The organism is Faecalibacterium sp. BIOML-A4 (genome assembly GCF_009679665.1).
In the GTDB taxonomy this organism is placed as follows: Bacteria; Bacillota; Clostridia; order Oscillospirales; family Ruminococcaceae; genus Faecalibacterium; species Faecalibacterium taiwanense.
The window spans coordinates 115,344-205,295 of the sequence record NZ_WKZG01000003.1; the positions used below are offsets into that span (position 1 = coordinate 115,344).

Consider the following 89,952-nt stretch of genomic DNA (forward strand, 5'->3'; position numbering starts at 1 on the left):
TTATGTCTCGCATTTTTAGTATAGCACCCCTATTTTCTGCATACAATCTTCACCTGTACTGAAATTTTCCTTGTAATTTCTTCTAATTTTTGTTACCTTTGTTCGAAATTTTACGAAACTTCTCCCGGTAGTACCGCCCCCCCCCCGGCATTCCATTTTTTGCGTATTTGTGTTATACTATAGTGTATTTGCAATCCACCCTGAAATGAGGTTTTTTTATGAAAGCACATATCGCACGCAACCAGAACGCCGGTGTCCCGCTGGTTCTGGGCTGGAATCTTTCCTCCGCCGACCGCGGCAAGCTGGAAGGCATGGCTCCTGCTTTTGGCATGAAGCTGCTGCTCGTCTCCCCTGCCGATGCGGGCAAGACCGTGGCCCAGCTGCTGGGCGAGGTGGAGACCAAGGCCGCACGCACGCTGGTGCTGGAACCGGGTGCCTACCCGCCGGCAGTGGTTCTGGCAAACTTCAAGGAGAAGGATGTGGACACCCTGCTGGATCTGATGAAGCAGGCACAGATCACCATTCCGCTCAAGGCCGTTGTGACTCCCTCCAACCGCAATTGGGTGTTCGGCGATCTGCTGGCCCACCTGCAGGAGGAGCACGCCGCCTTTACCGCCGCAAAGGAGAACCACACCGTATGAAGACCCGCGCAAAACGTTTCGTCAGCGCCCTGCTGGCCGGGGTGCTCTGCCTGAGCCTGCTGGCAGGCTGTGCCTCCAAAAAGAAAGAGCTTACCCGCTATTCCACCGTTTTTTATGATGTGTTCGATACCGTAACGCAGGTGATCGCCTACTGCGAGAGCGAGGAAGAATTCAACACCCAGATGGATGCCCTGCACGCAGACCTTATTACCTATAACCAGCTGTATGATATCTACAACGATTACCCCGGCGTGACCAACGTCAAGACCATCAACGACAATGCCGGCAGCGCTCCGGTGGAGGTGGACGACCGCATCCTCTCCATGCTGGAGCTGGCCGACCAGATGTACCAGACCACCAACGGCAAGCTGAACATTGCCATGGGCAGCGTGCTGAATATCTGGCACAATTACCGCGAAGCTGCCGAAGCCGCCGAGACGGATGCCGACAACAAGCTGCCCACCATGGAAGAGCTGGAAGCAGCCGCCCAGCACTGTGATATCAACAACGTGATCATCGACGCGGATGCCAAGACCGTTTATCTGGCCGACCCGGAAATGTCGCTGGATGTGGGCAGCGTGGGCAAGGGCTACGCCGTGGAAATGGTGTGTCAGGCTGCCGAGGCCCGCGGCCTGACCAGCGCTCTGGTGAGCGTGGGCGGCAACCTGCGCGCCATTGGTGTAAAACCGGACGGCAGCCAGTGGACCGGCGGCGTGGAAAACCCGTGGAGCTCTTCGGATGTATACACTTCGGATTCCATGCTGGACGGTGCCATCAACATGAGCGATATGGCCCTTGTGACCAGCGGCGACTACCAGCGCTACTACGTGGTGGACGGCAAGCGCTACCACCACCTGATCGACCCGGACACCCTGTTCCCCGCCGCCTACTTTAACGGCGTGACCGTGCTGTGCAGCGACTCCGGCCTTGCCGACTGCCTAACCACCGGCCTGTTCTGCCAGCCGCTGGAGGACGGGATGAAGATCGTGGAAAGTCTGGACGGCGTGGAAGCCATGTGGTGCACACCGGATCAGCAGGTCATCACCTCTTCCGGCTGGGATTCCCATTTGAAAAAGTAACCATTAAAACGGCAAAAGGCCGACGCAGTGCTGCATCGGCCTTTTGCCGTTTTATCAGATGGTGAACTGCACCACACAGAATGCCGCGTAGATGCACAGCAGCGCAATGCCCTGCGGGCGGCTCAGCTTGCCCTTGAAGAGGGCGGGCAGGGTGAGCAGCAGCATCACGGCGAACATGACCGGGAACTCCAGCACCAGCGATGCATTGTGGCCGAAGAGCATGGAGTTCTGCGGAATGCTAAAGGGTGCCACCGCGGCGGAAACACCGCTCACCAGCACCAGATTGAACACGTTTGCACCAATGACATTGCCCAGCGAAAGTGCACCGTGGCCCTTTGCCAGCGAGGTGATGGCCGTTACCAGCTCCGGCAGCGAGGTGCCCAGTGCCACAAAGGTGAGCGCGATCACCGACTCCGGCACGCCCAGTGCCTGTGCGATCAGGGTACCGTTGTCCACCAGCAGGTTGGCACCCACGGCAATGAGCACAGCGCCCACGGCCAGCAGGCCCAGCTCCTTGGCAAGGGATGCATTTTCTTCCGGTTCTTCCTCTTCTTCCGGGGCGGGGGCGTTCTTCATGGCCATCACGTTGCAGATGATATACGCTACGAACATGGCCAGAAGGATCAGGCCCACCGGGCGGGAGAAGTAGCCGGTGGTGTAGGCCACACCGGCATAGAAGGCCGCTGCCACAAAGAAGAACAGCACCGGCGTGCGCAGGCTCTTGGGGTCTACCTTGCCCGGCTTCACCGCAATGGTGAGGGCCGCAATGAGCGATGCATTGCAGATGATCGAACCGATGGCGTTGCCATAGGCGATCTCGCCGTGGCCGGTAAAGGCCGAGGTGGTGGAGACCATCACCTCCGGCAGGGTGGTGCCGATGGACACCACGGTGGCGCCGATGAGCAGCTCCGGCACATGGAAGCGGCGGGCAATGCCCGTGGCACCATCCACGAACCAGTCACCGCCCTTGATGAGGCACAGCAGGCCCACGATGAACAGCAAAACAGGAATGAGCATAGTTTTCTCCTTTTGTTTTTGGCAGAGCAGCAATAAAAAAGAGGCCTTTATTACATCCTGCCCAAAAACGGGAAAGTGTAATAAAAGTCTCAAGCTTCCGGTGACACAGCGGGCATTTCTGCCGGGATGTCGCTGCGCCACAGCGCACCGTTTTTGCAAAACGAGCGCCCTTTACTCCCTTTTATCCGAAAAACATTATACCGGTTTTTGCACCAAAGTGCAAGAGGAGCGTTGAAATTTCATCCGGCCTTGGCTACTTTCTTCGCGTTGGGATAAATACGCTCCATGCGGGCATCGTCAAAATGCGCATCCAGCAGTATATCGATGCTGTTCTTGGGGCCTTCACCGCTGGTGCGGGCATCGTACCGGGCCAGCGCCAGCGCACTGGTGAGCATGTTCACCGCCATGAATACGGCCAGCAGGACGGTCATCCATGGGCGGACGCGGCTGCGCACCTTCTTCATGCCTCTGAGCACCAGCGGATAGCCGTAGCGCATCCATACCACCGCCGCAATGCCCCAGAAAAAGCAGTACAGCAGGTTGATGCGCCCGCCCAGATTGAACTTGAACTTGCTGTAGTCCCAGAACACGGTGCCGAACAGCAGCTCAGTGACGGCGCTGCACACGTATTCGTACACACCGCCCATGACGGTGCCGAAGGCGAACAGGTAGCGGTCGCTCCGGTCCTTTTCCTGACGCAGCAGCACCGTTGCCAGCACCAGCGCCAGACCCCACACCACGCTGAACGGCCCCCAGACCAGACTGGAGCGGCTCATCCAGACCCCGGCGGTCACGCGGCAGAACACCGTCTCCACCATGTCGCCCAGAAACGCGCCGATCACGAACAGCCACAGCAGGTCGGACACGCTGAGAAAGTTCTTTTCCCCCTTCCGGAGCGCAGTCTGCTCCTGCCGGGCCGCAGCCGGGTAAGCATACTGGATGCGTTTTTCAATGTAAAGCGCGATCCTGCGGCGCAGCGTATCCGACCGCTCCCCCAGTCTCTGGTTGAGCTGCTCCAGCATCGGGTGCCGGGCCGCATACTGCTGCACCAGCACCGCCGAACCGATCTGGTCCAGCACCGCCACCGTCAGCGAGACCCATACTGCCGGACGCAGCAGCCAGACCGGGATATGCGCACACAGCCGCAGCAGCACATTATTGCCCCACAGCACACTTGCCGTGCCCAGCGCACCCCACAGCAGCGAATACTGCAGGCACACATAGCCGTTCAGATTGAATTTTTTTCCGGAATAGTCCCACCACTTGCGGCGGTGCAGGCGTTCCAGCAGCTTGGCGGTGATCCATTCCATCACCGTTGCCGCCATCATACAGGCAAAGAACAGGTAGACCGGCTCGGTGCGCAGGTCGCCGAAACTCACGGCCAGCAGCACGCCGGTGGTACCGTAGATAAAGCAGAACGGGCCTGCCGCCGCACCGCGGTTGGCAAACCTTCCGCCCCGGATGGTCGCGACTACCGTCTCAGCCACCCAGCCCAGAAAGGAATATACTAGATAAATAACACCCAGAGTATAGAAGTTCAGCGTCATAAGGTTCCTTTCGCTTCTAGTTTTTTCTTACTGCATTGATTGTACCCGTTTTGGGCGCTGTGTACAAGAGCCGTGCAGAAATTTTGTCACTCTGCGACGCGGCAGGCTCTCCGGGCATCTCTGAAAAGACGAAGATCCAGCCTGTTGCTTTGTTTTCAGATACATCTTAGAAAAAGGCCCTGCCATCCCGAAGGACAGCAGGGTCCAAAATTACAGCTTGAATTTACAGAGCGGAATCACAGCTGGCTCTTATACAGCTCTACGATCTCTTCCACGCTGGTGTCGCGGGGATTGCCGGGACGGCAGGCATCCGCAAATGCGGACTCGGCGAGGAACTGGATATCCTCTTCCTTCAGGATGCCGTGCAGATTTGCGGGGATGCCCACGTCTGCGCTCAGCTGCTTGACGGCGGCGATGGTTGCGTCAGCGGCTTCCACATCGTTCATCTCATCGATGCCCACAACGCCCATGGCCTTGCCCACGGCGCGGTAGCGCTCACCGGCAACGGACTTGTTGTACTCCAGACCCACCGGCAGCAGGATGGCGCAGGCCACACCGTGCGGGGTGTCATACAGAGCGGACAGGCCGTGTGCCATGGAGTGGACGATGCCCAGACCCACATTGGAGAAGCCCATGCCGGCGATGTACTGGCCCAGAGCCATGCCCTCGCGGCCTTCCGGGGTGTTCTGCACTGCGCCGCGCAGGCTCTGGCTGATGAGCTTGATGGCTTCCAGATGGAACATATCGGAGATGACGCAGTGGCCCTTGGTGATGTAGCCCTCGATGGCGTGGGTCAGAGCGTCCATGCCGGTGGCGGCGGTCAGGCCCTTGGGCATGGAGGACATCATATCGGGATCGACCACGGCGATCTCGGGGATATCGTTGGTATCCACGCAGACGAACTTGCGCTTTTTCTCCACATCGGTGATGACGTAGTTGATGGTGACCTCGGCAGCAGTGCCGGCGGTGGTGGGAACAGCGATGGTGAACACAGCGTGCTTCTTGGTGGGAGCAACGCCTTCCAGAGAGCGGACATCCGCAAACTCGGGGTTATTGATGATGATGCCGATGGCCTTTGCGGTATCCATGGAGGAGCCGCCGCCGATGGTCACGATGCAGTCAGCCTCGGCAGCCTTGAAAGCGGCCACGCCGTCCTGCACGTTGGCGATGGTGGGGTTGGGCTTGATCTCACTGTAAACAGCATAGGCAAAGTTTGCAGCATCCAGCAGATCGGTGACCTTCTTGGTGACGCCGAACTTGATCAGGTCGGGATCGGAGCAGACGAATGCCTTCTTGTAGCCGCGGGCGGTCAGTTCGGGAACGATGTTCTCAATGGCACCGTGGCCATGGTAGGAGATGGTATTCAGAACGATGCGGTCAGCCATAGTTATTTTTCCTCCAAATCTCTTTTCCGCCGCTTTCCGGGCGGAGCTCTTTGTTTTTCAGCATAGCACATTGTCAAAAGCTTTGCAATGTGAAATTGTTTGAATTTATTGTAATTTTTTATCAATGTGCAGTGTTTTATGGGCACTTTTTCCAACTTCCCACAGTTTTATGGTGTTTTTTCTTTTTCCCCTTGACAAACAGAGCAAATCGTGTATTATTGTATCAAGCGCTTAATACAGCAAGACAAGGAGATGATACCATGGGCGAACAGTTTGATGCCAGCCGCCCGATCTATGCCCAGCTTGTGGAACGGCTCAAGGCCCGGATCCTGGCCGGCACCTACCCGCCGGGCGGGCATCTGGATTCGGTACGGGATCTGGCCGCAGCCGCCGGGGTGAACCCAAACACGATGCAGCGGGCCCTTGCCCAGCTGGAGACGGAAGGTCTGGTGCACACCGAACGCACCGCAGGCCGCTATGTTACGGAGGATACTGCATTGATCGAACAACTTCGTGCCGACACCGCCCGGACGCTGGCGTCGGATTTTCTGGAAAAGATGCGCGGCATCGGCTACAGTCCCGCACAGGCAGCCGCGCTTTTGGAACACTGGGACGCAAAGGAGGACCGCAATGAATGAACTTTTGAGCTGTGAAGCACTGACCAAGTGCTACCAGAAGGATAAGACCGCACTGGAAAATGTAGACCTGCACATCGGCTTTGGCCGCATCGTGGGTCTGCTTGGCCCCAACGGCAGCGGCAAGACCACCCTCATCAAGCTGGCGAACGGTCTGCTGCAGCCCAGTGCAGGCAGCATCCGGATCGCCGGCATGACCCCCGGGCCGGACACCAAAGCCATCGTGTCCTATCTGCCGGACGCCGACTGGCTGCCGGACTGGATGCGTGTGGAGCAGCTGGTGGAAATGTTCCGCGAATTTTATGCCGATTTTGACCCCGCCAAGGCGAACGAAATGCTGGCCCGGCTGGAACTGGAACCGAAGGCGCGGCTCAAGACCCTCTCCAAGGGCAGCAAGGAAAAGGTGCAGCTGATCCTGGCCATGAGCCGCGCCGCAAAGCTCTACCTGCTGGATGAGCCCATTGGCGGCGTGGACCCTGCCGCCCGGGACTACATCCTGAGCACCATCCTGAACAACTACAGCCGGGATGCGACCGTCATTCTATCCACCCACCTCATCGGCGATATCGAGCCCATTCTGGACGAAGCCGTCTTTTTGAAGGATGGCCGGGTGTTCGCCCACCGCAATGCCGAAGAGCTGCGCGAGACCGAGGGCATGAGCGTGGATGCATATTTCCGGGAGGTATTCAAATGCTGAAACAACTGTTAAAATATGAATTCAAGGCCACCGGCCGCACCTACGGCGGGCTGTATCTGGCCCTTGTTGCGCTGGCAGTGCTGAGCGGCTTTTCCCTGCGCAGCTCTTCCAAGGACAACTTTGCATCTCTGCTGCTGTTCGCCTACATGGTCGTAGCCGTTGCGGTGGCAGTGGTGTCCGTGATGACCATTGTGACCCGCTTCACCCGCAATCTGCTGGGCCGCGAAGGCTACCTGATGCACACCCTGCCGGTGACGGAAAGCCAGCTCATCCTTTCCAAGCTGATCTCCAGCGTGGTTTGGATGCTTTGCAGCAGCATCGTGGGTATTTTCTCCTTTGCGGTGATGCTGCTGGCTCTGTCTCTGAACAGCGCGGCCCTGCAGCAGCTGCCGGAGCTGTGGCAGAAAGTGGTAGAGATCTTCCGAGAGATCTTCCGCATGACCGGCAGCTCCGGGTGGCTCTGGCTGGCCTTTGAAACGCTAAACGGGCTGGTGGCACTGGTGTCCAGCATCCTGTGCATCTATGCCGCATGCATGATCGGCCACCAGTTCAAAAAGCACATGGTCCCGGCCGGTATTCTGGCATTTTTCCTGCTGTCCTTCCTGCAGAACTGGCTAAGCTCCGGTGTCAGCAGTGCCGACATGCTGCAGGCTGTTTCCGATCCCACCCTTGGCGGCGTGGACATCTCCATCGCTGCGCCCAGTGCGTTCACCACCCTGTTCGGGCTGGCGGTCAGCATCGCCTTTGCCGCAGGATACTTTCTGCTGACCCGCTGGCTGATGGAGCATAAGCTGGATCTGGAATGATCTTAATGTCCTCCGCTTTCGTTCTGGGCATTTTCAGCGAAACTACTTCTTAATTGCAATTTGTAAAAGGCCGAACCATAAACTTCATCTGATACAAAAAACATCTGCAAGCTGCCCCATTCCGGGCAAAGCTTGCAGATGTTTTTCTTGTTATAAAGTGTTCAGCACTCGTCGTACTGCTTTTTCAGGTAGTTCAGGCATTCCACCGCGTTTTCCGGGGTGGTGTTCTCCAGCGTTGCAAAGATATAGGGCTTTTCCTGCTTTGCAAAGCGCAGGATGGTGCGGTAGTCCTCCATGCCTCCCTGCCCTGCACCCGTAGCAGCCAGCTGGCCGCCCGCATCCTTGCGCAGGAAATCCTTGAAGTGGATCATGGCAATGTCCTTACCCAGAAGCTCGATGGCCTCGGCGAACACTTCCTCGCGGCGGTCCACATTTTCCATGTTCAGCAGGTTGACGGGGTCGAACAGGATCTGCAGGTTCGGGCTGCCGATCTCGTCCAGCACGGTGCGGGCGCGTCTGGCATCGTACACGATGTGCTTGACCACCGGTTCAATGGCAATGGTCACGCCGTACTGCTCGGCACAGCGCACCACCGGCTTGAAGTTCCGGATAAAAGTAGCAAGGGCTTCGTCGCTGCGGCACTCCGGACAAAATTTGTACTCCGCGTTGGGCGCACCGGTCTCGGTGCCCACCATTCCGCAGCCCAGCAGGCTTGCAAAACGGATATGGGCATAGTATTTTTCCTGAATGGCGTGCAGGGCATCCGCATCCGGGTGGGCAAGGTTCAGGTAGTTGCCCAGCACGGCAATGTCGATGCCGTTTTTCTCAAACAGATGCCGCAGGTACAGCGCATAGCCGGGAGTCAGGGCGCTGGGGGTGCAGGGCAGCTCCCTGAAGGATTTGCTCAGGGCCACATGGGCGCAGGTAAAGCCTTTCTGGCGCACCAGCGGCAGCACCTGTTCAACGGGCAGCTTTTCCGCGTCATGCAGACGCAAGCCGAATTGGATCATGGAAAACCTCCTCCTTTCCCGCACAACACGCGGGGTTGCATTGACCTTATTATACACGAAAGCTGCGTTCCATGGAACAGCCTGAAACAAAAAAAGAGCATCACTTTGCACCCTCAATGGATACAAATGATGCTCTTTTTTCAGATCTGGTCCTGGCAGATGCGGCTCATTCTCAGCGCCGGTACTTTGCAGCGGCCTGCAGGCGCTGCATCGCACGGTCGAGCGCGATCTTGCTCTGATAATATTCATGCATGCTCTGCTGATGCTGCAAACGCTCCTCGGCACGGATGCGGGCAGCCTCGGCACGGTTCTTGTCGATATCCTCCGGACGCTCGGCGCTGTCCACCAGCACCATCACATAGGCAGGCGTCACCTCGGCAATGCCGTCGCCTACCAGGATGTCCCGGCTTTCACCGTTCACCTCAAAGTGCAGGATGCCCATGTGGATGGCCACCAGCACCGGGCTGTGTCCGGCCTGTATGCCGTACACGCCATCGCTGATGGGCAGCACAAGGTCTTCGCAATCGCCCTGATAGTACTCACCGCTGGACGCAGTGATGTTCAGCATGAACTTGTTCATCAGACGGCACCGCCCTTTTCCTCAGCCAGCTTTTCCGCTGCCTTCTGGCGGGCATCTTCCAGCGTACCAACGTTGAAGAAAGCCCACTCCGGCAGATCATCGGCCTCGCCGTCCACAATGGCGGCAAAGCCGCGCACGGTATCCTGCAGCGGCACATACTTGCCCTTCAGGCCGGTAAAGTTCTCGGCCACAGCAAAGGGCTGGGACAGGAACTTCTGCAGCTTGCGGGCGCGGGCAACGGTGAGCTTGTCGTTCTCGTCCAGCTCGTCCATGCCCAGAATGGCGATGATGTCCTGCAGTTCCTGATAGCGCTGCAGAATGGACTGCACCTTGCGGGCCACGCGATAGTGCTCCTCGCCCACGATATCCGCTTCCAGAATGCGGGAGGTGGATGCCAGCGGGTCCACGGCCGGGTAAATGCCCTGCTCCACGATCTTACGGGACAGCACGGTAGTGGCATCCAGATGTGCAAAGGTGGTGGCGGGGGCCGGGTCGGTCAGGTCGTCGGCGGGGACGTAGACGGCCTGCACAGAGGTGATGGAGCCTTCCTTGGTGGAGGTGATGCGCTCCTGCAGAGCGCCCAGCTCGTTGGCCAGAGTGGGCTGGTAGCCCACAGCAGAAGGCATACGGCCCATCAGAGCGGACACCTCGGAGCCTGCCTGCACGAAACGGAAGATGTTATCAATGAACAGCAGCACGTCCTTGTGGGTCTCCTCACGGAAGTACTCTGCCATGGTCAGGCCGGTCTCGGCAACACGCATACGTGCTCCTGGGGGCTCGTTCATCTGACCAAAGACCAGTGCGGTCTTATTCAGAACACCGGACTCGTTCATCTCGCCCCAAAGGTCGCAGCCCTCGCGGGAGCGCTCGCCCACGCCGGTGAAGATGGAGTAGCCGCCGTGCTCGGTGGCCACGTTATGGATCAGTTCCTGGATCAGCACGGTCTTGCCGACGCCTGCACCGCCGAACAGACCGATCTTGCCGCCCTTTGCATAGGGGGCCAGCAGGTCGATGACCTTGATGCCGGTCTCCAGAATTTCGGTCGCGGGCTTCTGCTCCGCAAAGTTGGGGGCCTTGCGGTGGATGGGCCAATGCGGCACATCATCCACAGAGCCCTTGCCGTCGATGGGTCTGCCCAGCGGGTCGAACATGCGGCCCAGCGTGGCTTCGCCCACCGGTGCGGTCAGGCCGTGGCCGGTAGCGGTCACGGTCATGCCCTTGCCCAGACCCTCGCTGGCGGAAAGCATGATGCAGCGCACAGTGGTCTCGTTGACATGCTGTGTCACTTCCATCGTGCGCTCGGTGCCCTCAGCGGTCACGGTAAGCGCTTCCTGCAGGGCAGGCAGCTTGCCTGCGGTGAACTGCACGTCCACCACAGGGCCGGCTACGCGAATAATAGTTCCCTGTATCATACGATTGCCTCTATACTAATTTGTAAATACGTTTTATTCCGCCCGGTCCTGCACGGCAGCCGCACCGCCGATGATCTCGGTGATCTCCTGTGTAATGGAGCCCTGACGGGTGCGGTTGTATTCCAGCTGCAGCTCCCGGATCATATCGTTGGCGTTCTTGGTGGCGGAATCCATGGCGGTCATGCGGGCGCTCTGCTCTGCGCAGAAGCTCTCGGTCATGGCACCAAAGATCATGCCGTGCATATAAATGGGCGCGATTTGTTCAAACACCGTCCATGCAGACGGGAACATCTCCACATCGCCCTTCGGATCGCCCAGACCCTTGGGGGCAGGCTGCAGATGGGCGCGGTCCAGCGGAAGCAGACGCACCATGGTGGGCTCGCTGGTCAATGCATTCTCGATGCGGGTATAGATGAGATAGATCTCATCCAGCTTGCCGGTCTTGAAATCATCGATGGCGTCCATCGTGATATCGCGGGCACGCTGCAGCGTAGGCTCCGTGGCACCGTAGTGGAAATCCTCCACCAGCCGCGGATCCTTGTGGTACAGGGCGCGGTAGCCGGTCTGGCCGATCACATAGAACCGGTCATTCTCATCCGCATTTTCCTTGAGGAACTTGATGATGTTCTGGTTGTAAGCGCCTGCCATGCCCTTATCTGCCGTCAGCACGATGTAAGCGCGCTTGGGGTTTGCGGTGTTGCGTTCGTGGAAGAACGGATGCACCGGCTCTTCCGGCAGGTGGGGCACCACGCGGGAAATGGTATCGCGCATACGGTTGAAGTAGGGCGATACATTCTGGTAGTTCTTACGTGCCTTGCGCAGCTTGGACGAGGAGATCAGGTACATGGCGTTCGTGATCTTCATGGTGTCCTGAATGCTCTCGATGCGCTCCTTCAGCAGCTTACTGGACGGCATGGCTGTCGCCTCCCGCATAAGCTTTCCAGGCGTTCAGGATGGCATCGACCATTTCAGGTTCCAGCTTGCCGGTGGCGGTGATCTTATCCATCGTACCGGACACATCCGCGCGGAACTGACGCACAAATGCGGAAGTTTTGGCGCGCAGCTCGGCAGTGGGCAGTTCGTCCAGCACACCGTGGGAAGCCAGCACCAGCGTGACCACCTGCTCGGCGTCGGACTTGGGCTGATACAGCGGCTGCTTGAGCATTTCCATCAGAGCCTTGCCGTGATCCAGCTGGCGGCGGGTCTCCGCGTCCAGATCCGAGCTGAACTGTGCAAAGGACTCCATATCCTTGTACTGTGCCAGCTCGATACGCAGGTTGGCGTTGGCCTTCTTCATGGCCTTGGTCTGGGCAGCGCCGCCCACACGGGACACCGACAGACCCACATTGACGGCCGGGCGGTTGCCTGCATTGAACAGGGCGCTCTCGAGGAAGATCTGACCATCGGTGATGGAAATGACATTGGTGGGGATGTAGGCGGAAACGTCGCCTGCCTGCGTCTCTACGATAGGCAGTGCGGTGATGGAACCGCCGCCCAGATCGTCGCGCATCCGGCAGGAGCGCTCCAGCAGACGGGAGTGCAGATAGAACACATCGCCGGGGTAAGCCTCACGGCCCGGAGAGCGGCGCAGCAGCAGAGAAATGGCACGGTAAGCCACTGCATGCTTGGACAGATCGTCGTAAACGATCAGCACGCTCTTGCCCTGACTCATGAAGTACTCGGCCAGTGCGGTGCCGGCATAGGGTGCAATGTACTGCAGGGGAGCGGAATCCGAAGCAGTAGCCGCCACGATGGTGGTGTAGCTCATGGCACCGTGCTTCTGCAGATCGCCTGCCACGCGGGCAATGGAAGAAGCCTTCTGGCCGATGGCCACATAAATGCACAGCACACCGGTGTTTTTCTGGTTCAGGATGGCGTCCGTGGCGATGGAGGTCTTGCCGGTCTGGCGGTCGCCGATGATCAGTTCACGCTGGCCGCGGCCGATGGGGAACATGGAATCGATGGCGAGGATGCCGGTGTGGAGCGGGGTATCCACGCTCTGACGCTCCAGAATGCCGGGGGCCTGCTTTTCGATGGGGTTGTAGCCCACAGCTTCAATGGGGCCCTTGCCATCGATGGGCTCGCCCAGCGGGCTGATGACACGGCCCAGGAAGGCATCGCCCACCGGGATGCCGGCACGCTTGCCGCTGCGGGTCACCATGGTGCCCACGCCGACGGTCTCAGCTCCGTCGAACAGCATGATGCCCAGCTGTTCGGGGTCCACGCTCTCCACCATGCCCTTGGCACCGTTGTCGAAGGTGACGATCTCGCCGTACACAGCGCGGTTCATGCCTTCGACGTGCACGATGCCGTCGGCAGAGGAGATGACCACACCGCCCTCGGCAGAGGTCTCGGCGGGCTTGTAGTCCTCAATGCGGGTCTTGAGGGTAGCCAGCGAGGGCTTGCCCTCCATCATCTTGTCCAGCTGATGACGGCCGGAGTTATCGAACACGCGGTCGCCCACCTGCAGGACATAGCCGGACAGCAGGCTCTCGTCCACCGTCACGTTCAGGATGACCTCGGTGGCATCATACAGCTTGCGTACCTCGGCGCGGATCCGGTTCAGCTCCTCTTCCCGGGGCTTGCGGGCGCTGCGCAGCTCGGCCTTGACGATGCGGTTGTCCGCAAAAAATTCACGACTGAATTCAGTTGCCATTGCCTGCACCTGCTTTCTCCAGCAGATCGTCCAGCAGACGTGCGTCGTCCTGGGCGGTCAGATTGCGGGCCAGCAGCTTCTCGCACATCGCACGGGCCAGTGCCGTGGTCTGGGCATCGGCTTCCCGCAGCTTGCTCTGGCGTTCGGCCTCGGCGCTTGCCTTGCCGGCTGCCACGATGGCGTCTGCCTGCTTGCGGGCATCTGCCAGCAGCTGCTGCTTTTCGACCTCAGCCTGCTTTTCGTAGGCTTCGCGGCGGGCAGCGGCCTCATTGTCCACATTGCGCAGTTTTTCCTGTGCGGCGTTCATGGTCTCTGCGGCTTCCTTCTTGGAGGTCTCCGCATCGGCCAGGTTTGCGTCCACCATCTGCTGGCGCTTTGCGATCACGTCCTGAACAGGCTTGAACAGGAACTTGCGCAGCACCGCATACATGACGAGGACGTTCACGACGGTCCACAGCAGGTTAATATCCAACTTCAGCATTCGTCTGCGCCTCCGTTACTGACCCAGGAACAGGATGATCAGCAGTGCAACGACGAAGCCGAAAATTGCAGTACCTTCTGCCAGAGCAGCGCCCAGCAGCAGGTTGGTCTGGATCTTGCCGGATGCCTCGGGCTGACGGGAGATAGCCTCCGTTGCCTTACCCGTTGCGATGCCGATGCCGATACCGCCGCCAATGCCGGTCAGCGCTGCAATGCCAGCGCCCAGAGCAATCAAACCATTCATAGTAATAATCTCCTTTTAAATTCAGTAAATATCAATGGATCAGTCTTCTCCGCCCATGGTCTCTTTCATGAACAGCGAAGTCAGGAACACGAACACATAGGTCTGGATCAGACCGTCGAACAGGTCAAAATACAGGCTGAACACCGCCGGGACGAACACAGGCACCACGAGCTTGATCAGCTCCATGATGACGAATGCACCCAGCACGTTGCCGAACAGTCGCATGCAGAGGCTGGTCGGGCGAATGGCGATCTCGAGGATGTTCATAGGGGTCATGATCGGAGTGGGGGCAGACAGACTCTTGAGGAAGCCAATGCCGCCGCGTGCACGGATGCCGGCACCCTCGATCAGGACGATGCTCATCAGCGCCAGCGCTGCGGTCACGTCCAGATCCTTCGTGGGGGGCTTGACACCGAACACGCCGATCAGGTTGCTGAAGGCGATGTAGATGGCCACGGTCATCAGGTAAGGCACATAGCGCCTGCCCTTTTCGCCCAGCAGACCTTCAAAGAAATTAGTGCCTGCGAGGTAGGCCATTTCCAGCACGGCCTGACGCTTGCTGATATGGTCCACCTTCAGGTTTCTGGTAAGCAGGATCGAGCCGATGGTGACGATGGCCAGGATCACCCAGCTGATGACCACGGATTCCGGGATCTGCAGCGGGCCGACCTTGACGTATTCGACGGTCAGCTCTTCCATCAATGCTTTGGTCAGATTATTCAATTGTTTTTCCTCCTTCCTGAAGAATAGGGTTCCGGGGGTAAGACCGCCGCACCGCCCCGGCGGCGCAGCGTCCTTCTTATCGCTCGAAGAAAAGGCGCAGCTTTGTGAAAAAAGTAAGGAAGGTGTTCGGCTCTGTCCGGTCACACCCTCCCTCCTGCACGGGTCACTTCGTCTTTTTTCGTTGTGTATGATAGTACGATTGACGAAAATTGGCAAGTGGCTTTGTGCACATTCTACATTTTAGGTGGTTCTACTGCATTGATATATAAAAAAAGTTGTGCATCTTGTCTAACAAAATGCTCTTCACATGTACTTTTTCCACAAATTTCTTAGCCAATTCTTAGGTTTCAATGGCTTTTTCAGGGCATTCCGGGGAATATTTCCATCAAAAATGCCCCATTGTACATACTTTATATGCCCGATATATAAAATTCGTATAGGCGTCTCGTCCGGTATTACACCCGCTCCTATACATATTTATTATAACTGCATATCTAAAATCTGTCAGTCCGCCTGTTTTGCGCCGCGGCGGAACACCAGCCGGAAGATGGCACGGGCAAGCGGCCCGCAGTACAGCATCTGCCAGCACAGGGCCATGGGCATATTGCAGCCCCATGTATGCACCCAAGTGCCAAAGCCGGGTTCTTTAAACAGCACCGTTGCGATCAGGCTCATCACCGGGCACATGATGCACACGATCATCAGCGAGATGGCATAGGTGATGAACTGCGGACGATCTGTGGGCCGCATGAACATAAACGCCAATCCGGTGGCCAGTTTCTCCACCACGAAAAATTCCAGCACGCAGGCAATGGGAACCATGATCGGCATCTCGTGCAGAGCCATGACAAAGGTGGCATTGGTGACACCGCCTGTGTTCAGCGCCACATTGTAAACGATCATGCCATAGACCATAATGGCAGCCATGACAATGGTAAAGAAGATACGTTCCGGTAAAGTTTTAGGCATTTTGATTGTGTCTCCATTTCTTTTGTGTGTAAATTTTTGCCGCAAAAAAGCCGCCCCGCGAAACTTTCATCTCGCGGGGCGGCGGCGACTACCATTCATTGGCGCTATTTTAGCACAAATCGATCTGACGCATAATACCCTGTGGACACTTTCTCCCGTTTTGCGCAAAATCCTCCACAAACGGCCCGGAACTTCTGGGCAGCTTTGCTGTTGACTTCCTCGGCAGCCCTCCCTGCAGGGCACAGAGTTCCTCTCCAAAGGGCCCGATCGTCCGGACACACCGCGCAGAAAGCGGCATTTTGCACGTTCCATCTGCTGTTTTTCAAGAACTGCACAATTTTATATTTCTATCCTTGTGCACTCTGCGAATAGACAAATCAATCAGGAATATGTATAATAAAGCCAGAAACCAGAGAAGTACAGCAGAAGCTCAAGAGAGAGCTAATCCCGCTGACTTGAAGCAGAAAGGAGCGAGACCGATGGTCGATATGGAACCCGCACAGCAGGGACAGGCTGTCGGGATTCGCTGAGAAGCAAAATAGAGGCTCACCACAGACGGGATGTTTCCCCCGTATAAAAACACAACAAAAATGAGCCAGTCTTGAGCATCAAAAATGCGATTACACGACAACCTGTCGATAAACTTAACCCCCAGCGATTCAAATAGATCCGCCGGAGATGATTCCTATGAAGGTATCTTTTGTACGGAGAACATTATTTGAATAGCAAAAAAGGAGTTCTACCAATGTACTAAGTAGTTTGCCCCTGGCGAATCTAACTCGAAAGAATGTGGTAATATGAAATTCATCTTTAGAATCTCGGTGCCGCACTCCATCAGTTAAGAGAAGGGTCAATCCAATGTACTAAGTAATCAGTCCCCTTGAAATAGATTCTCAGTTTCCAGTAGTTTCTAAGGAGAGTCACCCTATGAAACGTTTACTCCGAAAATGAGGAACCCCAAGGAGAAGAGGCTTATGACTCCGAAGAAGTAAGTATCCAGCCGGACGAGGGCTTGCAACCGCCTCGTCCGGCTGGTTTTATTTTGTGCTGTTTTCACCAACAGTCAACGCCCGATTTGTGCAAATTTTACGCAGGAAGGTTGAATACCGTCCTTTGTTTTTGCACTTTTCTGTGGTATACTGTGGAAAAAGATGGGAGGTTCATTTCATGGAGTCGTTCGTTTCGGTTTCCACTCTGCTTAATCTTGTGCTGACCGTTATCTGGTTCATCTCCGGCATTCGGGATTTTCAAGGCAAAGACCCGTTCCTCGATCTGCCGTTCAACCAGTATCACCGCGACCCGGAGTACCGCGCCTTCTGGCAGAAAAAGAACGGCGTGTTTTACATGCTCAACAGCATCGCCTTTCTGATCTTAGCCTTCACACCTGTTACATCGCTGCTCTACCGTATCATCTTCGGCATCGCCATTGTGGGAGACCTTCTTTATCTTGTCGCTTACGAAAGCTGGAACCATAGTGCGGATTGACAGCCGGAAAGGGGCCACTATGAATTTGAATCTTTCGGACTGGGATTGGCTGAACGCCGCGCTGGGTGTGCTGTTTTTGTACCGCGGCATCCGGGATCTGTACAATGGCACCGGCACCGGTTGGAGCACCGAGGACGAAAAGAAGCATTTTCACAAATTTTACGGCATTGCTTCGATCCTTTGCGGTGCACTCTATCTGGTCAACATTTTTCTGCCAAAGGTCGAGCCGCTGAATTCCATTTTGATGGTGGCGGCGCTCGTGTTGTGCACTGCCCTGCTGATCTCGTATCTGTGCTATGCCCTGAGTAGGAGCGACAAAACCAAAAAGTGAGGGGTTGCTATGGAAGTCATCTGTGCGATCTTAACCGCACTTTTCGGCATCGGGTTCGGCATTTTTATGGCGCTGCAGCCGGAGGATGCCATTGCCCTGCATGACCGTGGACGGTATACACAGACCGAACCAACGGAAGCGTACATCAAATTGACCCGGCTGGAGGGCATCGGACTTTCGGTGCTCTGTGCCGTGCTTCTGGTGGTTCTGCTGTTCGCACCCCAATAATACTTTGCAGCTTTCCTCTTGCGGATTTTTTCTCACCCTGTTACAATGAGAAAAAAACGCAGGAGGTATTTTATTATGGTCAAGCATGTGATCCTGTGGCAGCTGAAGGACGAGCTGTCCGACGCCGAAAAAGCCGCCGTCAAGGCAGGCATCAAGGAAGGGCTGGAAGGTCTGGCAGGCAAGGTCCCGGGCCTTGTGGAAGTGCATGTCAACATCAACGGTCTCCCCTCTTCCACCGCCGACCTGATGCTGGACACCACCTTTGAAAGCGCCGAGGCCCTCAAGGGCTACTCCGTCCATCCCGCCCATGTGGCTGTGGCCGACGGCAAGGTGCGGCCCTACACCAAGGCACGGTTCTGTCTGGATTACGAGATTTAATGTTGACAAACCCACCGTTTTTGCGTATTATAGACATAACAATGTAAATTGGCTGTGAAGAGAAGAGTACGCACCGTCTGCGCCTGACAGAAAGCCCGAAGGATGGAACCGGGCAGGCCGCGCGATGCCGAAGATGGTCTCGGAGCTGCGCAGGTGAAAATTGAGCCTGCGACGGGTGCGCCCGTTACCGCGCTGCGCCGTGCTTTTTGGCCCGGCAAAAGGCTGCGCCCGCAAGGGTGCGGCGAAGCAAGGTGGTACCACGAAAGTTACAAGCTCTCGTCCTTGTCCGGCTCAGTCCGGCAGGATGAGGGCTTTTTTCGTCCCCCGCCAAATCAGGAAAGGAAGAGTATCAACCTATGAGTGAACACAAGACATTCTACATTACCACTCCCATCTACTACCCCAGCGACAAACTGCACATCGGCCACAGCTATACCACTGTCGCCTGCGACGCACTGGCACGCTTCAAGCGGATGCAGGGCTATGACGTCATGTTCCTGACCGGCACCGACGAGCACGGCCAGAAGATCCAGGACAAGGCCGCCGACGCCGGTGTGACCCCCAAGGAGTATGTGGACAAGATCGTAGCCACCGTCAAGGATCTGTGGAAACTGCTGGACGTCAGCTACGACCGCTTCATCCGCACCACCGACGACTACCACATGGAGTCCTGCCAGAAAATTTTCACCAAGCTGTATGAGCAGGGCGACATCTACAAGGGCGAGTACATCGGCCACTACTGCAAGCCCTGCGAGAGCTTCTGGACCGACAGCCAGCTGGTGGACGGCAAGTGCCCCGATTGCGGCCGCGAAGTGTACGACGCACACGAGGAAGCCTACTTCTTCAAGACCAGCAAGTATGCCGACCGCCTGCTGAAGCTCTACGAGGAGAACCCCCAGTTCATCCAGCCTGAGAGCCGCAAGAACGAGATGATCGCCTTCATCAAGCAGGGCCTGCAGGACACCTGCGTGTCCCGCACCTCCGTGAAGTGGGGCATCCCCGTGCCCTTTGACCCCAAGCACACCATGTATGTGTGGGTGGATGCCCTGAGCAACTATATCTCCGCGCTGGGCTACGGTAACGAAAAATATCACGACTACGACAAGTTCTGGCCTGCCGACCTTCACATGGTGGGCAAGGAGATCCTGCGTTTCCACACCATTCTGTGGCCTGCCATGCTGATGGCTCTGGATCTGCCCCTGCCCAAACGGGTGTTCGGCCACGGCTGGCTGCTGATGAACGGCGGCAAGATGTCCAAGTCCGTGGGCAATGTGGTGGACCCTGTGATCCTGTGCGACCGCTACGGCGTGGATGCCATCCGCTACTTCCTGCTGCGTGAGATTCCCTTCGGCAACGATGGCATGTTCACCAACGAAGCCCTGATCACCCGCATCAACAGCGATCTGGCGAACGATTTGGGCAACCTGCTCAGTCGCACCGTCGCCATGTGCGAGAAGTACTTCGGCGGCACCGTGCACAATGTGGCCGGTACCGAGGCCATTGACACCGAGCTGGAGACCATGGTCAACGAGCTGACCGCCAAGGTCACGGCCGACATGGACAGCCTGACCATCCCGCAGGCCCTGATGGAGATCTTTGCGGTCATCCAGCGCGCCAACAAGTACATCGACGAGACCGCTCCCTGGGCGCTGGCCAAGGACGAGGCCAACAAGGCCCGTCTGGAGAGCGTGCTGTACCACCTGTGCGAGGCACTGCGCGTGTGCGGCATCCTGCTGAACGCATACCTGCCCACCACCGCACCCAAGATGATGGAACAGCTGGGTCTGGACGCATCTGCTCTGGACCTGACCAAGACCACCTACGGCGCACAGGAGACCTACACCGTGCACAAGGGCGAGGCACTGTTCCCCCGCATCGATGTGGCAAAGGAAATTGCCCACCTGAAGGAAGAGGACGAGAAGCGCAAGGCCGCTGCCGAAGCTGCCAACAAGGCCAAGGCTGAAGCTGAGAAGAAGGCTGCCGCCCCCGCCGAGGAGAGCACCGTGGACTTTACCCACGAGGAAGAGATCGACTTTGACACCTTCTGCAAGGTGGAACTGCGCGTGGCCGAAGTGCGCGCCTGCGAGAACCTGAAGGAAAGCAAGAAGCTGCTGCACCTGACCGTGTTTGACGGCGAGCGGGAGCGCTGCATCCTTTCCGGCATTGCAAAGTGGTTCAAGCCGGAAGACCTGATCGGTAAGAAGATCGGCATTGTGTGCAATCTGGCACCTCGCCCCATGATGAAGGGCAAGTATGTCAGCGAGGGCATGATCTTTGCTGCTGATACCGCCGACGGCGGCTGCTCCATCGCTTTCTACGGCGACGACACCCCCGTAGGCAGCCGCATCCACTGAGCCGCCATGCAGGAAAACAAAACGCTTTCCCGCGCGGAATGGCTGGATAAGATCTTCGGCACGCCGGTGTTCGCCGTGCTGCTGGCCATCTTCTGCAATGTGCTGTGGGGCTCGGCCTTCCCGTTCATCAAGCTGGGCTACCGGCTGTTCTCCATTGAGACCAGCAGCACCGCCTCCATCTTCTGCTTTGCCGGTGTGCGGTTCATGCTGGGCAGCTTTCTGGTGCTTCTGGGCAGTGTTCTGCTGCAGAGCCGCCTGCCCAAGTTTCCCCGCGGCAAAGTGGCAGCGGAGTGCTGTGCTCTGGGCCTGTGGCAGACCACGACCCAGTACGCATTCTATTACATCGCTGTTGCCATGCTCACGGGTGCCTTTGGCGGCATCCTGAACAGCACCCAGAGCTTTCTAGGCGTGATCTTTGCCCATTTCATCTACGGCAACGCCGACCGCATGACCCCTGCCAAAACGCTGGGCTGTGTCATCGGCTTTGCGGGCGTGCTCATCGGCACGCTGGGCAACCACGGCAGCGGCAGCGGCTGGGGCGTGTTCTGCATGATGGCCGCTACCATCATCTTTACCCTGTCCGGCCCGTGGAACAAATCCGTGACCAAAAAAGCAGACAGCTTTGCCGTCTGCTTCATCAACCTGTTCGTGGGCGGTCTGGCACTGTTCGTGCTGGGCACTGTGCTGGGCGGCAGTCTCCATGTGCAGAGCGCACTGGCGGTGGCGGTCATGCTGTATCTGGCCTTCATCTGCGGGGCAGGCTATGTGCTGTGGGCCCTGCTGATGAAGAACAACCCGGTCAGCCGCATTGCCATCTTTGGCTTTGTGAACCCGGTGGTCAACGTACTGCTGAGCGCCGTGCTCAACGGCGAACCCCTGTTCCGCTGGCAGTATCTGGCGGCGCTGGTGTTCGTGTGTGTGGGCATCTGGCTGGTGAACAAGGCCCCCGCCAAAAAGGAGGGCAAATGACCGGCCCCATTTTTGACACCCACGCGCACTACAGCGCCCGCGCCTTTGACGCCGACCGCGATTTCCTGCTGGGCAGCCTGCCCGGCAAGGGCGTGGTGGGCGTGTGTGAACAGGCCACCCACTCCGGGGATGCACCCAAAGTGCTGGAGCTGGCGCACCGCTACCCGTGGGTGGTGGCAGCTGTTGGCATCCACCCGGAAAGCCTGCTGCCCGCCGCCGACTGCGGCGAGGAAGGCCCGGCTCCTACGGTCTCGGTGTACGGCGGGGACTGGGCCGCAGAGATGCGCGCTCTGGCCCCGTATTACGAGGACCCCAAGGTGGTAGCTGTGGGGGAGTGCGGGCTGGACTACCACTGGCCTGTGCCCAAGGACGCCCAGCTGGCCATGTTTGAAGCACACATCCGGCTGGCGCTGGAGCTGGACAAGCCCATCATCGTGCACGACCGCAATGCGCACGCCGATGCTTACGCCCTGCTCAAAAAATACCAGCCCAAGGGCATCGTCCACTGCTATTCCGGCAGTGCCGATGACGCGGTGTGGCTGGCAAAGCAGGGACTGTTCATCGGTTTTGGCGGGGCGTGTACCTTCAAGGGTGCCAAGCGGGCGGCAAAAGCCATCAGCGCCCTGCCGCTGGAAAGCATCGTGCTGGAGACCGACTGCCCCTACATGGCACCGGAGCCGGTGCGCGGCACCCGCTGTGACAGCTCCCTCATCCGCTATGTGGGCGAGTATATCGCCCAGCTGCGGGGCATCTCTGTGGAAGAGGTGTTCCGCACCACAGCCGAAAATGCCCGCCGGGTATACGGGCTGTGATCCGTTTTTCGCAAGTTGCACAGGTTTTTCTCTGTGCTTCTGTATAAATCAACAATCAAAATCCAAACTGTTATAAGGAGAACCTACCATGAAAGCACGTATTCCTAAGCACCGCGAGTTCATCATCAACTTCCCCGACAGCATCGACCAGAACAAGGCCAACGAGGGCTGGGCAAAGCTGCAGCAGATCGTTGAGGACTACAAGAAGGCCCACAATGGCGCTTCTGTCTACGCCCCCACCTTCATCGAGGACTGCGAGGCCGAGGTGAAGAAGCTGCAGGAAGAGTACGGCTTCGAGTACACGGTCGAATACGTTCAGTAATTTCTGATATTTAAAATCCCCTCTGTGCATCTGCGCAGGGGGGATTTGCAGTTTCAGGGGGAACCGCTTTTTCCCTGCGGTGTGCTCCTGCAAAAATACAGCCCCGGCAGACTGCATGGTCTGTCGGGGCTGTGCTTTCCTGTCCGGGTCACTTTTCCACTTTACTCAGCAGGATGCGGTCGTTGTCCAGATTCTTGCCTGCGTTCTCGCGGAACTTTTCAAGCAGGTCGTCCACGGTCATCCGGCTGCGTTCCTCGCCCTTCACGTCAAAGACGATGCGGCCGGAATCCATCATCAGGGTGCGGTTGCCCAGCTCCAATGCCTGATGCATATTGTGGGTGACCATCAGGCAGGTGATCTTCTTTTCGGCCACGATGCTCTTGGTCAGCTCCAGCACCTTTTCGGCGGTGGCGGGGTCCAGTGCGGCGGTGTGCTCGTCCAGCAGCAGCAGCTTGGGGGTGACCAGCGTTGCCATGAGCAGGGTCAGCGCCTGCCGCTGGCCGCCGGAAAGCAGTCCCACCGGCTGCTTCATGCGGTCCTCAAGGCCCATATCCAGCAGCGCCAGCTTTTCGCGGAACACTTCCTTGTCCTTGCGGGAGATGCGGGAGAAGATGGCGTGGGGCGCGGTGCCGGCACGCAGATAGGCCAGCGCAAGGTTTTCCTCAATGGTCATGTTGGGTGCCGTGCCCTTGAGCGGGTCCTGAAACAGGTGGCCGATGACCTTGCTGCGCTGGTGCTCCGGCGCAAAGGTGATATCCTGTCCGCCCAGCAGGATGCTGCCCTCGTCGGCGATGAAGCCGCCGGTGATGGCGTTGAACAGGGTGGATTTGCCCGCGCCGTTGGAGCCCACGATGGTGGCAAAGTCCCCGGCTTCCATGTGCAGGCTGACACCGTTCAGGGCCACTTTTTCATTGACCGTGCCGGGGTTGAAAGTCTTGTGCAGATCGTTCAGCTGAAGCATTTCCATCTTACTTTCCCTCCTTGCCGGTGGTTACGCGGCGGCGGCAGGCCCCATGCTTGCGCTGCTCAAAGGCGATTTTTTCCTTGATGGCCGGCATCGAAATGGCAATGGCCACGATGATGGCGGACACCAGCTTCATGGCGGCGGCAGGCACATTGAAGCGCAGCGCCACAGCCACGATAAAACGGTACAGGCAGCTGCCGAACACCACGCCGATGATCCGGCGCAGCATGGTGCGCTTACCAAGCAGAGTCTCGCCGATGATGAGGGAAGCCAGTGCGATGGTCACCATGCCGGTGCCCACATTGATATCGCAGCTCTTCTGATACTGTGCCAGCAGGCCGCCGGAGAGGGCGCACAATGCGCCGGAAATGCACAGGCCCACCGTAATGGTGAAAGCCGGGTTAATACTGGAAGCACGCACCATGGCAGCGTTGTCACCGGTGGCGCGGATGGACAGGCCCAGCCGGGTGCCCAGAAAGCCCAGCATCGCCGCACCGGCAAGCAGGATCATGGCCAGCGCGATGGCCAGCTTATACCAGCCGCCAAGGAAGCTCAGTGAGCCCTTTGCCAGCGAGAAAACAGTGTCGGTCTTGACCAGTGACATGGTGGAGGAAAAGCCCATCACGGCCAGATTGATGGTGTAAAGGCCGGTGTTGACGATGATGCCTGCCATGATGCTCTCCACCCCAAGGCGGGTCTGCAGAAAAGCCGTAACAAAGCCGGAGCACACACCTGCCGCCATGGCTGCGAACAGGGCCAGAATGGGGTGGCCGGTCAGTGCTACCTGACAGGCCACGGCGCAGCCCAGCGTGAAGCAGCCGTCAGTGGAAAGGTCTGCGATGTTCAGGATGGAATAGCTCAGGAACAGTGCCAGCGCCACAAGGGCATAGATACAGCCCAGTTCCAGCGCCGTCTGTAGGACGTTGAGCGAAAAGATACTCGCCAGCATGTGTGTGCTCCTTTTATGTTTCTTTTTGATTGGACGATTTAAAATGGCCTCCGCTTTTGCTCTGGCCATATTCAGCGGAATTGGGTTTTTATTCGGGATTCAGAAAAGCCTGCGGGCTTTTCTGAATCCCCTTTTCACGAGTAGGGTCGTGACGGAAAACGGCATTTGCAGCGCCGCTTTCTGCGAAAGCGCGGCGCTGTGGGCGGCGTCCTCGCCCTCTCAGGCGCTTACGCGCCAGCTCTCCCAAAGGGAGAGCCTCTGGCAAAGCTGCACACTTTGCAATTGAATCGAAAACTTTTCCTAAAGCCGCCAAAAGCTCCCCCTTCGGGGGAGCTGGCAAAACCGTCAGGTTTTGACTGAGAGGGTACTTTTTTAAGAGAAGTTCTCTGCGGTGGTCACTTTCACGATCTCGGTGCAGTAGGGCTTGAAGGCCTCCTTCACGGTGTCGAGGTCAAGGCCCAGCGCTTCGCATGTCTCGGTGTTGATGGTGACGATGCCGTTGTCAAAGGTCTGGTAGGGCAGGTCTGCAGTGGTCTTGCCCTCGCACAGCAGCTCTGCCACCATATCGGCAGTGGCTTCGCCCAGCTGGACGTAATCCACGCCGTAGCCCACGAACGCACCGTTCAGTGCAAAGCTGTCAGCACCGGTGTAGTGCTGCACGCCTGCCTCGGTAAAGGTCTCGTAGATGGACAGCTCTGCGGTCATCACGGTGTTGTCGGTGGGGGTGAACACGGCCTTGACGCCGGAAGCGATCAGGGCTTCGGCCGCCATCTGCACCTCGGCGGTGGTGGTGCCGTTCTTCTCAATGTACTTGATGCCGTTGGCATCGCAGAAAGCCTTGGCATCGGCAATGGCCTGGGTGGAGGCATCCTGACTCAGGTCGTACAGCAGGCCAATGGTGTCAATATCCGGGTTGACAGCGGTGATCAGCTTCATGATGGCCTCGGTGTTCAGTGCGTCGGAGGTGCCGGTGATGTTCTCCTCGCCGTCAAAGCCTGCAGCGGCGGGGTCGGTGACAGCAGAGTAGACAACGGGGATATCGGTATCCTCCACAGCGGCCAGCATGGTTGCGGCGGTGGGGGTAGCCACAGCCACGATCACATCCACGCCGTCCCCTACGAGGTCGGCACCGATCTGGTTCAGGTTGGACTGGTCAGCCTGTGCATTTGCGTAGTAGTCGGCGTAGTCGAAGGTAACGCCCTTCTCTGCCCCCAGCTCATCCAGACGGCTCTCCACAGATTCCACGATCTGGTTGAGGGAAGCATGATCCACATAGTTGACGATGCCCACCTTGAAGGTCTGGCCGCCCTCGGCTGCTGCGGAAGCGGCAGCGGAAGAAGCGGTGGAAGATGCAGCCACGGTGCTGGAAGCGGAGCCGCCGCAGCCGGTGAATGCCAGTGCAGAAACGGCGGAAGCAGCCATAGCGGCCTTGAGGAAGCTGCGGCGGGAGATCATGGTAACGTTTTTCATAACAGTAAACTCCTTTCCCGGAGCGGGCGGCAAAAGTAAAAGACCCGCTCCCCTTGCGGGACGGGTCTTACAAATAAAAACGACCCTGTCCCTGTGTGTTATCCACAAGGACAGGATCGGTAAAGTTCGATTCTGCGGTGCCACCTTGCTTGCCCTGCTTTGCAAAATGCAGAGCCTCTCACGGAGAGCCAACACTCCCCTGTCCTGTAACGGAGACTTCCGTCCAAAGCTACTAAGGCTTGCTGCCCATTTGCCCGGCCCTCGGCGGCCCACGAAGCTCTGCCCCGCTCTCGCCCGTTTTCACTGTCCGGGCTCACTGAAGATGCGCTGTGCAGGTTCTCTTCCGCCTCATCGGTTTGATTGCATTATACACTTTATTGGCATAAAGTCAAGGGGAAATTTCAAAAATTTCTTTTTTCTACAGCACAAAGTCATTCTTCCGTGCATCAGGCCCGCTTTGTGCGGCGCTTGCGCCAGACGAAGTACGCCGTGTACGCCAGCCATACCACAATGCCGCCCAAAGTCAGCGCACGGCTCAGCCGGATGCCGTCGGGCTGGTAGACAAAATCGATGCTGTTTTCACCTGCCGGGCACAGCACAGCCATCAATCCCTCGTCCACCTCCACAATGTCGGCCTCCTGCCCGTTGACATAGGCCGTAAAGCCGTCATCGTAAGGCACGGAGAAGAACACGAGGTTCTCTTTTTCCAGCGTGATCTCGGCGTGGAAGCCCGAATTGTTCATCTGGAACACACTGGCAGCCGTGGCACGGCGCTCGCGGCAGTCCTGCACGTAGGACTCATAGTACAGCTCCTCCCGTCTGCCTTCCGGCAGATGGGTGAGGTACTTGCCGTAGACTGCAGCATCCTCGTCGGTAAGCACCAGTGCACGCATCAGGAGGTTTGCGCGGGTGGCCTTGACTGTTTCTTCGTACTCGGTCTGGGTGAGGTAATAGTCATAGGCAAAGCCCATGGGCACGTAGTTCGTGTTGCGGTAGACCGCATAGCCGTCCTTTGCAAAGGCATATTCCCAGCCGTCGTCGGCTTCGTTTTCAAAGTCGGTCTGCTTTTCCGGCGTGGTGATAAGGTACTCCACACTCAAAAGGCCCCGCAGTGCATAATTGGAAAGCTCCGGCTCACTGCGCACATCCCGCTTGACCCCCAGCGCCGGGTAGAAGCTGAGGATGCTGGGGGCCGCCGTGCTGCCAAAATACTGCAGGCAGCTTTTATCCAGCCACATGCCGATGTTGTCGTGGATCTTGTACGTATCCACGCGGTAATCGCCTTCGGGCAGGTCGTTTTTCAACAGCAGGGCGTTGGTGTCCTGCTTCACAAGGTCGCTGTCGGTATACCACTGGCCGAACTTGCCAATGCCGATGTGCACCACGCTGAACAGGAAGGCAAACGCCAGCACTGCCGCCGTCAGGCGCTGGGCAAAGCGGCTGTCGCCCCGCCACTTCTGGCAGAGATAGCGGTACAACAGCAGGCCCAGCAGGCCAAAGCCCAGCACCGCACAGTACTGACCGGGGTTCTTGAGCACGCCGAACGACCAGCTGCCGGTGTCGCTGTCCTGCACCGGCACCACCGCAAAGGCCACCGTGGCGATCATCAGCCAGCTGATGCCGCGGGCCGGGCTGTCCAGATCGGTGTTGTGGTCTTCCAGCGCGTTCACGGTCATTGCGGCCAGCACCAGCACCGGCATATAGTACCAGCGCGCATAGTAGCTGGAATTGAGGGCGTAGAACGCACTGTTCAGGATGGGCACCAGTGCGAACACGGCGCAGGTGCCCACGATGCGCTTTTTACTGTCGCCGCACTTTGCTTTCCAGTAGGCCACGGCACCGGCCAGACTGCACAGCGGCAGATAGGCCGACATGCTGGTCCACTTGATCACGCCCTCCGACCAGATGGATGTGAGGTAAGGAGAATCCGGCGGCATGATCCAGCTGACGAGAATCGCAAGATACTGCTGCACCTTGCTGTAGGTCAGAAAGCCCCATCCGGAGGAAAGGTCGATGGTGCGCGGGTTCTGCAAAATGGAGAGCACCGCAGGCACCAGCAGGATGCTGCCCATGGCAGCGCCCAGAACGCTTTCAAAAGCCAGCAGCCCGAACTTTTTTGCAGTGAGACGGAAGTCCCTTGTGCTGAGCTTGCAGATGAAGTAGATGGCCAGAAATACCACCTGACCGATGAAGAAGAAGTAGTTGTTGACAAGGTTCACCGCCACCCAGAACGCAAACCAGCTGCGGCGGTCGTTGTAAAGGGCCTCGTCCAGCGACCACAGCAGATACGGGAACAGCGCCACCACATCTACAAAGTGGTTGAAGAACACATTGTATACCGTAAAGCCGGAGAAGGTATACAGACAGGCTCCCAGCACGGCGTAGTCGATATTTTTGACGTAGCGGCGCAGATACAGGTACGCACCGCCGCCCGCCACGGCAAACTTGAGCACCAGCAGCGGCACCATGAGGTAGGGCAGCCACCCCTGCGGGAAGAGCAGCGAGAACCAGAAGAACGGCGAGCCGTACAGGTAGAACGAATAGGCGTTCATCACGCCGCTGCCAAGGTCGGTGGCCCATGAGAAGGTATTGTGCACCGAGGTGAACGCACTGTCCGGGTAGCCTGCGCCCTTGATAAAGCCGTTCATATAGCGGTAAAAGCTGATCTGCTGGCTGTTGAAATCGCCTGCATAGTGGAAAAAGCCGCCGTCGATGATATAAAACGGCAGAAAGAACAGGGCCGCCGTGAGGGCACACAGGCCCACCGTCAGCCAGAATTTATCCTTTTTTTGTCCCAGCAGCTGCGGCTGCCGGGCAGTACCAGACCGCTCCATGGTTTCCTCTTTTCTCTGCCAAAGCGGCAGAAAGTTGGTTTGTTCTAGTATAGCACGAACACTGCGCAGAAAAAAGGGCTTGACAACGCTCTGCCGGACAGGTATGTTGGAGAAAAAAGGAGGAAGCTGCCATGCTGTACCCGTTCAGCGCCCTGCTGGCGCGCATGAAATACATTACCCGCTGGAGCCTGATGCACTCCACCCGGGCCGAATCTCTCAGCGAGCACACCTGCGATACCGCCCTGCTGGCCCACATGCTTTGCCTGATCGCACGGCGGTACACCGGCACGCCCTGCCGCCCCAAAACGGTAGCAGTGGCGGCGCTGTACCACGACGCGCCGGAGATCATTACCGGCGACATGCCCACACCGGTCAAGTACAGCAGCCCCACCCTGCGGGATGCCTACAAGGCGTTGGAAACCGAGAGCGTGCGCTGCATGACCGGCCTTCTGCCGGACGAGTTGAGCGAAGAGCTGTCCCCGTTCATCTCCGGGGAACTGCTCACCGCCGAGGAAAAGCGCCTGCTGAAGGCCGCCGACCGGCTGAGCGCCCTCATCAAATGCACGGAGGAGCAGCGCAGCGGCAACCACGAGTTTGACGCGGCGCTGGCCCAGCAGAAAGCGGCCCTGCAGGCCATGCACTGCCCGGAAGCCGACTGGTTCATAGAGCACTGTCTGCCCTGTTACACCCAGAATCTGGATGAGCTGACCCGGCAGCAGTAATATTCCCCTTACGGAAACGGCACCTCGCGCACGTCGTCCGGGTCGATGCCCGCTTTGCGCTGCTCTTCAAAAACAGCATCGATCAGCTCGTCCAGATCTTCCAGATGGGTCAGGGTGCAGCAGTAGCGGCGCAGATTGGCCGCACCTTTCAGTCCCTTCATATAGTGCATGGTCTGAGAGCGGGCCTGCGGCATGGCGACGAACTCGCCCTTCTGCTCCACCATCTCCTCCACCTGACGGCGCAGCGCATTCATGCGGGCCTGCAGGTTGGGTGCCTTGGGTGCGGGCAGGCCTTCAATGGCGGCGTTCACCCGCTCAAAGAGCCACGGGTCGCCCAGCGCGCCCCGGGCGATCATCACGCCGTCACAGCCGGTGGCCTGCATCATCTCCACCGCATCCTCTGCCGAGTGGATGTCGCCGTTGCCCAGCACCGGCACTCTGACGGCATCCTTCACCCGGGCAATGATCTCCGGGTCGATGCCGGGGGTGTACATCTGCTCCCGGGTACGGGCGTGCACCGCAATGAGGGCTGCGCCGGCCTGCTCACAGGCCTTGGCACACTCCACTGCAGTGATGTGGTCGGCATCCCAGCCCTTGCGCATTTTCACGGTGACAGGCCGTTTTGTATTTGCCACAACCTGCTCCACGATGCGCCCGCAGCGGTCTGGATCCAGCATCAGCTTGCTGCCTGCGCCGCCGGAAACGATCTTGGGGGCCGGGCAGCCCATGTTGATATCCACAAAATCGAACTCGTACTGTTCGATGGCGGCGGTGGCTTCGCCCATGATCTCGGGCACTTCGCCAAAGATCTGCACGCCATAGGGTGCACCGTTGGGTTCGGCCTTGAGCAGGCTCACCGTCTTGTGGTCGCCGTACACCAGCGCCCGGCTGGACACCATTTCGCTCACAGTAAAGCCTGCACCGTGCTGGGCCATCAGGCGGCGGCAGGGTGCATCCGTAAAGCCCGCCATCGGGCCGAACACCGCCCGGTGCGGCAGGATGATATTGCCGATTTTCAAAGGTTCCATTGGTTGTTCCTCGCTGTTATCGAAAAAAGCTCCCCCGCAGGGGAGCCAGATTTTTGGGGTACGAACCCTCTCAGTCACGGCTTGCGCCGTGCCAGCTCCCCCGAAAGGGGGAGCCTTTTCATCTGCCCGAAACAGGCTTCTTGCGGGTGAAGAAATCGTTTATCTTCATAGCGCATAAAGCTCGCCCTTCGGGAGAGCTGGCAAAACCGTAAGGTTTTGACTGAGAGGGTTTTTGCATGTTACATCTTCTCGGGCACGTTGATCTTGAACATGGTCAGCACGTTGAAGATGGCATTCTTCACGCCGATGCACAGGGCCAGACGTGCCTGCTGCACAGCGGGGTCTGCACCCTGAATGCGGCAGCTGCCGTAGAAGCGGTGGAAGGCGCTGGCCAGATCAATGACAAAGCGGTTGATGCGGCTGGGGTCGTACTTCTCGGCCGCCATGACGATCTCCTGCGGGAAGGCTGCCAGCATCCGGATCAGATCCATCTCGGAAGGCTCGGTGAGCAGGGTGGCATCCACCTTCTCGGCACCGGCAAACTGCACGCCCTCGCTCTCCATCTTTTTCAGGATGGAGCAGATGCGGGCATGGGCATACTGCACATAGTACACGGGGTTATCGTTGTCGGTCTTGACAGCCTGATCGAGGTCAAAATCGATGCCGCTGCCTGCGTCGTGCATATTGAACAGGAAGCGTGCGCTGTCGATGGGCACTTCTTCCAGCAGGTCGGTCAGGGTGATGGCATTGCCGGTGCGCTTGGACATCCGCACAGGCTGGCCGTCGCGCATCAGGTTGACCATCTGCATCAGCACAACGTCCAGATCTTCGCCGTTCAGGCCGATGGCATCCATGGCACCCTTCATGCGGGCCACATGGCCGTGATGGTCTGCACCCCAGACATCGATGGCCTTGGCAAAGCCGCGGGTAGCCAGCTTGTTGTAGTGGTAGGCGATATCGGCGGCAAAGTAGGTGGGGATGCCGTTGGCACGGACCAGCACTTCGTCCTTGGCTTCCTCCTCGGTGCCGTCCTCGGTCTTTTTCTTGTTCACCGTGCCGTACTTGGCAGCGTACTGGGCGCTGCGGTACATGATGGCACCGTCCTCCGCCTTATAGCATGCGCCCAGCTCCAGCAGCTTATCCACCACGGCCTTCACCGCGCCGGACTCGTGCAGGGTGCTCTCATGGAACCACACATCGTAGTCGATGCGGTACTTGCCCAGATCGCGCTTGAGGGCAGCAATGTTCTTGGGCAGAGCGTAGGTCACCAGTGCGTCCTTCAGGGCGGCAAAAGCCTCGCTCTTGAACAAAGTCTCCTCGTCCATCCCCTTGCAAGCGGCAACGTACTTGTCGCCGTTCAGCTCGGCAAACTCACCGGCCAGCACCTTGATGTCGCCGCCCTGATAGCACTCGGCGGGCAGCGGATAGGCTTCCTCGCCGCAGTACTTCTGCAGGTAGCGCACGGCAAGGCTCTTGCCGAACTTCTGGATCTGGTTGCCGGCATCGTTGATATAGAACTCACGGGTCACATCATAGCCGGACCAGTCCAGCACAGCGGACAGACAGTCGCCCAGAGCGCCGCCGCGGGCGTTGCCCATGTGCATGGGGCCGGTGGGGTTGGCGGAAACGAATTCCACATTGTACTTGGCGCCCTTGCCGTGATCGGTGCGGCCATACTCCTTGTTGGAGCAGGCACCCAGCACCACACTGGCCCAGAAGGACGGAGCCAAAAACAGGTTGATGAAGCCGGGGCCAGCCACTTCCACCTTGGCAAACACACTGTTCTCGATGGAGGGCAGATGTGCCAGCAGCGCATCCGCGATCATCTTGGGAGCCTTGCGCCAGCTGCGTGCACCGGCCATGGCGATGTTGGAGGCGATATCGCCGTTCTTGGTATCGGCGGGGATCTCCACGATGAAGGCGGGCAGCTCAGCTTCCGGCAGAGCACCATCGGCCATGGCGGCCTTGGCGGCAGCGGTCAGCAGAGCGCGTGCCTCGTCCAGCGCAGCTTGACGGGGGTTATAGTTCTGGTAGATCTTTTCAAATTCAGTCATTGGTCTGGTTCCTTTCACAGTCTGGGAAATATCTCAGTTTACGTGGGTCACGGTCACTTCAAGGCGGTTGCGGCTCACAAGCTCGGCGCTGTTGGCGTCCAGCAGGTAGCCGAACTTTGCGGTGCCGCCCTTCTCGGTCAGGCCGCACTCGATCTCGTCGGCGGTCACGCCCAGCGTCATGGAGCCGTAGCCTGTCTCGTAGTGGCAGAGGTTGCGCTTGCCTTTTTCGATCAGCAGCTGGGTTCCGGCCCCGCCGCCCTTGCCAAACCGCAACATCGCCACGCGGCTGCCGTCGGCGGCAATTTTCAGGGTGGTGGTGCAGCCCTCGTAGCCGGTGGTCTCGGTCTCTTTATAGGTAATGTAGTAGCTGCCGCCCTTCTGCACGAACTGGCCGCGGGTCATCAGCTCCACAAACTCTTCCTTTTCTTCCTGCTCCACAGGCTCTTTCACATGCTGCTCAATGCGGCTCTTGATGCGGATGATATAATCTTCCTTCAGCGGTTTGCTCACGTTTTTCTGTCCTTATCAATATTTATCAATGGCGATCTGATCCACCGGGCCGCCCTTGTACTCGCCCAGGAACAGGTCTGCCGTCTGCACAAAGCTGTCCGGCACATCGCTCACGTAGAAGTGCGCCTGACCCTCGTGCTCCTGTGCCGCTTTCAGGCCGCGCTCGGAGAGCATCTGTTCCAGATGGTGGGCGGCGGTCTTGGCCGGATCCACCAGCGTCACGCTCTGGCCCATGAACTCGCCGATCATGGTCTTGAGCAGAGGGTAGTGGGTGCAGCCCAAAATCAGGGTGTCCACACCGGCCTCACGCACCTCGGTCAGGTACTGAGCGATCACCAGCTTCGTCACCTGCTGTCGGCTCTCCTCGCTGTGGTCCACGTAACCGGCCTCCACCAGCGGCACGAACAGCGGGCAGGCCTGCGCGGTGATCTCCACCCCCGGCACCAGCTGACGCAGCAGCTTTTCGTAGCTGCGGGAGCGGATGGTGGCAGCGGTGCCGATCACGCCGATGCGGCGGTTGCGGGTAGCAAAGGCTGCTTCCCGGGCGGCAGCATCCACCACGCCCAGATATGGCACCGGCAGCTTTGCCGCTTCTGCAGCCGGGTAGGTGCTGGACACGGTGCCGCAGGCCGCCATGATGCACTTTACATTTTTAGAAAGCAGGAATGCCACGTCCTGACGGGCATACTGCAGGATGGTCTCCGGGCTGCGGCTGCCATAGGGCACGCGGCCGGTATCGCCAAAATAGATGATCTCCTCGTGGGGCAGGCGCTTGCGCAGCTCCCGCACACCGGTCAGGCCGCCAAGGCCGCTGTCGAATACGCCGATCGGGCGGTTATCCATGCTGCTTTTCCTTCCTTTCCAGCGCCAGCGCGATCAGCCGGTCGATGAGCTGCGGCACCGGCAGGCCCTCGTGCTCCATCAGCTTGGGGTACATGCTGATGGACGTGAAGCCCGGGAAGGTGTTGATCTCGTTGATCAGCACCCGGCCAGTACCCTTTTCCACAAAGAAATCGCAGCGGGCAAGGCCCTCGCAGTTCAGGGCAGTGTAGGCCATGGCGGCGTAGGTCTTCACCTCGTCCAGCTTTGCTTCCGGCAGGTGGGCCGGGATGACGGTCTGGCTCACGCCGTTCTTGTACTTGTCGTCGTAGGTATAGAACTCGGCACCGGCAAGGATCTCGCCCGGACGGGTAGCCACGGCGGGGTCGGAGCCGATCACGGCGCACTCCACTTCCTGACCGTCCACAAAGGCTTCAAACACCACCTTGCGGTCGTTTTCCAGTGCAAGGTCGATGGCCTTTTTCAGCTCGTCACGGCTGGACACCTTGGAGATGCCCACGCTGGAACCGGCGTTTGCGGGCTTGACGAACACGGGCCAGCCCAGCTTCTTTTCCACACCGTCGCACACGCCTTCCAGATCGGACTCGATTTCCCAGCGGTCGGCAGCCAGCCATCTGGTGTGGGGCACACCGTTGGCCTCGAACAGAGCATTGGCCACGGCTTTGTCCATGCACACCGCGCTTGCCAGCACGCCGCAGCCCACGTAGGGGATGCCGGCCAGCTCCAGCAGGCCCTGCACCGTGCCATCCTCGCCCCACAGGCCGTGCAGCACCGGGATGACCACATCCACATGCACTTTTTCCACATGGCCTTCCGGGGTGAACAGGATCATGCCGTGGTCGGCGCGGTCCGGACTGATGACGCAGGCCATGTTGCCTGCCAGATCTTCCCAGCTGCCATCGGCCATCTGGGCGGCCGTGGCCTCGGTGTACAGCCAACGGCCCTCCTTGGTGATGCCCACAGTGAGCACCTCATATTTTTCACGGTCAATGTTGTTGACGAAGTTGCCCACAGAAACGCGGCTGACCTCGTGCTCGCTGGACATACCGCCGAACAGCAGCACAACGCACATTTTTTCAGACTGCATGATAACTCTCTCCTATTTATAAAGCCCAAGACCTGGGTGGGATATAACCGGTAAAAATGCCGTTCTGGCTTATTATACAATATCTATGCGCGCGATGCAAGCAGAATGCCAAAAAGCTGCCGGTGGGTAAAAGAGATATTTTTCAAAAAAACTTTCCAAAAATCGAAGATTTCCGCTTGACGGATGGAAAAGTGCGTGGTACAATGATATCACCTCTTTTGCGGGGTTATTAAGTGCGCCTGTTTTACAGGTACCACCCGCAACCCGAGGGAGGTTCAAAACAACCGTTATAATGGAGGTGTCAACAAATGACCGTTAAAATCACTCTGGCCTGCACCGAGTGCAAGCAGCGCAACTACAACACCACGAAGAACAAGAAGAACAACCCCGATCGTCTCGAGATGAAGAAGTATTGCCGTTTCTGCAAGAAGCACACCGTTCATCGCGAAACCAAGTAAGAAAGGCGGACGCATCATGGCAGACAAAACCGAGAACAAGCCGGGCTTTGTGGCCAGAGCAAAGGCCGCTGTGAAGAACTTCTTTGGCAAGTGTGCCAAGTTCTTCCGCGACACCAAGAGCGAGCTGAAGAAGGTGGTGTGGCCGTCCAAAGAGGACGTTAAGACCAACACCGTCGTCGTGCTCGTGACCGTCGCCATCGCAGCGGTCGTGATGATCCTGCTGGATGCCATCTTCGGCGGCATCCTGGGCTTGATCATCGGCGCCTGAGAATCATCTTGAAACGGAGGGCAGACCAAAATGGAAGAACAATCCAATGAGGCACTTTGGTATGTAGTGCATACCTATTCCGGCTATGAGAACAAGGTCGCGAACGACCTGCAGACCATGGTGGAGAACCGTCATCTGCAGGATCTGATCTGCGATATCAAAGTTCCCGTCGAGATGGTTCCCGAAATTGACAAGAACGGCAAGCAGAAGATGGTGGAGCACAAGCTCTTCCCCGGCTACGTTCTGGTCAAAATGGTGATGAACGACGATACCTGGTACGTGGTGCGCAATACGCGCGGCTGCACCGGCTTCGTCGGCCCCGCATCCAAGCCCGTTCCCCTCTCTGCTGAAGAAGTAGAGAAGATGGGCGTGGAAAAGGCTGCACCTCTGGCAGTCGACTTCAACGTCGGCGACACCGTGCAGATCACCGCCGGTCCTCTGGAAGGCTTTATGGGCCTTGTGGAGGAGATCGATACCGAGAACTTCAAAGTGAAGCTCAAGGTCAACATGTTCGGCCGCGAGACCCCCGCAGAGGTGGAGATCGGTCAGGTCGAGCTGCCGTAACCAACCGGCACAAATCGTTTACCAAGGTAAGACCGCAGTGCGGTTCTTATAGAGCGTGTGCACTGTGCACATGCTCGTGGGAGGCACGGAGACACCGTGCCGCAACTCACCACAGATTTTTGGAGGTGCATTTATTATGGCACAGAAAGTTACTGGCTACATTAAGCTGCAGATCGAGGCCGGCAAGGCAACTCCGGCTCCCCCTGTTGGCCCTGCTCTGGGTCAGAAGGGTGTCAACATCATGGCATTCACCAAGGAGTTCAACGAGCGTACCAAGAACCAGATGGGTTATGTGATCCCCGTCGTCATCACTGTGTATGCTGACCGCTCCTTCAGCTTCATCACCAAGACTCCTCCGGCAGCCGTTCTGATCAAGAAGGCAGCTGGCATCAACACCGCTTCCGGCAAGCCCAACAAGGAAAAGGTTGCTTCTCTGACCGCCGCTCAGGTGGAAGAGATCGCCAAGACCAAGATGCCCGACCTGAACGCTGCTTCTCTGGAAGCTGCATGCAGCATGGTTCGCGGCACCTGCCGTTCCATGGGTGTCACCGTCGAGGGCTGAGACATAAACAGTGGGAGGGCATAAAACTGCCCGCATGACCACACAGGAGGATATACAATGAAACATGGCAAGCACTATGTCGACGCTGCAAAGCTGGTCGATTCTACTAAGGCATATGATGTGAACGAGGCTCTGGAGCTGGCTTGCAAGACCGCTTCTGCCAAGTTCGACGAGACCGTTGAGCTGCACGTCCGTCTGGGCGTTGACGGCCGTCACGCTGACCAGCAGGTCCGCGGCGCTGTCGTTCTGCCCAACGGCACCGGCAAGACCGTCCGCGTCTGCGCAATCGCCAAGGGTCCCGCAGCTGCCGCTGCTGAGGCTGCTGGCGCTGATATCGTCGGTGATGACGAGCTGATCGCAAAGATCGCCGGCGGCTTCATGGATTTCGACGTTGTCGTGACCACTCCCGATATGATGGGCCGCGTTGGCCGTCTCGGTAAGGTCCTGGGCCCCCGCGGCCTGATGCCGAACCCCAAGGCTGGTACCGTTGCTCCCGACCTGGGCAAGGCTGTTTCCGAGGCCAAGGCTGGTAAGATCGAGTACCGTCTGGACAAGCAGAACATCATCCATGTGCCCGTGGGCAAGGCTTCTTTCGGTGCAGAGAAGCTGTACGCCAACCTGGACACTGTGATGGAGGCTATTGCCAAGGCAAAGCCCGCTGCAGCAAAGGGTACCTACTTCAAGAGCGCTACCATCGCCACCACCATGGGCCCTGGCATCCGTCTGAACACCCTGAAGTACGGTGTCTGATTTGAAGTTCTGATCGTTTTTCTGCCGTTCGTATGGGCGGCAGAAAAATTTTGTCAGAAAATTTTAAAAAAAACTTGACAACTCCGCACGTTTGCGGTAAAATAATCATGCTGTTTTTGAGACAGCAGGTACTGGAGTCCAGTGTAAGGCTATGCCGCCTGCCGAGAAACGTGCGTAAAGTTGTTTTATGCCTCTTTCTCGGCCAAGTGCGGGAAAGAGGCTTTTTTCATACTTGCTCCGGTTTTCGATACAAGTTTTTGAAACGAGGTGAAACCGAATGCCCAGTGCAAAGATTCTTTCTGAAAAGCAGGCTTATGTCGCTGATCTGAAGGCAAAGTTTGAGAGTGCGGTTTCCGGCTGCGTCGTCGCTTACGGCGGCATTAACGTCGAGAACGACACCAAGCTCCGTAAGGAGCTGCGTGAGGCAGGCGTCGATTACATGGTCGTGAAGAACACCATGCTGCGTCTGGCTGTCAAGGGTACCTCTCTGGAGGGCCTGGCTGAGCAGTTCAAGGGCGATACCGCTATCGCTTTTGCTCACGAAGCAGATCCCATGTCCGCTGCCCGCATCCTGTGCAAGTATCAGGATGGCGATAAGTCCAAGAAGTTCGTCGTGAAGGCTGGCTTCATGGAAGGCAAGGTCATGGACGCTGCCGAGACCAACGCAATCGCAAAGCTGCCCAACCGCGAAGGCATGCTGTCCATGTTCGCAGGCGCCCTCACCAGCACTCTGTCTGGTCTGGCCGTTGCAATGCAGGCTTATGCCGACAAGCAGGAGGAGCCCGCTGCCTGATGGCCGCGTGACTGCTGCTTAAACAAAACAAGAAACTAACAAACAAAACCATTGATATTGGAGGGTTACTACTATGGCTTCTGAGAAGATTACTGCCATCATCGACTCCGTTAAGGAGCTGTCCGTTCTGGAGCTGAAGGAACTGATCGACGCTTACTGCGAAGAGTTCGGTGTTTCCGCTGTTGCTGCTGCTGCTCCCGCTGCTGCTGGCGCTGCTGCTGCCGCTGAGGAAGAGAAGACCGAGTTCGACGTCATCCTGGCTGAGGCTGGCGCTACCAAGATGCAGGTCATCAAGCTGGTGAAGGAGATCACCGGTCTGGGCCTGAAGGAAGCTAAGGCTATCGTCGATGGCGCTCCCAAGGCTGTCAAGGAGAAGGTCTCCAAGGCTGAGGCTGAGGACATCCAGAAGAAGCTGACCGAGGCTGGCGCTAAGGTCGAGATCAAGTAATTGAACCTCTTCTGAGAGTCGTTCATTCTTGAACAATGAGGTGCCCGTACCGAAAGGTGCGGGCATCTTTTTTTGTTGTGCAAAATTATTAGCAGCCTCGCCCTCTCCGTCATTGCTGACGCAATACCACCTCTCCCAAAGGGAGAGGCCTTGGCATGGCGGCAGAGTTTCCGGCTTAAGTGCAAAGTGTGCGGAAGAGCTGAAGGCTTCCCCCGGTCGGGGGAGTCTGTCAAAGAGAGATGTTTTAGCAGTCCGCGCAGACTTCATCTTTTTGCCAAGGGCTCTCCCTTTGGGAGAGCTGCCGAACAAAGTGAGGCTGAGAGGGCGAGCCCGTAATCCAAATGCAATTCGCCTTTTCTGCATTCAAAAACTATGTTATACTATCCTCAACAGGAGGAACGGCAGAGCCTTCACCCCCCTCTGCCGCAAAAAGAGAGTTTATGGAACACCGCAACTGGAACAAAAACAACATCCGCACTTCCCTTTTGGGTTACGGCTGTATGCGTTTTCCCACCAAAGCTGACGGCACCATTGACGAAGAGCGCGCCGAAGCGCTGCTGAACACCGCTAAGGCCGCCGGTGTCAACTACTTCGATACTGCCTATCCCTATCACAACGGCCAGAGTGAGCCGTTTGTGGGCCGCGTGATTGCCAAATGGGACCGCAGCAGCTTTTATCTTGCCACCAAAATGCCGCTGTGGAACTGCAAAAGTCTGGACGATGCCAAGCGTATTTTTGAAGAGCAGTTCCAGCGTCTTGGCGTGGACTACATCGATTTCTACCTGCTGCACTCCCTGCACAAGGCCCGGTACGAAACCGGAAAGGCTATGGGCCTTGTGGACTGGCTGTGGCAGCAGAAGGCCTCAGGGCGCATCCGGAACTTTGGGTTTTCCTGCCACGACAACGCCGCCGGGTTTGAGTACATTCTGCGCGACCAGCCATGGGATTTCTGCCAGCTGCAATACAACTACCTTGATCGGGACGACCGCGCCGAGGAGATCTCCGGCGATCACGGCTATCAGCTGACCGAGGAGTGCGGCGTGCCGCTTATCATCATGGAGCCCATCAAGGGCGGCACGCTGGCATCCCTGCCTGCAGACGCCGCCGCACCGCTGCACGCCCTGCGTCCGGATGCCACCGATGCCTCCTGGGCGCTGCGCTGGGTGGGCAGCCACAAAAATGTGCATGTGATCCTCTCCGGCATGAGTGCTGAGGATCAGCTGACCGACAACCTTGCCACCTTTGGCCATTTTGAACCGCTTTCCCCCGCCGAGAATGCCGCTGTGGAAAGCGTAGCCAACGAGCTGCACCGCCGCATCAAGATTGGCTGCACCGGCTGCCGGTACTGTATGCCCTGCCCCATGGGGGTGGACATCCCGGACAATTTCAGCATCTGGAACAAGCTGGGCATGTTCGGCCAGAAGGACGCCATCAAAGCCCAGTGGACCACCTGCTTCCCGGACAGCGAAAAGGCCCTGCACTGTGTGCGCTGCGGTAAGTGCGAAGCCGTCTGCCCGCAGAAGCTGCCCATCCGCGATTCTCTGGCACAACTGCAAAAGGAGCTGGACGCACTGTAACTCCTTCCGTCATCGCTGCGCGATGCCACCTCCCTCAAAGAGGGAGGCCTTAAGGCCCCATCTCTGAGGGGGCTGTCACCGCAGGCGACTGGGGGAGTTTCATAACAAAAAAGACCGTCACACGTTTTTCGTGCAACGGTCTTTTTTATGCAGTTCTTACCACAGCCGGATGACCTTGATCACACTTTCAGCCTTATCGCGGGCCAGCTCCAGATGGTGCTGCAGGGAATCTGCAGCACTGTCCCAGTTGTCGGCCAGAGCGGCATCCAGAATTTCCAGATGTTCGTCACAGGTCTGCTCCTGATTGATCATGCTCACCTTGCCGGTCATGATGCGGAAGCGGGTGTTCAGACCGGTGATGCGGTCATACGCCGAACGCAGGTACTTGTTGGGCAAAGTGCTCATGAGCAGTTCGTGGAACTCATCGTCCGACTCGCAGAAGTCGGTGATGCTGTCCGGGTGATGCATCAACTCGGCAAATGTCTCCAGCTGTTCCCGCGGGATGCCGCTGCCATAAGTACGCAGGGCGTAAGGCTCCACCAGCAGGCGCATCTCGAACATGCTGTGCACGTCCTCCTCGGTGATGCCGGAAACCATCAGGCCCTTCTTGGGCAGAATGGTGATCAGGCCTTCCTGCTCCAAGCGGCCAAGAGCATCCCGCATGGGGGTGCGGCTGATGTTGCCCATCTCGGCACAAAGCTTCTGCTCGTTCAAAAACTCGTTGGGCCGGTACTCGCAGTTCAGGATCTTGGTCTTAAGGTACTGGTATGCCTGCAGCTTCAGGCTCGTTTTGGTCTGCGACTCCATTTCTTTCATGTTCTGCACAACTCCTATTCCCTTTTCCCTTGCAAAGGAAAAGGTTCTTCTCCTATAATACTCTGGGGCGCATGCTTTCTAACTTCAAAGCATCTTGTATTCTTGCTGCAATCCAAGTAGTATTCCAGTTCTATTATTTCATAATAGGGCAATTATTACAATACTTTTTTGTGAACTTTAGCGCGTTTTATGTTTTATCTAATTTTTATGTCCCATTTTTGCCAAAATCAACAAGTTTTTTTGTGCTTGTAGCCAATGCCGCTTCTTTTGGCCCGGTTCTTTTGCATCCAATGCAAAAATATGCTACAATGTAAAAAATATTGAAAAGGGTGTGGATCTCTCTTATGGCACGAAGCGACGGCTACAATACCAAGACCCGTCAACTGATTTTAGATTATCTCATCAACAACCGGCAGCACGCGGTGAGTGCTTCCAACATTCTGGAGCATCTGGAAGAGCAGGGCGCAAGCCCCAACCCCACCACGGTGTACCGCTATCTGGACAAGCTGGCCGGGGAGCAGCGCATCATGAAATACGTTGCCGACAAGGGCGAAAAAGCCGTGTTCCAGTACGTGGACGAGGGCCGCCACTGCCGGGAGCATCTGCACCTCAAGTGCGTACAGTGCGGGCGCATCTATCATCTGGACTGCCACTTCATGGACGAGGTGCGCGCCCACCTGATGGCAGAGCATGGCTTTACCCTGCAGTGCGAGGGCAGCGTTCTGTATGGTTTGTGCCGCCACTGCGCCCAAAAAGAGGAACAGTCCGACTCTGATGGTCAAACCGCACAAAAATGCGCCTGCTGTGTTGACACGGACAAAAAGCCGTGATACAATGCATGCAAGAAAAAGCGTTGACCGGGAAAAGTAAGGTTTCAATGTCCTCTTTCAGAGAGTGCGGGTAGGTGGAAGCCGCGCAGAGAGCGAAACCCGAACGAACACCCGCAAGCTTCCCCCTGAACCTGTTTGTGCAGCAGTAGGGGCCGACGTGCGCCGCTCGTTATCGCGGCAGTGCTTTCAACGGGGAGAGCGCACAAAAGTGACTGGCATGGTTTTATGCCGGTAATTTAGGTGGCACCACGGATACGGCAGCATATTCGTCCTAGCGATTGGGATGAATGAGCTGCCGTATTTTTTATTTAAAAAGAGGGGTAAGAAATATGTGTTGTGTTATGGGCTATACCGGGCACGATCTGAGTGCCGCCAAATTCAAGGAATACCTGCTGCGCACGGTCATGCGCGGCCCGGACGACCAACGTGTGGTGGAAGGGCCTTTTGGTCTGATGGGTTTTGGCCGTCTAGCCATCATGGGCCTGACGCCGGAAGGCATGCAGCCCTTCTACCGCGGTGCCGACTGTGTGGTGTGCAACGGCGAACTGTACGGCTTCCGCTTTGAGAAAGAGATCCTCAAGCGCCGCGGCTACAAGTTCCAGTCCGACTGCGACTGTGAGATCCTGCTGCCGCTGTACTATGAGTACGGTCTGGATATGTTCCGCCACATGGACTCCGAGTTCGCGCTTATCATGTACGATTCCCGCAAGGACCGGCTCATCGCCGCCCGCGACCCCATCGGCATCCGTCCGCTGTTCTACGGCTACTCCAAGTCCAGCCACCAGATCGCATTCGCCTCCGAGATGCAGAACCTCATTGGCTGGTGCGACGACATCCGGCCCTTCCCCATTGGCAGCTACTACTGCGATGGCCGCTTCGTCCGCTATGAGGACATTGCCGATGTGCCCGCCCCCATGCAGGACGACATGGACACTGTGCTGCGGAACATCCGCGAAAAGCTGATCGCAGGCGTAGAGAAGCGTCTGGACGCAGATGCCCCTGTGGGCTTCCTGCTCTCCGGCGGTCTGGATTCCTCGCTGGTGTGCTCCATTGCCGCCAAGAAGCTTGGCAAGCCCATCCGCACCTTTGCCATTGGCATGGACACCGATGCCATTGATCTGAAATATGCGCGCCAGACCGCAGAATATCTGGGCAGCGAGCACCACGAGATCATCATCAACCGGGATATGGTCATCAACAGTCTGGAAGAGGTCATCCGCCTGCTGGGCACCTGGGACATCACCACCATCCGCGCCAGCATGGGCATGTACCTGCTGTGCAAGGCCATCCACGAGCAGACCGATGTCCGCGTGCTGCTGACCGGCGAGATTTCCGATGAGCTGTTCGGCTACAAGTACACCGACTACGCCCCCACCGCCGATGCCTTCCAGCAGGAGAGCCAGAAGCGCATCCGTGAGCTGTACATGTACGATGTGCTGCGCGCCGACCGCTGCATCTCCTCCAACAGCATCGAGGCCCGCGTGCCCTTTGGTGATCTGGATTTTGTGCGTTACGTCATGGCCATTGACCCGGAAAAGAAGCTGAACAGCTACGGCAAGGGCAAGTATCTGCTGCGCAAGGCCTTTGAGGGCGATTGGCTGCCGCCGGAGATTCTGTGGCGCGAAAAGGCCGCCTTCTCGGATGCTGTAGGCCACAGCATGGTGGACGATATCAAAGAGTATGCCGAAAGCCTTTACACCGACGAGGAGTTCCAGCTGCGCCGGGCAAACTATTCGGCCCACTGCATGCCGTTCACCAAGGAAAGCCTGTTCTACCGCGAAATTTTTGAGAAGTACTACCACGACCAGAGCCGCACCATCGTGGGCTTCTGGATGCCCAACAAGGCATGGCCGAACTGCAACGTCAACGACCCCTCTGCCCGTGTGCTGGCAAACTACGGTGCTTCCGGCGTGTAATGCCAGACCATTTTGAATGCGCTCCGCTTTGCTTTGCGCATGAATAGCGGAAAGAATATTCTATAATTTGTAGATCGGGAAAATCTGCGGATTTTCCCGATCTACTTTTTCACGAGAGGGAACCCTCTCCGTCACCTGCGGTGACACCTCTCCCAAAGGGAGAGGCTCTGGCGAAACTGGAAACCTTGCCGCCATGCCAAGGGCTCTCCCTTTGGGAGAGCTGCCGAGCGGAGCGAGGCTGAGAGGGCTAGCTCTTCCCCCGCTGCGCCGCCGCTTCCATAGGAAGCAGGCGCGGCATCCGCCCCTTGCCGTCCAAGCTCCATCTGTGAAAATGCAATGCCGGGCGGTCCGCAGACCGCCCGGCATTGCTCTATTAAAATTATTTTTCCGCTATTCATGCCCAAAGCGCACGCGGCGGGCATTCTAAATTGTTGTGTTACATCCTGATTTTTTGCGCCGCCCGGGCAATGGACGCCAGCAGCGCCACCAGCCGCTTTTCGTCCATCTGGCCGCAGTAGCTGGTGAAGGTGTAGTAGCAGCCCTGCACGCAGAAGGAAAGCACGATCTTACGCACCACATCGGCATCAAACGAGGGGTCGCTCTCCGAGATGCATTTGCTCATTGCAGCTTCCACGCGGTTGATGAACAGTCCCTGACGGGAGCCGGAAAACAGAATGCCGATCTCGGTCTGATTCCGAGTAAACGCCCGGAACATTTCCCGGGTCAGCCACTCGGTGCGCTCGCTTACATCACGGGCGGTCAGCTGTGGCAGGCTTTCCACCACCTCCTCCACCATTTCGTCCTCCATGGCGTTGGCCAGCGCATAGATATCCTGATAATGCGCATAAAAGGTGGACTTATTGATGCAGGCCAGATCGCACAGTTCCTTGACCTTGATCTTTTCCAGCGGTTTCTGCGCCCGCAGCTCCATGAATGCCTGCTTGATGGCACGCTCCGTTTTTTCAATGCGAATATCCAGAAAACCCACCTCTTTTGCTTTTTCGTTGATTATCCAACCATTTTCCTGTTTTGCGGATAGACAAGGCCCTCAGCCTTTTTTATACTGGGTCTGTCCCCATCCGCATCACTCCTTGCGGTACAGGATGCCTTTTTCTTCCAGCTCTTTTTTGATGCGCTCAAAGCTCCCGGCATCCGGGCAGTGCAGGGTGTGCAGATGCACGCCGCCGGTCATGCGGCTCAAAAGTGCTTCCGGCGTGTCCTTGGCCTGCTGGATGAAGTTGTCCACATCGTAGCGGCTGGCAAGGTTCAGGTTGCCGCGCAGCTCGCCATACAGGCTGTTCTCCACGGCCACATCCACCACGATGCCGCCCTGATCCACCACGGTGTACAGCTCGGTGCGCATCTCGTCCTCGGTGCTGTGCACGCAGGCCAGAATGGCGGTATAGCCTTTTTCCGCCGGGTGCAGCTGATAGCCCCGGGGCGTTGCATCGATCTGCGCACCGCCTGCCCGCAGCAGAGCCACATCCCCCACCACGATCTGGCGCGAGACCCCCAGCAAAGCCGCCAGTGCGCTGGCACTGACCGGTGCTTCGGCCCCGCTGAGCCGTTTCAGAATGGATTCTCTGCGCTGCGCTGCATTCATGGTCTTCAAAGCTTCCTTTCCGCTTTACGGTATTATGCTCTTATTGTAGCAAAAGACGGCGGATCATGCAAGAATGCGTTTACTTTTCCAGCTGCAGGATGGTAGCATAATTGGAGGGCAGCTGCACTTTCATGCGGCCCCACTCCATGCTGGTCAAAACGGGCTGTGCGCCCACCGTGTCGGCCAACAGGTCCTTTGCAGAGGATGCCTCCACCGGCAGCTGAAATTCCAGCTGTGCGGGACTGTCGCCGTTGTTCAGCACCACGACGCAGGCCTTTCCATCCAGCACCCGGGCAAAGGCATAGCACTGGGTGGTGAGCTGCAGCTCTTTCACCTCGCCGTCGGTCAGCTCCGGCAGCTCCGCCTTCAGTCTGCCCAGTGCGGCATACACGCTGGTGACAGGGTTGGTGGTCTCAGCGTCCCTGAAGTCGGAAAGTTCCAGGCAGGGGCGCAGCGGCCAATCGCTTCCCCACTCTTTTTTGCCTTCAATGCCAAATTCTGAGCCATAATAGATGGACGGAATGCCCCAAAGCGTATATACTAGAATTGCAATGTGGCGGATGTGCTCCCGGTTGCGCAGCTTGTTGGGCAGGCGCTCCACATCGTGGTTGTCCGAGAACAGATACAGCCGGGTATCGTGGCACAGGCCCTGCAGACGGCGCATGGTGTGGGCGATCTCGAAATAGTTGTGGTCGTTGTGGCCGCTCCACAGGCCCTTGTGCAGCTCGTAGTTGGTCACCGAGTGCAGCATCTCCGGGTTTGCCCAGCGGCTGTAATCGCCGTGGATCACCTCGCCCATGAGCCAGAACTCTGGCTTTACCTCGTTGGCAAGGCGGCGCAGACCGCGCATAAAGTCAAAGTCCAGCACATCGGCTGCGTCCAGACGGATGCCGTCAATGTCAAATTCATCCACCCAGAAGCGGATGGTATCGTAGTGGTAGTTCTGCACCTCCGGGTTGCGCTGGTTCAGCTTGACCAGCAGATTGAAGCCGCCCCAGTTTCCGTAGGAAAAGCCGTCGTTGTACTCGTTGTTGCCCCAGAAATTCACATCGCAGAACCAGTCCTTATAGCGGGCGTTCTCGCGGTTTGCCTTCAGGTCCTGAAACGCAAAGAAATCGCGGCCCACATGGTTGAACACGCCGTCCACGATCACCTTCTGGCCCCGGGCATGGCACCGGGCCACAAAGTCCTTGAACTCTGCGTTCGTGCCAAGGCGGCGGTCTACCAGCCGGTAATCGATGGTGTCGTAGCCATGGGAACCGCTCTCGAACAGCGGGCCGATATAAATGGCCGTGCAGCCGATGTCCGCTGCGTGCTCAGCCCATGCGTTCAGTTTATTAAACGCGCCGGGCACCGCCTGCCCATCGTTCTCGTGTGCGCAGCCGCACAGCCCCAGAGGATAGATGTGATAAAATACCGCGTTGTCATACCAAGCCATTGTTCATACCGCTCCCATACAAAAAAATCAGCCTCCGCCCACTGCGGCGGCAGGAATAGTATAGCACAGAATCTGTAAAACATGTTAATTTTTGCTGATTTTTGTCAAGAATCTACAAGAATATCAGCCACTATGCCCCATTTCGTCTTATTTTTATTGGATATATTGCCCAAACACCTGTGTCACATGCAGTGCCGCCGGGCGCTGCCTATCATAGAATGTAAGGAGATCTTTGCATGAATTACCCCGCCATTCCCCGTGAATTCTTCAATGGAGACTGCTTTGATGCCTATCGCATCCTTGGTGCGCATCCCTGCTCCGACAACGGCACCGAAGGGTGGCGCTTTGCGGTGTGGGCCCCCGGTGCCACGGCAGTGGAAGTCTGCGGCGGCTTCGACGGCTGGGAGGCAGGCGTGCCCATGGAAAAAGCCGATACCGGCGTGTGGAGCGCATTCGTCCCTGGCCTTGCAGAGGGCGACCTTTATAAATACCGGGTGCATGGTGCCGACGGCAGTGTGGTGATGCGCAGCGACCCCTACGCATTTTCCACCGAGCTGCGGCCGGGCACGGCCAGCCGTCTGGTAAAACTGGACTTTCATTTTGATGACAGTGCATGGATGGAGCGCCGCGACAAATGCCGCAACCGCCCGCTGAACATCTACGAGATGCATGTTGGCAGCTGGCGGCACAAGCCCGGCAGCAAGCAGGAGGACGGCTCAGACGGCTGGTACAACTATGAGGAGCTGGCCAAGGAGCTGATTCCATGGCTGCTGGACCATCACTTTACCCATGTGGAGCTGCTGCCGCTGGCCGAACATCCCTTCGATGGCAGCTGGGGCTACCAGACCACCGGCTACTTTTCCGTTACCAGCCGCTACGGCACTCCCGCCCAGTTTGCCGGCTTTGTGAACGCCTGCCACCGCATGGGCATCGGCGTCATCATGGACTTTGTGCCGGTGCACTTTGCCGCCAACGCCGACGCTCTGGCAAAGTTTGACGGCACCCACCTCTACGAGTACGACAGCGATGTGGGCCACAGCGAGTGGGGCACCTGCAACTTCAATTACTACCGCCGGGAGGTGTGCAGCTTTTTGAACAGTGCCGCTGCTCTGTGGATGGACGTGTACCACTGCGACGGCATCCGCATGGACGCCATTTCCCGCGCGCTGTACTGGCAGGGCGACCCGAACCGCGGCGTGAACGAGGGTGCCGTGAACTTTCTGCGCAGCCTGAACCACGGCCTGAACGAGCGCTGGCCCACCGGCATCTACACTGCCGAGGACTCCACCAACTTCCTCAAGGTGACAGCTCCCACCCGCTACGACGGCGTGGGCTTCGACTACAAGTGGGATATGGGCTGGATGCACGACACACTGGACTATTTTGCCACCCCCTTCGGTGAGCGGCCAAATGCCTACGGCAAGATCGTTTTCAGCATGCACTACTTCTACAACGAGCTGTATCTGCTGGCCTTGAGCCACGACGAGGTGGTGCACGGCAAAAAGACCATCATTGATAAGCTGTGGGGCACCTATGCGGAAAAATGCGCCCAGCTGCGCACCCTCTATTTTTATATGTATATGCACCCGGGCAAGAAGCTGAACTTCATGGGCAACGAAATGGGACACTTCCGGGAGTGGGACGAAAAACGGGAGCTGGACTGGGACCTGCTGAAATACCCCTTCCACGATGCGTTCCAGAAATACTTTGCCCACCTGTGCCGGGTGTATTCCACTGAGCCTGCACTCTACGATGGCGAGTACAACCCCGACTGCTTTGAGTGGGTGGCCTGCGAGAGCCGCAACGAGGGCGTGTACGCATGGCTGCGCAAGGGCCGGGGCGAAAACCTGCTGTGCATCATGAACACGCAGGACCACGCCCACAAAAAGTTCCCGCTGTATCTGCGCTTTCCCTGCAGTGCCGAGGAGGTGCTGAACACCGAATCCCCCGAGTGGGGCGGTGCACTGAAGGGCCGCCGCAAGACAAAGCTTCACACCACCGATGGCGGTGTGTTTGGTCGGGACTATACCCTTACAGTAGACCTGCCTGCCATGGGCAGCTGCCTGCTGCGCCTTGCGCCGGAGGCCCCGAACCCCGATGCGGCCCGCATCAGCGCCAACAAAGCCCTGAACGCAAAGCGCCGCGCTGCCCGCAGCACAAAGGCCGCAGCCAATTCCAATAAGTAATATTCGTTTTAAAATGTCCCGTCTGCGTTCAAAGCGGCGGGACATTTTGTTGTTTTCCGTGCACAGCGGCTGGACAGTGCAGATTTTGCTTGCTATACTGTAGCTGTGATATTCTGCAGCTGAGAGGTTTTTGGGATGAGTGGAATCGTTTCCCGTCTGTCTGTCCTTGGCAAGGTCTGGCTGGGCCTTGCTGCCGGGGCACTGGCGCTTATTGTATTCGGCCTTGCCGCACCGGGCAGCAGCCTGTTTTTTCCGCTGGTGAGCCTGTGGTGCAATGCAGCACTGTTTGCACTGGTGCTGCTGGTGCTGCGCCGGGCCGGTATGGAGCTGGACCTGTTCCACAAGGCGGTGCTGGTGGGCCTGTGGGCAGCGGCCGTGCTTTACTTTTACTGGACCCTCGGCAGCCGCACCTTCCTCTACCACTGGGACTACGTAAACTACATTCTAAAGCAGTATCATGCCGAAGCCGCCTTTGCCCAGAGCACAGGCGCAGGCTTCCGGTTTCTCCTCGATTCCATCACCGAGGACTATACGAATTTCATCACCCTGTTCACCGAGTTTCCGTTCTGCCTGAGCGGCAAGACCGGCGACGACTACGCATTCTGTCAGGTATTCAGCGTACTGCCCAGCCTGCTGGTGCTGCTGGCGGGCCTGACGGTCAAGGTGGGCCGGATGCTACGGGTAAAGAACCGGTTCTGGTATTTCCTCATCGGCTTTTCGTGGTGCGCTACCTTCCCGTTCGTGCGCATGTCGGCGGTGCTGGGCCAGCCGGACTGGTTCGGGCTGATTTTTGCCTTCATGCTTATGCTGCTCACACTGGACTACCGCTTTGACGGCATCGACCTGCCCCGCTATCTGCTCATCTTCGCCGCCACGGCGGGCATCATCCTCACCCGGCGCTGGTACTTATATTTTGTGGTGGGCTACTGCTTTGCCTATGTGCTGCTGCTGGCAGTTTCCAGCATCCGGCTGGCAAAAGATGGCCAATCCAGCCGCGCTGTGCACCGCATGGTACGGCTGGTGGTGTTCGGCCTGTGTGCGGCCGGGGCCATGGTGCTGCTGCTTCTGCCCATGGTGCGCAAAATTTTAAGCTTTGACTACGCCGGGCGCTACTCTTACTACAACTTCGGCGGCATCACGCTGGAGCTGGCCGCACAGACACTGCGCATCGGTTTGCTGAACTTCATCCTCATCGGAATGGGGCTGTGGTTTGCCGCAAAACGCCGTCTGCCTGCCCTGCCCTGTCTTGCAGGGGCAGAGCTGCTGGTGAGCCTTGTGCTGTTCACCCGGGTACAGAACACCGGCTCCCACCAGATGCTGCTGTTCGTGCCTGGGTGGCTGCTGCTGTTCCTCGTTGGTTCCGCCGCACTGGCCGACGGCCTGAAAAAGCACACCGCCGTCAAGCTCTTCTACTGGGGCTTTACCATGGTGTTTGCGGTGTCCGTGCGCTGCTCGCCGCTGACCACCGTTGCTCTGCCGGGCTTTGTGGTGGATCATTTTCCCCTCAAGGCCGTGTCGGAATTCGTCCGGCTGGACAAGCTCACCTACGACCGCACCGATGCCGCCCAGATCCAGCGCGTGGACGACTGGATCGATGCCCACTGCGATGCGGAAAAGGGCGAGTTCGCCTACATGATCCCCCACGATATGCTGTACAACTCGGACATATTCCAGTACGCCGCCCTGCCGGACATCCAGCTGCAGGGCAAGCTGGCCGCCGGCATCTCCATCCCGGGCACCCACGAGTTCCCGGTGCGGTTCTTTGAGGCGAAGTATGTGCTCACTGCAGAGCCGCTCCCCCAGACCTTTGTCAGCGGTGGCGAGCTTTCCGGCCGGTGGAATGCCCTCTTCTGCGCCGCGCGGGATGAGCACTTTACGCAGGCCGCCAGCTTTGACATGGGCAACGGCACCGTGTTCACCGTGTGGGAGCGCACCGAGCCTGCCGACCGGGCTGAGGTGGAATATTATCTGGATGCCTTCGCGCAGGAGGATGCCCTCTACCCCGAAATGTTCTCGCAGGTGGCGGAAGCCTGGCTTGCCGGACATGGACTTTGAATTGCAAACGCTTTGGATATAAAAGGAGTATTTCCCATGGAACAGAATGCAAACGCCCTGCCCAAGGTCACGCTGGGCCAATACAAGGGGCTGGAATTCACCCGCCGGGTGCGCCCGGTATCGGAAAAGGCCGTGGAGCTGGAGGCGGCGAACCTCACCCGCACCCGCGCCCCCTTTGCACCGGTGGAAAAGTCCGCCGCGCGCGGGATGCGCGTCACGCTGGATTTTGAGGGCTTCATGGACGGCGCGCCCATCCCGGAAAGCAAAATGGAAAATGTGACCGTGGTGCTGGGCACCGGTCAGCTGATGCCCGCCGCCGAGGATGCCGTGTACGGCCACAAAGCAGGCGAGAGCTTCCGATTCGATTTTACCTATCCCGCCGAGTTCCGGGTGCCGGAGCTTTCCGGCAAGACGGCGCAATTCGCCATCACCCTGCACACCGTGGAGCAAAAGCAGCCTGTACCGCTGGACGATGCCTTTGCCAAGACACTGGGCTTTGATACGGTGGATGCCCTGAAGGAGAGCATCCGCGAAAAGAAGCGCCGCTCCCACGAGGCCAACGCCGACCGAATTGCCGGAGCCGCCCTGCTGGGCATGGCCGGTGCCAACCTGACGGCGGAGCTGGATAACGCCATTCTGGACCAGAATGCCGACCATGACATGAACGCCCTGCGCGAACGGCTGCGCCGCAGCAAAATGACCATGGAGCTGTACTGCAAGGCAGGCCAGACCACACCGGACGAGGTGCGCGCCGCCTTCCGCCGGGATGCCGAGCGCAAGATGCGCAGCATCCTTGCGGTGCAGGCCATAGCCAAGGCCGAACAGATCACCGTGTCCAACGCAGAGGTGGATGCCGAGTACGTCCGCCTTTCCAAGCTGCACGATACCCCGGAAGCCGAGATCCGCAATGTGCTCAGCCGGGACGCTGTGGCCTCTGCCGTGATCACTCAGAAGGTGCAGCGTTTCCTGATCGACCACGCAAACATCACTTCGGTTGTGGAAAAGGAGTAAACTATGGGCTTTTTTACACGCACCGCGATGGATATGCTGATGAAAACTACCCATCCCGAGATCAACCGCCGCCAGTGCTGGAACCTGCATCCCCATCGCAAGCCCTGCACCGAGTGCAAGGATATCTGCCCCTATGGCGAACAGATCTTTACCCGCCCGAACCTTGTGAAGGACTGGGACCCCTGTACCGAGTGCGGCCTGTGCGTCTCTGCCTGCCGCAGCGGCTGCATCATCCCTTCGCCGGAGCAGGTGCAGCGGGACACCTCTGCCGCCGATACCGACAATGACACCATCTGGATCGGCTGCGAAAAGTCCACCCGCAAAAATTCCATGGTGCGCACCTGCATCTCTGCCCTCACATGGGAGACACTGGCCTACCTTGCCCTGAACAAAAAGATCGTGCTGGACCTGACCCCCTGCGGTGAATGTGAGAACGACCTGTGCGCCGCCCAGCTGCGCAAGGAGCTGACAAGGCTTGTGGATTTCTTTGGCCAGCCCATGTTCGAGGCACGGTTCACTCTGGCCTACGAGCCGGACGAAGCGCTCTACCACGTAAAGGAGCTGAGCCGCCGCGAAATGTTTGAGCAGGTGAGCCACGGCTCCAAAAGTGGCACCAAAAAGCTGCTGCAGATGCTGCCCGGCCTGCACAGCGAGGACGACGGCGGTGTGGATTTCCGCCTTTTGCTGCACCAGCGCACAAAGCAGCTGAAGGCATCCATGGAAACGCCGCTGAAGTACGGCTACTACCTGCCCAACTTTACCGATAAATGCTTTGGCTGCGGCAAGTGCGAAAAGGCCTGCCGCGCCGGTGCGCTGAAGCTGGAGGACCTGCCCGACGGCCAGACCCGCATCGTCATCACGCCGTGGAAGTGCAGCGAGTGCGAGGTGTGCGTGGCCTCCTGCTCCAACCATGGCATCAACGGCATGAAGCTGCGCCAGCTCACCACCCTTGGCCCGGTAAGTGTACACAAATGCACCAAGACCCTGTGCAAGGAATGCGGCAAGCCCATTGCTCCGGGCAGTGTGGATGGTGTGTGCACCGTGTGCCGCATCAAGGCCCGCACCAAAAAGCGGCAGGAAGAAGCCGCTGCCAAGGCAAAGCAGCTGCGTGAGGAGCGCGAAGCCAAAAAGGCTGCAGAGGAAGCCGCCAAGGCAGCAGCCGAAGCCGGTGCCGACGCTGCTGAGACAGCTGTACAGACGGCTGCCGCCCCCGCAGAAACCGCTGCGGCCGCTGCCGTGCCTGCTGCGGCCGGTTCCGTGATCACAGCACTGACCCCGGAAAAAGCAGCCCCCGCCGCGCTGGATGAAACCCCTGCTGCCGCACCGGAAAACACCGCAGAAAAGGATGTGCCCGACACACCGAAAAACGATTGACGGCGCACAGATTCAATGCTATACTGACCATAAGACCACGCACCGTGGCCACCGACTGTTACAAAGGGGTAACGGAGCTATTTCCGTTACCCCTTTCTTATCCCAAAGCACGAAGCAAGCTTTTGCCAAGATCTTACGAAAGAAGGATTTTACTATGGCTCATTCCATCTCCCGCCGCCAGTTCCTGCAAGGCAGCGGCGCAGCCGCCCTTTCTGTAGCAGCGGCCGGTCTGCTGAGCAGCTGCGGCGGCTCTTCCGCTTCCAATGGCGGCAGCACCGGCGCTGCCGGCAGCAGCTCCACCTACACCGTGCTGTATTCCCGTCAGCCCGCCACCCTGAACTATCTGGTCTGCTCAGCTGACCCGGACCTTTACCACGGCACTCAGTGCATCGACACGCTGGTGGAGTACGACAACCGCGGCAAGATCCGGGAGGGCCTTGCCACTGCTTGGGAGTGGGATGCCGACAGCCTGACATGGACGTTCCACCTGCGGGATGAGAACTGGGTGGACTGCAACGGCGAGGTGCTTGGCCCTGTGACCGCGCAGGACTTTGTGGATGCGCTGGCCTATGTGCTGAACCCGGACTACGCTTCCTCCACTGCAAGCCTTGTCACCCCCTATGTGGCCGGTGCGGACGACTACTATAACTACTGCGTTTACCGCAACAACGCCAATAACGGCACTGTGGCCGAGGACGGCACTACCTACGCCATTGATGCCAACGGCACCGTGACCGCCGCTGCCGCCGACGGCACCACCACCGAATACCCGGCTGTGGATTTTTCCACCGTGGGCGTGAAGGCTGTGGACGAGCACACCCTGACCTACACCCTGAACTTTGATTTCCCGGGCTTTCTCAGCCTGTTGAGCTACGCTCCCTACGAGCCCGCCTACGGCCCGCTGCTGGAGGAGTTTGCCGACCAGTTCTGCACCAGTGCCGAGACCGTCTGCAGCTGCGGCGCGTTCTATCTGGCCGAGTACACTCCGCTGGAAAACTGGGTGATGAAGAAGAACCCTGAAAACTACGATGCCGACAGCGTTTACATCGACACGGTGCGCTACATCTACAATCAGGAAGAGCTGATCAGCGGCCCGGAGATGGTCAAGCGCGGCGAGATTGATCAGGCTACCATCAGCTCCGACATTCTGGACAGCTGGCTGGCCGACGACACCACCAAGGACATGGTTTCCATGGAGCGCCCGGAAACCGGCAAGAGCTACTTCTACATCTTCAACTTCCTGCCCTACCGCCACGAGTTCTCAAACTGGACCGTGACCGGCGTGGATGCCCAGTACGAGCCGGACAATTGGGCCAAGGCCATCAACTCCACCAACTTCCGCAGGGCTTTCCTGTATGCCATCAATCCGTCTGTGACGCTGGCCGTCACCGCGCCGGAAGGCTACGATAACTACAAGCTGCACACCATCACCCCGCCGTCCTTCTGTGCCAACAGCAAAGGCGTGGATTATACTGAGTGCGGCGGCCTTGCAAACCTCTCCGACTTCTTTGACGAAGCCAAGGCCAAAGAGTACCGTGATGCCGCCGTGGAAGAGCTGACCGCCGCCGGTGTCACCTTCCCTATCAAGATCCAGTATCCGTACAACCCCGCTGTGGTGGACTGGGACAAGCAGTGTCAGGTGTTCAAGCAGCAGGTGGAAGCCGTGCTGAACGACGGCTTCGACTTCATCAGCATCATCATCACGCAGGGTCCGTCCGACAACTTCCTGAATGCGGTGCGCCGGGTGGGTGCCTACCAGCTGATGTCCTACTACTGGGGTGCCGATTACTCCGACCCCGAGACCGAGGTGTACCCCTTCTATCAGGAAGCCGGCGACCGCGGCACCTGCTACAGCTTCCTGCGCACCGGCGTGGAGGACGGCATCGTGACCGGCGAGACCGCCGACCTCGTGATGCAGTACATGTCCATGGTGGAGAACGCCAAGACCATCACCGAGGATCTGGATGCCCGGTACGAAGCCTTTGCGGATGCCGAAGCCTTCCTCATTGAGAACGCACTGGTCATCCCGCTGGGGATGCCGGTGCCGCCCTACATTGCCACCCGCCTGAACCTGTGGGAGGGCCAGTACGCTCCCACAGGCCTTTCCACCAACCGTCTGAAGGGCGTGCACATCCTCGACCATTACGTTTCCATGGATGAGTATAACGCCAACCGGGATGCGCGGTGAGTTTTTGATTTGAATATCCTCCGCTGACGCTCTGGATATTTTCAGCGGAAATTTATTTTTAGTTGTAAATCGGAAAAATCTGCGGATTTTTCCGATTTACTTTTTCACCGGAAGGGCCGCAGCAGAAAACGGCATTTCAACAACTTTCGATCAAAAAACGACAAATCACTTTCCAAACGTAAGATTTTGCGTTATTCTATACTTATCTGTATTAACAAAGAAAAGAGAGGTGCACAGCTATGGTGCAATATCTCGCAAAACGCATCGGGCGCTCCATTCTGACCCTGTTCGTCATTGTGACGCTGGTGTTCTGCCTGCTGCGGCTCATGCCGGTGGAAGGCTACTTTGCAAACTACGAAAAAATGACCGAGGCACAGATTCAGGCCGGGCTGCAGTCCATGGGCCTGCTGGACCCGCTGCCGGTGCAGATCGGCCATTTCTGGCGGGATGCGCTGCACGGTGATCTGGGCGTGAGCCACATTTATAAGCTCAACGCTCCCGTGACCAGGATCCTTGCCCAGAAGCTGCCCATTTCCATCGAAATGGGTGTGCTGGCCATGCTGCTGAGCCTTGTGCTGGGCATCCCGCTGGGCCTTGTCATGGGCCGTTATAAGGGCCGCTGGCCGGATAAGCTGGGCACGGCATTCATCGTGCTCATTCAGGCGGTGCCTGCGGCAGTGTACTTTTTGTATATCCAGATGTACGGCACCACCGCCATGGGCGTGGGCCTGCTGTTCGATGCCGCCAACTGGCGCTATTGGGTGCTGCCGGTGTGCAGCATGAGCCTTGCAAACCTTGCGTTCTACGCCATGTGGCTGCGCCGCTATATGGTGGACGAGAGCAACAAGGACTACGTCAAGCTGGCCCGCGCCAAGGGCGTGAGCGAGAACAATATCGCCCTGCACCACGTATTCCGCAACGCCATGGTGCCGCTGGTGCAGTACATTCCCTCCGCATTCCTGAACACCGTCGTCGGCTCCATCTACATCGAAAGCCTGTACAGCATCCCGGGCATGGGCGGCCTGCTGGTCACCTGTGTGCAGCGCCACGACAATACCATGGTGCAGGGCATCGTGCTGCTGTACGCCTGCGTGGGCATCATCGGCTTGATTTTGGGCGATGTGCTCATGGTGCTCATTGACCCCCGCATCAACTTTGGCAAGAAAGAAGGTGGACGCTGATGCTCTCTTTTCTGAAACGCGAAAAATCGAAGCAGCTGGAGGATCAGCTGAATGCTGCTCAGGCACAGCGCCGCACCGGCTGGGAAAATCTGCCGGAGGATGAGCTGTTCACCCCCGCCGGGTTCAGTGAGGAACAGGCCGAAGCCACCGCCAGCTCCAACTACAGCTACTGGGGCAGCACCTTCCGTGCCTTTTTCAAGAACAAGTTCGCCGTGGCCCTGCTGATCGCGCTGGTGGTCGTGGTTGCCTTTGCCTTCATCCAGCCCCACCTGCCCGGTCAGGCAGACCCGAACCTGTGCGCCGTGGACCCTGTGACCGGCATCCAGTACCGCAACATCGCCCCCGGGCAGGACGGCTTTATCTGGGGTTCCAACTCCATTGGTCAGGACCTGTGGGCACGCATCTGGGCCGGTGCACGCACCAGTCTGACTATCGCCTTCTTCGTGGCCCTCATCGAAGCTGTGGTGGGCATTACCGCCGGTGTGCTGTGGGGCTATGTGCGCGGGCTGGACTTTGTGTTCACCGAGCTGTACAACATCTTCGATAACATTCCCACCGCCATCGTGCTGATCCTCATTTCCTATGTAGCCACCCCCAGCATCTGGACCATGGTCCTTGGCATGGCCATCAAGGGCTGGATCGAAATGGCACGCTTCATCCGCAACCAGATCCTCATCATCCGCGACCGGGATTATAATGTGGCTTCCCGCTGCATCGGCACGCCCACCACCCGCATCGTGCTGCGCAACCTGCTGCCCTACCTCGTCTCGGTCATCATGCTGCGCATGGCCCTCACCATCCCGGAAGCCATTGGCAACGAGGTGTTCATCACCTACATCGGTCTGGGCCTGTCCGTGGAGACCCCCTCGCTGGGCAACCTGGTCAACGACGGCCGCAAGGTGATGATGCAGGCCGGGCTGCGCTACCAGCTGCTGTACCCCACCCTCATCCTGAGCTTTGTTACCATTGCGTTCTATCTGATCGGCAACGCCTTCTCGGACGCCGCCGACCCGAAGAACCATCTGCAGTAAGGAGGGGATATCATGGAACACAACCAGCTCATTCTCTCCGCAAAAGATGTCAACATCCAGTTCAACCTGCGTGGAAAAGTGCTGCACGCCATCCGTGGCATCGATCTTGACCTCTATCAGGGCGAGGTGCTTGCCATCGTAGGCGAGAGCGGCTCCGGCAAGAGCGTTTTTACCAAGAGCTTCATGGGCCTGCTGGATGCCAACGGCTCCATTACCAGCGGCACCATTGATTACTACGGCATGGCGGACGGCAAGCCGCTGCGCCTTTCTGACCTCAGAACCGAAAAGGACTGGCTGCGGGTACGCGGCCGAGAGATTGCCATGGTCATGCAGGACCCCATGACCAGCCTGAACCCGCTGAAGACCATCGGGGCACAGATCATGGAAGCCGTTGCCCTGCATCAGGGCTTAAAGGGTGCTGCCGCCAAGGAAAAAACACTGGAATACCTGCGGGATGTGGGCATCTCTGACCCGGAAAAGCGCTTTAAGCAGTACCCGCACGAGTTCTCCGGCGGCATGCGCCAGCGTGTGGTCATTGCCATTGCGGTGGCCTGCAGCCCCAAGATCCTGATCTGCGACGAGCCTACCACCGCACTGGACGTGACCATTCAAGCCCAGATTTTGCAGCTTTTGAAGGAAATGCGGTTCAAGTACGATCTGACCATCGTCATGATCACCCACGATCTGGGCGTTGTGGCAAACATTGCAGACCGCGTGGCTGTGATGTACGCAGGCGACATCGTGGAGATCGGCACTGCTGACGAAATTTATTACGATCCCCGCCACCCCTACACATGGGCGCTGCTTTCCAGTATGCCGCAGATGGGCGTGAAGGGCGAGGACCTGTTCAACATCGTGGGCACACCGCCAAACCTGTTTGCGGAAATTCGCGGCGATGCTTTTGCACCCCGCAACCCGCAGGCGCTGAAGATCGATTTTGTCAAGCGCCCGCCTTACTTTAAGGTAACGCCCACCCACAAGGCTAAAACATGGCTGCTGGACCCCCGGGCGCCCAAGATCGAGCCGCCTGCTGCGGTAAAAATGCTGCGAGAGGAGGGGCTGTAAGATGGAAAATGAACGCGAAGTTCTTTTGGAAGTGAACCACCTGAACGTAACCTACGGCTCCGGCAAAAAAGCATATGAAGCTGTGCAGGATGCCAACTTTAAAATTTATAAGGGCGAGACCTTCGGCCTTGTAGGCGAAAGCGGCAGCGGCAAAACTACCATTGGCCGGGCCATCCTGCGCATTCTGCCCACCTCGGGCGGCGAGATCCTTTATAAAGGCCAGAAGATCAACGGCAGAATTTCCCGCCAGCTGGACAGGCAGATCATCAAAGAGATCCAGATGATCTTTCAGGACCCTCAGTCCTCGCTGAACGAGCGCGCCAAGGTGAGCTACATCGTGGGCGAAGGCCTGCAGAACGTCCGGCCTGATCTTTCCACCGCCCAGCAGGAGGAAAAGGTGCGTCAGGCTCTGCTGGACGTGGGTCTGCTGCCGGAATTTGCCTCCCGCTTCCCGCACGAATTTTCCGGCGGACAGCGCCAGCGCATCGGCATTGCCCGGGCCCTGATCGTGGAGCCGGAGTTCATCGTTGCCGATGAGCCCATCAGCGCACTGGATATGTCCATCCGTGCACAGGTGCTGAACCTGCTGCGCCGCCTGCAGAAGGAACGCGGCATCACCTACCTGTTCATCGCCCACGATCTTTCCGTGATGCGCTACATCTCCGACCGCATCGCCGTCATCCACAAGGGCCGCATCGTGGAGCTGGCCGGGGCCGAAGAGTTGACAGCCCACGCCATCCACCCCTATACCCGCAGCCTGCTTTCCGCCATTCCCATGCCGGACCCCCGCCGGGAGCGGCAGAAAAAGCTGCTGGTGTACGACCCCGCCATGCACGACTACTCCAGAGAGGCCCCCCAGTGGCGCGAACTGCGGCCTGAGCATTTTGTACTGTGCAGCGCTGCCGAAGCCGAGCAGTGGCTGCCGCGCTGACCCCCAACATTTCGGGCTGAATCGTTGTTTTACGGCTCTTTTACGCAACATTCAAAGTTTATTTCTTGACATTCTCCGGCAGCTCCACTACAATAGAATCTGCATCATTGATTCTGATTTTTGAGTTATTAGCGTGTTCTGACCGGCGGCTTTCATCTTCTTTGCAAAGTTGTCGGCTTTTGGCAATGAAAAGAAGAAGAAAGAAAAGAGGACTTTATTCTATGACTACTGAACAGCGTGAACCGCTCTATGCGTCCACTGCGAAGCCCTGGCTGAAGTACTATGACCAGAAATACATCGACATGCCCCTGCCCAAGTGCAGCGCCTTTGAGTATCTCTGCCATCAGAACAAGAACCATCTGAGCGAGACCGCTCTGGAGTATTATGGCCGCAAATTCACCTTTGCAGACCTCTTTGTGAATGTCAAGAAAACCGCGGCCGCCTTCCGTGCTCTCGGCGTGAAGAAGGGCGACATCATCACCGTTGTCAGTGTGATGACCCCCGAGGTGATCTATGCCTTCTACGCTGTCGATATGATCGGCGCAACGCTGAATCTGGTGGACCCGCGCTACAGCGTTGAGGGCATCCACGAGTACATCGAGGAGGTGGATTCCCGCCTGCTGATCTGCCTGAATGTGACCTATGAGCGCTGCCACAAGGCAGAAAAGCGCACCAATGTGGAGCGCGTTCTGGTCATCAGCCCTGCAGACTCCCTGCCGCTGCATCTGGCCGTCGGCTACAAGCTGACCAACCCCGATAAGAACCGCTACAAGTCCAATGTGATCCACTGGAAGGACTTTATTGCACAGGGCAAGGATCAGAGCATGAACGCCGAACCCTACGACCCGCAGCACGCCTGCGTGGTGGTACACACCGGCGGCACCACCGGTTCGCCCAAGGGCGTTATGCTGACCGACGACAGCTTTAACTCTCTGGCCCACGAATTCATCGCCCAGAGCAACCTGTTCTGCCGCGGCCAGAAGCTGATGAACGTCATGCCTCCGTTCATTGCCTACGGCTATGCCTGCGGCGTGCACATGCCGCTGGTCATGGGCCTGCACGTCGTCATCATCCCCAATCTGGACCCCGACAAGCTGGGCGCACTGATCTGGAAGCACAAGCCCGAGCACATGTTCGGCGTTCCGGCCCACTACCAGCAGATGGCAGCTTCTCCGCTGCTCAAGAAGAAGAAGGATCTCTCCTTCATCCGCAACTATGCCGCCGGCGGCGACTCGCTGCCGCTGGGCGCTGAGCTGACTGTGAACGAGTTCCTGAAGGCGCACAACGTGGAATATCCGCTGGCCAAGGGCTATGGCATGACCGAGGTCGCCTCTGCCGCTACCGTTGCCGCCGGCAACGTGACCAAGCCCGGCAGCGTGGGCATTCCCATGCTGAACACGGTGGTGTCCATTTTTGAGCCTGGCACCGAGACCGAACTGCCCATCGGTGAGCGCGGCGAGATCTGCATCTGCACCCCCACCGTCATGAAGGGCTACTACAATAAGCCCGAGGAGACCGACATGATCCTGCGCCGCCATGCAGACGGCCAGATCTGGGCACACACCGGCGATGTCGGCTACATGGACGAGGACGGCTTTGTGTATCTGGATTCCCGCATCAAGCGCATGATCATCCGTCACGATGGCTTCAAGGTGTTCCCGTCCATGATCGAGAACGTCATCAGCCGCCACCCGGCCGTGCATCAGTGCTCGGTGGTGGGCTGCACCGATAAGGACCATGTGCAGGGCCGCCTGCCCTTCGTCTACGTGGTGCTGGACCCGGAAGGCGACAAGAAAAAGCGCCAGATCGTGCGGGAACTGCGCCAGCTGTGCAATGAAGAGCTGCCGGAGTATGTGCAGCCGGTGGGCTACAAGTTCATCTCCGAAATGCCCTTTACCCCTGTTGGCAAGGTGGACTACCGCAAGCTGGAAGAAGAGATCACTCCCCGCGATTACTGATCCTGAACTTCACCCTGTAATTTTTCAGACACTGAGCTCTCCCGAAAGGGAGAGCTTTTTTGTATGGAAGAAACTGCAGAATACGGACGCAGCGATGGCCGCAATTTTTTGAATTTTGTCAGTTGACAATTTTTACTTTCCATTTTATCATAGAGACAACAGCTGTGCCGCACAGGTGCAGTCATTCCAGAAAGAAGGAATTACAATGAAAAACAAGAAGTTTGCCAGCTTTCTGGCCGCAGCGGCAGCGCTTGTGCTGCTGGCCATGCCTGCATTTGCTGCCGACGAACAGACGGAGCTGCCTGCCGCCGAAGCAGCAGAGGTGCAGCAGGAGCAGACCGCAGCGCCTGCCGAGCAGGAGACCGCCCTGCCCGCCGATGCCCAGACAGCCGGCGAACCGGAGCAGCAGCTCACCTATGTGGCGCTGGGCGACAGCATCACCTCCGGTGTCGGCCTTGCCGATATGAAATACAACATCGCCCAGATCGGCTACGATCTGCAGCCGAACTTTGAGGGCTACCCTTCCCAATGCTACACCGCCCTTGTGGGCAAGGGCCTTGGGCTGGACCGCCAGCACGCGATCAATCTGGGCCTGCCCGGCCTGATGAGCCCTGACATGCTGGATATGGTGCAGAACAGCGCCATGCCCAAGATGAATCAGGCTTCCGGCGCATATTACGTCTACCCGGAATATCAGGAGTATCTGCGCAAGGCCGATATCATTTCCATCCAGATCGGCTCCAACGACGCGCTGGTGCCCTGCATCGTAGGTCTGGGCGAGGCCACCAACTGGAAGAGCGAGCAGCTTGCCGCACTGATGGTCAGCGGTGCCCTGCGTGATTTCAACTTCCAGAAGCTGGGGCTCTTCCTCGAAGCGCTGAACCGTATGACCCTTACCTTTGACGAGAGCCGCGCCACCAACCGCCTGCTGTTCCGCGGCATGGATGAGATCTGCGATCAGGCCTATACCAATGTGACCGCCAGCCTGCCGCAGATCGTGGCCGGTATCCGTGCACTGAACCCGGATGCCAAAATCGTGCTGCTGGGTTACACCAATCCGGTGCCTCTGCTGCCCGCATGGAACCGCTATTTCAGCAAATTGAACCGCTTTGCCAAAGACCTTGCCGCACAGGAAGGCTTGATCTATGTGGACATTCCCCGTGCGCAGACCGCTGCCGACGGCCACCCCACCGTTAAGGGCCACCAGTACATTGCAAACCAGATTTTGAATGCTCTGAAGTGAGCTTTCCATCAAAAAAGCCTGTCTCATTTTACGAGACAGGCTTTTTTTGCGCTGTTCTGTTTTCAGCTCAGCCGGCCACTTTCCACCGAAAAGCTGATATCTGCCGCAGCCATGGTAGACTTGCGGTGGGAGACCAACAGCACCGTTTTGTCTTTGCACTCTGCCCGCACAGCCTTGAGGATCACGCCCTCATTCAGGCTGTCCAGATTGGAGGTAGGCTCGTCCAGAAGCAGGAAGGGTGCATCATGCAGGAAGGCACGCGCCACACCGATGCGCTGGCGCTCGCCGCCGGAAAGTGCACCGCCCAGCTCACCCACCGGGGTATCATAGCCCTTGGGCAGGCTGTGGATAAAGCCGTCCAGCGCAGCCTTTTTGCAGGCTGCTTCCACCTCTTCCCGGGTGGCATCCCGCTTTGCAATGCGGATGTTGTTCTCAATGGTATCGTCGAACAGCTCGGTCTCCTGCGTCACAAGGCTTTCCTGTTCGCGCAGGGCGGCGGTGTTCACGCGGCGGATATCCTCTGCGCCAAAGCGGATGCTGCCGCTGGACACATCCCAGAAGCGCATCAGCAGCCGCAGGAAGGTAGACTTTCCGCTGCCGGAGCGGCCGGTGATGCCCACGATCTTCTTTTCCGGAATGGTCAGGCTCAGGTCATGCAGCACCTCCTCCTTGGCATAGGCAAAGTTCACATGCTCTGCCGCAGCACCTGCAAATGCGGTGTCTGTGCCGTCGGTCACATCGGCGGTGACGGGCTGTTCGTCCAGCAGGTCCAGCACGCGGTCTGCGCTGGCGAACACCTGCGTCAGGCTGGCACCAAGGTTTGCCAGCGCCACCACCGGGCCAAAGGAGCTGAGGGCCGAAAGGGTGCACACCAGTACGCCCTCCACGCCCATTTTACCGCTCTGGTAAAGGTTCAGGCTCACACCCAGCACGGCCAGCACCGTGAGCAGGATCAAGGTGTTCGTGATGGCCACGGTCAGGCCCTCGCGGTATTTCATCGCCTTCTGCTTTTCGCCCAGCATCTCACTGTGGGCCGTGATGCCCTCGGCGCGGGCTGCGGTGTCCTGATACTGCAGGGTATCCTTCAGGCCGCGCAGGCTTTCCAGCACATAGCTGTTGGTATCGGCCAGTGCCTGACGGTACTCCCGGGCGGCACGGTCGCCGCGCTTTGCGCTCCACACCGGCAGGGCCACGCCCACCAGCAGATAGCCCGCCAACAGCACCAGCGCAGGCAGGATGTGCCAGCTGCCCACAAAGCCCGTCATGCCGATGACGCAGATGAACGCGATGCAGATGGGCGAAATGGTGTGGGCATAGAACACCTCCAGCGCTTCGATATCGGCGGTAATGAGCGAGATCAGGTCGCCGCGGTCACGGCCTTCCAGCTTTGCAGGGGTCAGACGGCGCAAGGCACCGAACACCTTATCGCGGATCAGGGCCAGCAGCTTGAAGGCGATATAGTGATTGGATGCCTGCTCTGCGTAACGCAGAACGCCGCGCAGCAGGGCAAACACCAGAATGCAGGCAAAGGCCGTGCCCACGGTCCTCACCGGGCTTGCAAGCCCCAGCGCACGCAGGATGCCAAAGCCGCCGAAGATGGTAATGAAGGTGGCGCAGAAATGGCCTGCCACACCCATCACGATCGCTGCCAGCATAACGGGCAGCATGGGCTTTACCAGTACGATCAGCCGTCCCACAATGGCAAAGGGGCTGCGATGATTGCTCTTGTTCATGCTCAGGCATCCTCCTCTTCCAGTGTTTCCAGCTGCCGCTGTGCCAGATACAGGCGGCTGTAAGCCCCCTGCTTTGCCAGCAGCTCGGCGTGGGTGCCCTGCTCGATCACCCGGCCATTGCTCATTGCATAGATGCAGTCGCTGTGCACCACGTTTGCCAGACGGTGGGAGATCAGGATGATCGTCTTTTTTCCGGCCAGACTGTGAATGGCCTGCATGATGTCGTTCTCGCTCTCGGCATCCACGTTGGAGGTAGCCTCGTCGAAGAGGTAGATGGGCGTATCATGCAGCAGGGCCCGCGCCATGGCAAGGCGCTGGCGCTGGCCGCCGGAAAGATTGCTGCCGCCCTCATGCAGAGCGGTCTGCAGGCCGTTCTGGCTGCGGCAGAAATCGGCCAGATTCACCTGTTCCAATGCCGCCCAGAGCTGTGCCTCGTCCGCGTCCGGCTTTGCCATGCGCAGGTTGCTCTCCACCGTACCTTTGAAGATGGCGGCGTTGTGGGGCACCAGCGTCAGGGTGCGCAGACGCTGTTCCTGCTGCAGCTCCTGCACCGGCACGCCGCCCAGCGTCACGCTGCCGGTATAGCCGGTGCGGCTGCCGGACAGCAGCGCCGCAATGGTGCTTTTGCCGCAGCCACTCTCACCCACCAGCGAGACAAAGCTGCCCTGTGGAATGGTAAAGGAGACATCGTTCAGGATGGTGCGATCCTTCTCGTAGCCAAAGGTGACATGCTCAAGCTTCAGAGTCGTATTCTCTCCGGGCACGCGGTCACCATCGGCAGGCTCTTCCGCTGCCAGAAGCTTGAAGATCTTCTCTGCCGAAGCGGCACCGTTCATGGCAATGTGGAAGTAGCTGCCCAGCAGCCGCAGCGGCAGGAAAAAGTCCGCCGCCAGCAGCACGATGGTCAATGTGGCGGTCAGGGTCAGCCGGCCTGCCGCAAATGCAGCCACCGCGCTGATGATGCCAAGGCCCGCACCGCCGTAAGCCATCAGGTCCATCAGTGTCACCGAGTTCAGCTGCATGGTGAGCACCTTCATGGTGATCCTGCGGAAGCGCTCGGCCTGCGCATTCATCTGCTCATGCTTCCAGCCGTCGGCCTGATAAATTTTCAGGGTGGTCAGGCCCTGAATGTTCTCAAGGAAGCTGTCGCCAAGGGTGGTGTATTCGCCCCAGTAGTTTGCCAGCAGCTTTTTGGCAAACTTCTGCACTGCCACAATGGACATGGGGATCAGCGGCACGCAGCACAGCAGGATGATGGCTGACCGTGCGTGTACACCCACCAGCAGCACAAACAGGGTAACGGGTGCCAGCAGGCTGTAAAACAGCTGCGGCAGGTATTTTGCAAAGTAGGTGTCGATCTGCTCCACACCTTCGCTGGCCAGCATCACCACCTCGCTGGTGGCCGCCGTCTCGGTGTAGTTGGGGCCAAGGCGGGCAAGCTTTGCGTAGATGCTGCTGCGCAGGGTGCGCTTGACATCCTTGGAAGCCTGATCGCTCATGGCCGATGCCAGCATGGTAAAGGCAAAGCGCATGGGCACCGTGGCAAGGCAGAGCACAAGGTTCTGCCACAGCTGTGCACTGGTCAGGCTGCCCGCAAAGGCTACGCCCACCAGCTGGGCAATGGCCCGCACAAAGATCACGTTGCACAGCATCCCCAGCCATTGGAAAGCCACATTGGCTCCCACATACCGCAGCGCACCGCGGTCAAAGGACAGCAATTTTTTGTTGATCACTGGGCTTTCTCCGTTTCTGCTTTTTCTGCATCACTGCCAAACAGACGCTCATATTCGCCGGTAAAGATGCGCTCCGGCAGTGCACTGGTCATGGCAAGGGCAGCGGTAAAGCGCTCTTCTTCGCTCAGCGGCTCACTGACCGGCGGGAAATGGGTCAGGATCGTTTTCAGCTCCCGATCCACCTGTTTTGCCACCCAGATGCCCCGGTCTGTCATATAGATTTTGCCGTAGTGCTCCTTTACGATCATGCCGCGCTCCATGAGCAGATTCATGATACGCACCACCGAGGGCTTGGTCACGCCAAGCTTTTCGGCAATGCTGCGGGAGCTGATATCCAGATGGGTCTGTGAGACTTCGTAGATCGCCAGCAGATAGCGCAGATGCGCCGACGTAAGTTCCATCCCGATCACTCTCTTTCGTTTTGATGTTACTCAAGGCTAACTTTTTTCTTTTAAAAAAAGGGCGCGAGCCGAAACTTCCAGCCCGCGCCCTTTGCGGATCATTTCAATGCTCAGTGACAGCCGCTGCAACCGCTGCAGCTGCCATTGCAGCCGCCTTCGCCGCAGCCGCTGCACCCACTGCAGCCGCCGCCATGCTTGTGGGAGTGCCATGTGATCCAGCCCACACCGCCAAACACGATGACTGCCACAATGATCGTGGGCAGATTAAAATTTGCAGCGAGGAATTCCATCATACAAAACACACCCTTTCACAATGTCATGCGGTTCGATCAGATCTTGGTCACGTCGATCTTGACCTCGTTGTCGCCAACATACTTGTTGGGACGCACCATCAGGTAGATGAAGGCCACCAGAACAACAGCAGCCACGATGGTGAAGAAGTTGAAGCCAATCTCACCGGTGATCAGGCCGCCCAGCTGGTACACCACCAGAGCGGCGCAGTAAGCCAGAGCGCACATATAACCAATGGCGATGGCGGTCCACTTGCCGTTGTTCATCTCGCGCTTGATGGCGCCCATAGCAGCGAAGCAGGGAGCGCACAGCAGGTTGAAGATCATGAAGGCGTAAGCCGACAGAGCGGTGTAGTCCTGCGCAACAGCAGCCCAGATCTCATCGCCGTTCTCAGACAGCTCGCCGCCGAAGTGATACAGAACACCGAAGGTACCAACCACGTTCTCCTTTGCGATCAGGCCGGAGACGGAAGCGACAGTTGCACGCCAGTTGCCGAAGCCCAGAGGTGCAAAGATCCATGCGACCTTGGTAGCGATCGCAGCCAGCACGGAGTTGTCCTGATCCTCGACCATGCCGAAGACACCGTTCTCGAAGCCGAAGCCCTGCAGGAACCACAGCACAACGGTAGCGGCCAGAATGACGGAGCCTGCGCGCTTGATGAAGGACCAGCCGCGCTCCCAGGTTGCACGGAACACGTTGCCCCATGCAGGCACATGGTATGCGGGCAGCTCCATCACGAAGGGAGCGGGATCACCTGCGAAGAGCTTGGTCTTCTTCAGGATCACGCCGGAGCAGATGATGGCAGCCATGCCAATGAAGTAAGCAGAGACAGCCACCAGAGAAGAACCGCCGAACATCGCACCTGCGATGAGGCCGATGATGGGCATCTTTGCGCCGCAGGGGATGAAGCAGGTGGTCATGATGGTCATGCGGCGGTCGCGCTCGTTCTCGATGGTACGGGAAGCCATAACACCGGGCACGCCGCAGCCGGTACCGACCAGCACGGGGATGAAGCTCTTACCGGACAGGCCGAACTTGCGGAAGATACGGTCCATGATGAAGGCGACACGGGACATATAGCCCACATCCTCCAGAATGGACAGCAGGAAAAACAACACCAGCATCTGGGGAACGAAGCCCAGGACTGCGCCGACACCGGCAACGATGCCGTCCATGATCAGGCCGTACAGCCAGCCTGCCACGCCGATGCTCTCCAGCAAGCCGCCCAGAGCATTGGGAACAATCTCACCGAACAGGACATCGTTGGTCCAGTCGGTGGCAAAGGTACCAATGGCCCAGCCGCCGTCTGCAATGGAGGTGCCCATGGACAGGGAGTACATCAGGAACATGACCAGTGCGAAGATGGGCAGAGCCAGAATACGGTTGGTCACGATCTGGTCGATCTTATCGGAAACGGTCAGGTGCTCCACGCGGGCCTTTTTCTTAACAGCTTTGCCCACGACGGTGTTGATATATGCATAGCGCTGGTTGGTGATGATGCTCTCAGCGTCATCGTCCATCTCAGCTTCGCAGTCCTTGATGTGCTGGTCGATGTGGTCGGTCAGGCTCTTGTCGAGCTTCAGCTCGTCCATGACCTTCTCGTCGCGCTCGAACAGCTTGACGGCATACCAGCGCAGGAAGCGGTCATCCACCTTGCCCTGAATGGACTCTTCGATGTGGGCAATGGCGTGCTCCACGCTGCCGGTGAACACATGGGGCAGCTCAGCAGCCTTGGTAGCCTTTGCAGCAGCCACAGCAGCCTTTGCAGCAGCCTCGGTGCCCTCGCCCTTCAGTGCGCTGATCTCCACCGCCTGACAGCCCAGCTCTGCGCTCAGCTTCTTCAGGTCGATCTTATCACCGTTCTTGCGCACCAGATCGATCATGTTCACAGCCATGACCACCGGGATGCCCAGCTCGATCAGCTGGGTGGTCAGGTACAGGTTACGCTCAATGTTGGTACCATCGATGATGTTCAGGATGGCATCGGGCTTCTCCTTGACCAGATAAGTACGGGAAACCACTTCTTCCAGCGTGTACGGAGACAGCGAGTAGATACCGGGCAGGTCCTGAATGATAACATCCTTATCGCCCTTCAGCTTGCCTTCCTTCTTTTCCACCGTAACGCCGGGCCAGTTGCCGACATACTGGTTGGAGCCGGTCAGATTGTTGAACAGGGTCGTTTTACCGCAGTTCGGGTTGCCGGCAAGTGCAATTTTAATGCTCATTGCTTAATCCTTCCTCCCTTTGGGATCAGACTACTTCGATCATTTCAGCATCGGCCTTGCGCACGCTCAGCTCGTAGTTGCGCACGGTCAGCTCCATGGGGTCACCCAGAGGTGCCACCTTACGGACATAGATCTCAACACCCTTGGTGATGCCCATGTCCATGATGCGGCGCTTGACCGGGCCTTCACCGTGCAGCTTTGCCACAGTAGCAGTCTCGCCGACCTTTACGTCTTTCAGAGTTTTCATACTTAACCATCCTCCTCTGCTTGTCTTTATAGAGAGACTATTCCAGTTTCGGAGCAGCTCCCAAACAGCGCCGGGGCACTGTTCAGCCAATCATGATACGGTTTGCCATGGTCTTGTCTAGCGCGATGCGGCTCTCCTTGACCTGAATGATCAGGTTGCCTGCGATCTCGTTGACGACCGTTACCTCACTGTCCACCACAAAACCCAGCTCTGCCAGATGCAGCCGGATCTCGTCCTTGCCGGTGATCTTTTTGATGGTGACGGTCTCCCCTGCTTTTGCCATTGTCAAAGGCATCATACTTCCGCTTCCCTTCCTGTTTGAATCTGGGATATCGCTGCGGTTAGTCAGCCGCAACTACCAACGTGGATAGTTTACGCTCACTAACCTTTTATGTCAATAGTTTTTTCACAATTAAAAGTTAGTTCATATGAACAAACAATTTTTCTGCCCGATTTTTTCCGTTTTTTCACCACAATCAACAACAACTAACTCAAATTATTGAATCAAAGTTAGCCATTGTTTACATTTTCTTGTTCTTTTTTGGCTGCATCTTGTAAACTATCACAAAGCTTTTTTCTCTGCCCTGCTGTGCTCTTTTGCTGCAAATGACACAGCCGCGCGGTACAGTGGCCAGTCTGCACCGCGCGGCCGCGTGTCAAAAGGAGGATTTCTTTCCTGCCAGTGCGTGGACACCAGCAGGTGCCAGGATAAAAAGAGAGTATTTGAAAAGAGAATGACAAATTTTAAGCCGCCACGGCAAGGCGGAGAATCGGTGTTCCGCTGTGGAACAGCCGCAGATAGACTGCTGTGCACTTGCTCAGCTGGTCAAAGTGCTTCTGCGCTGCATCCGGGTCGCCATAGGACTTCCAGCAGCCGCAGCAGGTAAAGTTCTTGCCGCGGTTCTCGATAAAGCCCACAACATCGCCCAGAGGATAGCCAAGGAACACCCCGATCTCATGCGGAAATTCTGCCGAACAGCACAGCTTGCGGGAAAGCTGAGTGAGCATATTGCCCACATCCGGTGCTTCGCCCGCTTCCGGCAGGCGGTAGCCCTCCTGCCGCAGAAAGCTCTGCACCTTTTCATCTGCCAGCACGGCAGCCAGCCTACTTTCGCGGTAGACATACACAAGATACCGGTGGTTGAGCACGCAGCCCTTGAGCACCCGCACACGCAGGCCCTTGGGGTTCAGCTGAGTGTTCCAGTTTTTCACCCGGCGCGCAAGGTCGGCGCAGTCGCGGGTCTCATAGCGGAACAGGCCTGCCGGTTTCAGGCTTGCCAGCACCGGGGCACACTGTTCGATCATGACCGTTTCAAAATTACGCTCCATGTCTGCGCCCTCCCGCCTTGTTTCTCCGGGCTATTGTTCCCCGGATGCGCCGTGGTTATGAGTTAGATATTTCTAACCCCGATTCCAAAAAAGAAGCAGCTTTGCGCGGAGCATTCAAGGCTTCGGCCTGCCGATCTGTTTCTTGTGGTTAGTTATTTCTAACGTGACTGTATCTTACCACAGCGGTGGGCCGTTGTCAACACTTTTCTTGAAAAAAGTTATTCGTGGCAAACCGCAGTTTTCTCCGCCTCGCTTTTTGTGCATTCTACCGTTTTGAGATACGGTATGGTATAATAAGGAAAACTCTCTCAGGCGCTAACGCGCCAGCTCCCCCGAAGGGGGAGCTCTTTATAGAGTCAGCGCATTCAAAAGCTCTCTCCTTCGGGAGAGCTGGCATTGCGCAGCAATGACTGAGAGGGTTCTATCTTATAAAAGGAGCACGCATCCATGCCACAGAACATTGCACCGCCGGGCCTGATCTCCCTTCTTGCCGCCGCACTGGCACAGCAGCCCACAAAGCCGCTGGTGCTGGCGCTGGATGGCCGCTGCGGCAGCGGCAAGACCACCCTTGCAAATACGCTGGCCCGGCAGTTTCCGGCCAGCATCACCCTGCACACCGATGATTTTTACCTGCCGCCTGCACAGCGCATCCGCGGCTGGGAGAAAACGCCCTGCGCCAATATGGACCTTGCCCGCCTGCGGGACGAAGCCCTGCGCCCAGCCTACGAGGGCCAGGCGGTGCAGTACCGTGCCTATTCCTGCCGCGAGGGTGCGTACCTGCCCGCGCGGGAGCTGGCCGCGCAGCCGCTGGTGATTTTGGAGGGCAGCTACAGCCACCACCCGCTGCTGACCGGTTACGAAACGCTGCGGGTGTTCCTGACCTACGCAAAAGAAGAGCAGACCCGCCGCCTGCAGGCGCGGGAGGGGGAGCGATATGCCAATTTTGCCGCCCGGTGGGTGCCGCTGGAGGAGGGCTATTTTGCCCAGTACCACATTGCGGAGACGGCGGATTTTGTGGTAGACACCACCCAAAGCGGGACGATTTGAAATGGCTTTCGCGCCGCCGGTAAGACCAAGGTGCCATATAGCAAAGCGGAAGAGCACCCCTTGAACCGAACAAAGCCGGACAGCTTGCGGGCTGTCCGGCTTTTGGTTTTGCTTGGTTTACAGGCTGTTACTTATTCTTGTACATATCCTGATAGTAGTTCTGGTAATCACCGCTGGTGACATGGTCCATCCACTCCTGATGGTTCAGGTACCAGTCGATGGTCAGCACGATGCCCTTTTCAAAGGGGGTCTCGGGGTACCAGCCCAGATCGTTCTTGATCTTGGTGGGGTCGATGCCATAGCGGCGGTCGTGACCCAGACGGTCGGCCACATGCTTGATGAGGTCCTCGCTGATGCCCTCGTCCTGCAGACGGTCGTGGAGCTGGTTGATGATGGTCTTGACGATGAAGATGTTGGGGCGCTCGTTGTGGCCGCCCACGTTGTACACCTCACCGATCTTGCCGCCGTTGGCTACCATGTCGATGGCCTTGCAGTGATCTTCCACATACAGCCAGTCGCGGATCTGCATACCGTCGCCGTAGACGGGCAGCTGCTTGTGGTGCTTGACGTTGTTGATCATCAGGGGGATCAGCTTCTCCGGGAACTGGTAGGGGCCGTAGTTGTTGGAGCAGCGGGTGATGTTCACGGGCATGCCGTAGGTATCGTGGAATGCCATAACGAACATATCGGCGCTGGCCTTGGAGGAAGAATAGGGGCTGTGGGGGCACAGGGGGGTGGTCTCCATAAAGTAGCCGTCCGCACCCAGTGCGCCGTACACCTCATCGGTGGACACCTGCAGGTACTTCTTGCCCTCTTTCCAAGTCTTGGCATCGGCATCATACCATGCTTCCTTGGCGCGCTGCAGCAGGTTGACGGTGCCCATCACGTTGCTCTGCACAAAAATTTCGGGGTTCTTGATGGAGCGGTCCACGTGGCTCTCGGCGGCAAAGTTGATGACGTAATCGAAATCGTACTTCTGGAACAGGCCTTCCACCAGCTCCTTGTCGCAGATATCGCCCTGCACGAACACATGGCGGGGGTCGCCCTCCACATCCTTCAGGTTTTCCAGATTGCCGGCGTAGGTCAGCTTATCCAGATTGACCAGCAGGATCTCCGGGTATTTCTTGAGCATATAATGCACAAAGTTGGAGCCAATAAAACCGGCGCAGCCGGTGATCAGATAGGTTTTCATAGGTTCAATTTCCTCTTTTCAGTCTTTCATCCCGTTGTCGCCGTCCCAGTGGGCGAAGAAGCAGGCCAGAGCGTCTCTCCAGTCGCGCACATCGTTGCCCACGGTGCAGCGCAGCATCCGGTTGTCCAGTGCGCTCCACTTGGGGCGGTCGGCGCTGTCCGGGTGCTTTGCCTTGTATTCCTCGCTGGTGCAGGGTGCCACAGCGGCATCCACGCCGGACAGGCGGATGATCTCGGACGCAAAATCATACCACGAGCAGATGCCCTCGCCGGTGCAGTGGTACAGGCCGTACTCGTGGGTCACGCACAACTGCAGGATCTCGTGGGCCAGATCCACCGCGTTGGTGGGGTTGCCGCACTGGTCATTGACCACTTCCAGCTTGCCAAACTTCTTGCCTGCGTTCACGATGGTCTTGACGAAGTTTTTGCCGTAGTAGCTGTAGAGCCACGCGGTGCGCACGATGAAGTGACGGTGGCAGAACTGCTCCACATACTTTTCGCCCATGAGCTTGGTAGAGCCATAGGCGCTGATGGGGCCGGGAATGGTGGCTTCGTCCTGTGCAACGCCGCCGTTCTCACGGCCGGAGAACACATAATCGGTGGAGACGTGTACCAGTCGTGCACCGGTCTTTTCCGCTGCCTGTGCCAGATTGCGGGGGCCGAGGGCGTTTGCCTTGAAGGCGGCATCATGGTTCACTTCGCAGCCGTCCACATTGGTGTAGGCAGCGCAGTTGATGATGACATCCGGGCGGTTGCGGCGGATGAACTCGTCCACCATTTTGTAGTTGGAGATATCCAGATCCGGCAGGTCCACGGCGATCACCGTGGCATTGAGCAGCTTTTCGGGGATGGGGCCGATCTCGCTGCGGCCTTCGCGCAGCTGCTTGAGAATCTCGGTGCCCAACTGACCCTTGCAGCCGGTAACAATGATTTTCATATGGGTATGCCTCTCTTTTGCTTAATAGCGCAGCTTGCCGTCTGCAACGTTCTTCAGGTGCTGGCCGTAAGGACTCTTGCCGTAGCGCTCAGCGCTTTCCAGCAGGGTGTCGCGGTCGATCCAGCCGTACTTGAAGGCGATCTCTTCCGGCGCACTGATCTTGATGCCCTGACGCTTCTCGATCATGCGCACAAAATCGGCTGCTTCCACCAGACTGTCCATGGTGCCGGTGTCCAGCCATGCAAAACCGCGGCCCAGCAGCTGAACATCCAGCTCGTCCTTCTTCAGATACATGTCGTTCAGGGTGGTGATCTCCAGCTCGCCGCGGGCAGAGGGCTTGACCTGCTTTGCCATCTTCACGACCTCTTTGTTATAGAAGTACAGGCCGGTGATGGCGTAGTTGGACTTGGGATGCTGAGGCTTTTCCTCCACGCTGAGCACCTTGCCGTCCTTGTCGAACTCCACGATGCCAAAGCGCTCCGGGTCCTGCACATAATAGCCAAACACGGTGCAGCGGCCTTTGTTTTCCGCATTGGCGGCGGCGGTCTTGAGGATCTTGGAGAAGCCGTTGCCGTAGAAGATGTTATCGCCCAGGATCATGGCGCAGCAGTCGTCGCCAATGAACTCTTCGCCCAGAATGAAGGCCTGTGCCAGACCGTCCGGAGAGGGCTGAACTTTATACTGCAGATGGATGCCGTACTGGCTGCCATCACCCAGCAGCGCCTCAAAGCGAGGCGTATCGGTCGGGGTGGAGATGATCAGGATGTCCTGAATGCCTGCCAGCATCAGCGTGGACAGGGGGTAATAGATCATCGGCTTGTCGTAGACCGGCAGCAGCTGCTTGCTGGTGACCATGGTCAGCGGGTAAAGCCGGGTGCCGGCACCGCCGGCAAGAATGATACCTTTCATATTTGTGCACTCCTTTAAAATAGATTGAAAAGTTGTGCAGCTGTACGCCGCCCAGACGGAAGACCGCCCGGATGACGTATGGATTCAAAGCGGAGCTGCGTCCGCTGTAAACGATTTTGGGGCTGCTCTCCCCTGCCCGGAACGGCAAAATGGGATAGCAGTTCACTTTATTTTACTATCAAATCACACAAAAAGCAAGAAAGAACGGCTTTCCCGAAAAATTTTCCGGAAAAGCCGTTCTGAAACTCCTTCAATCTCGCATTTGTTCCGCCCAAAAGGCCCCCTCTCCGAGGGGGCTGGCAACCACAGGCATTGACTGGGGGAGTTACCACGCAAAGCCCCACTTGGAGAAATAGCGCAGCAGGCTGCGCAGCTGCCACAAAAAGGGCTTCAGACTGCGGTGCGCGGCGCGGTGCCATGCATGGATGGCCGTATACTGGGGCACCAGATACGCTTTGCCCCGGGTGCGCATCTTCTGGGTGAGGTCGGCATCCTCCACGTACATGAAGTAGTCCTCGTCAAAGCCGCCCACAGCCTTGAACACCGCAGTGTCCACGGCCGAGAAGCTGCCGGTGCAGAACTCGATCTCGGTGGGTTTTGTCAGGTCTTTGTCCGCCATGAGATAGCGCTCGTTGTACTTTGCCCAGAATTTCAGGCAGGGCAGCTGGCGGTACACCATGGCCCGCACACTGCACCGGCGCAGCGGCAGGCGCTGGGGCCGCCCGTCCGGGAAGGTGAGTGCGGGCCGCGCCATCACCACGCCGGGGTGCTGTGCCATCCAGTCCGCAAGGTCACTCAGCGTATCCGCAGTGAGCTGGATATCCGGGTTCAGGATAAAGTGCACCCGGCTTTGCAGCAGGCTGAGCACCGTGTTGTGGCCGGTGCCAAAGCCGCCGTTCTCTGTGCGGCAGAGCACCTCCACCTTCTGGCCCTTGCGGATGTGCAGGGTGCCGTCCTTCGCGGCCTTTGCAAGGCACTGGCCGCTGCCGTCCGGGCTGGCGTTGTCCACCAGATACAGTGTCAGCGGGTGGCGGCGGGTGCAGTCCAGCACGGTCTGTGCCGCCCTGAGCGCTTCCTCCGCGCCGTTATAAACTACGATACAAGCAGAAAGCTCCACCGGGGTTCCTCTTTTCAATCAAAAATTCCTCATAAAGCTCGCCCTTCGGGAGAGCTGCCTGCGCAGCAGACTGAGAGGGTTTTACTCCAGCGGTTTGATGTCAAAGCTGAAGTCCTCTTTCATCAGGTCAAAGTTCGGGTTCATGCAGGGGTCGCCTGCGGCCAGCTGCTTTGCCCACCGCTTCTGGAAGCGCTCCACCTCCGAGATGAAGCGCTTGCGCTTGACCGGGTTCTCGTCCAGACCGCGGCTCTTGCTCTCGTAGTGGTACAGCTGTGCAAACGGGGTGAACACGTTGGTATAGCCCGCTTCGCGCACGCGCACGCAGAAGTCCACATCGTTGAAGGCCACAGCAAAGCTCTCGTCCAGACCGTTCACCTGCTCGTAGACGCTCCTGCGCACCATCAGGCAGGCGGCAGTGACCGCATACACATCCTGTGCATAGACCAGACGTCCCATATAGCCGGGGTGGCCCACCGGGAAGTTCTTGTGCATGTGGGCCGCAAGGGTCAAAAAGCCGAAGCCGATGCCCGCGTGCTGGATGGTGTTGTCCGGATAAAGCAGCTTTGCGCCCACGCAGCCCACACGGTCCTGCTGGGCGTACATGAGCATTTCTTCGATCCAGCGCGGAGAAATGACCTCGGTATCGTTGTTGAGCAGCAGCAGGTATTCGCCGGTGGCTTCCTTTGCGCCAAAGTTGTTCAGGGCGCTGTAGTTGAAGCCGGTGCCCTGCCATGTGATCACCTTCAGGTTCTTGTGCTCCTTCTGCAGCTTTTCATAGCAGCGGAAAGTGGCAGGCTCCCTGCTGTTGTTCTCGATGACGATGATCTCAAGATCCTCATAGGTGCTCCTGCGGTAGATGGACTCCACGCAGGTGCGCAGGTCGGAAGAATGGTCGCAGCTGGGGATCAGGATGCTGACCCGGCCCGGCTTTGTGATGGTATAGTCCGTCTTATAGAAGCCCGGCGTACCCGGGATCATGGAAACTTCATCCACCGGCACACCCACACGCTCGTAGTGAGCATACAGGGCCTTGACCGCAGCTTCCAGACAGTAGGTCTTGGCCGAAATGTTGCTTGCCACGCTGGTGGGGCTGGAGCGCCAGTAGTACAGCAGGTGCGGGATATGCACGATCTTGTGCGCCTTTTCGGTCAGGCGCAGGTAGAGGTCATAGTCCTGACTGCCGTTGTAGGCTGCACGCTCATCGCCGCCCACAGCGGCCAGCAGCTTTGCGCTGAACACGCTCAGGTGGCAGATATAGTTGTTGGAGCGCAGATTATCCAGCATATAATCCGGCTTGAAATGGTAAACGGTCAGATGGTCGATGTCGCCCTCAAAGGTCACTTCATCCGTATACACAAAGTCTGCGCCCTGTTCGGCAATGGCCTGTGCCACGTACCACAGAGCACAGGGGTGCAGGATATCATCGTGGTCCAGCAGGGCGATGAACTCGCCCGTTGCCAGCGCAAAGCCCTGATTGGTGTTGCCCGCAATGCCCTCGTTCTTTTCCAGCTTCTGGTAGCGGATGCGGGGGTCTTCCGCAGCACGGGCTGCTACGGTCTGGCCCACCGTCTCGTCCTGTCCGGCATCCACAAGGCACAGCTCCCAGTTCTGATAGGTCTGGTTCTGCACCGAGTCCAGCAGCTCCACCAGAAACTGCTGCGGCGTATTGTACAGCGGCACCACGATGCTGATGCGCGGCGCGGCGGGCTGGTCGGCCGCCTGCCTTACCAGCAGCTCTGCGCTGGCAAAGCGGTCGGCGCGCATGGTCCTGCCCGGGAACAGCTTCGCATATTCCTTTTTGGCCTTTGCCTGCGCACGCACGCCGGAAATGCCCACCCGGCGCAGCTGGCCCAGAAAGACGAACGGCGGGAAGGTGTGTGCCAGCTGACGGCCCTTGCTGACAAAGTAGCGCAGCGGCCAGCTCATCTTCCAGAAGGTGGAGCTGGTCACATTGTTCAGCGTCTTTTCCAGATCCTGCTCATGGCTGCGGCTCAGCGAAAGATCGCTGCGCAGGCGTTCCAGCTGAGCCGTCTGCTCTTCGCCGGTGCGTTCGGCCTGCTGCATCCGCTCCCGCAGTTCATCCAGCGTCATTTCATAGCCGGCCAGCAGCTGCTGCACGTCCTGCACTGCACTGCTGCGGCAGAACAGCGCGGTCTGCTGGGCTTTGCCGCGGTTCTTCCACTCAAAATCCCGGTAAAGGCCCTGTGCGGCCAGCTGCTTTGCACAGTCAGCCATGGCCGATGCATCGGTGCATACCAGCAGCACCTGTGCACACTGCAGTGCGGGCAGATCCACCCATTCCGGGTCCTCCACCACCAGCAGAGCAGCGGTGCCCTGCTCTGCATTCTCCGGCAGCAGCTGTGCGCCGGCCTTTTCCAGTGCTTCGGCCAGTGCGCCGCTGCCGCCCAGCACCTGAATGCTGGCAGGGGTCAGCTCCCGCACGATGCGCTGCGCCAGTGCACGGCAGCGCTCGGCCTGTCGTTTGGTTTCTTTTTCCTGATCCATTCCGATCTCCGCTCCTATGGAACTTTTTTATCTTAAAATGATCTCTCAAAAAATCACACGATTTATAGTATACCAAATCCGGCATGATTTGAGAAGGTTTTGCGCGCATTTCTTTGCAGTTTTCCACTGCTTACCAGTGGAACAGGCTGTGCAGCCAGCCAAAGAACCCACCGCCGGAGCTGCCGGAAGTGGAAATGCTCACACCCGTGTAGTAGTGGCTCAGGATCTCCCGGTAGCCCATGCCCTGCTCCTGTGCGTAACCCACAGCACCGCACTGGCTCATGCCCACGCCATGGCCAAATCCGTAATAGGTCATGCAGGGAGTGCCGCTTTCGTCCGCGCCAAAGTCGAAGCAGTAGCGGGAGGAAACGAACTGGCCGATATAGCGGTAGCTGCGGCCATTGGAAACAAAGGTGTTGTACTGCACAAAGCCGCCCAGATCCTTGTGGGTGGTGTCGGCGCTGACGTAGGGCTCGCCGGTGCGGCTGTCGTTATACTCTTTATAGGTATAATCTTTTCCGATGACCCGGCGCAGCTTGTTGTGGTACTGCTCCTCGTAGGGGCTCTCCACGCTCTGCAGATAGGGCACATCGGTGCCCCATGCGTCCCGGCTGGAGCAGGTGCCGTACACGCCGGTCTGGGTGTTATAGCCCGCACTGGCCGACCACACGGCGTCGCAGACGCTGCCGTTGTAGGTAAGGATCTCATTTTTCACCGGTTCCACCGCCCTGCGGATGGCTTCCCGTGCCGAGGACGGGATCTGATCCACCGGAGTGTAGATGAGCGCATTGGAAGAGGAGCCGTACTGCTTGTGGTATTCCAGATAGGAATGGATGGCCACCGCCTGCGCCTTCCACGCCTGCTGGGCGGCGCTGGCGCTGACATAGCTGCCAATGGAGCCAAGCTCCGTGTAGGTAATGCCCACAAGACAGTCCACAAGGTTCAGCGTGACATTGCGCTGCAGGCCTTTTCCCTTGATGTTGAGGTAAGGCATGGTGATGGTATCACTGGTGCCAAAGAGCCATGCAAGGCAGTTTTCCTCCTCGGCAGGGATCAAGGTCGTGTCCGCGCCACCCATAGTGGTGGCTGCCGAAGCCGCCGGGACCAGCACGCAAACGCACAGCGCTGCTGCCAGCACAAACGCCGCCGCGCGGCGCACAAACCGATGCAGATGTTTCAAAAGTGATCTCCTCCTGTTTTTTGCAGATTTCCGACCGTGTTTTTTACAGTGTAACACAGCCTGCGCCTGCGGGCAAGGACTGGACTTTCGTTTTCACATCTGGACAAAGAAGAAACCGGAGGGCCTTTCCCGTTCGGGCTGCTCTCCGGTCTGATTTATAAGGTCTCCGGCCGACGACGCATGGCATCGTCGATCTCGTTCTCGATCTCCCGCAGGCAGTCCAGCAGCACCGGATTGAACGCCCCGGCCTCGCCGGTGCAAAGCATCTGCACTGCAGCCGCGCAGGGTACCGGCGGCTGGCTTCCGCTGCCAGTGGTCAGCGTTTCGTAGGCATCCGCAAGGCCGACCACCTGTGCCGCAATGGGGATCTGTTCGCCAACCAGCTGGTCCGGGTAGCCGCTGCCGTCGTACCGCTCGTGGTGCCAGCGACAGATCTGATAGGCTACCCGCACAAAATCTTCGTCGCGGTAGGCATCCAACTCTTCCAGCATCCGTGCACCCAGCAGGGTATGCTGGCGCATGGTTTCTTCATCCTCCGGCGTGCGCGGCTCCGGGCTGTTCAGGACCTGCTCCCCGATCTCCATTTTGCCAATGTCGTGCAGCACCGAGGCCATGCTGATGGTACGGCGCATCTCCTGCGTCAGGGGGTAAGTCTCGGTCTTTTGCACCAGATGGTCCAGCAGCATTCCGGTCAGGGTGCTGATGTGCTGCACATGGGTGCGGCTCTCGCCGTTGCGGCGCTCCACCACCCGGCTCAGAATGCCGATCATCATTTGGCTGCGCTTTTCCTTTTGCGACACCTGATCCGCCACCATGGCGCTCAGGCGGCGCTGCTTTGCATACATGCGGATGGTGTTGGTAATGCGCTGATACACCACCCTTGCATCAAAGGGGCGGCTGATATAATCGGACGCACCCAGATCAAAGGCGCGGCGCACCGTGTCCACATTGTCCTCGCTGGAGATCATGATGACCGGGATCTCTTCCAGCATTCCGCGCTGGCTCATGGCTTCCAGCACGGTAAAGCCGTCAATGCCGGTCATGTGGACATCCAGCAGCACAACGGAGATGCCGGTGGGGTTCTGTTCCAGCAGGCGCAGGCAGTCCTCGCCGGAAGCCGCTTCGGCAGTGTCGAACTGGCTGTTCAGCATCTGGCTGAGCAGCATCCGGTTCATGGCCGAGTCGTCCACGATGAGCACACTCTGGCGGCTGTGGGTGGGCTGCAGGGCGTGCGGCTCCGGCTGACGCTCGGTGATCACGGTGTTTTTCTGGATGCGTGCATAGTGCATCAGCCGTTCCGCGTGCTGCACCGCATCGTCCACATTTTCGTCGTCGATCCACACACCGCCAATGCTGGCCGACATGCGGATGCGGGAGTAGCCCGGCACGCTGGCCGCCTGCAGCTGCAGACGGATTTGTTCCAGACGCGGGCTGAGCTGTTCCTGCCGGATGTCCGGCAGCAGCAAAAGCAGCCTGCCGCCGTCGTAGCGGATCAGGCGGTCTTTTTCCGAAAGGCCGCGCCGGATGGTGCTTACCGCCGTTTCCAGCACGCTGTTGCCTGCACCGGAGCCGTAAACATCGTTGGAGAACTTCAGATCGTCCATATCCAGCATCGCCACACCAGCGGTAATACTGCGGTAGCGGTAGTTCTCATCATAATAGGTGCGGTTGTAGGCACCGGTCAGCGGGTCGCGGTAGCGCTTTTCCCGCTCGTCGGTAATGCTGTTGAGCAGCCGCTCACCGTTTTCCGGGTCCAACAGAACGCTGCGGTCGATCTTGCGGGTCAGCTCCAGCACACAGAGTTGGCCATCCACCTGCACACAGCTGGCCGTGATCTCGTACAGCTCCTGCCCAAAGTATTCCAGCCTTGTTTTCCGGGTGTTCTTTTCCAGCGCCTGCCTTGCCACGCAGTTTTCACACGGACGGCTGCGCCGCCACTGGGCATAGCAGGGCGCGCTGCCCTTTTTGCCGCCCTGCACCTCGTCCGCCTTCATCAGGCGCACCGTCATGAACACCTTGCGGAGCTGGCGCATTTCCTCTTCCATCTGCTGGCGTGTTCTGTTTTTCTTGCTCATCATCGCATATCCCCCGCTGCAAAACCGCGCGTTTTGGGCCGCACGGCATTCCTTCACGAATAACATTATACTATTTTTTACCAGAATACGTCAATCTTCACCCCTTGCAGCCCGCGGTGCGGAATGTGTCGTTTTGATCCTGTAAAATCAACGTAAACTCTTTATTTTTGTCAAATTTCCTCATCAGACACCGTACTGTGCCGCACAAAGCGACGCAAATTGGGGAGTGCAGTTTTCCGGCCGTCTGCTGCCCGCTCTGCCCGGGAACAGTCCACGTGTTTCCGCCGGAAACTCAGTCTTGATTTTGTGCGCAGAATCCGCTATAATAGTAACGTTCTTTTGAATTGCATATCAGCCGGTGTGTCGGAATGGCAGACGAGGGGGACTCAAAATCCGCTTCGTGACTTTTCGTGTCTGTGCGAGAAATTCACGAGTGTTCGTTGAATTTTGAAAGTTTGTCGGAGCGGGATTTCTTACATCCCTCCTGAACATCCCTCCAATCTTCAGAAACCGGTACTAATGTCCCAAAATTGAATATAAGCCGATGTGGCGGAATGGCAGACGCAAACGACTCAAAATCCGCTTCGTGATTTTTCGTGTCTGTGCAAGAAATCCACGAGTATTCGTTGAATTTTGAAAGTTTGTTGAAGCAGGATTTCTTACATCCCTCCTGAACATCCCTCCAATCTTCAGAAACCGGTACTAATGTCCCAAAATTGAATATAAGCCGATGTGGCGGAATGGCAGACGCAAACGACTCAAAATCGTTCGGGAAACCATGTGGGTTCGAGTCCCACCATCGGCACTCCATCATAAAACAGCTTAGAATCGAAAGATTTTGGGCTGTTTTTCTTTTTCTGCTCAGTTTCTTATACTTTGGTGTTTTCTGGGAAGATATTGACGATTGCATTCGCCGAGGACACCTTACTGGAGAAATCCAGATGTGTATAAATGTTGCTTGTTGTGCTGATGTCACTGTGACCGAGCCACTCCTGAATCTCCTTCAGGCTCACGCCATTGGCATAGAGCAGACTGGCACAACTATGGCGCAGATCGTGAAAGCGGATACGCTTCATCTGGTGTGCGACCAGAAAATCCGGGAAATGCTGGCTCAGGAAATCGGGCCGAATCCGCTTTCCCATCGGGTCTACATAGATATAGTCAAGATAATCGGTGCAATAGCTTTTGCCGCAGACCTTCCGATTCTGCTCCTGCTCCTTTTTCATTTTATTGAGCATCTGCTCACAGGCAGGGATCAGGGGAAGTGTCCGGCAGCTCGACTTTGTTTTTGTCTTATCTCGTGCGATCTCTGTTAGCGTTCCGTTGACCTTTGCGGTCACAACCGTATGCTGAATGCTGATTTTCTTGTTCTCGAAGTCAATGGCATCCCATTTCAAACCAACAATTTCACTGCGCCGCAGCCCGTAGAATGCAGCCATGATGACGCCAAACTCCGAAGGGTCACCTTGAATCACCTTGAAAAGTTGCTCCAGTTCTTCACCGCTGTAAATCTCCGACTTGAACTTTTCCTTACGAGGACGTTCAACGCGATCTGCCGGGTTGGAACGGATCATGCCGATTTGAAAAGCATACTGTAGGCATTTGCGGATGTTGGCGTGATAGTGAATGACGGTGTTTGCCGTAAGGCCACGATCCAACTCATGCTGGTAGAAGTCTTGGATGTATTTGGGATGCTGTTCCATATCCTGCAATGTATAGTGGAGCGGTTCAAAATATGGGACGATCTTGTGAACGATTGCTCTTTCATAGCTGGTATAGGTTGTGATTTCCACGCGTGACTTCATCATTTTCAACCAGTCCGTGATGAAGTCGGTGAAAAGCACCGGGGAGTTATCAAGGCAAGGGTCAACTTCTTTGATGGGGCTGACCTTCAGCCAATTATTGTCAACGGCATATTGCAGGGCATCGGTCAACTCCTTGTGCCAATCCAGAAGCTGCTGTACACTGGCCTCCTCCTGCTGACGCTCATAGCGGAAGAACGTTTCCAGATCGCGCGGAGAGAGTGCTTTCAGTGACAGATGCTTCTTTTCAAAGTACGGGAGGATGACCTTCCCTAAGTCGTAGGCATACCGTCCATAGATTTCCGGCGAAAGTGTCATTACACTTTCGCGCAGCCAGCGGTTCAGATATTCCGATACCGGCAGGTCGGAAACCTGCTGCATCGTTTCAGGGTTAAACTCTTTTTGTGTTTTACGCAACAGAGATTCAGCTCTTTTTTTGTTTCCTTTAACAGGAAGTCCTGTGCTGATGGATTTGGTTCTGCGCTTTCCATCTGTGTCTTTCCAGCTCAGAATCATCTGATACATACCGTTTTGTTCTCTTAAATGTCCGGCCACATTTGTCATAGTTATGCTCCTTTCTGTTCGCAGCCAAACGTCCTTTGCTTAGGCATCATAAGTTTAGAAGATTCTGGAGTGTTTTGCAAGGATGGCACAAGGGAGTTTGAAAGGTGCATCCCTCCAAGTTGCCGATCCTGATCGAGCAGGTACTCTACCACGCAGAGTTTTGGTATCTTATAGCTGCGTCCTACACGCGCCGAGTGGATCTTATTCTGCTTGACCAACAGATACGCATTCTTCCGGCAGATGCCAAGCATTTCCTGAAGATGCTCCACCGTCACCACATCCGGGTAGTCCTTGAACATCGTCAGATACCTCTCCGTCTTTCGGTCAGGCTCTTCCTGAATCAAAGTGCAGGCTGCGATCTCGCTCATTCCTGTCCTCTCTTTCTAGTTCAATATGTCGATTATTCAGCAAAAAATACTATATGTAAAGTGTGATGGTCTTTTTCGGGGACCATCTCACTTGCCAAAGGAGATATTTGAGCTTAGAACTTCATCGGCAGTGCGTCTTTCCTGCACTTGCCGTTGTAGGTGGTGTAGATGGGGTAAACGTACCGCCGCCAGCCCGGAAGCTTGGCGGGGTTATCCCGGCTGATACGGTAGAGTTCCATGGGGTGGACGCTGCCCAGCGCACGGACAAGCCGCTCCGCACTGTACTGCCCATGATACAGCTGCACAAAGTACATCACGCCCCGCAGGACAGCCGCCCGGAAGGAATCCGGTCTACCCTCCCACGCTTCCACGATGTGCCGCAGAGCTTCGCAGTAGATTTCTTCGCCCAGCTGGTCGTACAGCTTCAGCGCCGTGCCCACGCAGCTGATGCGGTAGTCGCTCAGCTGCATACTGTCGTAGTTGAGGGAAAGCCCCACCCGGTTGGTGGCTGCGACAAACGCCTTGGAAGGCGCATCGCCGCCCACCACCTTGGCGCGCAGCTTGATGCCCGCCGACAGGGGTGCGGCGTGACCGTTCTGCTCGGCAAAGAGCAGGGCTTCCTGCTCCATCGTCAGACCGGTGTAGACCTTGCAGAGGATCGGGCGGTCCTCGCCGCCGTTGAGGAGAATGCAGCCCTCGATGGTGTGCTGCCCATCCATTACATAGTACCTGCCGTTGCGGAAGCTGACCTTCGGCTCGTTAACGATGTACTCGTTGAAGTCCCTTGCAATCAGCTCCACCCGCTTGCGCTCTACGCCCCGCTGGTAGATCTCGCGGGGATAGATCAGCTTGCTGCTGTGGATGACCATGAGCTGGTACGGCGGGTTGATACCAATGAAAGTATTGTTGTCGTTCAGGCGCATCGCATTTCCTCCTTGATTCTCCAAATGTACTTCTCGGCTTCCTCTAAGATCTCAGCCACCTGTTGCTTACGCTTCGGGACGGTGAGCAGGCTGGGATTGAAGGTGAAGCTGTATTCGAGCCGCTGGATCATGGCATGAACCGCGGATTGCAACTCGGTGTACAGCATCATTTCCTCGATGCTTCCGGCGTTCTCAAAGGACGACCGGATGGGCGTATAGGGGTAAACAGGCGGTTTGCCGTCCACCACCTCAGGCGGCGCGTAAACCGCCGTAGAGCGTCGGATAGGCTCTATCTGCTGGATGCTGCCCATCGGGTTCAGCGCAAGGCTGATGCGAACTGCATCATCCACCCGGCGCATCTCCTCTGGGGTCAGATGCCCCAGATACTTCAGTGCCCGGCTCTTGTCGATGGTGAAGATCTGCTCTGCCTGCACAACGGACGGCATATTCAACCCTGCGTTTTCCAACAGGCAGTGGGTCGGCTGGTTTACTTTCTTTTCCGCCTTGCTTGTCATGGTCGCAACGATCAGGGTCGGAGAGTGGTAATTGCCCACGTCATTCTGAAGAATGACCGCCGGGCGGTCACCGTGCTGTTCCGAGCCGGTGCTCGCCCCGAAATGAGTGAAGAAGATGTCTCCGCGTTGGAATTTCCAGTTTTGCTGCAAAATTGTACCTCCATGTTGTTATGTGCAAAGCCCGCTGCCGGATGTTCCGCAACGAGCTTCGTTCAAGGTATGGTGGTATGGTTGGGTCAGCGGTGCATGACCACATAATCATAGCCGCGCCGCATCTGGCAGACGGTGCATGTGTCCATGCTCCGGTCTGGGCTGGGTACAAGCGCGATTTTGAAAGCCTTTGCATCCACAAAGTGCCGCAGACAGGTACCGCAGAGAGTTCGGATGGACTTGACCATCTCAGGGGTCAGCTCCATCTCCTCGTAGATCTCCTGCTCGCGCACCGTGGGGTTCAACTCGTCCATAAAAGTGTCCTCCTATGTATCAAAAGTGAATATTCGGATAAAGAATAAATAAGAGTACGTAAAAAAACGGGAACTGCCGGATGCGTGGAACGTACCCGACAGTTCCCGGATCAATATGATTAAAGGTCTCGCATATTCGCCCTCGGCTCCCTGCGAGTGGGGCATGAACATCTGGCAGCGGACTTGTACCGCTTCATTGGCATTTCAGCCACCCCGTCTGCTTTGTGACCGGGCCGCGAATTACGGAAGTATCATTATCGGAGTACCAGATGACGGAACTATTCAGTTTTCAAGGTCCCTGAGGTCGGACGTTTCGCCCTGCGGCAGGTGCCGCTTGGGAAATTGTCCTCTCACTTGGTAGCCGACGAGAAAGGTCAATTCGTAGCATTGAAATTGAAGTTTTTCAAAAATTTAGTAATTCTCTTGATTTTGATACTAATAGTGGGCCGAGATACGCCGTAGACTTTAGAAATTTCAGTGATGTCGTATCCCTCGTAAGCGTACATGGTGATGATTTCCAAATCTTCGGTTTTCAAAGTTTCGAGTGCAGTAAGCAACTGCTCGTTCTCAATCTCACCAATCCATGCAAAACGGCTTTTAGTTTCGTGGTAAGTATCTGTCACGGTAATCGCATCCTGATAGCGTAGCATCAAAGGCGACGCTTCTTCCTCAGAGCTTTCATACGCAGGAGCGGTGAATTCCTGCGTCCGCTCGATAAAGGTACGCTCCGAATTGAATTGCTGACGGTCATAATCGTACATCTTCTGGATGGCCTCTTTCGTCATTCCCGCAGCTGCGTACTCGATGCGCAACTTTTCCCAGTGTGCTTCAAACTTCTTCAACTCATAGCCTTTATTAAAAGACATCGTAAACCTCCAAATTTTCGATAAGTCGTAAAAAGTCGAAAATTTGGAAGGCTACGGATATTTCGCCGCTTGGGGCATCCATGAAAAACGGACAAACATAAAGCCTGCTCCTTTTTACGGGAGCAGGCTACCTGAAGGCTAAAAAAATAGCCGGACAACCAACTAACAGAGCGGTTCTAAAGCAGAATCACTCTATCAGCTGTTGCCCGGCTATTTGGTGCGCGTTTCATACATTGCCTTGCGGCAATGGCCCGTTGCTCGGTGACGAACAGTCCATATTCAGGGTGCAATGCACCCGATTTTTGAAATTGTGGTTTGTCTAAAAAAGTCAGCGTCTGCGGTAGGCTAAGTCAACTGTTGCTATGTTACCGCACTTGAGGCACTTTATGCTGATAGAGCCTGAACAGCTCTCGTTTTTTTGGTAGAGCTTGTGTCCGCAAACCGGACAAAACCTCCAGCCAATGCTGAATTGTGCCTGCTGTATATTGTTCAGCGGTTTACTCTTAAAAGAGCGATTATTTGACCAAGTCATATTATTCTCCAAATCGAATGACGTCCAATGGATGGCAGTGGATGGGTTTTCCGTTGATGACCTGCATCTGCTGTAATCTGATCCTGATCGCAGACCACGATACCCCGATCCGTGCAGCCATCTCCAGAATTCTTTCATAGTTCGGGTCCGATGCGGATTTGTACAGGATTCCATTTGGCAGGCACAGCGCTGCACGTTCTATTTCGGCGTTGACCAGAAATGTTGGCATCAGCAGCTCCGCTGCAAGGGTATTCGCCTGCCATTCTTCCCATGAGGGCTGTCCGTTTCGTTCCCGATAGGCAATGTGCCCACGGCACTTGACTGCTTTTCCGTAGTCGTTCGGAAACAGGTCAGCCAGTATATGGTGCGCCGCTTCATGCGCTATCGTGAAATTCCGGCATCCGGTGCAGCTGTCTGACGCAAGGGCGGAATCGATTACAACGTCCTTCGGCATGAACACCTCCACAAGCTTTGTCCCGTCCCCCAAGGTTACGGTAAAACCGCATTTCTGGAAAACAGTCAGTCCTAGAATACTTCCATCGCTGCATAGCGGCAGCATTTTCACATTCAGCCCAAGAACAGAACTTGCGAGCCGTTCAGGGTCAATGGGTTCTGGGTCATCTTTACTGATCCCGAAACGGGTATAGTACTGGTCGATATACTTACCCGCTATGTGCGAAAGATCTGCGCGGGATAAGTATCTTGCCATTACGAAGCACAGCTTTCCGGCACGGAGCAGTAGGCTTCCACGAACCACTTGCCCCGTTCAAGCCAAAGATTCCGCTTCTGACCGCAGATCAGGCAGGTGAAGCAGTGACCTTTTCCGCCTAGGTGTGATGTCCCATGTTTGACTGCCAAGACACGATCAATTCCATAAGTGTGAGCCTTGTCATAGTTTATGGCAAGAGGGCGGATCTTACCGTCAGGAGTAAAACGAACGTCCACTTCGACGTATCTTTTCTCACGGCGAAGGTTGTAATCACCACACATCAGAATTCCTCCTTTTTGCGGATTTATCAAAACACGGCGTGCATTACTTGCGAATCATACTGCGTGCCACGAGCTGTTTTTCGTTCAACAGCGGAACGGACACTGTATGTTTTTTCCACTCATCCATAGAGCAGGTCACTGCTTTGCACAGACGGCATTTTGTCCAGCCACCGGTTTCATCAAGATCCACATCATAATTCATGGTTCCGCACATTGGACATCTTACATTTTCTTTTCTCATAGTATCACCTCGCAAAAAAACGCCAAACAAACACAATCCCATACGAAAATAACACCAAAAGGCTGTTATTTGTGGATTTGGTTTGATTATACACCCACTTTATGGAGATGTCAATTACGTATTTGTCGCCATTTTAGAGATTTCCTGTTGATTTCTTATATTTTCTATACTATAATAGAGCTACCGGATCACAAAGGAGTGTTCTTGTTATGAAAAAGAAAACCACGCTCACCAAAATGCACATAGCCCCATCCACAGTGCGCTATGATGCAGTCGCTGCGAGGGATAGCAATGAGGTTGGTC

Annotated in this window: 85 protein-coding genes, 1 tRNA gene and 2 other annotated features; of the genes, 37 read left to right on the plus strand and 49 right to left on the minus strand. The window is 57.4% G+C overall.

Translation table 11 applies throughout. From position 1 onward, the window contains the following. The first annotated feature begins 218 nt into the window (after nucleotides 1-218). Nucleotides 219-641 carry a DUF3783 domain-containing protein gene (locus GKG34_RS03305; RefSeq protein WP_154255593.1) on the plus strand — a complete coding sequence of 141 codons (423 nt, stop codon included), beginning with the start codon at nucleotides 219-221 and terminating at the stop codon, nucleotides 639-641. Further along, nucleotides 638-1,720: an FAD:protein FMN transferase gene (locus GKG34_RS03310; RefSeq protein WP_097781580.1), complete on the plus strand. Its 1,083-nt coding sequence runs from the start codon at nucleotides 638-640 to the stop codon at nucleotides 1,718-1,720. The genes GKG34_RS03305 and GKG34_RS03310 overlap by 4 nt, the downstream gene beginning before the upstream one ends. 54 nt (nucleotides 1,721-1,774) lie before the next feature. Here GKG34_RS03310 and GKG34_RS03315 read toward each other — a convergent pair whose 3' ends face one another. The 3 genes from GKG34_RS03315 to fucO form a co-directional block, all read right to left on the minus strand. Beyond that, on the minus strand, nucleotides 1,775-2,737 hold the full coding sequence (locus tag GKG34_RS03315; protein WP_154255594.1) for a calcium/sodium antiporter: 963 nt from the start codon (nucleotides 2,735-2,737) through the stop codon (nucleotides 1,775-1,777). 239 nt (nucleotides 2,738-2,976) lie between these two features. Continuing rightward, on the minus strand, nucleotides 2,977-4,284 hold the full coding sequence (locus GKG34_RS03320; protein ID WP_154255595.1) for a putative ABC transporter permease: 1,308 nt from the start codon (nucleotides 4,282-4,284) through the stop codon (nucleotides 2,977-2,979). A gap of 236 nt (nucleotides 4,285-4,520) precedes the next feature. Beyond that, nucleotides 4,521-5,669 carry a lactaldehyde reductase gene (fucO, locus tag GKG34_RS03325; RefSeq protein ID WP_097781577.1) on the minus strand — a complete coding sequence of 383 codons (1,149 nt, stop codon included), beginning with the start codon at nucleotides 5,667-5,669 and terminating at the stop codon, nucleotides 4,521-4,523. A 260-nt stretch (nucleotides 5,670-5,929) separates the two neighbouring features. Here fucO and GKG34_RS03330 point away from each other — a divergent pair, with 260 nt between their 5' ends. From GKG34_RS03330 to GKG34_RS03340, 3 genes are read left to right on the plus strand one after another with little or no spacing between them, the layout of a single operon-like run. Then, entirely contained in the window at nucleotides 5,930-6,307 is a 378-nt protein-coding gene (locus tag GKG34_RS03330; RefSeq protein ID WP_120020920.1) for a GntR family transcriptional regulator, read from the plus strand. Then, complete coding sequence (locus GKG34_RS03335) at nucleotides 6,300-7,001, plus strand: ABC transporter ATP-binding protein (RefSeq protein WP_097775205.1); 702 nt, start codon at nucleotides 6,300-6,302, stop codon at nucleotides 6,999-7,001. The genes GKG34_RS03330 and GKG34_RS03335 overlap by 8 nt, the downstream gene beginning before the upstream one ends. After that, nucleotides 6,995-7,807: an ABC-2 transporter permease gene (locus GKG34_RS03340; protein WP_005944482.1), complete on the plus strand. Its 813-nt coding sequence runs from the start codon at nucleotides 6,995-6,997 to the stop codon at nucleotides 7,805-7,807. Before GKG34_RS03335 ends, GKG34_RS03340 begins: the two co-directional genes overlap by 7 nt. A gap of 161 nt (nucleotides 7,808-7,968) precedes the next feature. Here GKG34_RS03340 and GKG34_RS03345 read toward each other — a convergent pair whose 3' ends face one another. From GKG34_RS03345 to GKG34_RS03385, 9 genes are all read right to left on the minus strand, one after another. Next, nucleotides 7,969-8,817, minus strand: coding sequence for a sugar phosphate isomerase/epimerase family protein (locus GKG34_RS03345; RefSeq protein WP_005944483.1), 849 nt, complete (start codon nucleotides 8,815-8,817; stop codon nucleotides 7,969-7,971). A gap of 172 nt (nucleotides 8,818-8,989) precedes the next feature. After that, nucleotides 8,990-9,397 carry an ATP synthase F1 subunit epsilon gene (gene atpC / locus GKG34_RS03350; RefSeq protein WP_005944484.1) on the minus strand — a complete coding sequence of 136 codons (408 nt, stop codon included), beginning with the start codon at nucleotides 9,395-9,397 and terminating at the stop codon, nucleotides 8,990-8,992. Further along, entirely contained in the window at nucleotides 9,397-10,809 is a 1,413-nt protein-coding gene (gene atpD / locus GKG34_RS03355; protein WP_154255596.1) for a F0F1 ATP synthase subunit beta, read from the minus strand. Before atpD ends, atpC begins: the two co-directional genes overlap by 1 nt. Nucleotides 10,810-10,842: 33 nt before the next feature. Continuing rightward, a complete protein-coding gene (atpG, locus tag GKG34_RS03360) occupies nucleotides 10,843-11,724 on the minus strand; it encodes an ATP synthase F1 subunit gamma (RefSeq protein ID WP_154255597.1) in 882 nt (293 codons plus the stop codon). Further along, entirely contained in the window at nucleotides 11,711-13,465 is a 1,755-nt protein-coding gene (gene atpA / locus GKG34_RS03365; RefSeq protein WP_005944488.1) for a F0F1 ATP synthase subunit alpha, read from the minus strand. The genes atpG and atpA overlap by 14 nt, the downstream gene beginning before the upstream one ends. Beyond that, the gene (locus GKG34_RS03370) at nucleotides 13,455-13,946 is read right to left on the minus strand and encodes an ATP synthase F0 subunit B (protein WP_005944489.1); all 492 of its coding nucleotides are present in this window, start codon (nucleotides 13,944-13,946) and stop codon (nucleotides 13,455-13,457) included. The genes atpA and GKG34_RS03370 overlap by 11 nt, the downstream gene beginning before the upstream one ends. 15 nt (nucleotides 13,947-13,961) lie before the next feature. Continuing rightward, nucleotides 13,962-14,189, minus strand: a complete 228-nt coding sequence (gene atpE, locus GKG34_RS03375; RefSeq protein WP_005944490.1) for an ATP synthase F0 subunit C — start codon at nucleotides 14,187-14,189, stop codon at nucleotides 13,962-13,964. A 39-nt stretch (nucleotides 14,190-14,228) separates the two neighbouring features. Then, complete coding sequence (locus GKG34_RS03380; RefSeq protein ID WP_173015216.1) at nucleotides 14,229-14,912, minus strand: F0F1 ATP synthase subunit A; 684 nt, start codon at nucleotides 14,910-14,912, stop codon at nucleotides 14,229-14,231. A 504-nt stretch (nucleotides 14,913-15,416) separates the two neighbouring features. Further along, nucleotides 15,417-15,881 (minus strand): DUF2798 domain-containing protein, encoded by a 465-nt coding sequence (locus GKG34_RS03385; RefSeq protein WP_097775200.1) that lies wholly within the window; start codon nucleotides 15,879-15,881, stop codon nucleotides 15,417-15,419. A gap of 1,167 nt (nucleotides 15,882-17,048) precedes the next feature. Between GKG34_RS03385 and GKG34_RS03390 the strand changes: the two genes are divergently transcribed. The 8 genes from GKG34_RS03390 (at nucleotide 17,049) to GKG34_RS03425 (ending at nucleotide 22,760) form a co-directional block, all read left to right on the plus strand. Further along, complete coding sequence (locus tag GKG34_RS03390) at nucleotides 17,049-17,366, plus strand: hypothetical protein (RefSeq protein WP_154255598.1); 318 nt, start codon at nucleotides 17,049-17,051, stop codon at nucleotides 17,364-17,366. A gap of 19 nt (nucleotides 17,367-17,385) precedes the next feature. Then, nucleotides 17,386-17,697, plus strand: a complete 312-nt coding sequence (locus tag GKG34_RS03395) for a hypothetical protein (RefSeq protein WP_154255599.1) — start codon at nucleotides 17,386-17,388, stop codon at nucleotides 17,695-17,697. A gap of 9 nt (nucleotides 17,698-17,706) precedes the next feature. Next, a complete protein-coding gene (locus GKG34_RS03400) occupies nucleotides 17,707-17,925 on the plus strand; it encodes a hypothetical protein (RefSeq protein ID WP_154255600.1) in 219 nt (72 codons plus the stop codon). A gap of 75 nt (nucleotides 17,926-18,000) precedes the next feature. Continuing rightward, nucleotides 18,001-18,303 (plus strand): Dabb family protein, encoded by a 303-nt coding sequence (locus GKG34_RS03405; RefSeq protein WP_097781569.1) that lies wholly within the window; start codon nucleotides 18,001-18,003, stop codon nucleotides 18,301-18,303. A gap of 45 nt (nucleotides 18,304-18,348) precedes the next feature. Continuing rightward, nucleotides 18,349-18,590 (plus strand) — a binding site (T-box leader). Between the two features lie 69 nt (nucleotides 18,591-18,659). Then, the gene (gene metG, locus GKG34_RS03410) at nucleotides 18,660-20,657 is read left to right on the plus strand and encodes a methionine--tRNA ligase (protein ID WP_005944502.1); all 1,998 of its coding nucleotides are present in this window, start codon (nucleotides 18,660-18,662) and stop codon (nucleotides 20,655-20,657) included. A 6-nt stretch (nucleotides 20,658-20,663) separates the two neighbouring features. Beyond that, the gene (locus GKG34_RS03415) at nucleotides 20,664-21,626 is read left to right on the plus strand and encodes an EamA family transporter (protein ID WP_154255601.1); all 963 of its coding nucleotides are present in this window, start codon (nucleotides 20,664-20,666) and stop codon (nucleotides 21,624-21,626) included. Further along, complete coding sequence (locus tag GKG34_RS03420; protein ID WP_154255602.1) at nucleotides 21,623-22,438, plus strand: TatD family hydrolase; 816 nt, start codon at nucleotides 21,623-21,625, stop codon at nucleotides 22,436-22,438. Before GKG34_RS03415 ends, GKG34_RS03420 begins: the two co-directional genes overlap by 4 nt. An 88-nt stretch (nucleotides 22,439-22,526) precedes the next feature. Beyond that, nucleotides 22,527-22,760 (plus strand): hypothetical protein, encoded by a 234-nt coding sequence (locus GKG34_RS03425; RefSeq protein ID WP_005944505.1) that lies wholly within the window; start codon nucleotides 22,527-22,529, stop codon nucleotides 22,758-22,760. A 148-nt stretch (nucleotides 22,761-22,908) separates the two neighbouring features. On the opposite strand, the gene GKG34_RS03430 is transcribed toward GKG34_RS03425, so the two are convergent. The 4 genes from GKG34_RS03430 to GKG34_RS03445 form a co-directional block, all read right to left on the minus strand. After that, nucleotides 22,909-23,721, minus strand: coding sequence for an ATP-binding cassette domain-containing protein (locus GKG34_RS03430; protein WP_165852618.1), 813 nt, complete (start codon nucleotides 23,719-23,721; stop codon nucleotides 22,909-22,911). 7 nt (nucleotides 23,722-23,728) lie between these two features. Continuing rightward, complete coding sequence (locus GKG34_RS03435) at nucleotides 23,729-24,673, minus strand: ABC transporter permease (RefSeq protein ID WP_005944507.1); 945 nt, start codon at nucleotides 24,671-24,673, stop codon at nucleotides 23,729-23,731. A 372-nt stretch (nucleotides 24,674-25,045) separates the two neighbouring features. Further along, nucleotides 25,046-26,143, minus strand: coding sequence for an ABC transporter substrate-binding protein (locus GKG34_RS03440; protein ID WP_154255603.1), 1,098 nt, complete (start codon nucleotides 26,141-26,143; stop codon nucleotides 25,046-25,048). A gap of 446 nt (nucleotides 26,144-26,589) precedes the next feature. Beyond that, entirely contained in the window at nucleotides 26,590-28,977 is a 2,388-nt protein-coding gene (locus GKG34_RS03445; RefSeq protein ID WP_005944510.1) for a YfhO family protein, read from the minus strand. A gap of 131 nt (nucleotides 28,978-29,108) precedes the next feature. Between GKG34_RS03445 and yfbR the strand changes: the two genes are divergently transcribed. After that, on the plus strand, nucleotides 29,109-29,699 hold the full coding sequence (gene yfbR, locus GKG34_RS03450; RefSeq protein ID WP_005944511.1) for a 5'-deoxynucleotidase: 591 nt from the start codon (nucleotides 29,109-29,111) through the stop codon (nucleotides 29,697-29,699). Between the two features lie 8 nt (nucleotides 29,700-29,707). Here yfbR and dusB read toward each other — a convergent pair whose 3' ends face one another. The 5 genes from dusB to GKG34_RS03475 form a co-directional block, all read right to left on the minus strand. Continuing rightward, nucleotides 29,708-30,727 (minus strand): tRNA dihydrouridine synthase DusB, encoded by a 1,020-nt coding sequence (dusB, locus tag GKG34_RS03455; RefSeq protein ID WP_044954051.1) that lies wholly within the window; start codon nucleotides 30,725-30,727, stop codon nucleotides 29,708-29,710. A 239-nt stretch (nucleotides 30,728-30,966) separates the two neighbouring features. After that, a complete protein-coding gene (gene argS / locus GKG34_RS03460; protein ID WP_154255604.1) occupies nucleotides 30,967-32,781 on the minus strand; it encodes an arginine--tRNA ligase in 1,815 nt (604 codons plus the stop codon). Between the two features lie 33 nt (nucleotides 32,782-32,814). Next, a complete protein-coding gene (locus GKG34_RS03465) occupies nucleotides 32,815-33,291 on the minus strand; it encodes a DUF1934 domain-containing protein (protein ID WP_097775187.1) in 477 nt (158 codons plus the stop codon). A gap of 15 nt (nucleotides 33,292-33,306) precedes the next feature. Further along, entirely contained in the window at nucleotides 33,307-34,134 is an 828-nt protein-coding gene (gene murI / locus GKG34_RS03470; protein ID WP_005944516.1) for a glutamate racemase, read from the minus strand. Continuing rightward, a complete protein-coding gene (locus GKG34_RS03475) occupies nucleotides 34,127-35,218 on the minus strand; it encodes a D-alanine--D-alanine ligase family protein (protein ID WP_154255605.1) in 1,092 nt (363 codons plus the stop codon). Before GKG34_RS03475 ends, murI begins: the two co-directional genes overlap by 8 nt. Before the next feature lie 308 nt (nucleotides 35,219-35,526). Here GKG34_RS03475 and rpmG point away from each other — a divergent pair, with 308 nt between their 5' ends. The 8 genes from rpmG (at nucleotide 35,527) to GKG34_RS03515 (ending at nucleotide 40,638) form a co-directional block, all read left to right on the plus strand. Then, the gene (gene rpmG, locus GKG34_RS03480; RefSeq protein WP_005920501.1) at nucleotides 35,527-35,676 is read left to right on the plus strand and encodes a 50S ribosomal protein L33; all 150 of its coding nucleotides are present in this window, start codon (nucleotides 35,527-35,529) and stop codon (nucleotides 35,674-35,676) included. Between the two features lie 16 nt (nucleotides 35,677-35,692). Then, nucleotides 35,693-35,944, plus strand: coding sequence for a preprotein translocase subunit SecE (gene secE / locus GKG34_RS03485; protein WP_005944520.1), 252 nt, complete (start codon nucleotides 35,693-35,695; stop codon nucleotides 35,942-35,944). A 30-nt stretch (nucleotides 35,945-35,974) separates the two neighbouring features. Then, on the plus strand, nucleotides 35,975-36,508 hold the full coding sequence (nusG, locus tag GKG34_RS03490; protein ID WP_005944521.1) for a transcription termination/antitermination protein NusG: 534 nt from the start codon (nucleotides 35,975-35,977) through the stop codon (nucleotides 36,506-36,508). 136 nt (nucleotides 36,509-36,644) lie between these two features. Beyond that, nucleotides 36,645-37,070, plus strand: coding sequence for a 50S ribosomal protein L11 (rplK, locus tag GKG34_RS03495; RefSeq protein WP_005920496.1), 426 nt, complete (start codon nucleotides 36,645-36,647; stop codon nucleotides 37,068-37,070). Between the two features lie 57 nt (nucleotides 37,071-37,127). Beyond that, nucleotides 37,128-37,820 (plus strand): 50S ribosomal protein L1, encoded by a 693-nt coding sequence (gene rplA, locus GKG34_RS03500; protein WP_005944523.1) that lies wholly within the window; start codon nucleotides 37,128-37,130, stop codon nucleotides 37,818-37,820. A 277-nt stretch (nucleotides 37,821-38,097) separates the two neighbouring features. Then, the gene (gene rplJ, locus GKG34_RS03505; protein WP_005944524.1) at nucleotides 38,098-38,613 is read left to right on the plus strand and encodes a 50S ribosomal protein L10; all 516 of its coding nucleotides are present in this window, start codon (nucleotides 38,098-38,100) and stop codon (nucleotides 38,611-38,613) included. A 73-nt stretch (nucleotides 38,614-38,686) separates the two neighbouring features. After that, on the plus strand, nucleotides 38,687-39,061 hold the full coding sequence (rplL, locus tag GKG34_RS03510) for a 50S ribosomal protein L7/L12 (protein WP_154255606.1): 375 nt from the start codon (nucleotides 38,687-38,689) through the stop codon (nucleotides 39,059-39,061). Between the two features lie 440 nt (nucleotides 39,062-39,501). Further along, the gene (locus tag GKG34_RS03515; protein ID WP_154255607.1) at nucleotides 39,502-40,638 is read left to right on the plus strand and encodes an aldo/keto reductase; all 1,137 of its coding nucleotides are present in this window, start codon (nucleotides 39,502-39,504) and stop codon (nucleotides 40,636-40,638) included. Between the two features lie 156 nt (nucleotides 40,639-40,794). Here the strand turns inward: GKG34_RS03515 and GKG34_RS03520 are convergent, their stop codons facing one another. Continuing rightward, nucleotides 40,795-41,454, minus strand: a complete 660-nt coding sequence (locus GKG34_RS03520; RefSeq protein WP_120081231.1) for a GntR family transcriptional regulator — start codon at nucleotides 41,452-41,454, stop codon at nucleotides 40,795-40,797. 344 nt (nucleotides 41,455-41,798) lie between these two features. Here GKG34_RS03520 and GKG34_RS03525 point away from each other — a divergent pair, with 344 nt between their 5' ends. Both GKG34_RS03525 and asnB read left to right on the plus strand, forming a co-directional pair. Further along, nucleotides 41,799-42,284 (plus strand): transcriptional repressor, encoded by a 486-nt coding sequence (locus GKG34_RS03525; protein ID WP_097775183.1) that lies wholly within the window; start codon nucleotides 41,799-41,801, stop codon nucleotides 42,282-42,284. A gap of 14 nt (nucleotides 42,285-42,298) precedes the next feature. Next, nucleotides 42,299-42,561 (plus strand) — a binding site (T-box leader). A 64-nt stretch (nucleotides 42,562-42,625) separates the two neighbouring features. Continuing rightward, on the plus strand, nucleotides 42,626-44,200 hold the full coding sequence (gene asnB / locus GKG34_RS03530; protein ID WP_005944530.1) for an asparagine synthase B: 1,575 nt from the start codon (nucleotides 42,626-42,628) through the stop codon (nucleotides 44,198-44,200). A gap of 436 nt (nucleotides 44,201-44,636) precedes the next feature. On the opposite strand, the gene GKG34_RS03535 is transcribed toward asnB, so the two are convergent. The 3 genes from GKG34_RS03535 to GKG34_RS03545 all read right to left on the minus strand — a co-directional run bounded on the left by GKG34_RS03535 (nucleotide 44,637) and on the right by GKG34_RS03545 (nucleotide 47,241). Continuing rightward, nucleotides 44,637-45,188 carry a hypothetical protein gene (locus GKG34_RS03535; RefSeq protein WP_005944531.1) on the minus strand — a complete coding sequence of 184 codons (552 nt, stop codon included), beginning with the start codon at nucleotides 45,186-45,188 and terminating at the stop codon, nucleotides 44,637-44,639. A gap of 96 nt (nucleotides 45,189-45,284) precedes the next feature. After that, nucleotides 45,285-45,803 carry a transcription repressor NadR gene (locus GKG34_RS03540; protein ID WP_005944532.1) on the minus strand — a complete coding sequence of 173 codons (519 nt, stop codon included), beginning with the start codon at nucleotides 45,801-45,803 and terminating at the stop codon, nucleotides 45,285-45,287. A 79-nt stretch (nucleotides 45,804-45,882) separates the two neighbouring features. Further along, on the minus strand, nucleotides 45,883-47,241 hold the full coding sequence (locus tag GKG34_RS03545) for an alpha-amylase family glycosyl hydrolase (RefSeq protein WP_154255608.1): 1,359 nt from the start codon (nucleotides 47,239-47,241) through the stop codon (nucleotides 45,883-45,885). Nucleotides 47,242-47,477: 236 nt separating this feature from the next. On the opposite strand from GKG34_RS03545, the gene glgB reads away from it, so the two are divergent. From glgB to GKG34_RS03600, 11 genes are all read left to right on the plus strand, one after another. After that, on the plus strand, nucleotides 47,478-49,427 hold the full coding sequence (glgB, locus tag GKG34_RS03550; RefSeq protein ID WP_154255609.1) for a 1,4-alpha-glucan branching protein GlgB: 1,950 nt from the start codon (nucleotides 47,478-47,480) through the stop codon (nucleotides 49,425-49,427). A 135-nt stretch (nucleotides 49,428-49,562) separates the two neighbouring features. Continuing rightward, nucleotides 49,563-51,482, plus strand: a complete 1,920-nt coding sequence (locus tag GKG34_RS03555; RefSeq protein ID WP_154255610.1) for a mechanosensitive ion channel family protein — start codon at nucleotides 49,563-49,565, stop codon at nucleotides 51,480-51,482. A gap of 36 nt (nucleotides 51,483-51,518) precedes the next feature. After that, the gene (gene tig, locus GKG34_RS03560) at nucleotides 51,519-52,493 is read left to right on the plus strand and encodes a trigger factor (protein WP_154255611.1); all 975 of its coding nucleotides are present in this window, start codon (nucleotides 51,519-51,521) and stop codon (nucleotides 52,491-52,493) included. Nucleotides 52,494-52,496: 3 nt separating this feature from the next. After that, the gene (locus tag GKG34_RS03565) at nucleotides 52,497-53,867 is read left to right on the plus strand and encodes a 4Fe-4S dicluster domain-containing protein (RefSeq protein ID WP_154255612.1); all 1,371 of its coding nucleotides are present in this window, start codon (nucleotides 52,497-52,499) and stop codon (nucleotides 53,865-53,867) included. A 154-nt stretch (nucleotides 53,868-54,021) separates the two neighbouring features. Further along, the gene (locus GKG34_RS03570) at nucleotides 54,022-56,055 is read left to right on the plus strand and encodes an ABC transporter substrate-binding protein (RefSeq protein WP_243139200.1); all 2,034 of its coding nucleotides are present in this window, start codon (nucleotides 54,022-54,024) and stop codon (nucleotides 56,053-56,055) included. A gap of 239 nt (nucleotides 56,056-56,294) precedes the next feature. After that, nucleotides 56,295-57,236 (plus strand): ABC transporter permease, encoded by a 942-nt coding sequence (locus GKG34_RS03575; RefSeq protein ID WP_005944540.1) that lies wholly within the window; start codon nucleotides 56,295-56,297, stop codon nucleotides 57,234-57,236. Continuing rightward, nucleotides 57,236-58,267: an ABC transporter permease gene (locus GKG34_RS03580; RefSeq protein ID WP_154255614.1), complete on the plus strand. Its 1,032-nt coding sequence runs from the start codon at nucleotides 57,236-57,238 to the stop codon at nucleotides 58,265-58,267. The genes GKG34_RS03575 and GKG34_RS03580 overlap by 1 nt, the downstream gene beginning before the upstream one ends. Nucleotides 58,268-58,279: 12 nt before the next feature. Beyond that, nucleotides 58,280-59,332 (plus strand): ABC transporter ATP-binding protein, encoded by a 1,053-nt coding sequence (locus GKG34_RS03585; protein ID WP_154255615.1) that lies wholly within the window; start codon nucleotides 58,280-58,282, stop codon nucleotides 59,330-59,332. Between the two features lies 1 nt (nucleotide 59,333). Continuing rightward, on the plus strand, nucleotides 59,334-60,263 hold the full coding sequence (locus tag GKG34_RS03590; protein ID WP_154255616.1) for an ATP-binding cassette domain-containing protein: 930 nt from the start codon (nucleotides 59,334-59,336) through the stop codon (nucleotides 60,261-60,263). Nucleotides 60,264-60,484: 221 nt separating this feature from the next. After that, complete coding sequence (locus GKG34_RS03595) at nucleotides 60,485-62,221, plus strand: class I adenylate-forming enzyme family protein (protein ID WP_154255617.1); 1,737 nt, start codon at nucleotides 60,485-60,487, stop codon at nucleotides 62,219-62,221. A gap of 205 nt (nucleotides 62,222-62,426) precedes the next feature. Then, the gene (locus GKG34_RS03600) at nucleotides 62,427-63,464 is read left to right on the plus strand and encodes a GDSL-type esterase/lipase family protein (RefSeq protein WP_097781552.1); all 1,038 of its coding nucleotides are present in this window, start codon (nucleotides 62,427-62,429) and stop codon (nucleotides 63,462-63,464) included. A 62-nt stretch (nucleotides 63,465-63,526) separates the two neighbouring features. On the opposite strand, the gene GKG34_RS03605 is transcribed toward GKG34_RS03600, so the two are convergent. The 8 genes from GKG34_RS03605 to GKG34_RS03640 form a co-directional block, all read right to left on the minus strand. Continuing rightward, nucleotides 63,527-65,197, minus strand: a complete 1,671-nt coding sequence (locus tag GKG34_RS03605) for an ABC transporter ATP-binding protein (protein WP_154255618.1) — start codon at nucleotides 65,195-65,197, stop codon at nucleotides 63,527-63,529. 2 nt (nucleotides 65,198-65,199) lie between these two features. Next, entirely contained in the window at nucleotides 65,200-66,930 is a 1,731-nt protein-coding gene (locus tag GKG34_RS03610) for an ABC transporter ATP-binding protein/permease (RefSeq protein ID WP_347563418.1), read from the minus strand. Next, nucleotides 66,927-67,331: a MarR family transcriptional regulator gene (locus GKG34_RS03615; RefSeq protein WP_005944549.1), complete on the minus strand. Its 405-nt coding sequence runs from the start codon at nucleotides 67,329-67,331 to the stop codon at nucleotides 66,927-66,929. Before GKG34_RS03615 ends, GKG34_RS03610 begins: the two co-directional genes overlap by 4 nt. A gap of 110 nt (nucleotides 67,332-67,441) precedes the next feature. After that, the gene (locus GKG34_RS03620) at nucleotides 67,442-67,624 is read right to left on the minus strand and encodes a FeoB-associated Cys-rich membrane protein (protein WP_044954063.1); all 183 of its coding nucleotides are present in this window, start codon (nucleotides 67,622-67,624) and stop codon (nucleotides 67,442-67,444) included. A 36-nt stretch (nucleotides 67,625-67,660) separates the two neighbouring features. After that, the gene (feoB, locus tag GKG34_RS03625; protein WP_005944552.1) at nucleotides 67,661-69,847 is read right to left on the minus strand and encodes a ferrous iron transport protein B; all 2,187 of its coding nucleotides are present in this window, start codon (nucleotides 69,845-69,847) and stop codon (nucleotides 67,661-67,663) included. A gap of 25 nt (nucleotides 69,848-69,872) precedes the next feature. Then, on the minus strand, nucleotides 69,873-70,094 hold the full coding sequence (locus GKG34_RS03630; RefSeq protein WP_005944554.1) for a FeoA family protein: 222 nt from the start codon (nucleotides 70,092-70,094) through the stop codon (nucleotides 69,873-69,875). 82 nt (nucleotides 70,095-70,176) lie between these two features. Then, a complete protein-coding gene (locus tag GKG34_RS03635; RefSeq protein WP_005944556.1) occupies nucleotides 70,177-70,392 on the minus strand; it encodes a FeoA family protein in 216 nt (71 codons plus the stop codon). 446 nt (nucleotides 70,393-70,838) lie between these two features. Then, the gene (locus GKG34_RS03640; protein ID WP_005944560.1) at nucleotides 70,839-71,423 is read right to left on the minus strand and encodes a DUF3793 family protein; all 585 of its coding nucleotides are present in this window, start codon (nucleotides 71,421-71,423) and stop codon (nucleotides 70,839-70,841) included. A gap of 447 nt (nucleotides 71,424-71,870) precedes the next feature. On the opposite strand from GKG34_RS03640, the gene GKG34_RS03645 reads away from it, so the two are divergent. Further along, nucleotides 71,871-72,470, plus strand: a complete 600-nt coding sequence (locus GKG34_RS03645; protein ID WP_005944562.1) for a hypothetical protein — start codon at nucleotides 71,871-71,873, stop codon at nucleotides 72,468-72,470. Between the two features lie 127 nt (nucleotides 72,471-72,597). Here the strand turns inward: GKG34_RS03645 and rfbB are convergent, their stop codons facing one another. From rfbB to GKG34_RS03680, 7 genes are all read right to left on the minus strand, one after another. Then, entirely contained in the window at nucleotides 72,598-73,662 is a 1,065-nt protein-coding gene (gene rfbB, locus GKG34_RS03650) for a dTDP-glucose 4,6-dehydratase (RefSeq protein WP_005944564.1), read from the minus strand. 18 nt (nucleotides 73,663-73,680) lie between these two features. Then, nucleotides 73,681-74,598 carry a dTDP-4-dehydrorhamnose reductase gene (gene rfbD / locus GKG34_RS03655; RefSeq protein ID WP_154255619.1) on the minus strand — a complete coding sequence of 306 codons (918 nt, stop codon included), beginning with the start codon at nucleotides 74,596-74,598 and terminating at the stop codon, nucleotides 73,681-73,683. 21 nt (nucleotides 74,599-74,619) lie between these two features. Continuing rightward, on the minus strand, nucleotides 74,620-75,507 hold the full coding sequence (rfbA, locus tag GKG34_RS03660; RefSeq protein WP_005944568.1) for a glucose-1-phosphate thymidylyltransferase RfbA: 888 nt from the start codon (nucleotides 75,505-75,507) through the stop codon (nucleotides 74,620-74,622). A 325-nt stretch (nucleotides 75,508-75,832) separates the two neighbouring features. Further along, entirely contained in the window at nucleotides 75,833-76,642 is an 810-nt protein-coding gene (locus tag GKG34_RS03665) for a glycosyltransferase (RefSeq protein WP_154255620.1), read from the minus strand. Between the two features lie 63 nt (nucleotides 76,643-76,705). After that, on the minus strand, nucleotides 76,706-79,129 hold the full coding sequence (locus GKG34_RS03670; protein ID WP_154255621.1) for a glycosyltransferase: 2,424 nt from the start codon (nucleotides 79,127-79,129) through the stop codon (nucleotides 76,706-76,708). Between the two features lie 130 nt (nucleotides 79,130-79,259). Beyond that, nucleotides 79,260-80,309 carry a SpoIID/LytB domain-containing protein gene (locus GKG34_RS03675; protein WP_154255622.1) on the minus strand — a complete coding sequence of 350 codons (1,050 nt, stop codon included), beginning with the start codon at nucleotides 80,307-80,309 and terminating at the stop codon, nucleotides 79,260-79,262. Nucleotides 80,310-80,464: 155 nt separating this feature from the next. Then, nucleotides 80,465-82,387 carry an HD domain-containing phosphohydrolase gene (locus GKG34_RS03680; protein ID WP_173015217.1) on the minus strand — a complete coding sequence of 641 codons (1,923 nt, stop codon included), beginning with the start codon at nucleotides 82,385-82,387 and terminating at the stop codon, nucleotides 80,465-80,467. Nucleotides 82,388-83,110: 723 nt separating this feature from the next. Between GKG34_RS03680 and GKG34_RS03685 the strand changes: the two genes are divergently transcribed. Next, nucleotides 83,111-83,189: transfer RNA gene (locus tag GKG34_RS03685), tRNA-Leu, on the plus strand. A 64-nt stretch (nucleotides 83,190-83,253) separates the two neighbouring features. Here GKG34_RS03685 and GKG34_RS03690 read toward each other — a convergent pair. The 9 genes from GKG34_RS03690 to GKG34_RS03730 form a co-directional block, all read right to left on the minus strand. Then, nucleotides 83,254-84,750 (minus strand): site-specific integrase, encoded by a 1,497-nt coding sequence (locus tag GKG34_RS03690; RefSeq protein WP_154255624.1) that lies wholly within the window; start codon nucleotides 84,748-84,750, stop codon nucleotides 83,254-83,256. Between the two features lie 2 nt (nucleotides 84,751-84,752). Then, nucleotides 84,753-85,118 (minus strand): helix-turn-helix domain-containing protein, encoded by a 366-nt coding sequence (locus GKG34_RS03695; protein WP_113993110.1) that lies wholly within the window; start codon nucleotides 85,116-85,118, stop codon nucleotides 84,753-84,755. A 113-nt stretch (nucleotides 85,119-85,231) separates the two neighbouring features. Next, nucleotides 85,232-86,041 (minus strand): DUF6551 family protein, encoded by an 810-nt coding sequence (locus tag GKG34_RS03700; protein ID WP_154255625.1) that lies wholly within the window; start codon nucleotides 86,039-86,041, stop codon nucleotides 85,232-85,234. Further along, nucleotides 86,032-86,706, minus strand: a complete 675-nt coding sequence (locus GKG34_RS03705; RefSeq protein WP_098924522.1) for a type II toxin-antitoxin system PemK/MazF family toxin — start codon at nucleotides 86,704-86,706, stop codon at nucleotides 86,032-86,034. The genes GKG34_RS03700 and GKG34_RS03705 overlap by 10 nt, the downstream gene beginning before the upstream one ends. 86 nt (nucleotides 86,707-86,792) lie before the next feature. Continuing rightward, the gene (locus GKG34_RS03710) at nucleotides 86,793-87,020 is read right to left on the minus strand and encodes a hypothetical protein (protein WP_097775161.1); all 228 of its coding nucleotides are present in this window, start codon (nucleotides 87,018-87,020) and stop codon (nucleotides 86,793-86,795) included. A 374-nt stretch (nucleotides 87,021-87,394) separates the two neighbouring features. Further along, nucleotides 87,395-87,886 (minus strand): sigma-70 family RNA polymerase sigma factor, encoded by a 492-nt coding sequence (locus GKG34_RS03715; RefSeq protein WP_015565818.1) that lies wholly within the window; start codon nucleotides 87,884-87,886, stop codon nucleotides 87,395-87,397. Between the two features lie 533 nt (nucleotides 87,887-88,419). After that, on the minus strand, nucleotides 88,420-89,127 hold the full coding sequence (locus GKG34_RS03720) for an ImmA/IrrE family metallo-endopeptidase (RefSeq protein WP_097784816.1): 708 nt from the start codon (nucleotides 89,125-89,127) through the stop codon (nucleotides 88,420-88,422). Continuing rightward, nucleotides 89,127-89,408 carry a hypothetical protein gene (locus GKG34_RS03725; protein ID WP_117948569.1) on the minus strand — a complete coding sequence of 94 codons (282 nt, stop codon included), beginning with the start codon at nucleotides 89,406-89,408 and terminating at the stop codon, nucleotides 89,127-89,129. The genes GKG34_RS03720 and GKG34_RS03725 overlap by 1 nt, the downstream gene beginning before the upstream one ends. Nucleotides 89,409-89,451: 43 nt before the next feature. Next, a complete protein-coding gene (locus tag GKG34_RS03730; protein ID WP_097775157.1) occupies nucleotides 89,452-89,649 on the minus strand; it encodes a hypothetical protein in 198 nt (65 codons plus the stop codon). Nucleotides 89,650-89,952 lie beyond the last annotated feature (303 nt).

What these genes read in the sequence shown, in the direction of transcription:
- yfbR (WP_005944511.1), top strand. Translation starts at nt 29,109, where the DNA reads ATGCTGTACCCGTTCAGCGCCCTGCTGGCGCGCATGAAATACATTACC.
- glgB (WP_154255609.1), top strand. Translation starts at nt 47,478, where the DNA reads ATGAATTACCCCGCCATTCCCCGTGAATTCTTCAATGGAGACTGCTTT.
- feoB (WP_005944552.1), bottom strand. Translation starts at nt 69,847, where the DNA reads ATGAGCATTAAAATTGCACTTGCCGGCAACCCGAACTGCGGTAAAACG.
- GKG34_RS03320 (WP_154255595.1), bottom strand. Translation starts at nt 4,284, where the DNA reads ATGACGCTGAACTTCTATACTCTGGGTGTTATTTATCTAGTATATTCC.
- GKG34_RS03400 (WP_154255600.1), top strand. Translation starts at nt 17,707, where the DNA reads ATGGAAGTCATCTGTGCGATCTTAACCGCACTTTTCGGCATCGGGTTC.
- GKG34_RS03640 (WP_005944560.1), bottom strand. Translation starts at nt 71,423, where the DNA reads ATGGAGCGTAATTTTGAAACGGTCATGATCGAACAGTGTGCCCCGGTG.
- GKG34_RS03425 (WP_005944505.1), top strand. Translation starts at nt 22,527, where the DNA reads ATGAAAGCACGTATTCCTAAGCACCGCGAGTTCATCATCAACTTCCCC.
- GKG34_RS03545 (WP_154255608.1), bottom strand. Translation starts at nt 47,241, where the DNA reads ATGGCTTGGTATGACAACGCGGTATTTTATCACATCTATCCTCTGGGG.
- GKG34_RS03435 (WP_005944507.1), bottom strand. Translation starts at nt 24,673, where the DNA reads ATGCTGGCGAGTATCTTTTCGCTCAACGTCCTACAGACGGCGCTGGAA.
- atpC (WP_005944484.1), bottom strand. Translation starts at nt 9,397, where the DNA reads ATGAACAAGTTCATGCTGAACATCACTGCGTCCAGCGGTGAGTACTAT.
- argS (WP_154255604.1), bottom strand. Translation starts at nt 32,781, where the DNA reads ATGACTGAATTTGAAAAGATCTACCAGAACTATAACCCCCGTCAAGCT.
- GKG34_RS03690 (WP_154255624.1), bottom strand. Translation starts at nt 84,750, where the DNA reads ATGACAAATGTGGCCGGACATTTAAGAGAACAAAACGGTATGTATCAG.
- GKG34_RS03330 (WP_120020920.1), top strand. Translation starts at nt 5,930, where the DNA reads ATGGGCGAACAGTTTGATGCCAGCCGCCCGATCTATGCCCAGCTTGTG.
- nusG (WP_005944521.1), top strand. Translation starts at nt 35,975, where the DNA reads ATGGAAGAACAATCCAATGAGGCACTTTGGTATGTAGTGCATACCTAT.
- GKG34_RS03415 (WP_154255601.1), top strand. Translation starts at nt 20,664, where the DNA reads ATGCAGGAAAACAAAACGCTTTCCCGCGCGGAATGGCTGGATAAGATC.
- GKG34_RS03515 (WP_154255607.1), top strand. Translation starts at nt 39,502, where the DNA reads ATGGAACACCGCAACTGGAACAAAAACAACATCCGCACTTCCCTTTTG.
- GKG34_RS03620 (WP_044954063.1), bottom strand. Translation starts at nt 67,624, where the DNA reads ATGATGGAATTCCTCGCTGCAAATTTTAATCTGCCCACGATCATTGTG.
- GKG34_RS03430 (WP_165852618.1), bottom strand. Translation starts at nt 23,721, where the DNA reads ATGCTTCAGCTGAACGATCTGCACAAGACTTTCAACCCCGGCACGGTC.
- rpmG (WP_005920501.1), top strand. Translation starts at nt 35,527, where the DNA reads ATGACCGTTAAAATCACTCTGGCCTGCACCGAGTGCAAGCAGCGCAAC.
- GKG34_RS03335 (WP_097775205.1), top strand. Translation starts at nt 6,300, where the DNA reads ATGAATGAACTTTTGAGCTGTGAAGCACTGACCAAGTGCTACCAGAAG.
- GKG34_RS03385 (WP_097775200.1), bottom strand. Translation starts at nt 15,881, where the DNA reads ATGCCTAAAACTTTACCGGAACGTATCTTCTTTACCATTGTCATGGCT.
- GKG34_RS03310 (WP_097781580.1), top strand. Translation starts at nt 638, where the DNA reads ATGAAGACCCGCGCAAAACGTTTCGTCAGCGCCCTGCTGGCCGGGGTG.
- GKG34_RS03370 (WP_005944489.1), bottom strand. Translation starts at nt 13,946, where the DNA reads ATGCTGAAGTTGGATATTAACCTGCTGTGGACCGTCGTGAACGTCCTC.
- rfbA (WP_005944568.1), bottom strand. Translation starts at nt 75,507, where the DNA reads ATGAAAGGTATCATTCTTGCCGGCGGTGCCGGCACCCGGCTTTACCCG.
- GKG34_RS03405 (WP_097781569.1), top strand. Translation starts at nt 18,001, where the DNA reads ATGGTCAAGCATGTGATCCTGTGGCAGCTGAAGGACGAGCTGTCCGAC.
- GKG34_RS03615 (WP_005944549.1), bottom strand. Translation starts at nt 67,331, where the DNA reads ATGGAACTTACGTCGGCGCATCTGCGCTATCTGCTGGCGATCTACGAA.
- GKG34_RS03710 (WP_097775161.1), bottom strand. Translation starts at nt 87,020, where the DNA reads ATGGACGAGTTGAACCCCACGGTGCGCGAGCAGGAGATCTACGAGGAG.
- GKG34_RS03390 (WP_154255598.1), top strand. Translation starts at nt 17,049, where the DNA reads ATGGAGTCGTTCGTTTCGGTTTCCACTCTGCTTAATCTTGTGCTGACC.
- atpA (WP_005944488.1), bottom strand. Translation starts at nt 13,465, where the DNA reads ATGGCAACTGAATTCAGTCGTGAATTTTTTGCGGACAACCGCATCGTC.
- GKG34_RS03555 (WP_154255610.1), top strand. Translation starts at nt 49,563, where the DNA reads ATGAGTGGAATCGTTTCCCGTCTGTCTGTCCTTGGCAAGGTCTGGCTG.
- GKG34_RS03570 (WP_243139200.1), top strand. Translation starts at nt 54,022, where the DNA reads ATGGCTCATTCCATCTCCCGCCGCCAGTTCCTGCAAGGCAGCGGCGCA.
- metG (WP_005944502.1), top strand. Translation starts at nt 18,660, where the DNA reads ATGAGTGAACACAAGACATTCTACATTACCACTCCCATCTACTACCCC.
- GKG34_RS03630 (WP_005944554.1), bottom strand. Translation starts at nt 70,094, where the DNA reads ATGAAAACTCTGAAAGACGTAAAGGTCGGCGAGACTGCTACTGTGGCA.
- GKG34_RS03695 (WP_113993110.1), bottom strand. Translation starts at nt 85,118, where the DNA reads ATGAGCGAGATCGCAGCCTGCACTTTGATTCAGGAAGAGCCTGACCGA.
- rplK (WP_005920496.1), top strand. Translation starts at nt 36,645, where the DNA reads ATGGCACAGAAAGTTACTGGCTACATTAAGCTGCAGATCGAGGCCGGC.
- GKG34_RS03475 (WP_154255605.1), bottom strand. Translation starts at nt 35,218, where the DNA reads ATGCAGTCTGAAAAAATGTGCGTTGTGCTGCTGTTCGGCGGTATGTCC.
- GKG34_RS03605 (WP_154255618.1), bottom strand. Translation starts at nt 65,197, where the DNA reads ATGAACAAGAGCAATCATCGCAGCCCCTTTGCCATTGTGGGACGGCTG.
- GKG34_RS03580 (WP_154255614.1), top strand. Translation starts at nt 57,236, where the DNA reads ATGCTCTCTTTTCTGAAACGCGAAAAATCGAAGCAGCTGGAGGATCAG.
- GKG34_RS03395 (WP_154255599.1), top strand. Translation starts at nt 17,386, where the DNA reads ATGAATTTGAATCTTTCGGACTGGGATTGGCTGAACGCCGCGCTGGGT.
- rplJ (WP_005944524.1), top strand. Translation starts at nt 38,098, where the DNA reads ATGCCCAGTGCAAAGATTCTTTCTGAAAAGCAGGCTTATGTCGCTGAT.
- GKG34_RS03520 (WP_120081231.1), bottom strand. Translation starts at nt 41,454, where the DNA reads ATGAAAGAAATGGAGTCGCAGACCAAAACGAGCCTGAAGCTGCAGGCA.
- asnB (WP_005944530.1), top strand. Translation starts at nt 42,626, where the DNA reads ATGGGCTATACCGGGCACGATCTGAGTGCCGCCAAATTCAAGGAATAC.
- GKG34_RS03645 (WP_005944562.1), top strand. Translation starts at nt 71,871, where the DNA reads ATGCCACAGAACATTGCACCGCCGGGCCTGATCTCCCTTCTTGCCGCC.
- GKG34_RS03730 (WP_097775157.1), bottom strand. Translation starts at nt 89,649, where the DNA reads ATGAGAAAAGAAAATGTAAGATGTCCAATGTGCGGAACCATGAATTAT.
- atpE (WP_005944490.1), bottom strand. Translation starts at nt 14,189, where the DNA reads ATGAATGGTTTGATTGCTCTGGGCGCTGGCATTGCAGCGCTGACCGGC.
- tig (WP_154255611.1), top strand. Translation starts at nt 51,519, where the DNA reads ATGGAACAGAATGCAAACGCCCTGCCCAAGGTCACGCTGGGCCAATAC.
- GKG34_RS03575 (WP_005944540.1), top strand. Translation starts at nt 56,295, where the DNA reads ATGGTGCAATATCTCGCAAAACGCATCGGGCGCTCCATTCTGACCCTG.
- GKG34_RS03590 (WP_154255616.1), top strand. Translation starts at nt 59,334, where the DNA reads ATGGAAAATGAACGCGAAGTTCTTTTGGAAGTGAACCACCTGAACGTA.
- GKG34_RS03525 (WP_097775183.1), top strand. Translation starts at nt 41,799, where the DNA reads ATGGCACGAAGCGACGGCTACAATACCAAGACCCGTCAACTGATTTTA.
- atpG (WP_154255597.1), bottom strand. Translation starts at nt 11,724, where the DNA reads ATGCCGTCCAGTAAGCTGCTGAAGGAGCGCATCGAGAGCATTCAGGAC.
- fucO (WP_097781577.1), bottom strand. Translation starts at nt 5,669, where the DNA reads ATGGCTGACCGCATCGTTCTGAATACCATCTCCTACCATGGCCACGGT.
- GKG34_RS03540 (WP_005944532.1), bottom strand. Translation starts at nt 45,803, where the DNA reads ATGAATGCAGCGCAGCGCAGAGAATCCATTCTGAAACGGCTCAGCGGG.
- GKG34_RS03305 (WP_154255593.1), top strand. Translation starts at nt 219, where the DNA reads ATGAAAGCACATATCGCACGCAACCAGAACGCCGGTGTCCCGCTGGTT.
- GKG34_RS03440 (WP_154255603.1), bottom strand. Translation starts at nt 26,143, where the DNA reads ATGAAAAACGTTACCATGATCTCCCGCCGCAGCTTCCTCAAGGCCGCT.
- secE (WP_005944520.1), top strand. Translation starts at nt 35,693, where the DNA reads ATGGCAGACAAAACCGAGAACAAGCCGGGCTTTGTGGCCAGAGCAAAG.
- GKG34_RS03585 (WP_154255615.1), top strand. Translation starts at nt 58,280, where the DNA reads ATGGAACACAACCAGCTCATTCTCTCCGCAAAAGATGTCAACATCCAG.
- GKG34_RS03670 (WP_154255621.1), bottom strand. Translation starts at nt 79,129, where the DNA reads ATGGATCAGGAAAAAGAAACCAAACGACAGGCCGAGCGCTGCCGTGCA.
- GKG34_RS03340 (WP_005944482.1), top strand. Translation starts at nt 6,995, where the DNA reads ATGCTGAAACAACTGTTAAAATATGAATTCAAGGCCACCGGCCGCACC.
- GKG34_RS03420 (WP_154255602.1), top strand. Translation starts at nt 21,623, where the DNA reads ATGACCGGCCCCATTTTTGACACCCACGCGCACTACAGCGCCCGCGCC.
- GKG34_RS03315 (WP_154255594.1), bottom strand. Translation starts at nt 2,737, where the DNA reads ATGCTCATTCCTGTTTTGCTGTTCATCGTGGGCCTGCTGTGCCTCATC.
- GKG34_RS03700 (WP_154255625.1), bottom strand. Translation starts at nt 86,041, where the DNA reads ATGCGCCTGAACGACAACAATACTTTCATTGGTATCAACCCGCCGTAC.
- atpD (WP_154255596.1), bottom strand. Translation starts at nt 10,809, where the DNA reads ATGATACAGGGAACTATTATTCGCGTAGCCGGCCCTGTGGTGGACGTG.
- rfbD (WP_154255619.1), bottom strand. Translation starts at nt 74,598, where the DNA reads ATGAAAATCATTGTTACCGGCTGCAAGGGTCAGTTGGGCACCGAGATT.
- GKG34_RS03635 (WP_005944556.1), bottom strand. Translation starts at nt 70,392, where the DNA reads ATGATGCCTTTGACAATGGCAAAAGCAGGGGAGACCGTCACCATCAAA.
- dusB (WP_044954051.1), bottom strand. Translation starts at nt 30,727, where the DNA reads ATGGAACCTTTGAAAATCGGCAATATCATCCTGCCGCACCGGGCGGTG.
- GKG34_RS03565 (WP_154255612.1), top strand. Translation starts at nt 52,497, where the DNA reads ATGGGCTTTTTTACACGCACCGCGATGGATATGCTGATGAAAACTACC.
- GKG34_RS03445 (WP_005944510.1), bottom strand. Translation starts at nt 28,977, where the DNA reads ATGGAGCGGTCTGGTACTGCCCGGCAGCCGCAGCTGCTGGGACAAAAA.
- GKG34_RS03595 (WP_154255617.1), top strand. Translation starts at nt 60,485, where the DNA reads ATGACTACTGAACAGCGTGAACCGCTCTATGCGTCCACTGCGAAGCCC.
- GKG34_RS03680 (WP_173015217.1), bottom strand. Translation starts at nt 82,387, where the DNA reads ATGATGAGCAAGAAAAACAGAACACGCCAGCAGATGGAAGAGGAAATG.
- GKG34_RS03720 (WP_097784816.1), bottom strand. Translation starts at nt 89,127, where the DNA reads ATGGCAAGATACTTATCCCGCGCAGATCTTTCGCACATAGCGGGTAAG.
- rplA (WP_005944523.1), top strand. Translation starts at nt 37,128, where the DNA reads ATGAAACATGGCAAGCACTATGTCGACGCTGCAAAGCTGGTCGATTCT.
- rfbB (WP_005944564.1), bottom strand. Translation starts at nt 73,662, where the DNA reads ATGAAAACCTATCTGATCACCGGCTGCGCCGGTTTTATTGGCTCCAAC.
- GKG34_RS03600 (WP_097781552.1), top strand. Translation starts at nt 62,427, where the DNA reads ATGAAAAACAAGAAGTTTGCCAGCTTTCTGGCCGCAGCGGCAGCGCTT.
- GKG34_RS03725 (WP_117948569.1), bottom strand. Translation starts at nt 89,408, where the DNA reads ATGTGTGGTGATTACAACCTTCGCCGTGAGAAAAGATACGTCGAAGTG.
- GKG34_RS03715 (WP_015565818.1), bottom strand. Translation starts at nt 87,886, where the DNA reads ATGTCTTTTAATAAAGGCTATGAGTTGAAGAAGTTTGAAGCACACTGG.
- GKG34_RS03345 (WP_005944483.1), bottom strand. Translation starts at nt 8,817, where the DNA reads ATGATCCAATTCGGCTTGCGTCTGCATGACGCGGAAAAGCTGCCCGTT.
- rplL (WP_154255606.1), top strand. Translation starts at nt 38,687, where the DNA reads ATGGCTTCTGAGAAGATTACTGCCATCATCGACTCCGTTAAGGAGCTG.
- murI (WP_005944516.1), bottom strand. Translation starts at nt 34,134, where the DNA reads ATGGATAACCGCCCGATCGGCGTATTCGACAGCGGCCTTGGCGGCCTG.